The 113,440-nt window shown below is 74.1% G+C and carries 104 protein-coding genes, 4 tRNA genes, 1 other RNA gene and 2 pseudogenes (1 of these 111 cut by a window edge); 68 read left to right on the top strand and 43 right to left on the bottom strand.

Annotated elements, in window-relative coordinates; genetic code table 11:
* The 5 genes from BD833_RS12340 to BD833_RS12320 all read left to right on the top strand — a co-directional run.
* Positions 1-43 (top strand) — tRNA-Arg (locus BD833_RS12340) (it extends 30 nt beyond the left edge of the window).
* 208 nt (positions 44-251) lie between these two features.
* Positions 252-1,586: a heparin lyase I family protein gene (locus tag BD833_RS12335; RefSeq protein WP_166533438.1), complete on the top strand. Its 1,335-nt coding sequence runs from the start codon at positions 252-254 to the stop codon at positions 1,584-1,586.
* 238 nt (positions 1,587-1,824) lie between these two features.
* A complete protein-coding gene (locus BD833_RS12330) occupies positions 1,825-4,056 on the top strand; it encodes an MMPL family transporter (RefSeq protein WP_166533437.1) in 2,232 nt (743 codons plus the stop codon).
* A 178-nt stretch (positions 4,057-4,234) separates the two neighbouring features.
* Positions 4,235-6,457, top strand: a complete 2,223-nt coding sequence (locus tag BD833_RS12325; RefSeq protein ID WP_166533436.1) for an Ig-like domain-containing protein — start codon at positions 4,235-4,237, stop codon at positions 6,455-6,457.
* A 118-nt stretch (positions 6,458-6,575) separates the two neighbouring features.
* Positions 6,576-9,200, top strand: a complete 2,625-nt coding sequence (locus BD833_RS12320; protein WP_243737624.1) for a transglycosylase domain-containing protein — start codon at positions 6,576-6,578, stop codon at positions 9,198-9,200.
* Positions 9,201-9,451: 251 nt separating this feature from the next.
* Here the strand turns inward: BD833_RS12320 and BD833_RS12315 are convergent, their stop codons facing one another.
* Entirely contained in the window at positions 9,452-10,744 is a 1,293-nt protein-coding gene (locus BD833_RS12315; RefSeq protein WP_166533435.1) for an alpha-hydroxy-acid oxidizing protein, read from the bottom strand.
* Between the two features lie 289 nt (positions 10,745-11,033).
* Here BD833_RS12315 and BD833_RS12310 point away from each other — a divergent pair, with 289 nt between their 5' ends.
* The 16 genes from BD833_RS12310 to BD833_RS12235 all read left to right on the top strand — a co-directional run bounded on the left by BD833_RS12310 (position 11,034) and on the right by BD833_RS12235 (position 28,151).
* Positions 11,034-12,089, top strand: coding sequence for a hypothetical protein (locus BD833_RS12310; RefSeq protein ID WP_166533434.1), 1,056 nt, complete (start codon positions 11,034-11,036; stop codon positions 12,087-12,089).
* Between the two features lie 38 nt (positions 12,090-12,127).
* Entirely contained in the window at positions 12,128-12,628 is a 501-nt protein-coding gene (locus tag BD833_RS12305; RefSeq protein ID WP_166533433.1) for a MarR family winged helix-turn-helix transcriptional regulator, read from the top strand.
* Positions 12,629-12,670: 42 nt separating this feature from the next.
* On the top strand, positions 12,671-14,230 hold the full coding sequence (locus BD833_RS12300) for an acetolactate synthase large subunit (protein WP_166533432.1): 1,560 nt from the start codon (positions 12,671-12,673) through the stop codon (positions 14,228-14,230).
* A 120-nt stretch (positions 14,231-14,350) separates the two neighbouring features.
* Positions 14,351-15,328: a tripartite tricarboxylate transporter substrate binding protein gene (locus BD833_RS12295; protein WP_166533431.1), complete on the top strand. Its 978-nt coding sequence runs from the start codon at positions 14,351-14,353 to the stop codon at positions 15,326-15,328.
* A gap of 43 nt (positions 15,329-15,371) precedes the next feature.
* Positions 15,372-16,370: a tripartite tricarboxylate transporter substrate binding protein gene (locus tag BD833_RS12290; RefSeq protein ID WP_166533430.1), complete on the top strand. Its 999-nt coding sequence runs from the start codon at positions 15,372-15,374 to the stop codon at positions 16,368-16,370.
* 80 nt (positions 16,371-16,450) lie between these two features.
* Complete coding sequence (locus tag BD833_RS12285) at positions 16,451-16,903, top strand: tripartite tricarboxylate transporter TctB family protein (protein WP_166533429.1); 453 nt, start codon at positions 16,451-16,453, stop codon at positions 16,901-16,903.
* Between the two features lies 1 nt (position 16,904).
* Complete coding sequence (locus BD833_RS12280) at positions 16,905-18,599, top strand: tripartite tricarboxylate transporter permease (protein ID WP_166533428.1); 1,695 nt, start codon at positions 16,905-16,907, stop codon at positions 18,597-18,599.
* A gap of 66 nt (positions 18,600-18,665) precedes the next feature.
* Entirely contained in the window at positions 18,666-19,331 is a 666-nt protein-coding gene (locus BD833_RS12275) for a 3-oxoacid CoA-transferase subunit A (RefSeq protein ID WP_166533427.1), read from the top strand.
* Entirely contained in the window at positions 19,328-20,005 is a 678-nt protein-coding gene (locus BD833_RS12270) for a 3-oxoacid CoA-transferase subunit B (RefSeq protein WP_208092621.1), read from the top strand. The genes BD833_RS12275 and BD833_RS12270 overlap by 4 nt, the downstream gene beginning before the upstream one ends.
* 245 nt (positions 20,006-20,250) lie before the next feature.
* A complete protein-coding gene (locus BD833_RS12265) occupies positions 20,251-21,747 on the top strand; it encodes an HAD-IIIA family hydrolase (RefSeq protein ID WP_166533426.1) in 1,497 nt (498 codons plus the stop codon).
* Positions 21,744-22,832 (top strand): glycosyltransferase family 9 protein, encoded by a 1,089-nt coding sequence (locus tag BD833_RS12260; RefSeq protein ID WP_166533425.1) that lies wholly within the window; start codon positions 21,744-21,746, stop codon positions 22,830-22,832. The genes BD833_RS12265 and BD833_RS12260 overlap by 4 nt, the downstream gene beginning before the upstream one ends.
* On the top strand, positions 22,829-23,809 hold the full coding sequence (locus BD833_RS12255; protein WP_166533424.1) for a glycosyltransferase: 981 nt from the start codon (positions 22,829-22,831) through the stop codon (positions 23,807-23,809). Before BD833_RS12260 ends, BD833_RS12255 begins: the two co-directional genes overlap by 4 nt.
* Positions 23,806-25,050 (top strand): glycosyltransferase, encoded by a 1,245-nt coding sequence (locus BD833_RS12250; RefSeq protein ID WP_166533423.1) that lies wholly within the window; start codon positions 23,806-23,808, stop codon positions 25,048-25,050. Before BD833_RS12255 ends, BD833_RS12250 begins: the two co-directional genes overlap by 4 nt.
* Positions 25,047-25,745: a D-sedoheptulose-7-phosphate isomerase gene (locus BD833_RS12245; protein ID WP_243737623.1), complete on the top strand. Its 699-nt coding sequence runs from the start codon at positions 25,047-25,049 to the stop codon at positions 25,743-25,745. Before BD833_RS12250 ends, BD833_RS12245 begins: the two co-directional genes overlap by 4 nt.
* Positions 25,742-27,151, top strand: coding sequence for a D-glycero-beta-D-manno-heptose 1-phosphate adenylyltransferase (gene rfaE2, locus BD833_RS12240; RefSeq protein ID WP_166533422.1), 1,410 nt, complete (start codon positions 25,742-25,744; stop codon positions 27,149-27,151). The genes BD833_RS12245 and rfaE2 overlap by 4 nt, the downstream gene beginning before the upstream one ends.
* A 22-nt stretch (positions 27,152-27,173) precedes the next feature.
* Positions 27,174-28,151 (top strand): glycosyltransferase family 9 protein, encoded by a 978-nt coding sequence (locus BD833_RS12235; protein ID WP_166533421.1) that lies wholly within the window; start codon positions 27,174-27,176, stop codon positions 28,149-28,151.
* 114 nt (positions 28,152-28,265) lie between these two features.
* Here BD833_RS12235 and BD833_RS12230 read toward each other — a convergent pair whose 3' ends face one another.
* The 7 genes from BD833_RS12230 to BD833_RS12200 form a co-directional block, all read right to left on the bottom strand.
* The gene (locus BD833_RS12230) at positions 28,266-29,858 is read right to left on the bottom strand and encodes a substrate-binding domain-containing protein (protein ID WP_243737622.1); all 1,593 of its coding nucleotides are present in this window, start codon (positions 29,856-29,858) and stop codon (positions 28,266-28,268) included.
* Between the two features lie 157 nt (positions 29,859-30,015).
* On the bottom strand, positions 30,016-31,005 hold the full coding sequence (locus BD833_RS12225; protein ID WP_166533419.1) for a UDP-glucuronic acid decarboxylase family protein: 990 nt from the start codon (positions 31,003-31,005) through the stop codon (positions 30,016-30,018).
* 176 nt (positions 31,006-31,181) lie between these two features.
* Positions 31,182-32,528, bottom strand: coding sequence for an ABC transporter substrate-binding protein (locus BD833_RS12220; protein ID WP_243737621.1), 1,347 nt, complete (start codon positions 32,526-32,528; stop codon positions 31,182-31,184).
* An 89-nt stretch (positions 32,529-32,617) separates the two neighbouring features.
* A complete protein-coding gene (locus BD833_RS12215) occupies positions 32,618-33,802 on the bottom strand; it encodes a branched-chain amino acid ABC transporter permease (protein ID WP_166533418.1) in 1,185 nt (394 codons plus the stop codon).
* Between the two features lie 2 nt (positions 33,803-33,804).
* On the bottom strand, positions 33,805-34,689 hold the full coding sequence (locus tag BD833_RS12210) for a branched-chain amino acid ABC transporter permease (RefSeq protein WP_166533417.1): 885 nt from the start codon (positions 34,687-34,689) through the stop codon (positions 33,805-33,807).
* 36 nt (positions 34,690-34,725) lie between these two features.
* Entirely contained in the window at positions 34,726-35,490 is a 765-nt protein-coding gene (locus BD833_RS12205) for an ABC transporter ATP-binding protein (RefSeq protein ID WP_208092619.1), read from the bottom strand.
* A complete protein-coding gene (locus BD833_RS12200) occupies positions 35,483-36,352 on the bottom strand; it encodes an ABC transporter ATP-binding protein (RefSeq protein WP_208092618.1) in 870 nt (289 codons plus the stop codon). Before BD833_RS12200 ends, BD833_RS12205 begins: the two co-directional genes overlap by 8 nt.
* A 311-nt stretch (positions 36,353-36,663) precedes the next feature.
* Here BD833_RS12200 and BD833_RS12195 point away from each other — a divergent pair, with 311 nt between their 5' ends.
* Positions 36,664-37,884, top strand: a complete 1,221-nt coding sequence (locus tag BD833_RS12195; protein WP_166533416.1) for a PucR family transcriptional regulator — start codon at positions 36,664-36,666, stop codon at positions 37,882-37,884.
* 15 nt (positions 37,885-37,899) lie between these two features.
* On the opposite strand, the gene BD833_RS12190 is transcribed toward BD833_RS12195, so the two are convergent.
* Together BD833_RS12190 and BD833_RS12185 are read right to left on the bottom strand one after the other, a co-directional pair.
* Positions 37,900-38,133 carry a DUF2630 family protein gene (locus tag BD833_RS12190; protein WP_166533415.1) on the bottom strand — a complete coding sequence of 78 codons (234 nt, stop codon included), beginning with the start codon at positions 38,131-38,133 and terminating at the stop codon, positions 37,900-37,902.
* 56 nt (positions 38,134-38,189) lie between these two features.
* Positions 38,190-39,146, bottom strand: a complete 957-nt coding sequence (locus BD833_RS12185) for a prephenate dehydrogenase/arogenate dehydrogenase family protein (protein ID WP_166533414.1) — start codon at positions 39,144-39,146, stop codon at positions 38,190-38,192.
* Here BD833_RS12185 and BD833_RS12180 point away from each other — a divergent pair.
* The 5 genes from BD833_RS12180 to BD833_RS12160 all read left to right on the top strand — a co-directional run bounded on the left by BD833_RS12180 (position 39,145) and on the right by BD833_RS12160 (position 41,647).
* Positions 39,145-39,858 (top strand): O-methyltransferase, encoded by a 714-nt coding sequence (locus BD833_RS12180; protein WP_243737620.1) that lies wholly within the window; start codon positions 39,145-39,147, stop codon positions 39,856-39,858. The two genes, BD833_RS12185 and BD833_RS12180, sit on opposite strands and share 2 nt — an antisense overlap.
* On the top strand, positions 39,855-40,358 hold the full coding sequence (locus tag BD833_RS12175) for a tRNA adenosine deaminase-associated protein (RefSeq protein WP_166533413.1): 504 nt from the start codon (positions 39,855-39,857) through the stop codon (positions 40,356-40,358). The genes BD833_RS12180 and BD833_RS12175 overlap by 4 nt, the downstream gene beginning before the upstream one ends.
* Positions 40,355-41,002 (top strand): HAD-IA family hydrolase, encoded by a 648-nt coding sequence (locus BD833_RS12170; RefSeq protein WP_166533412.1) that lies wholly within the window; start codon positions 40,355-40,357, stop codon positions 41,000-41,002. Before BD833_RS12175 ends, BD833_RS12170 begins: the two co-directional genes overlap by 4 nt.
* Before the next feature lie 82 nt (positions 41,003-41,084).
* Positions 41,085-41,549 (top strand): nucleoside deaminase, encoded by a 465-nt coding sequence (locus BD833_RS12165; RefSeq protein WP_243737619.1) that lies wholly within the window; start codon positions 41,085-41,087, stop codon positions 41,547-41,549.
* Positions 41,550-41,559: 10 nt separating this feature from the next.
* Positions 41,560-41,647, top strand: a tRNA-Ser gene (locus tag BD833_RS12160).
* Between the two features lie 257 nt (positions 41,648-41,904).
* On the opposite strand, the gene BD833_RS12155 is transcribed toward BD833_RS12160, so the two are convergent.
* From BD833_RS12155 to BD833_RS12145, 3 genes are all read right to left on the bottom strand, one after another.
* Positions 41,905-43,848: a hypothetical protein gene (locus BD833_RS12155; protein WP_166533411.1), complete on the bottom strand. Its 1,944-nt coding sequence runs from the start codon at positions 43,846-43,848 to the stop codon at positions 41,905-41,907.
* A complete protein-coding gene (locus tag BD833_RS12150) occupies positions 43,845-44,900 on the bottom strand; it encodes a hypothetical protein (protein WP_166533410.1) in 1,056 nt (351 codons plus the stop codon). Before BD833_RS12150 ends, BD833_RS12155 begins: the two co-directional genes overlap by 4 nt.
* A 775-nt stretch (positions 44,901-45,675) precedes the next feature.
* Positions 45,676-45,906, bottom strand: coding sequence for a hypothetical protein (locus BD833_RS12145; protein ID WP_166533409.1), 231 nt, complete (start codon positions 45,904-45,906; stop codon positions 45,676-45,678).
* A 195-nt stretch (positions 45,907-46,101) separates the two neighbouring features.
* Between BD833_RS12145 and BD833_RS12140 the strand changes: the two genes are divergently transcribed.
* The 3 genes from BD833_RS12140 (at position 46,102) to BD833_RS12130 (ending at position 48,024) form a co-directional block, all read left to right on the top strand.
* A complete protein-coding gene (locus tag BD833_RS12140; protein ID WP_166533408.1) occupies positions 46,102-47,163 on the top strand; it encodes a CHAT domain-containing protein in 1,062 nt (353 codons plus the stop codon).
* Between the two features lie 65 nt (positions 47,164-47,228).
* The gene (locus tag BD833_RS12135) at positions 47,229-47,588 is read left to right on the top strand and encodes a hypothetical protein (RefSeq protein WP_166533407.1); all 360 of its coding nucleotides are present in this window, start codon (positions 47,229-47,231) and stop codon (positions 47,586-47,588) included.
* Between the two features lie 58 nt (positions 47,589-47,646).
* Complete coding sequence (locus BD833_RS12130; protein ID WP_166533406.1) at positions 47,647-48,024, top strand: hypothetical protein; 378 nt, start codon at positions 47,647-47,649, stop codon at positions 48,022-48,024.
* A 317-nt stretch (positions 48,025-48,341) separates the two neighbouring features.
* Here BD833_RS12130 and BD833_RS12125 read toward each other — a convergent pair whose 3' ends face one another.
* Positions 48,342-48,911: a hypothetical protein gene (locus tag BD833_RS12125; RefSeq protein WP_166533405.1), complete on the bottom strand. Its 570-nt coding sequence runs from the start codon at positions 48,909-48,911 to the stop codon at positions 48,342-48,344.
* A gap of 223 nt (positions 48,912-49,134) precedes the next feature.
* Here BD833_RS12125 and BD833_RS12120 point away from each other — a divergent pair, with 223 nt between their 5' ends.
* Positions 49,135-49,788 carry a class I SAM-dependent DNA methyltransferase gene (locus tag BD833_RS12120; protein ID WP_208092617.1) on the top strand — a complete coding sequence of 218 codons (654 nt, stop codon included), beginning with the start codon at positions 49,135-49,137 and terminating at the stop codon, positions 49,786-49,788.
* A gap of 48 nt (positions 49,789-49,836) precedes the next feature.
* Here the strand turns inward: BD833_RS12120 and BD833_RS22715 are convergent, their stop codons facing one another.
* Together BD833_RS22715 and BD833_RS12110 are read right to left on the bottom strand one after the other, a co-directional pair.
* The gene (locus BD833_RS22715; RefSeq protein ID WP_208092616.1) at positions 49,837-51,666 is read right to left on the bottom strand and encodes a serine/threonine-protein kinase; all 1,830 of its coding nucleotides are present in this window, start codon (positions 51,664-51,666) and stop codon (positions 49,837-49,839) included.
* 22 nt (positions 51,667-51,688) lie between these two features.
* Entirely contained in the window at positions 51,689-52,036 is a 348-nt protein-coding gene (locus tag BD833_RS12110; protein WP_166533403.1) for a hypothetical protein, read from the bottom strand.
* Positions 52,037-52,197: 161 nt separating this feature from the next.
* On the opposite strand from BD833_RS12110, the gene BD833_RS12105 reads away from it, so the two are divergent.
* The 3 genes from BD833_RS12105 (at position 52,198) to BD833_RS12095 (ending at position 53,236) form a co-directional block, all read left to right on the top strand.
* A tRNA-Ser gene (locus tag BD833_RS12105) sits at positions 52,198-52,282 on the top strand.
* A 106-nt stretch (positions 52,283-52,388) separates the two neighbouring features.
* Positions 52,389-52,484, top strand: an RNA gene (gene ffs / locus BD833_RS12100) — signal recognition particle sRNA small type.
* Positions 52,485-52,570: 86 nt separating this feature from the next.
* Positions 52,571-53,236 (top strand): YceI family protein, encoded by a 666-nt coding sequence (locus tag BD833_RS12095; RefSeq protein WP_166533402.1) that lies wholly within the window; start codon positions 52,571-52,573, stop codon positions 53,234-53,236.
* 7 nt (positions 53,237-53,243) lie between these two features.
* Here BD833_RS12095 and BD833_RS12090 read toward each other — a convergent pair whose 3' ends face one another.
* Both BD833_RS12090 and BD833_RS12085 read right to left on the bottom strand, forming a co-directional pair.
* Positions 53,244-54,062, bottom strand: a complete 819-nt coding sequence (locus BD833_RS12090) for a hypothetical protein (RefSeq protein WP_166533401.1) — start codon at positions 54,060-54,062, stop codon at positions 53,244-53,246.
* On the bottom strand, positions 54,059-54,583 hold the full coding sequence (locus BD833_RS12085; RefSeq protein ID WP_243737618.1) for a SigE family RNA polymerase sigma factor: 525 nt from the start codon (positions 54,581-54,583) through the stop codon (positions 54,059-54,061). Before BD833_RS12085 ends, BD833_RS12090 begins: the two co-directional genes overlap by 4 nt.
* A 162-nt stretch (positions 54,584-54,745) precedes the next feature.
* Here BD833_RS12085 and BD833_RS12080 point away from each other — a divergent pair, with 162 nt between their 5' ends.
* The 8 genes from BD833_RS12080 to BD833_RS12045 all read left to right on the top strand — a co-directional run bounded on the left by BD833_RS12080 (position 54,746) and on the right by BD833_RS12045 (position 64,502).
* Positions 54,746-57,091: a DNA polymerase III subunit gamma and tau gene (locus BD833_RS12080; RefSeq protein WP_166533399.1), complete on the top strand. Its 2,346-nt coding sequence runs from the start codon at positions 54,746-54,748 to the stop codon at positions 57,089-57,091.
* Between the two features lie 118 nt (positions 57,092-57,209).
* Positions 57,210-57,548, top strand: a complete 339-nt coding sequence (locus BD833_RS12075; protein ID WP_166533398.1) for a YbaB/EbfC family nucleoid-associated protein — start codon at positions 57,210-57,212, stop codon at positions 57,546-57,548.
* A gap of 42 nt (positions 57,549-57,590) precedes the next feature.
* Positions 57,591-58,190 carry a recombination mediator RecR gene (gene recR / locus BD833_RS12070; protein ID WP_166533397.1) on the top strand — a complete coding sequence of 200 codons (600 nt, stop codon included), beginning with the start codon at positions 57,591-57,593 and terminating at the stop codon, positions 58,188-58,190.
* Positions 58,191-58,502: 312 nt separating this feature from the next.
* Positions 58,503-60,212: an ABC transporter substrate-binding protein gene (locus BD833_RS12065; protein WP_166533396.1), complete on the top strand. Its 1,710-nt coding sequence runs from the start codon at positions 58,503-58,505 to the stop codon at positions 60,210-60,212.
* Between the two features lie 121 nt (positions 60,213-60,333).
* Complete coding sequence (locus BD833_RS12060) at positions 60,334-61,338, top strand: ABC transporter permease (protein WP_166533395.1); 1,005 nt, start codon at positions 60,334-60,336, stop codon at positions 61,336-61,338.
* Positions 61,339-61,369: 31 nt separating this feature from the next.
* The gene (locus tag BD833_RS12055; protein WP_166533394.1) at positions 61,370-62,311 is read left to right on the top strand and encodes an ABC transporter permease; all 942 of its coding nucleotides are present in this window, start codon (positions 61,370-61,372) and stop codon (positions 62,309-62,311) included.
* A complete protein-coding gene (locus BD833_RS12050) occupies positions 62,308-63,348 on the top strand; it encodes an ABC transporter ATP-binding protein (RefSeq protein ID WP_243737617.1) in 1,041 nt (346 codons plus the stop codon). Before BD833_RS12055 ends, BD833_RS12050 begins: the two co-directional genes overlap by 4 nt.
* A complete protein-coding gene (locus tag BD833_RS12045) occupies positions 63,345-64,502 on the top strand; it encodes an ABC transporter ATP-binding protein (protein ID WP_166533393.1) in 1,158 nt (385 codons plus the stop codon). The genes BD833_RS12050 and BD833_RS12045 overlap by 4 nt, the downstream gene beginning before the upstream one ends.
* Before the next feature lie 75 nt (positions 64,503-64,577).
* Here BD833_RS12045 and BD833_RS12040 read toward each other — a convergent pair whose 3' ends face one another.
* Complete coding sequence (locus tag BD833_RS12040; RefSeq protein ID WP_166533392.1) at positions 64,578-64,955, bottom strand: Rieske (2Fe-2S) protein; 378 nt, start codon at positions 64,953-64,955, stop codon at positions 64,578-64,580.
* A gap of 117 nt (positions 64,956-65,072) precedes the next feature.
* On the opposite strand from BD833_RS12040, the gene BD833_RS12035 reads away from it, so the two are divergent.
* Positions 65,073-67,160 (top strand): TPM domain-containing protein, encoded by a 2,088-nt coding sequence (locus BD833_RS12035; RefSeq protein WP_166533391.1) that lies wholly within the window; start codon positions 65,073-65,075, stop codon positions 67,158-67,160.
* A 76-nt stretch (positions 67,161-67,236) separates the two neighbouring features.
* Positions 67,237-67,995, top strand: coding sequence for a VOC family protein (locus BD833_RS12030; RefSeq protein WP_166533390.1), 759 nt, complete (start codon positions 67,237-67,239; stop codon positions 67,993-67,995).
* 47 nt (positions 67,996-68,042) lie between these two features.
* On the opposite strand, the gene BD833_RS12025 is transcribed toward BD833_RS12030, so the two are convergent.
* The 4 genes from BD833_RS12025 to BD833_RS23000 are packed head-to-tail and all read right to left on the bottom strand — an operon-like array spanning position 68,043 to position 70,498.
* A complete protein-coding gene (locus BD833_RS12025) occupies positions 68,043-68,477 on the bottom strand; it encodes a PPOX class F420-dependent oxidoreductase (RefSeq protein WP_166533389.1) in 435 nt (144 codons plus the stop codon).
* A 14-nt stretch (positions 68,478-68,491) separates the two neighbouring features.
* Complete coding sequence (locus BD833_RS12020; RefSeq protein ID WP_166533388.1) at positions 68,492-69,460, bottom strand: pirin family protein; 969 nt, start codon at positions 69,458-69,460, stop codon at positions 68,492-68,494.
* Positions 69,461-69,487: 27 nt separating this feature from the next.
* Complete coding sequence (locus BD833_RS23005) at positions 69,488-69,994, bottom strand: pirin family protein (RefSeq protein WP_243737616.1); 507 nt, start codon at positions 69,992-69,994, stop codon at positions 69,488-69,490.
* Between the two features lie 24 nt (positions 69,995-70,018).
* Positions 70,019-70,498 carry a pirin family protein gene (locus tag BD833_RS23000; protein ID WP_243737615.1) on the bottom strand — a complete coding sequence of 160 codons (480 nt, stop codon included), beginning with the start codon at positions 70,496-70,498 and terminating at the stop codon, positions 70,019-70,021.
* Positions 70,499-70,617: 119 nt separating this feature from the next.
* Here BD833_RS23000 and BD833_RS12010 point away from each other — a divergent pair, with 119 nt between their 5' ends.
* The 10 genes and pseudogenes from BD833_RS12010 to mnhG all read left to right on the top strand — a co-directional run bounded on the left by BD833_RS12010 (position 70,618) and on the right by mnhG (position 80,998).
* Positions 70,618-71,634, top strand: coding sequence for a methylenetetrahydrofolate reductase C-terminal domain-containing protein (locus tag BD833_RS12010; RefSeq protein ID WP_243737614.1), 1,017 nt, complete (start codon positions 70,618-70,620; stop codon positions 71,632-71,634).
* A gap of 20 nt (positions 71,635-71,654) precedes the next feature.
* Positions 71,655-72,020, top strand: a pseudogene (locus BD833_RS23470) (class I SAM-dependent methyltransferase); the annotation flags it as partial.
* 251 nt (positions 72,021-72,271) lie between these two features.
* A complete protein-coding gene (locus tag BD833_RS23250) occupies positions 72,272-72,394 on the top strand; it encodes a hypothetical protein (RefSeq protein ID WP_279536016.1) in 123 nt (40 codons plus the stop codon).
* 35 nt (positions 72,395-72,429) lie between these two features.
* On the top strand, positions 72,430-74,250 hold the full coding sequence (locus tag BD833_RS12000; protein ID WP_166533387.1) for an ABC-F family ATP-binding cassette domain-containing protein: 1,821 nt from the start codon (positions 72,430-72,432) through the stop codon (positions 74,248-74,250).
* A 258-nt stretch (positions 74,251-74,508) separates the two neighbouring features.
* Positions 74,509-77,388 (top strand): Na+/H+ antiporter subunit A, encoded by a 2,880-nt coding sequence (locus tag BD833_RS11995; RefSeq protein ID WP_166533386.1) that lies wholly within the window; start codon positions 74,509-74,511, stop codon positions 77,386-77,388.
* Positions 77,385-77,915 (top strand): Na(+)/H(+) antiporter subunit C, encoded by a 531-nt coding sequence (locus tag BD833_RS11990; RefSeq protein WP_166533385.1) that lies wholly within the window; start codon positions 77,385-77,387, stop codon positions 77,913-77,915. The genes BD833_RS11995 and BD833_RS11990 overlap by 4 nt, the downstream gene beginning before the upstream one ends.
* The gene (locus tag BD833_RS11985; RefSeq protein WP_166533384.1) at positions 77,915-79,675 is read left to right on the top strand and encodes a Na+/H+ antiporter subunit D; all 1,761 of its coding nucleotides are present in this window, start codon (positions 77,915-77,917) and stop codon (positions 79,673-79,675) included. Before BD833_RS11990 ends, BD833_RS11985 begins: the two co-directional genes overlap by 1 nt.
* Positions 79,672-80,262 (top strand): Na+/H+ antiporter subunit E, encoded by a 591-nt coding sequence (locus BD833_RS11980; protein ID WP_166533383.1) that lies wholly within the window; start codon positions 79,672-79,674, stop codon positions 80,260-80,262. The genes BD833_RS11985 and BD833_RS11980 overlap by 4 nt, the downstream gene beginning before the upstream one ends.
* Positions 80,259-80,588, top strand: coding sequence for a monovalent cation/H+ antiporter complex subunit F (locus BD833_RS11975; RefSeq protein ID WP_166533382.1), 330 nt, complete (start codon positions 80,259-80,261; stop codon positions 80,586-80,588). Before BD833_RS11980 ends, BD833_RS11975 begins: the two co-directional genes overlap by 4 nt.
* Positions 80,585-80,998 (top strand): monovalent cation/H(+) antiporter subunit G, encoded by a 414-nt coding sequence (mnhG, locus tag BD833_RS11970; RefSeq protein WP_243737613.1) that lies wholly within the window; start codon positions 80,585-80,587, stop codon positions 80,996-80,998. The genes BD833_RS11975 and mnhG overlap by 4 nt, the downstream gene beginning before the upstream one ends.
* Before the next feature lie 42 nt (positions 80,999-81,040).
* Here mnhG and leuA read toward each other — a convergent pair whose 3' ends face one another.
* The 3 genes from leuA to BD833_RS11955 form a co-directional block, all read right to left on the bottom strand.
* Positions 81,041-82,774 carry a 2-isopropylmalate synthase gene (gene leuA, locus BD833_RS11965; RefSeq protein WP_166533381.1) on the bottom strand — a complete coding sequence of 578 codons (1,734 nt, stop codon included), beginning with the start codon at positions 82,772-82,774 and terminating at the stop codon, positions 81,041-81,043.
* Between the two features lie 171 nt (positions 82,775-82,945).
* Complete coding sequence (locus BD833_RS11960) at positions 82,946-83,596, bottom strand: helix-turn-helix domain-containing protein (RefSeq protein ID WP_166533380.1); 651 nt, start codon at positions 83,594-83,596, stop codon at positions 82,946-82,948.
* Positions 83,597-83,980: 384 nt separating this feature from the next.
* Positions 83,981-85,576: a phospholipase D family protein gene (locus BD833_RS11955; RefSeq protein WP_166533379.1), complete on the bottom strand. Its 1,596-nt coding sequence runs from the start codon at positions 85,574-85,576 to the stop codon at positions 83,981-83,983.
* A 75-nt stretch (positions 85,577-85,651) separates the two neighbouring features.
* Between BD833_RS11955 and BD833_RS11950 the strand changes: the two genes are divergently transcribed.
* Genes BD833_RS11950 through BD833_RS11940 form a run of 3 tightly spaced genes read left to right on the top strand, consistent with a single transcriptional unit; the run spans position 85,652 to position 88,466 of the window.
* The gene (locus BD833_RS11950) at positions 85,652-86,917 is read left to right on the top strand and encodes an aspartate kinase (protein WP_166533378.1); all 1,266 of its coding nucleotides are present in this window, start codon (positions 85,652-85,654) and stop codon (positions 86,915-86,917) included.
* The gene (locus tag BD833_RS11945) at positions 86,914-87,963 is read left to right on the top strand and encodes an aspartate-semialdehyde dehydrogenase (RefSeq protein WP_166533377.1); all 1,050 of its coding nucleotides are present in this window, start codon (positions 86,914-86,916) and stop codon (positions 87,961-87,963) included. Before BD833_RS11950 ends, BD833_RS11945 begins: the two co-directional genes overlap by 4 nt.
* A gap of 14 nt (positions 87,964-87,977) precedes the next feature.
* Positions 87,978-88,466 carry a hypothetical protein gene (locus BD833_RS11940; RefSeq protein WP_166533376.1) on the top strand — a complete coding sequence of 163 codons (489 nt, stop codon included), beginning with the start codon at positions 87,978-87,980 and terminating at the stop codon, positions 88,464-88,466.
* Here the strand turns inward: BD833_RS11940 and BD833_RS11935 are convergent.
* The 5 genes from BD833_RS11935 to BD833_RS11915 form a co-directional block, all read right to left on the bottom strand.
* Complete coding sequence (locus BD833_RS11935) at positions 88,463-90,274, bottom strand: S9 family peptidase (RefSeq protein ID WP_166533375.1); 1,812 nt, start codon at positions 90,272-90,274, stop codon at positions 88,463-88,465. The two genes, BD833_RS11940 and BD833_RS11935, sit on opposite strands and share 4 nt — an antisense overlap.
* 4 nt (positions 90,275-90,278) lie before the next feature.
* Positions 90,279-91,388, bottom strand: a complete 1,110-nt coding sequence (locus BD833_RS11930) for a hemolysin family protein (protein ID WP_166533374.1) — start codon at positions 91,386-91,388, stop codon at positions 90,279-90,281.
* On the bottom strand, positions 91,385-92,734 hold the full coding sequence (locus BD833_RS11925) for a hemolysin family protein (protein WP_166533373.1): 1,350 nt from the start codon (positions 92,732-92,734) through the stop codon (positions 91,385-91,387). Before BD833_RS11925 ends, BD833_RS11930 begins: the two co-directional genes overlap by 4 nt.
* Positions 92,735-92,826: 92 nt before the next feature.
* A tRNA-Pro gene (locus BD833_RS11920) sits at positions 92,827-92,900 on the bottom strand.
* A 60-nt stretch (positions 92,901-92,960) separates the two neighbouring features.
* Positions 92,961-93,872: a metallophosphoesterase gene (locus tag BD833_RS11915; protein ID WP_166533372.1), complete on the bottom strand. Its 912-nt coding sequence runs from the start codon at positions 93,870-93,872 to the stop codon at positions 92,961-92,963.
* 53 nt (positions 93,873-93,925) lie between these two features.
* Between BD833_RS11915 and BD833_RS11910 the strand changes: the two genes are divergently transcribed.
* Entirely contained in the window at positions 93,926-94,378 is a 453-nt protein-coding gene (locus BD833_RS11910) for a GatB/YqeY domain-containing protein (RefSeq protein ID WP_166533371.1), read from the top strand.
* A gap of 17 nt (positions 94,379-94,395) precedes the next feature.
* On the opposite strand, the gene BD833_RS11905 is transcribed toward BD833_RS11910, so the two are convergent.
* From BD833_RS11905 to bagA, 3 genes are read right to left on the bottom strand one after another with little or no spacing between them, the layout of a single operon-like run.
* Complete coding sequence (locus BD833_RS11905; RefSeq protein WP_166533370.1) at positions 94,396-96,609, bottom strand: transglycosylase domain-containing protein; 2,214 nt, start codon at positions 96,607-96,609, stop codon at positions 94,396-94,398.
* Between the two features lie 40 nt (positions 96,610-96,649).
* Positions 96,650-97,837: an ATPase BagB gene (gene bagB / locus BD833_RS11900; RefSeq protein WP_243737612.1), complete on the bottom strand. Its 1,188-nt coding sequence runs from the start codon at positions 97,835-97,837 to the stop codon at positions 96,650-96,652.
* Positions 97,834-98,838: an ATPase BagA gene (gene bagA, locus BD833_RS11895; protein ID WP_166533369.1), complete on the bottom strand. Its 1,005-nt coding sequence runs from the start codon at positions 98,836-98,838 to the stop codon at positions 97,834-97,836. The genes bagB and bagA overlap by 4 nt, the downstream gene beginning before the upstream one ends.
* Before the next feature lie 134 nt (positions 98,839-98,972).
* Here bagA and sp36 point away from each other — a divergent pair, with 134 nt between their 5' ends.
* The 3 genes from sp36 to BD833_RS11880 all read left to right on the top strand — a co-directional run bounded on the left by sp36 (position 98,973) and on the right by BD833_RS11880 (position 100,591).
* Positions 98,973-99,143 (top strand): Sp36 family protein, encoded by a 171-nt coding sequence (gene sp36, locus BD833_RS11890; RefSeq protein WP_166533368.1) that lies wholly within the window; start codon positions 98,973-98,975, stop codon positions 99,141-99,143.
* Positions 99,140-99,622, top strand: a complete 483-nt coding sequence (locus BD833_RS11885; RefSeq protein WP_166533367.1) for a RidA family protein — start codon at positions 99,140-99,142, stop codon at positions 99,620-99,622. Before sp36 ends, BD833_RS11885 begins: the two co-directional genes overlap by 4 nt.
* A 162-nt stretch (positions 99,623-99,784) precedes the next feature.
* Positions 99,785-100,591: an NUDIX hydrolase gene (locus BD833_RS11880; RefSeq protein ID WP_166533366.1), complete on the top strand. Its 807-nt coding sequence runs from the start codon at positions 99,785-99,787 to the stop codon at positions 100,589-100,591.
* A gap of 73 nt (positions 100,592-100,664) precedes the next feature.
* On the opposite strand, the gene BD833_RS11875 is transcribed toward BD833_RS11880, so the two are convergent.
* The gene (locus tag BD833_RS11875; protein ID WP_166533365.1) at positions 100,665-101,339 is read right to left on the bottom strand and encodes a Crp/Fnr family transcriptional regulator; all 675 of its coding nucleotides are present in this window, start codon (positions 101,337-101,339) and stop codon (positions 100,665-100,667) included.
* A gap of 146 nt (positions 101,340-101,485) precedes the next feature.
* Positions 101,486-101,728 carry a hypothetical protein gene (locus BD833_RS11870; protein WP_166533364.1) on the bottom strand — a complete coding sequence of 81 codons (243 nt, stop codon included), beginning with the start codon at positions 101,726-101,728 and terminating at the stop codon, positions 101,486-101,488.
* Positions 101,729-101,827: 99 nt separating this feature from the next.
* On the opposite strand from BD833_RS11870, the gene nth reads away from it, so the two are divergent.
* The 5 genes from nth to BD833_RS11845 are packed head-to-tail and all read left to right on the top strand — an operon-like array spanning position 101,828 to position 105,609.
* Positions 101,828-102,628, top strand: coding sequence for an endonuclease III (gene nth / locus BD833_RS11865; protein WP_166533363.1), 801 nt, complete (start codon positions 101,828-101,830; stop codon positions 102,626-102,628).
* Positions 102,628-103,200 carry a TlpA family protein disulfide reductase gene (locus BD833_RS11860; protein ID WP_166533362.1) on the top strand — a complete coding sequence of 191 codons (573 nt, stop codon included), beginning with the start codon at positions 102,628-102,630 and terminating at the stop codon, positions 103,198-103,200. The genes nth and BD833_RS11860 overlap by 1 nt, the downstream gene beginning before the upstream one ends.
* Positions 103,197-103,958 carry an NUDIX hydrolase gene (locus BD833_RS11855; protein ID WP_243737611.1) on the top strand — a complete coding sequence of 254 codons (762 nt, stop codon included), beginning with the start codon at positions 103,197-103,199 and terminating at the stop codon, positions 103,956-103,958. Before BD833_RS11860 ends, BD833_RS11855 begins: the two co-directional genes overlap by 4 nt.
* Positions 103,959-103,972: 14 nt before the next feature.
* Positions 103,973-104,425 (top strand): cupredoxin domain-containing protein, encoded by a 453-nt coding sequence (locus BD833_RS11850; protein WP_243737610.1) that lies wholly within the window; start codon positions 103,973-103,975, stop codon positions 104,423-104,425.
* Entirely contained in the window at positions 104,422-105,609 is a 1,188-nt protein-coding gene (locus tag BD833_RS11845; RefSeq protein ID WP_243737609.1) for a MarP family serine protease, read from the top strand. Before BD833_RS11850 ends, BD833_RS11845 begins: the two co-directional genes overlap by 4 nt.
* 30 nt (positions 105,610-105,639) lie before the next feature.
* On the opposite strand, the gene BD833_RS11840 is transcribed toward BD833_RS11845, so the two are convergent.
* The 3 genes from BD833_RS11840 to acs all read right to left on the bottom strand — a co-directional run bounded on the left by BD833_RS11840 (position 105,640) and on the right by acs (position 109,182).
* Complete coding sequence (locus tag BD833_RS11840; protein WP_166533361.1) at positions 105,640-106,569, bottom strand: alpha/beta fold hydrolase; 930 nt, start codon at positions 106,567-106,569, stop codon at positions 105,640-105,642.
* A 5-nt stretch (positions 106,570-106,574) separates the two neighbouring features.
* Positions 106,575-107,075 carry a phage holin family protein gene (locus tag BD833_RS11835; RefSeq protein ID WP_166533360.1) on the bottom strand — a complete coding sequence of 167 codons (501 nt, stop codon included), beginning with the start codon at positions 107,073-107,075 and terminating at the stop codon, positions 106,575-106,577.
* Between the two features lie 157 nt (positions 107,076-107,232).
* A complete protein-coding gene (gene acs, locus BD833_RS11830) occupies positions 107,233-109,182 on the bottom strand; it encodes an acetate--CoA ligase (RefSeq protein ID WP_166533359.1) in 1,950 nt (649 codons plus the stop codon).
* Positions 109,183-109,315: 133 nt separating this feature from the next.
* On the opposite strand from acs, the gene BD833_RS11825 reads away from it, so the two are divergent.
* Together BD833_RS11825 and ygiD are read left to right on the top strand one after the other, a co-directional pair.
* A complete protein-coding gene (locus BD833_RS11825; RefSeq protein ID WP_243737608.1) occupies positions 109,316-110,065 on the top strand; it encodes a (2Fe-2S)-binding protein in 750 nt (249 codons plus the stop codon).
* A 37-nt stretch (positions 110,066-110,102) separates the two neighbouring features.
* Positions 110,103-110,954, top strand: a complete 852-nt coding sequence (gene ygiD / locus BD833_RS11820) for a 4,5-DOPA-extradiol-dioxygenase (RefSeq protein WP_208092614.1) — start codon at positions 110,103-110,105, stop codon at positions 110,952-110,954.
* A gap of 84 nt (positions 110,955-111,038) precedes the next feature.
* Here ygiD and BD833_RS11815 read toward each other — a convergent pair whose 3' ends face one another.
* The 4 genes and pseudogenes from BD833_RS11815 to BD833_RS11800 form a co-directional block, all read right to left on the bottom strand.
* Positions 111,039-111,329: a helix-turn-helix transcriptional regulator gene (locus BD833_RS11815; RefSeq protein ID WP_166533357.1), complete on the bottom strand. Its 291-nt coding sequence runs from the start codon at positions 111,327-111,329 to the stop codon at positions 111,039-111,041.
* 3 nt (positions 111,330-111,332) lie between these two features.
* A complete protein-coding gene (locus BD833_RS11810) occupies positions 111,333-112,187 on the bottom strand; it encodes an ABC transporter permease (RefSeq protein ID WP_166533356.1) in 855 nt (284 codons plus the stop codon).
* Positions 112,184-113,122: an ABC transporter ATP-binding protein gene (locus BD833_RS11805; protein WP_166533355.1), complete on the bottom strand. Its 939-nt coding sequence runs from the start codon at positions 113,120-113,122 to the stop codon at positions 112,184-112,186. The genes BD833_RS11810 and BD833_RS11805 overlap by 4 nt, the downstream gene beginning before the upstream one ends.
* Positions 113,123-113,197: 75 nt before the next feature.
* Positions 113,198-113,440, bottom strand: a pseudogene (locus BD833_RS11800) (uroporphyrinogen-III C-methyltransferase); the annotation flags it as partial.

Raw genomic sequence — 113,440 nt, 5'->3', positions numbered from 1 at the left:
ACTACGGATCAGAAGGTTAGGGGTTCGAATCCCTTCGGGTGCACGTCTGGTTGAGACACCGAGCGGCCCCGCACTTCGACGGAAGTGCGGGGCCGCTTCGTCGTCCAGGGTTGGCTGTCATGCCGCGCGTCGTTGGCCTGCTGCGCGTAGTTGCTCGACTACTCTCGGTCAACGTCCGATAGCGGCGCACCGCCGGCCCTCGTCTGCCGGGTCGCAGCCGCCGTGCTCGATCCGATCCGAGGACCGACGTCATGAACAAGCGCTCCCTGGCCGTGCTGGCCGCCATGACCCTGATCGGCGGCTCCGGGCTCACCACCGCCGCCCTCGCGGCTCCCCGCCCGGTCGCCTCGCAGACCCAGGCAGCGGCCGCGCTCCCCGCTCCGGCCGAGGTCACCGGCGAGGTCGTCGACCAGCGGGCGGTGCTCCGCTGGGCTCCTGTCGCCGGAGCCCGCGACTACCTGGTCCTCGACGTCACCCGGAGCGGCGCGGGGCGCTCGGTCGGCTCCACGAGCGGGACGTCGTGGACCTCACCGCGCCTGCCGCTGTCGACGCCGGCCTACTCCTTCGTGGTCGTGGCCCGCGACTCCGCCAAGAAGCAGGGCGTGCGCAGCGAGCCGGTGCGGGTCTTCCCGGGCGGACAGCCGGCGACCCCGAGCACCCCACCCGCCGAGCCGGCCACGCCCACGGAGCCGGCCACGCCGCCCACGGAGCCGACCGAGCCGACGACCACCCCGACCGACCCGACGACGCCGACCACCGGGACGACGCCGACCACGGAGCCGACGACGGCGACGCCCACCGAGCCGACCACGCCGCCGGTCGCCGAGCCGGACGGGTCCGTCCCCGCGCCCACCCGCGTCTGGAGCTACGAGGACGCCGCGGGCCTGCTCCCGGACCCGTGGGACGAGGTCCACGCCCTCCGGTCCGACACCCAGGGCCTGACCACGGACAACCCCTACCCCGGGAGCTCCCGGACCGCCTTCTTCTCCGTCCGCCCCGGCGACACTGGCTGGAACGGCACCAAGGGGACCTTGCGGTCGGAGGTGCGCGACTCGATCGCCGACTCGGGGGAGGTGCAGCCCGGTGACGAGCAGTACTGGGCCTGGTCGACGTTCTTCCCGGCGTCGTTCGACTGGGACGAGCGCGGCCAGTTCCTGATCTTCACCCAGTGGCACCAGACGGTGAACTCGGGCAACCCCAACGTCCACTTCTGGTCCGACGTCGACGAGAAGCTCATGGTCGACGTCCGCGGGGGCGCCGGCGGCCGCGTCGCCGGGGACGCGCAGTACGTCGAGACGTTCGAGCTCGGCTCGATCGACAAGGGCGCCTGGAACGACCTCACGGTCCGCTTCGTGTGGTCCCCGGACCCGGCGACGGGCCTGATCGAGGTCTGGCACCAGGGCGAGAAGGTCCTGTCGGAGAACGCCGCGAACCTGTACGACGGCCAGTCGGTCTACATCAAGCAGGGGATCTACTCGGCGGCCGGCACCGCGGCGACCCACTACCTGCAGCACGCCCCGATCGGGTTCGGGCCCACCCTGGAGTCGGTCGCGCCGCTGAACGCGCTGCACCGGCCGGCCGGCTGACCGGGCGCCGGACTCCGAGCGCAGTGCCGACCGGCCCCGCCCCCGATCACGATCAGGGGCGGGGTCAGGGCTTTCCCTGATGTTCGGGAGCTCCTCCTCCGGAAGCCTCTCCGGCGACGGGCCGCGCCCCGATCGTCGGGGTGGCCCGACCTCCTCCCACCAGCTGGCGGGATGGGCGTGCGCGCCCGGGACCAGCAGATTCGCAGGCGGACATCCGCACTCGGACGGGAGCAGGATCATGCACGCACGCAGCAACCTCGCGGGGCGGATCGGGCGGTGGAGCGCCCGCCACCGGAAGACGGCGGTGCTGGGCTGGCTGGCCTTCGTGCTGGCCGCGGTCGCCGTCGGCGCGGTGGTGCCGCAGGCGCAGCTGACCGCCGCCGAGCAGACCATCGGCGCCCCGGCGCAGGCCCGGCAGATCCTCGACGCGAACGGCTGGGAGGAGCCGGCGTCGGAGATGGTGCTCGTCCAGCGCGCGACCGACGTCCCCGAGGCCGCCGGCACCGCCGCCCTCACCGACCTGGTCGGCGCGCTCGGGGAGACCCCCGGGGTGACGAACCTGGTCAGCCCGCTGGACGGCGCCCCGCTGGTGTCCGCCGACGGCCGCTCCGCCCTGGTCACCTTCGACATCACCGGCGACGCCGAGGACGCCGGGGAGCGGATCGGCGCGATCCAGGACGCGGTGGACGGCGTGGCCGACCGCCACGGCGACGTCCGCGTCGAGCAGTTCGGGGACACCAGTGCCGACCTCGCGCTCTCGGACACCCTGGACGCCGACTTCCAGCGCGCGGAGCTGCTGTCGATCCCGATCACGCTGGCGGTGCTGCTGCTGACCTTCGGCGCCCTGGTCGCCGCCGTCCTGCCGCTGCTGTTCGCGCTGACCGCCTTCGTCGGCGCGCTCGGGCTGCTCAGCCTCACCAGCCAGCTCTGGCACGTCGACCAGACCGCATCGATCGTGATGCTGCTGATCGGCCTGGCCGTGGGCGTGGACTACTCGCTCTTCTACCTGAAGCGGGAGCGGGAGGAGCGGGCGAAGGGCGCCGGGCCGGTCGATGCCCTGGACATCGCCGCCGCGACCTCCGGGCACTCCGTGCTGATCTCCGGGATCACCGTGATGGTGGCGATGGCCGGCATGTTCCTCACCGGCTTCTCCGTCTTCACCGGCGTCGCCTCGGCCACGATCCTGGTCGTCGCCTGCTCGGTGCTCGGGTCGCTCACCGTGCTCCCGGCGATGATGGCCTGGCTCGGCGACCGGGTCGACAAGGGCCGGCTGCCGTTCATCGGGCGCCGCACCGCCGGCGGACCCGGCCGGTTCTGGCCCGCGGTGCTCGGTGCGGTGCTGCGCCGGCCGCTGGTCGCCGCGCTGGGATCGGCCGCCGTGCTCGTCGGCCTCGCCGTCCCGGCCCTCTCCATGGACCTGCGCGCCGAGGGCGTCGAGGACCTGCCCCAGGACCTCGCCGTCATCCAGACCTACAACCGGATCACCGAGGCGTTCCCCGGGGGCCCCTCACCGGCCGAGGTCGTGATCGAGGCGCCCGACGTCACCGCGCCCGAGGTGCAGTCGGCCATCGCCGACCTGCGGGCCGGGGCGCTGGCCAGCGGGCAGATGAACGAGCCCATCGGGGTCGAGACCAACGAGGCCGGCACGGTCGCCGTCGTCAGCGTGCCCCTGGTCGGTGACGGCGAGGAGCAGGCCTCCCGCGACGCGCTGGTCACCCTCGCCGACGACGTGGTCCCCGCCACCGTGGGTTCGCTGGAGGGCGTGACCGCCGTCGTGAGCGGGAGCACCGCCTACTCGGTGGCCTTCGACGACCTCATGGCCGAGCGCACGCCGTGGGTGTTCGGCTTCGTCCTGGTGCTCGCCTTCCTGCTGCTGCTCGTGTCGTTCCGGTCGGTCACGGTGGCGGTCGTCGCCATCGTGCTCAACCTGCTCAGCGTGGCCGCCGCCTACGGCGCGATGGTGCTGGTCTTCGAGGAGGGCGTGGGCGCCGACCTGATCGGCCTGGACCGCACCGGCGCGATCGTGAACTGGATCCCGCTGTTCCTCTTCGTGATCCTCTTCGGCCTCTCGATGGACTACCACGTGTTCATCCTCAGCCGGATCCGCGAGGCCCGGGACCGCGGCCGCAGCACCGCCGACGCCGTGGCCCAGGGCATCACGTCCTCGGCCGGGGTGGTCACCAGCGCCGCGGTGATCATGGTGTTCGTCTTCCTGACCTTCGTGACGCTGTCGATGACGAGCATGAAGCAGATCGGCCTCGGGCTCGCGGTCGCCGTCCTCCTCGACGCGACCGTCGTCCGGGCGATCCTCCTGCCCGCGGTGATGCAGCTGCTCGGCGAGCGGAACTGGTACCTGCCCCGCTGGCTGCGGTGGCTGCCCGCCGCCCGGCACGAGGCGGCCGCGCCGGTCCCCGTCGTCCCCGGGCCGCGCCGGGAGGCGGACCAGCCCCTGGTGCTCTCGGTGGACTGACCCGCACCCGCGCTCTAGGGGCGTTCCTCGTGGTCAGGTGGTCCGGCAGGGCCCGAGAACCGCGAGGAGCGCCCCCGGAGCGTGCGTCCGGGTCACGGGTCGTCCCGCTGGTCGCCGCCGTCCCAGCAGCCCCGCCGGTTGCTCGGCGGAACGTGAGCGGGCCGCTACCGTCCGCTGCGTGATCACCGGTTCCCGCAGGTCGGGGCGTGCGTCAGGTCGTCGTCCCCGCTGGGGGCTGGTCGCGCCGGTGGCGGCCGCCCTGGTGCTGCTCACCGCCGCACCCGCCCCGGCGGAACCCGTCGATCCGGCCCCGGGCAACCGGGCGCCGGTGGCGGTGGACGATGCCGTCTCCTACTCGCTCGGGCACGGTCGGGATTGGGTGGTCCCCGCCCTGGCCAACGACAGCGACCCCGAGGGGGACGCGCTCACGGTCACCGCCGTCACCCCGGCGACCAAGGGGCGCGCCTTCGTGGAGGGCGGCCGGCTCTTCTACAGTCCGTGGTTGGGGTACGAGGGCACCGACACCTTCACCTACACGGTCTCGGACGGGCACGGCAACACCGCGACCGGAACGGTGACCGCCACGCTCTGGCTGGACCCGGGCACGCCGATGGACGTGGGGATCACCAGCCCCGCTCCGGGCTCGGTGACGGTGACGTGGGCCGCCACGGCACGAGCCGAGACCTACCGGGTGTACCGCAACGGCGTCCTCCGCGGCACCACGTCCGAGCTCAGCTGGACCGACACCGGGCTGCTCGACACGGTCTGGTACCAGTACCGGATCGCGGCCGTCAACGGTGGCGGGTCCGAGGGCTGGCAGCCGTCGCCCATCGTCCATCGGTCCAGGCAGCCGGCGGCGCCCGCCGGGCTCGTCGCCGACGGTACGGATACCCCGACGACGCTCGCGCTGACCTGGGCGACCGGAGGCCGGGCCGGGCCGTGGCGGGTGTACCGGGACGGGGTGCTGCTGACCACCACCACGGAGCCGCGCTTCCAGGACACCGGCCTCGTCACCGGCCGCGAGTACAGCTACCAGGTGCAGGTGCCCGAGCGCTCCGACGCCACTCTGGTGCAGCCGGCGGGCGAGCTGTCCGCGCCGGTGCGGGCGACCCCGGTCGAGCTCACCGCGATCGGCCGGCTCTTCTGGCAGCTGGGCTGGCGGACCGGGTTCCTCGGTGCGGTCACCGTGCCCGAGCGGGCCATCGCCGGCGGCCGGCAGCAGGACCACGATCGCGGTCTCATCCTGCAGCAGGACGGCCAGGACCCGCTGACCGTCTCGTCCGACTACGCCACGCTGTACGTCGCGGCCGGCGGAGCCGGTGGCGCGCTCGGCTTCCCCGTGGACGACCGCCGCTGCGACCGGCGCGACCGCGGCTGCGCGCAGTTCTTCGAGGGCGGCAGCATCTGGAGCAGATACGGGACCTGGGGCACGGTCGTCGGCCAGGTGGTCGAGGACGCGTGGTCGGCCACCGGCCTGGAGGATGGGTGGTTGGGCTACCCCACCTCCGACCTGGTCCAGCGGCGCGGCGGCACCAGTCAGCAGTTCGAGGGCGGGGCCGTCTACTGGAGCCCGGCCACCTCGTCGCACGGCGTCTGGGCGCCGGTGCTGGAGGCGTGGGGACGGCTGGGGTACGAGACGGGCGTCCTCGGCTACCCCGTCTCCGACGACATCGAGCTGCGGGGTGGATCGGGGCAGGTGTTCCAGGGCGGCGCCGTCTACTGGTCCGAGCGCACCGGTGCGCATGCCATCGGCGGAGCGATCCGGGCGACGTGGGGGCGCACCGGCTACGAGAACGGCGTGCTCGGCTACCCGAGCTCGGACCCGATCACCCTGCGGGGCGGCGTCGGGCAGCGGTTCGCCGGAGGGAAGATCTACTGGACCCCCGCCACCGGAGCCCACGTCGTCCGCGGCTGGCTGGGTGACACCTGGGCGGCCTGGGGCTCGGAGGTCGGCGTGCTGGGCTACCCGCTGATGAGCGAGGTGTGCGGGCTGCGGGGCGGCGGGTGCGGGCAGGTGTTCCAGGGCGGCAGCATCTACCTCACCGCGGCGACCGGGAGTCACGTCATCGGCGGCGCGATCCGCGACCGGTGGGCCGCCCAGGGCTACGAGGCCGGCTCGCTGGGCTACCCGACCAGCGACCACATCTGCGGGCTGCGCCAGGGTGGGTGCGGCCAGCTGTTCCAGGGCGGGCGCATCTACTGGACGCCGGCCACCGGCGCGCACAGCGTCCGCGGCGTGATCGGCGACGCATGGGCCGCGCAGGGCTGGGAGGCGGGGCGGCTGGGCTACCCGGTCGGCGGCGAGCTCGGTTCCTCGTCGTTCGTCGTCCAGCAGTTCCAGGGCGGCCAGATCATGTGGCGCGCCTCGACGGGGCGGACGACGGTGACCTACCACCGCTGACCACTTTGCGATCACGTGACAGAACCCGCCGAGCGGTGGCGGGTCCGCGACGCGGGGGTATCGAGGAGGCGGGCCGGCCCAGGCGGGCCCTGTCGTTGCCGCCTGCGCGAGGAGTTCCGTGTCGCCCCGTCCCGCCATCGACGGCCTGCCGCTCCCGGGGGTCGAGGAGGCGCCGCGCCGGCGGGTCCACCGCGGGACCGTGCTGCTGTCGCTCGCGCTGGCCGTGGTGGTCGCCGGCGCACTGGTCGCGGCGCTGGCCCTGCCGGTCGTGGGGGGCGCCTCCCTAGCTACCCGCACCGGTACCGACCTGCTGCGGCCGGTCAGCGCCGACCTGCTGGACCGGACGCCGCCGGGCAACACCCGCGTCCTGGCCGCTGACGGCTCGCTGATCGCCGAGCTGTACCGCCGCAACCGCACCGTCGTGCCCGGCGAGGCCATCGCCCCGGTCATGAAGGACGCGCTCGTCGCCATCGAGGACAGCCGCTTCTTCGAGCACGGCGGGGTCGACGGCAAGGGCCTGGCCCGGGCGCTGCTCCGCAACCTGACCGCGGGGGAGGTCGTCGAGGGCGGGTCGACCCTCACCCAGCAGCTGGTCAAGCAGATCCGGCTGCAGTCCGCGGTGGACCCCGACGCGCGCGAGGCGGCGACCGAGGAGAGCGTCGGCCGCAAGCTGCGCGAGGCCCAGCTGGCCCTGGCCCTGGAGCAGCAGTACAGCAAGGACGAGATCCTCACCCGCTACCTCAACCGGGTCTACTTCGGCGCCGGCGCCTACGGGGTGGCCGCCGCGGCCGACACGTACTTCGGGACGACGCCGGACGCGCTGACCCTCGCGCAGGCCGCCACGCTGGCCGGCCTCGTGCAGAGCCCTACCCGGTACGACCCGTTCACCGCCCCGGAGCTCGCCACCGAGCGGCGCGACGTCGTCCTGGCCCGGATGGCCGAGCTCGGCATGGTGGACCAGGCGGCGGTCGACGAGGCCCGGGCCACCCCCGTCACCGTCACCCCCGGGGCGGGGCCGCCGCGCGGCTGCCGGGAGGCCCTCATCGGCGCCTTCTTCTGCGACTACGCGCTCGACCACCTCACCGGGGTCCTCGGGCTCGACCAGACCGAGCTGGAGACCGGCGGGCTCACGATCCGGACGACGCTCGACCCGCCCATGCAGCGCGCCGGCGACGCCGCGGTGCGGCAGACCCTCGCCGTCGAGGACCCGCGCGCCGGCATCTACACCGCCGTCGAGCCGGGGACCGGCCGGGTGCTCGCCATGTCGGTCAACCGCAACTTCGGCGCCGTCCCCGGCGACCCGACGTACACGACCGTCGGCCTCAACGTCGTCCCCGGTCAGGGCGCCGGCTCCGTGTACAAGGTGTTCACCGCCGCGGCCGCGATGGAGCAGGGCTTCGGGCTGGACCACCGGATCACCACGTCCGACCCGTACGAGTCGACGGTCTACCGGGACGGCGACGGCCCCTACGACGTCGAGAACGCCGGCCGCTACCCCCGCACCCTGGACATGGAGCGGGCGCTCTACATGTCCTCCAACACCTACTTCCTGGCGCTCGAGGACCAGCTGGGCAGCGTCGAGGCCCCGGTGCGCATGGCCCAGCGGCTGGGGCTGGCCTCGCTGGACCCGATCGCCGACGGGATCATCGCGGAGAACCGCGGCTCGTTCACCTTCGGCCCCGAGGCCACCAGCCCGCTGCACCTCGCCAACGCCTTCGCGACGCTGGCGGCCGGCGGCACCCGGTGCGCGCCGTCGCCGATCATCCACGTGCTCGACCGCAACGGGGAGCCGCTGCTCGGCGAGGACGGCCAGCCGCTCGGTGGGCCGCAGTGCGAGGCCGGCGTCGTCGACCCGGCCCTGGCGAACACCCTGAGCCAGGCCCTGCTCAAGGACGTCGAGCCGGGCCACTCCGGCCAGACGGGCCGGCGCGCCCACGTGCCCGGCCACCAGATCGCCGGCAAGACCGGCACCACGCAGAACAACTACTCGATCGCGTTCGTCGGCTACACCCCGCAGCTCGCGGCCAGCGTGATGGTCTACGACCCGGTGGCCAACCAGGACGTCGGCGGCTTCGGCGGCGGCAAGGCCGCGCAGATCTGGCACGACGCGATGCAGCCGATCCTGAGCAACCGGCCGGCCGTGCCGTTCCCGCCGGCCGACGCCCGGTTCGTCGACGGCACGCGGGCCACCGTGCCCGGCGGCTGCGCGGGCGGCTCCGCCGACCGCTGCCGCGGGATCCTCGGGGCCCGCGACCTCGGGGCCACGATCGTCCGCGTCGACAGCAGCCGGCCGCCGGGCACCGTCGTCGCGGTCGACCCGGCGCCGGGCGCGGTCGTGCAGGCCGGCCAGGCGATCACCGTCCTCACGAGCAACGGTGCCCGGTGGAACCCGCCTCCGCCGCCGCCGCCGCCGCCGCCGCCGCCGCCGCCGCCGCCGCCGCCGCCGCCGCCGCCGGCCCCCGAGCCGACGCCCGAGCCGCCGCCGCCGGCCCCCGAGCCGCCTCCTCCGCCGGCCCCCGAACCGCCGCCGCCACCGACGGAGCCCCCGGCTCCGGCGACGCCCCCGCCGCCGACGACGCCGCCGCCCCCGCCCACGGAGCCGCCGCCACCCACGGAGCCTCCGCCGCCCGCGACGCCTCCGCCACCGACGGAGCCGCCTCCGGCGACGCCTCCGCCGCCGGTGGACCCCACCACCGAGCCGCCGACCCAGGGCACGACGGAACCCCCGCCGCCGACGGCATAGCCGCACGGGTCCGCGACGGGGTGGAGGAGTGGGGGGCGGGGGGCCGGTCCTGACGGTCTGGCCGCGTTGGTCGGTCTACCCAGCAGTGGGTAGCCACTCGTTGCCGGCTACCCCCGCCCGGACACCACTGTGACCCCCGCCACACCCGACCGTCAACCCCTGCCCGGGGTGTCCCGGGCGGCGTCGGACCCTCCATCGGACCTCGGCGCGGAAAGCCCCAGGTCGACCCGGACGTGCCGGTGCGGGACGTCCTAGGCGACGCGGCGCAGGATCTCCGGGCTCAGCTGGTCGACCGCGGTGTGCCCGGTCAGCCCGAGGGTCAGGTCGAACTCGCCGACGACGTCGCCGATCACCTGGCGCACCCCCTCCTCGCCGGCCAGGGCCAGCCCCCAGGCGAAGGGGCGGCCCAGCAGCACCGCCCGGGCACCCAGCGCCACCGCGGTGAAGACGTCCGCGCCGGAGCGGATCCCGCTGTCGAGCAGCACCGGCGCGCGGTCACCGACCGCCGCGACCACGTCGGGCAGCGCGTCGAGCGCGGCGATCGAGCGGTCCACCTGCCGGCCGCCGTGGGTGCTGACCACGACGCCGTCCATGCCCTCGTCCAGGGCCCGCCGGGCGTCGTCGGGGTGCAGCACGCCCTTCAGCAGGATCGGCAGCTTCGTGCGCGAGCGCAGCCAGGCCAGATCGGTCCAGCTGATCGAGGGCCGGGAGTAGATGGACAGGAACGTCTCGACGGCGGCCCGGGGCAGCGGCGAGCGCAGGTTGTCGCGGAACGAGCCGGGCCACGCCCGGGCCATCGTCACCAGCGCCCTGACCGCCGCCGGGGTGGGGCGGGGCTGTGGCGGAGCGGGGGTGGGTGGGGAGGTCGTAGCGGCCGCCCGCTCCTCCACCAGCCGGCGGAACACCGGGTCGGAGGTGTACTGCGCGATGCCCTTGCCCAGCGCGAAGGGCAGGTGGCCGAGGTCCAGGTCGCGCGGCCGCCAGCCGAGCATCGTGGTGTCGAGGGTGACGACGAGCGCTTCGCACCCCGCGGCCTCCGCCCGCCCGATCAGGCTCTCGACCAGCTCGTCGGAGGTCGACCAGTACAGCTGGAACCACCGCGGCGAGCCGCCCATCGCCGCCGCGCACTCCTCCATCGGGACCGAGGCCTGGTTGGAGAAAACCATGGGGACGCCGGTGGCGGCGGCCGCGCGGGCGACGGCGGCGTCGGCCTCGGGGTGCACCAGCTCCAGCGCGCCGACCGGACCGAGCAGCACCGGCGCGGGCAGCCGGCGGCCGAACAGCTCGACCGACGTGTCGCGGGCGCTCGCGTCGCGCAGCACGCGGGGGACGACGGCCCACCGGTCGAACGCGGCGCGGTTGGCCCGCTGCGTGACCTCGTCGCCGGCGCCGCCGGCCACGTAGGCGTAGGCGCGGGCGTCGAGGACCCGCTTCGCGCGCTCCTGCAACCGCCGGATGCCCACCGGCACGCGGGGGGAGCGCCCGAAGACCCCCGCCCGGTAGACCTCGTTCTGCCGTCGTCGGCCCACGCCCACCTCGTCCACGCGGTCACCGTAGTGACCCCGCTCTCACCTCCAGGGACGGGGCGGCCGGGGGCTAGGTGACGGCCCGGTGACGGCCGACCGGCCGGGCGGCGAACGAATCCGCGACACGCCGCACGACACGCGCGACACGCTCGTAACGGGGTAGCAACGAAGCGTCACATCCTGCATCATCTGGAACTCAGGCGCATCGAAAAGGGAGCTCGGGCTGACCAGCAGGTGGGAGCGGACCGCCGCGCCGACGTGGACGACGTCGGAGCGCGGGGCACGGAGCGCCCGATCCGCCGGTGCCGTGGCCGGTCTCCTGGCCCTGTTCCTCGCCGCCGCCGTCGCAGCGGCCGTGCCGGCGCGGGCCGTCGACGACCCGACGCGGCCCGACGCCCGGGTCACCCACGGCCCCAGCTGCCACCCCGGTGGGATCGTGGTCGAGGTCGCCGCCGGCACCGTCCCCTACACCGTGCGCCTGGCCACCACCCGCCGGCCGGCGGGCGAGGACGACGCCGTCCTCGTGGCGCGGGGGAGCGCCGTGCTCCGCACCGCCGACGTCGCGCCCGGCGAGACCATCGATCCGTGGCTGGAGTTCACCGCGCAGGACGGATCCGGCGTCGCCTACGTCGACGAGCTCGCGGACTACACGCTCACCCGGCCGACGGTCGAGGACTGCGAGCTCGCGCTCTCCCCTCCGCCGCCCCCGCCCGCCCCGCCCACCGCGACCATCGAGCCGACCGCCCCGGGCTCGTCGCCGTCCACGGGCACCCGCGCCGCCCCCTCGGGCACGCCGGCCCCCGTGCCCGGCACCCTGCCGGGCACGACGCCGGGCACCGCGCCCGGTGGCACCCCGACGACGACGCCCGCCGGCGCCGGCGGCACGGCTCCCACGAGCACGGGGTCGACGTCGTCCCGGACGGGGGAGCCGGTGGGCATCCCGATGACCCGGGCCGGTGAGCTCGCGGCCCAGGTCCGCGCGGGCGGCACGGTCACCCTCCGCGGGGCCGGCTTCATCCCCGGGGAACGGGTCGACGTCGTCCTGCGCGGCAGCGACGCGGTGCTGGCCAGCGCCACGGCCGACGGCGAGGGCGCGGTGCGCGTCGAGGTCCGCATCCCCGAGCGTCTGGCCTCCGGCCCGGCGACACTCGACCTCGTGGGCGCGGACTCCGCGGTGAGCACCGGGGTGGGCCTCCAGGTCGCCGCCGCCTCCGGCCCGATCGGGACCCCGAGCGGCGGCTTCGCGCTCGCCTCGCTGATCGCCGCCGCGGCCGCGCTGCTGGCCACCGTCGCGGGCCTGGTCTCGGTCGTGACGCAGCAGCACGGCGGCCGCCGCGACGGCACGCCGATCCGCACCGGCTGAGCGGTTTCACCGGCCCCTGATCCGGGGACGATGACCGGGTGCCACTGTCCGAGGACGCGCTCGCGCGCGGTGTCCCCCGGGACGCCGCCGCTCTTCCCGGAGTCGCTCCCCGGCCCGCGGAGACGTGGTTGCGCATCGTCCAGGTGCACGACCGCATCACCCGCCGGGTCGACTCGGCGCTCCACCGCCACCACGACCTCTCCCTCACCGGGTTCGAGGCCCTCCGCCGGATCGCCGACGCCCCCGGCCAGCGGGCCTCCATGGGCGAGGTCGCCGAGGCCGTCGGGCTCTCGCGGCCCGGGGTCACCAGCACGATCAACCGCCTGGTGGCCCAGGGGCTGGTGCTGCGGGAGCGCGGCGCGGGGGACCGGCGGCTGCTGCACGCCCGGCTCACCCCGGCCGGCCTCGAGCGGGTGACGGCGGCCCGGGAGACCCACGACGAGCTCGTGGCGCACCTGCTCACCCTGCTCGGCGACGACGCCGCCGTCGTCACCGACGCCCTGGCCCGGGTCTCCGCCGCCACCCGTAGCCGGCACTGACACCGCCGGGCCGCGCGGTGCGGCCCGCGTTACGGTCCCTGCGTGTCAGACGTGAACGGTGCCCAGGCCCTCATCCGCACGCTGGTGGACGGCGGGGTCGACGTCTGCTTCAGCAACCCCGGCACGTCGGAGATGCACTTCGTCGCCGCGCTCGACCACGTGCCGGAGATGCGCGGCGTGCTCTGCCTGTTCGAGGGCGTGGCCACCGGCGCCGCCGACGGCTACGGGCGGATGACCGACCGCCCGGCCTCGGTCCTGCTGCACCTGGGCCCGGGGCTGGCCAACGGGCTGGCCAACCTGCACAACGCCCGGCGCGCCCGGACGCCGGTGGTCACGGTGGTGGGCGACCACGCCGGCTACCACAAGGCCTACGACTCGCCCCTGGAGTCCGACATCGACGCCCTCGCCGGCACGGTGTCCGGCTGGCTGCGGCGGTCGGCCGGCGCCGCCGACGTGGGTGCCGACGCCGCGGACGCCGTCGCGGCGGCCCGCACGTCCCCCGGCCGGATCGCCACGCTGATCCTGCCCGCCGACACCTCCTGGTCGGTCGGCGCCGCGGTCGCCGCACCGCGGCCGGTCGAGGCCCCGGCCGCCGTGCCCGCGGACGCCGTCGCCGCGATCGCCGCCGTCCTCACCTCCGGGGAGCCGTGCGCGCTGCTCGTCGGCGCGGGGGCCACCCGCACCCGGGGCCTGGTCGCCGCCGCCCGGGTGGCCGCCGCCATCGGGGCGCCGCTGTACTGCGAGACCTTCCCCGCCCGGCTCGAGCGCGGCGCGGGCCGGCCGGCCGTCGAGCGGCTGCCCCGCGCCGCCGACCAGGCCGCCCGGCGGCTGGCCGGCGTACGGCACCTCGTGCTGGTCGGCGCGCAGGCGCCGGTGTCGTTCTTCGCCTACCCCGACCAGCCCAGCAGCCTGGTGCCCGAGGGCTGCGAGGTGCACGAGCTGGGGACGGTCGCCGACGACCTGCCCGCCGCGCTGGAGCAGCTCGCCGAGCTCGTCGGCGCCCCGGCGGAGGCTCCCCTGCAGGCCGCCGCCCGGCCGGAGCTGCCCACCGGCGAGCTGACCCTCGACGCGATCGGCCGGCTGCTGGGCGCGCTGCTGCCCGAGGGCGCGATCGTGGTCGACGAGGGGGTGACCTCCACCCGCCAGCTGCCCGGCCCGACCGCCGGCGCCCCGGCGCACGACTGGCTCACCCTCACCGGAGGCGCGATCGGGCAGGGCCTGCCGGTGGCGACCGGGGCCGCGGTGGCCTGCCCGGACCGCCCGGTCGTCTGCCTCGAGGGCGACGGCAGCGCCATGTACACCATCAGCGCGCTGTGGACCCAGGCCCGCGAGCAGCTCGACGTCACCACGCTGGTGTTCAGCAACCGCTCCTACCGGATCCTGGAGGGCGAGCTGGCCAACGTCGGCGCGGCCGCGTCCGGCCCCCGGTCGAGGGACCTGCTGGAGCTCGGGCGGCCCGAGCTGGACTTCGCCGCGATGGCGTCCGGCATGGGCGTCCCGGCGACCCGCGCACGGACCGCGGAGGAGCTCGCCGACCAGTTCCGGAGGGCGCTGGCCGAGCCCGGTCCGCACCTGATCGACGTCGTCCTGCCGGGCTCCTGATCGAGTCCGGATCGTTGCCGACCGGCCGGTCGGCGGCCCGCGTGCTGTGCTTACATGACCGTGGGCCGGGTCACCGTTGACCTCTGCGTTCGCCGCCGGCCGACCTCCTGGGGGAACCACATGCGCACTCCATCTGCCCTCGGCAGCGTCCTCCTGCTGGGTCTGCTCGCCGCGTGCGGCGGCGACGACGAGGCGGGCACCTCCGAGGAGGCCGCGGCGTCCTACCCGACCGAGGACATCCGGATGCTGGTGCCCTACGGCGCCGGTGGCCCCACCGACCTGACCACCCGCACCGTCGGCGCCTGCATCGAGGAGGAGCTCGGCCAGCCGGTCGTGGTCGAGAACATGGAGGGCGGTTCGGGGGCCCTCGCCATGACGGAGCTGGCCGGCGCCGAGCCCGACGGGTACACCCTGTCGCTGGTCACGGCCGGCACCACCGTCCTCACCCCGCTGGCCAACGACCTCGACTACACCAAGGACGACTTCACCCCGATCGGCGTCATGTCCGAGGTGCCGTCGGTCCTCGCGGTCGGGGAGGGCTCGCGGTTCACCTCCGCCGAGGACTTCTTCGAGGCCGCCGAGGCCGAGCCCGGCACGCTCACCGTCGGCGTGCCCGGCGCCTCCACCCCGCAGGGGATCGAGCTGCAGCGGCTCGCCGACGAGTACGACGTCCAGGTCACCGCCGTGCCGTTCAACGGCAACGCGGAGATGACCACGGCGATCCTCGGCGGCAACGTCGACGCCGTCCTCATCAATGCCTCCGCCGACGTCGTGGAGAACATCGACGCCGGCGCCTTCCAGCCGCTGGTCGCCTCGTCGGAGGAGCGGCTGTCCTGGCTGCCCGACACCCCGACCTTCGCCGAGCTGGGCTACGAGAGCCTGACCCTGTCCGGCTCCACCTTCGGCCTGGCCGGCCCCGCCGGGCTGCCCGACGAGGTCGTCACGACGCTCGAGGACACCCTGCAGACCTGCCTGGGCCAGGACGAGGTCCGCCAGACGATCGGCGAGCAGTACGTGCGCGAGGAGTTCGCCGGCGCCGACGAGCTCGGCTCGGTCCTCGACGACACCCAGCAGGCGTACGAGCCGATCCTCGGCTGACCTGCGCCCGATCCGTACCGATCCGCACCACCCCGGAGGAACCATGCGACGTTTCCGCGCCACCGCGCCCGCCATCCTGGCGGCATCCGTCCTCGTCCTCGCCGCCTGCGGCGACGACGCGACCGACACCGAGGCCGGGGGCGAGGGCGGCGAGGCCGCCGCCGAGTACCCCACCGAGGACATCAGCCTCATCGTCCCCTACGCCGCCGGCGGGCCCACCGACCTCGCGGCGCGCACCATCGGCACCTGCATCGAGGAGGAGCTCGGCCAGACCGTCGTGGTGGAGAACCGCGAGGGCGCGTCCGGCTCGGTCGGCATGCAGGCCATGCTCGCCGGCGGGAACGACGGCTACAGCCTCTCGCTGATCGCGGTCCCCGCCTCGGCGACCAATCCGCTGCAGGACGACGTCGGCTACACCAACGAGGACTACGTCCCGATCGCCGCGGTCACCCAGATCCCGTCGGCGCTCATCGTCGGCGAGGACTCGCAGTTCGCCAGCGCAGAGGAGTTCTTCTCCTACGCCGAGGAGAACCCGGGTGAGCTGAACGTGGGCGTCCCCGGCACCACCACCTCCCAGGCGATGGAGCTGCGGCGGCTGGCCGAGGAGTACGACGTCGAGGTCACCGCGGTGCCCTTCACCGGCAACGCCGAGATGACGACGGCGATCCTCGGTGGCAACGTCGACGCCATCTTCATCAACTCCTCGCAGGACGTGCTGACCAACATCGAGGCCGGCAGCTTCGTGCCGCTCGCGGTCAGCCCGGCCGAGCCGGTCGACTACATCGACGCCCCGACGCTGGCCGAGTCCGGCTTCGAGGAGCTGACCAGCAGCGTCTCGGTCTTCGGTCTGGCCGCCCCGGCCGGCGTGCCGGACAACGTCGTCTCCACGCTCGAGGAGACCGTCGACACCTGCCTGCAGAAGGACGCCGTCCGCGAGCAGCTCGGCGAGGACTACGTGCCCGACGAGTTCATCGGCTCCGAGGCGTTCGCCCAGCGCATCGACGAGATCGTCGAGGCGTACGGTCCGATCCTCCAGGAGTGAGCCCCGTCGTGGGCCCGGCCGGAAGCGGCCGGGCCCACGACGCCGGTCCTCCCCGTCCCGCCTCGTCCTGAGAGGGTCCGATGTCCAAGCACCTGTACCGGCTGGCCCCCGCGGTCATGCTGGTGCTCGGCCTCGCCGCGATGTACGGCTCGTACGAGCTCGGGCTCGGTGAGCTGAGCGCCCCCGGCTCGGGGCTCTGGCCGTTCCTGGTCGCCTGCCTGTTGACCCTGACCGCGGTCCTGCTGCTGTTCATCGACGACCCGGCCGACTACGAGCCGTGGACCCGGAGCGCCCTGGGCATCGTGGGCGGGCTGGCGGGTCTCGCGGTCTTCATCGTGCTGTTCGAGATCATCGGCTTCGTCGTCCCGGCCATGCTCATGCTGTTGTTCTGGCTGCGGCTGTTCGCCAAGGAGCCGTGGCGCCTGGCGGTCCCGCTGGCGGTCGGTGGGGCACTGTTGTTCTACGTGCTGTTCGAGGTGGCGCTGGCCGTGCCGTTCCCCGACGGCATCCTCTTCGCGGGAACGGGGCGCTGACGTGGGCATCCTCGACGGGATCGGTCAGGGCTTCGGTGTCGCCCTCGACCCGACCAACCTGCTCTACGTCTTCATCGGCGTGCTCATCGGCACCGTCATCGGCGTCCTCCCCGGGCTGGGCCCGACGGCGACGATCGCCCTGCTGCTGCCGCTGACCTACTCGATCGAGCCGGTCACCGCGGTCATCCTGCTGGCCGGCATCTACTACGGGTCGATGTACGGCGGCACGATCACCTCGGTGCTGCTGCAGTTGCCCGGCGAGGCCGCGTCGGTGGTCACCACCTTCGACGGCTACCAGATGGCCAAGCAGGGCCGGGCCGGCCCGGCCCTGGGTATCGCCGCGGTGGGCTCGTTCATCGGCGGCACCGTCGCCGTGATCGGGCTGACCCTGCTGGCGCCGCCGCTGGCCGACCTGGCCGTCGAGTTCGGCTCCCAGGAGTACGTGGCGCTCACCGCTCTCGGCATCCTGCTGGTGACCTACCTGGGCACCCGGCACCCGGTGAAGAGCCTCTGCATGGCGGCCCTGGGCCTGTTCCTGGCCACCGTCGGCCAGGACGACATCACCGGGACCACCCGGTTCACCTTCGGGCAGATCGCGCTGTTCGACGGGTTCGACTTCGTCGCGGTGGCCATGGGGCTGTTCGGCGTCGGCGAGATCCTCTACAACGTCGAGAAGACCGAGAAGGCCCAGGCGGTCAAGACCAAGCTGAAGAACATCTGGCCGAGCCGCAAGGACTTCCGCGACTCCTCGGGCGCCATCGCACGCGGCTCGGTGATGGGCTTCTTCATCGGCGTGCTGCCCGGTGGCGGTGGGGTCATCTCCTCGCTGGCCTCCTACGCGACGGAGAAGCGGCGGGCGAAGGACCCGACCCGGTTCGGCAAGGGCGCCATCGAGGGCGTCGCCGGGCCCGAGACGGCGAACAACGCCTCGTCGACCTCGGCGTTCATCCCGCTGCTCACCCTCGGCATCCCGGCGAACGTGGTGCTGGCGCTGATCTTCGGCGCACTGCTGGTCCAGGGCATCACCCCGGGCCCGCAGCTGATCTCCCAGGAGCCCGAGATCTTCTGGGGCGTCATCGCCTCGATGTACATCGGCAACCTGATGCTGCTGGCGCTGAACATCCCGCTGGTCGGGGTGTTCGTGCAGCTCCTGCGGGTGCGGTCCGGGATCCTCGCCGCCTTCGCGCTGATGGTCACGATGGCCGGCGTCTTCTCGGTCAACAACGACTCGTTCGACATGTGGGTCGTGCTGATCTTCGGCGTCATCGGCTGGCTGATGAAGAAGACCGGGTTCGAGCCGGGCCCGCTGGTGCTCGCCTTCGTCCTCGGCTCGATCCTCGAGACCAATTTCCGCCGATCGATGCTGCTCTCCGGCGGCGAGTTCTCGACCTTCTTCACCCGGCCCATGTCCGGGACCATCTTCGCCCTCATGGCGCTGGTGATCCTCATCAGCGTGGTGTCGGGCATCCGTAAGCGTCGCGGGCGCAGCCGCCCGGCCACGCCGGGCGATGAGGACCTCGCGGCCGCCGGGATGACCGCGGAGCCCGAGGGATCGCCCGGGGCCGAGTCGGCGGCGCCGGTGGGCGGCGCGGTCTCCACGGCGCCCCAGGACGGCACCGGGTCCGCACCGCGCGACGGCACCGGGGCCTCCGGGTCGACGGCGCACGGGAGGGGCGAGGGGCCCGACCGTGGCTGACCGGACGCGGCGGACACCGTCGCGAGCGGCTGCCCGCGCGGCGGCGGGACGACGTCCGGAGGCGCAGTGATCGACAAGCGGGTGGCGTCCCTCGCCGAGGCGGTCGAGGGGCTGGCGGACGGCTCGACCGTCCTGGTCGGCGGCTTCGGCGCGGCCGGCGTCCCGGTGGAGCTGGTGCACGCCGTCCTCGAGCAGGGCGCGCGCGACCTGACCATCGTCACCAACAACGCCGGCGCCGGTGAGACCGACGTCGCCGCGCTCATCCGGGAGCACCGGGTCCGGAAGATCATCTGCTCGTACCCGCGGTCGGCCGGGTCGATCTGGTTCGAGGAGTTCTACCGGGCCGGCAACATCGAGCTCGAGCTCGTCCCCCAGGGCACGCTGAGCGAGCGCATGCGGGCGGCCGGGGCCGGGCTGGGTGGCTTCTTCACCCCCGCCGGCGCCGACTCGCTGCTCTCCCGCGGCAAGGAGGTGCGGATGATCGCCGGACGGCGGCACGTCTTCGAGGAACCCCTCGGCGGGGACATGGCCCTGGTCAAGGCGCTGCACGCCGACCGCTGGGGCAACCTGGTCTACAACAAGGCGGCCCGGAACTTCGGCCCGACCATGGCCACCGCCGCCACGACCACCGTCGTGCAGGTGCGCGGGTTCGTGGAGCTGGGCGACCTCGACCCCGAGGCGGTCGTGACCCCGGGCATCTTCGTCGACCGCGTCGTGGAGGTGGCGGAGTGAGCGGTCCTCAGCTGTCGCACACCCAGATGGCCGCCCGGGTGGCACGGGACATCCCCGACGGCGCCTACGTGAACCTCGGCATCGGCATGCCCACGCTGGTCGGCGACGTCGTCGCCGCCGACAAGGAGATCATCTTCCACAGCGAGAACGGCATCCTCGGCATGGGCCCGGCGCCGGCACCCGACGAGGTGGACTGGGAGCTGATCAACGCGGGGAAGCAGCCGGTCACGCTGCTCACCGGCGGCTCGTACTTCCACCACACCGACTCGTTCATGATGATGCGCGGCGGACACATCGACGTCACCGTGCTGGGCGCCTTCCAGGTGTCGCAGCAGGGCGACCTCGCGAACTGGGCCACCGACGACTCGAACCTGCCGCCGGCCGTCGGGGGCGCCATGGACCTCGCCGTCGGGGCCAAGCGGGTGCTGGTGCTGATGATGCACACCACCCCGGACGGCCGGCACAAGCTGCTGCCGGAGTGCACCTACCCGCTCACCGCCGCCCGCGTGGTGCACCGGATCTACACCGAGCTCGCGGTCATCGACGTCGGGCCGGACGGGTTCGTGGTGGTGGACATGGTGGCCGGGCTCGACCGGGAGGAGCTGCAGCGGCGCACCGGCGCGCCGCTGACCTTCGCCGACGACGTCGCCGTCCTGGTGCCGGCCGACGCCTGACCTCCTTCGGCCGCTGAACTCGTCCGGCCGCTGACGTTCTCCGGCGAGCGTCGGTCGCTGCCCACAGCAGTGGGCAGAGACCGACCTGCCACGCATGCCCTCCACCCGGTCGCGGCTCCCATCGATGGACCGGGACCCGGGCGCGCGCAGCCCGGCGGCCGTTCCCGGCACGTCCATCGACTGCGACGCCGGACACTTCAAGCCCGTAGTGTTTCGGCCGCAGGAGAACGGGCAGGACGGTGATCATGCTCGCGCAGTGCTCCGTCGTGGTGCCGACGATCGGGCGTCCCTCGCTCGACGTCCTGCTCGACGCGCTCGCCGCGGCCCCGGGCCCGCGCCCCGCCGAGCTGGTCCTCGTCGACGACCGGCCCACGGGTGAGCCGCTGCGCCCCGACCGTCCCGGCCTGCCCCCGGTCCGCGTGGTGCGCACCGGCGGCGGCGGGCCCGCGCGCGCCCGCAACCTGGGCTGGCGCACCGCCCGCACCGAGTGGATCGCCTTCCTCGACGACGACGTGGTTCCCGACCCCGACTGGTACGAGCGGCTGGAGCAGGACCTCGCCGACCTCGGCCCGGACGTCGCCGGCAGCCAGGGCCGGGTGCGGGTGCCGCTGCCCGAGGACCGGCGGCCCACCGACTGGGAACGCGGCACCGCGGGGCTGGCCACCTCCAGCTGGATCACCGCCGACCTCGCCTACCGCCGCAGCGCGCTGGCCGCGGTCGGCGGCTTCGACGAGCGCTTCCCGCGCGCCTTCCGCGAGGACTCCGACCTCGCGCTGCGGATCATGGACACCGGCGCCCGGCTGGTCCGCGGCGAGCGCTGGATCACCCACCCGGTGCGCCCCACCGGCCGCTGGACCAGCGTCCGGGTGCAGGCCGGCAACGCCGACGACGTCCTCATGCGGCGGCTGCACGGCCCCGACTGGCGGGCGCCGCACCGCGCCGCCGCCCCGCTCGGCCGCCGGCCGCAGCACACCGCCGTCACCGCCGCGGCGCTGGCCGCCCTCGGCCTGGCCCTCGCCCGCCGACCGGGGGCCGCGGCGCTCGCGGCCGCCACCTGGGCGGCAGGCACCGCCGAGTTCGCCTGGCGGCGGATCGCGCCCGGCCCGCGCGACCGCGCCGAGGTCACGACCATGCTCGCCACCAGTGCGCTCATCCCGCCGCTGGCCACCTGGCACTGGCTGCGCGGAGTGGTGCAGCACGTGGGCGTCCGCCGCTGGCGGGGGCTGCCCGATCTCGTGCTCTTCGACCGCGACGGCACCCTGGTGCACGACTTCCCCTACAACGGCGACCCCGACTGGGTGCGCCCGGTCGACGGCGCGAAGGAGGCGCTCGACGCGCTGCGCGCCCGCGGGGTGCGGGTCGGCGTGGTGAGCAACCAGTCCGGCGTCGCCCGCGGCCTGATCACGACCGAGCAGGTGCACGCCTGCATGAAGCGGCTCGACGAGCTGCTCGGCCCCTTCGACACCGTCCAGTTCTGCCCGCACGGCCCCGACGACGCCTGCGACTGCCGGAAGCCCGCGCCGGGCATGGTCACCGCCGCCTGCGCCGGGCTCGGCGTGGAGCCGGCGCGCTGCGTGGTCATCGGTGACATCGCTGCCGACGTCGACGCCGCCGCGGCGGCCGGCGCGACCGCGATCATGGTGCCCACACCGGTGACGCGGAACTCCGAGGTCGACGCCGCGCCCCGCGTGGCGGCGACGCTGACCGCCGCGGTCGGCGACGTGCTGGCGGGTGAGTGGTGACGCCACGCACCGTGCTGGTCGCCCGGCTCGACAACGCCGGCGACGTGCTGCTGCAGGGCCCGCTGCTCCGCGCCGTCGCGCACGGCGCGGACCGGGTCGTCCTCCTCGCCGGCCCGGCCGGCGCCGCGGCGGCGGCGCTGCTGCCCGGGGTCGACGAGGTGTGGACCTGGTCCTGCCCGTGGATCCTCGGGGACCCGCCGCCGGTCGACGCCGACGACCTCGCCGCCCTCACCGACCGGGTGCGGGCCCTCGCGCCCGACGAGGCGGTGATCTCCACGTCGTTCCACCAGTCGCCGCTGCCCCTGGCGCTGGTGCTGCGCACCGCGGGGGTGCCCCGGATCTCGGCCATCAGCGTCGACTACCCCGGCACGCTGCTCGACGTCCGGCACCGCGTCGAGGACGACCTGCCCGAGCCCGAGCGCGCGCTCTCGCTGGCCCGGGCCGCGGGGTTCGAGCCGCCGGCCGGTGACGACGGCCGGCTCGCGGTGCGCCGGCCCCTGCCCCCGGTCGCGCACCCGGCCGCCACCGAGCCCGGCTATGTCGTCCTGCACCCCGGGGCGTCCGTGCCCGCGCGCACCTGGCCGGCGCAGCGGTGCGCCGAGGCGGTCGAGGCGCTGGCCGACGCCGGCCACCGCGTCCTGGTCACCGGTGGCCCGGGGGAGCGGGCGCTGACCGCGGCCGTGGCCGGCACCCGGGGCGTGGACCTCGGTGGGGAGACCTCGCTGCCGGAGATGGCCGCGCTGCTCGACGGCGCCGTGGCCGTCGTCGTCGGCAACACCGGCCCGGCGCACCTGGCCGCCGCCGTCGGCACGCCGGTCGTGTCGCTGTTCTCCCCGGTGGTGCCCGCCGTCCGCTGGGCGCCGTACGGCGTCCCCAGCGTGCTGCTGGGCGACCAGTCCGCACCCTGCCGCGACACCCGGGCCCGGGAGTGCCCCGTGCCCGGCCACCCCTGCCTGACCTCGGTGACGGCGCAGGACGTCGTCGCCGCGGTCGAGAAGCTCACCAGCGCGGTCCAGCAGCCGGCCGTTCTCCGCATCCCTGCCGCAGCCCGAGAGGCGGCGACCAGCTCTCAGGGGAGAACGTGAAGATCCTGGTCTGGCACGTGCACGGCTCCTGGACGACGGCGTTCGTCCAGGGGCGGCACGAGTACCTCCTGCCGGTGACCCCGGCCCGGGACGCCGACGGCCTGGGCCGCGCCCGCACCTGGGACTGGCCCGCGTCGGCCCGCGAGGTGACCCCCGAGCAGCTGCGCGCCGACCCGCCCGACGTCGTCGTGCTGCAGCGCCGGCGCGACCTCGAGCTGGTCCGCGAGTGGCTCGGTCGCGAGCCCGGACGCGACCTGCCCGCGGTGTTCCTGGAGCACAACGCGCCGGGGCTCGAGCCCGGTGACGGACCGGTTCCGCACACCCGGCACCCGATGGCCGACCGGGACGACATCCCGATCGCGCACGTCACCTTCTTCAACGAGCTGTTCTACGACAACGGCCGCGCCCCGACGACGGTCATCGAGCACGGCATCGTCGACCCGGGGGATCGGTACACCGGCGAGCTGGCCCGCGCCGCGGTCGTCACCAACGAGCCGGTGCGCCGGGGCCGCACGGTCGGCGCGGACCTGCTGCCGGGGCTCGCGCGGATCGCGCCGGTCGACGTGTTCGGCATGGGGCTGACCGGCCTGCACGAGGCCTACGGCCTGGACCCCGACCGCGTCGCGCTGCACGACGACCCCCCGCAGGCGGCGATGCACACGGAGCTGGCCCGCCGCCGCGTGTACGTGCACCCGGTGCGCTGGACCTCGCTGGGCCTGTCGCTCCTGGAGGCGATGCACCTGGGCCTGCCGGTGGTCGGGCTGGCCACCACCGAGGCGGTCGAGGCGGTGCCCGCCGAGGCCGGCGTGGTCTCCACCCGCCCCGACCGGCTCTGGGCCGCGGTGCGCGAGTTCCTGCACGACGAGGAGGCCGCGCGGATCGCCGGCAAGGCTGCCCGCGCCGCCGCCCTCGAGCGCTACGGACTGGACCGCTTCCTGCGCGACTGGGATGCGCTCCTCGAGGAGGTGACCCGATGAGGACCGACCAGCTGGGCACGTACCCGCTCCGGATCGACCTGGTCAGCGAGCACGCCAGCCCGCTCGCCGCGATCGGCGGCGTGGACGCCGGCGGCCAGAACGTGCACGTCGCGGCCCTGGCCGCCGGGCTCGCCGCCCGCGGCCACGAGGTCACGGTGCACACCCGCCGGGACGACGCCGCGCTGCCGGACCGGGTGACCACCGAGGACGGGTACGACGTCGCCCACGTTCCCGCCGGTCCGGCCGAGGCGCTGCCCAAGGACGAGCTGCTGCAGCACATGCCGGCGTTCGCGCGGGTGCTCCGGCACGGGTGGGCCGCGCAGCCCCCCGACGTGGTGCACGCGCACTTCTGGATGAGCGGCCTGGCGTCGGTCGAGGCCTCGGCCAGCCTGCTCGCGCCCGTCCCGGTGCTGCAGACCTTCCACGCCCTCGGCTCGGTCAAGCGCCGCCACCAGGGCGATGCCGACACCTCCCCGGCCGAGCGGATCGACCTCGAGCGCGGGCTGTGCCGCGACGTGAGCCACGTGGTGGCCACCTGCTCCGACGAGGTCTTCGAGCTGCGCCGCCTCGGTCTGCCCAGGGACCGGGTCTCGATCGTGCCCTGCGGCGTCGACACCGCGGTGTTCACCCCGCGCGGGCCGGTCGCCCCGCGCAGCGACCGGAAGCGGCTGCTGGTGCTGGGCCGGCTGGTCGAGCGCAAGGGCCAGGACGACGCGGTGCGGGCGCTGCGTGCGGTGCCGGACGCCGAGCTGGTGGTCGTCGGCGGCCCCGCGGTGGACGCGATCGACACCGACCCGGAGGTCTGCCGGCTGCGGGCCATCGCCGCCGATGCGGGGGTGGCCGACCGGCTGGTCTTCGCCGGCTCGGTGGCGCGCGCGGACGTGCCGGCCTGGGTGCGCTCGGCCGACGTCGTCCTCGCGGTGCCCTGGTACGAGCCGTTCGGCATCACCCCGCTGGAGGCCATGGCCTGCGGGCGGGCGGTGGTCTCCACCGCCGTCGGCGGGCTGCAGGACACCGTCGCCGACGGCGTCACCGGTGACCTGGTGCCGCCGCGGGACCCCGAGCGGCTGGGCGCGGTCCTCGCCGCGCTGCTCGCCGACGACGACCGGCGCGCCGCCTACGGCGCCGCCGGCGTGAAGCGGGCCCGAGCCCGCTACCGCTGGGCCCGGGTCGTGGCCGACACCGAAACCGTCTACCGGCAGGTGCTCACCCGCCGTCGTCCCGTGGAGGTCGCCCGATGACCAGCCTGCCGATGAGCGGTGCACCGATGAGTGCGGCCCCGGACACCGCCGCCGAGGTCGTGTCCCCCGACACCTGCACGCACCTGACCGGCGCCGACCACGTCGCCTCCCTGACCAGCGCGCTGCGCTCGGTCGAGGCGCAGGTGCCCGTGCTCGACCGCTGGGGCCGGCTGCTGGCCGACGTGCTGTGCGGTGGGTCCCGCGGGCGGCTGCTCGCCGCCGGCAACGGGGGCAGCGCCGCCCAGGCCCAGCACCTCACCGCCGAGCTGGTGGGCCGCTACCGCGCGGACCGGCCGCCGTTCTCCGCCATCTGCCTCACCGCGGAGACCTCGTCGCTCACCGCGATCGCCAACGACTACCCGGCCGACGAGCTGTTCGCCCGCCAGGTGGAGGCCCACGGCCGGCCCGGCGACGTGCTGATCCTGCTGTCGACGTCGGGTCGCTCGCCCAACGCCGTCGCCGCCGCCCGGCGAGCCCGCGAGTGCGGCATCACCGTGCTGGCCGTCACCGGGCCGGCGCCGAACCCGCTGGCCGCCGCGGCCGACGAGGCGGTGTGCATCGACTCGCCGTGGACGGCGACCGTGCAGGAGTGCCACCTGGTCGCGCTGCACCTGGTCTGCGCCGCCTTCGACGCCGCCGTGCTCGCCGAGCCCCCGCGGGTGCCCTCCGGCCCCTCGCTGGAGGCGGCGAAGTGACCGCCCGTCGTCCGGCGCGCGGGAGCGCCGCCACCCGGCCGCTGGTCGTCGTCGGCGACGCGCTGCTCGACGTCGACCTGGTGGGCTCCGCGTCCCGGCTGACCCCCGACGCGCCGGTGCCGGTGGTGGAGGACATCGAGCGGCGGGAGCGGCCGGGCGGTGCCGCGCTGGCCGCGGTGATCGCGGCGGCGGCCGGCTCCCGCGAGGTGGTGCTCGTCGCGCCCCTGGACACCGACGAGGGCGCCGGCCGGCTGCGCGCCCTGCTCGCCGGCCGGGTCCGGCTGATCGAGATCCCGGCGACGGGTGGCACCGCCGTCAAGCAGCGGGTGCGGGTGGGCGACCACTCGGTCGCCCGGCTCGACAGCGGCGCGCCCGTGGCGGAGCTCGGCGACCTGCCGGCCGAGGCGGCCGCGGCGATCCGCGACGCGGCCGCGGTGCTGGTCGCCGACTACGGCCGTGGCACCACGGCCGATCCGGCCGTGCGCACGGCGCTGGCGGCCGCCCGCGGCCCGGTCGTCTGGGACCCGCACCCGCGGGGCGCGGACCCGGTGCCGACCGCCCGGCTGGTCACGCCGAACGGGGCGGAGGCCGCCCGCGTGGCCGCCGCCGCCGGGGTGGTCGCCGAGGGCACCGGCCTGGCGGCCGTCGGCGCCCGCGCGGAGGCGCTGATCCGGCACTGGGGTGTCGGTGCGGTCGCGGTCACGATCGGCTCCCGGGGCGCGCTGCTGTCCTACGGCTCCGGGGCGCCGATGGTCGTCCCCGCCGTCGCGGTGACCGGCGGCGACCCGTGCGGCGCCGGCGACTCCTTCGCCGCCGCCGCGGCGCTCGCCCTGGCCGACGGGGCAGTGACCGGCGAGGCCGTGGCCGCCGCCGTGGCCTTCGCGTCGGCGTTCGTGGCCCGTGGCGGCGCGACGGCGTGGGACGCGGCCGAGCCGGACGAGGCGAACGTCGTCGCCAAACCGGGTGCCGACGCCGTCCTCGCCCGGGTGCGCGCCGCCGGCGGCACCGTCGTCGCCACCGGGGGCTGCTTCGACCTGCTGCACCCGGGGCACGTGGCCACGCTGCGGGCGGCCCGCGGGCTGGGTGACTGCCTGATCGTGTGCATCAACTCCGACGAGTCGGTGCGCCGGCTCAAGGGCCCGTCCCGGCCGCTGGTCACCGCGACCGACCGGGCGCGGGTGCTGGAGGCGCTGGAGTTCGTCGACGCGGTCGTCGTCTTCGGCGAGGACACCCCCGCACAGGTGCTCGAGCGGCTGCGGCCCGACGTGTGGGCCAAGGGCGGCGACTACGCCGGCGCCGACCTGCCCGAGGCCGAGGTGCTGCGCTCCTGGGGAGGCCAGGCGGTCGTGCTGCCCTACCTGGACGGCCACTCGACCACCGCGCTGGTCGAGCGCTCCCGCGTGTGACGCCGGCAGCGGCATCACCATCGTGAGTGGCGGCACGCCGGCGGCGGTGGTGCTGCGTCCGCTCGGCCTGGGCGACCTGCTCACCGGAGTGCCGGCGATCCGCGCGGTGCGGCGGGCCGTGCCCGACCACCGCCTGGTGCTGGCGACGACGGAGCCGCTGCGCCCCCTCGCCGAGCTGATCGACGCGGTGGACGAGGTGCTGCCCGCCCGGGAGCTCGAGCCGCTGGACTGGGCCGGCCCGCCGCCGGAGCTCGCGGTCGACCTGCACGGCAAGGGCCCGGCCTCGCACGTGGTCGTGGCCGACCTGCACCCGCGGCGGCTGCTCACCTTCGCCAGCCCCGGCTACCCCGGCCCGACCTGGTACCCGGACGAGCACGAGGTGCGCCGCTGGTGCCGGCTGGTCTCCGAGGGGCTGGGCGTGGCGGCCGACCCCGACGAGCTCGATCTCGCCGTCCCGCCCGTGCCGCCGCCGGTGCGCGACGTCGCGGTGGTCCACCCGGGCGCGGCGTTCCCCGGGCGGCGCTGGCCGGCGGAGCGGTTCGCCGCCGTCGCCCGGTACCTGGCCGCCGCCGGGCTCGACGTGCGGATCACCGGCGGCCCGGCGGAGGTGGAGCTGGCGCGGTCGGTGGCCGGGCAGGCCGGGCTGGGGGAGTCCGCGGTGCTGGCCGGCCGGACGACGTCCCTGGAGCTGGCCGCCGTGGTCGCCGCCGCACGCCTGGTGGTGTGCGGGGACACCGGCGTCGCGCACCTGGCCACGGCCTACCGGCGGCCGTCGGTGGTGCTCTTCGGCCCGGTGTCCCCGCTGCTGTGGGGCCCTCCGCACCGCCCCGCGGAGCACGGGCCGCTGCACCGGGTGCTCTGGCACGGGAACGGCACCGGCGATCCCTGGGGCACCGAGCTGGACCCGGCGCTGGCGGCGATCACTGTCGACGAGGTGATCCAGGCGGTGGAGGAGCAGGTGCACGGTCAGGCCGAGTGGGCCCCGGAGGGGTCCGCGTAGGCCTGACGCAGCGGCTCCAGGCGCCCGGGGAACGGCTCATGGCCGCGGTGCGATCCGGAGGATCGCAATGTCACAGCCCGCGGTGCGATCCGGAGGATCGCAATGTGCACCCTCTCAGCCGCGCTGGCGGAGGGCGTCGAAGAGCACCGTCTGCAGGTCGTTCTCGTCGACGGCGGAGTACGCCTCCCCGCCGGTCTCCTCGGCGATCTGCTCCAGGGCGCTGATGTCGGCGTCCGGACCGAGCGCGACACCGATGACCTTGACCGGCCGGTCGGGGTCGGCCTCGGCGGAGAGCGTGATGAGCAGGTTCTCCAGCGAGATGCCTTCCGCGTCGTCCTCGTTGGTGCCGTCGGTGACCATCAGGACGCTGTTGACCGCGGTCGGGTCGTAGTTCTCCCGGGCCGCCCGCACGGCGGCCAGCGTGGTGTCGTACAGCCCGGTGCCGCCGGGGGTCAGCAGGTCGGGGATGGTGTCCAGCTGGGCGTCGAGGAGCTGGCGCTGGGTGGTGTCGTCGACGACGGAGTCCAGCTCGCGGATCGGCACCAGCTCGGACCAGTCCTGCTCGCCGTCCAGCTGGTAGGCGAACGCCCACAGGCCGAGGGCGAAGTCGCCGGGCACCAGCGACAGCGTCGCCTTCGCCGCGTCGCGGGCCAGGGTCGCCCGCGTGCCGTCCCCGACGGGCGCCTCCATGGAGGTCGAGACGTCGAACACCGTCAGGATGCGGGAGGGGTCGGCCAGGCTGCTCAGCTGTGCCACCAGCGCCTGCACCCCGGCCGGGTCCAGCTCGAGGGTCGTGGGTGCCGCGGCCCTGATGCCGGCGGCCTCCGCCTCGGGGGGAGCGGTGCCGTCGGCGTCCCGGAAGCCGGCCTCCAGTGCGGCGGTGCGGGCGGCGTCGGAGGTGAGCGCCTCGACGACCGCGGCCACCGCCTCGGCCTGGTCGCCCTCGGGCGTCCCGACGCGGAGCACCGGGTAGTCCAGCACCGGGCTGCCCTGCTCGGGGTAGACGGCGACCAGCGAGGAGTCCTCGCCGGCCTGGTTGAGCGCGTAGATCTCCTGCTCGCTGACCGGCACCAGCGGCGCGTCCGCTCCGCCGTCCCGGCCGGCGGCCAGCCCGTCGGCGGCGGACAGTGCCGGCCCCCGCTGCGCGGCGAGCACGGCCTGGACGACGGCGTTGCCCGCCTCCTCGCCCCCGCCGAGCGCGGTGGACACGGCGGTCAGGGCGGCCAGCGCCTCGGCGCTGGTGGCCAGGTCGGGCACGGCCAACGGCTGCCCGCCGGACAGGGCCTCGCCCCAGCCGGGCGGCTCCTCGGCCCAGCCCAGCTCCGCCACGGCATCGCTGCTGGTGCCCAGGACCACCGGCGAGGCGCCCATGCTGCCGACGACCTCGAGGGGGGCTTCCGCGGCGCGGGCCCGCCAGAGCGAGGAGTCGGGCACCCAGACGTCGGGCAGCGCGTCGGGCTCTAGGACGGAGAGGTCACCGACGGTCTGCAGCGGCTGCTGGGTGGCGACGGCGGTGTCGACGCAGAGGCGGTCCTCGACGACGATCTCGTCGGCCAGGACCTGCTCGGTCAGCTCGCCCAGCTCGGGGGCCACCGTGACGTCGACGGTCACGCGCTCGTCGCACCCACCGCTCCCGGCCAGCCACCAGACGAGGCCTCCGGCGGCGAGCACCAGGGCGATGCCGACGGCGACGAGGAGGGTGGGCACCGGACGGCGCCGTGCAGTGATTTCGGCGTGGCGGCCCATGCTCGCTCTCTGAGATCGACTCGGGTCAGGGGCGGCTCCCCCCGGTCCCGCTCCTCCAGGTTAGAGGTGTCCCGCGTCTCTTCGGGGTGACTCTAGTCGCATGATTGGCGACGTAGCGTCAGACGGCCTGGCTCGCGACGCTCTCCCGCTGGGCGGCGAACCACGCGACGGTGCGGCGCAGGCCTTCCTCGGAGGCCACCTGCGGCCGCCAGCCCAGCAGTTCCTCCGCCCGCGTGGTGTCGGGACGGCGGACCTTCGGGTCGTCGACCGGGAGGTCGATGTAGTCGATGGGGGAGTCGGAGCCGGTCAGCTCGACGATCCACTCGGCCAGCCGGAGCATCGACAGCTCGTCGGGGTTGCCGATGTTCACCGGCCCGGGCTGGTCGCTGAACGCCATCGCGAGGATGCCGGCGACGGTGTCGTCGACGTAGCAGATGGAGCGGGTCTGCGACCCGTCGCCGGCGACGGTCAGCGGCCGGCCCTCCAGCGCCTGGCTCACGAAGGCGGGGATCGCGCGGCCGTCGTCGGCGCGCATCCGCGGCCCGTAGGTGTTGAAGATCCGCACGATGCCGGTGTCGGTGCCCTTCGACGTCCGGTAGGCGGTGGTCATGGCCTCGCTGAACCGCTTGGCCTCGTCGTAGACCCCGCGCGGGCCGACCGGGTTGACGTTGCCCCAGTACTCCTCGGTCTGCGGGTGCTGTAGGGGGTCGCCGTAGACCTCCGACGTGGAGGCCAGCACGTACCGAGCGCCCTTCTCGTGGGCCAGGCCGAGCGTGTGCAGGGTGCCCAGGCTGCCGACCTTGAGGGTCTCGATCGGCATCTTCAGGTAGTCGATGGGGCTGGCCGGCGAGGCGAAGTGCAGGACGAGGTCGACCGGGCCAGGGATGTGCACGTAGTCGGTGACGTCGCAGCGGACCAGCCGGAAGCCGGGGTGCTCCATCAGGTGCAGCACGTTCTCCGGCGAGCCGGTGAGGAAGTTGTCGAGGCACACCACCTCCACCCCCCGCTCGAGCAGCTGCTCGCACAGGTGGGAGCCCAGGAACCCGGCTCCTCCGGTGACGACCGCCCGGCGGATCGTCCGTGCCTCGCGTACCGGCCCGCTGACCATGGCTGCCCTCCTCGACCGCGCGCGGGAGCGCGCTCTCGCGGACATCTACCCGGAGATCAACACCGCACACACTTCGGCCTCGAAGTAATAAGGGCAGGAACCGCCGACGGGCCGCCGGTCTCCCGGAGGAGACCGGCGGCCCGCCGGTGGTACAGCTCCCGTGGGAGCGTCCGTGCCTAGTTGACGGCCTCCTCGTCCGGGATGGCGTTCGCCGGCGGGGTGGCCGGCTCCTGGTCGAACTCCTCGATCGGGGCGTCACCGATGTCGGTCGTCCGCACCTCCTGGACGACCTCCGAGCCGTTGCCCACGATCCGCTCGATGCTCATGCCGCTGGTGCCCATGTGGCTGTCCTCGGAGTAGCGGAACGGCGCGAACACCGGGCCCTCCCACTCGCTGCCGGCCTGCTCGACCGCCTCGACCAGGCCCTCGCGGGTCGGGTTCTGGCCGGCCGCCTGCAGCGCCTGCGCCATCGTGTAGGCCTGCGACATGCCGTAGACCCGGTAGTTCGTGAGCTCGCCCTCGCCGCCGCACTCGTCCCAGATCCGGGAGAACTCCTGGATCCAGGGGTTGTCGGTCTGGTCCACGGTCGGCAGGTAGCCGGTCGTCAGGGCGCCGTCCAGCAGGGCGGCGTCGGTGACCTTGCCCTCGCTGAAGCGGTTCAGCAGACCGCCGACCAGCGTCGGGTCCGACCCCACGTTCGAGTAGAACCACTGCGGGTCGTAGCCGAGCTGCAGCGCGGTCAGCTGCGACAGCGCGGTGTAGCTCGGCACGTTGAAGCCGACGACGAAGTCGGCGCCGGCGGCCTGGAGCGCTGCGATCTGCGGGCCGACGTTGGTGTTGCCCGGGGTGTACCGCTCCGCCGCGACGATCTGGTCGTCGATGTACTGGCGGATGCCGGCCTCGCCGTCCTCGCCGAAGTCGTCGTCCTGGAGGAAGAGACCGACCTTCGCGTCGGGGAAGTTCTCGGCGATGTACTCACCGATGATCTTGCCCTCGCTCTCGTAGTCGGTCTGCCACCCGAACGACATCGGGTACTCCTCGGGGTTCTCGCCCCAGAGGAGCGAGCCCGAGGAGACGAACAGGTCGGGCACGCCCTCGTCGTTGAGGAAGTCCACGACGGCGCTGTGCGTGGGCGTGCCCAGGCCGCTCATCATCGCGAAGATCTCTTCGTCGAGGACGAGCTCGTTGGTGACCTGGGCGGTCTGGGTCGGGTTGTACGCGTCGTCCTTGTAGACGAACTCGACATCCCGGCCGTAGACCCCGCCCTCCTGGTTCAGGCACTCGAAGTAGGCCGCCACGCCGGTGGGGATCTCGCTGTAGCCGGGGGCGGCCACGCCGGTGAGGGGGTAGTGCGCGCCGAGCTTGATCGAGGTCTCGGTGACGCCGATGTCGGAGGCCTCGTTCTCGCCGCCCTCGGCGCTGGTGCCGCCGCCGCCCTCGTCACCGCCGCCGCAGGCGGCGAGGGTGGAGGCGACGGTGGCCGCGGCGACCGCGGTCAGGAGACGACGGGAGGATCTGGACAACAGTTCTCCTCTGGTGCGGCCCGGGCATCGGTGCCCGGGAGTATGGGTGGGGTGGAGCGGCCGGATGCGGCGCGTCGAAGGGGTCGCCCTCACCGCCTGCTGCCGGTGTCGTCGGCGCCGGCCCGGGCCATCGCCCGCTTGGCCTTCCGGGTCATCCAGCGGAGCCGGATGGTGCCCACGAGGCCGGCCGGGACGAAGATCATCACCACGATCAGCACGACGCCGTAGACGAACGGCGCCAGCTGGGCGGCCTCGGTCTGGTCGAGCCCGAGGTCGCCGCCGAGGTTGGTGACGAACGGCGGGAGGAAGACCAGCAGGGCCGAGCCGAGCAGGGCGCCGAAGAGGCTGCCCAGACCACCGATGACGATCGCGGTGAGCAGCGCCAGCGAGAGCACGATGGTGAAGCCGCTGGGCGCGGCCAGGCGCACGACGATCGCCAGCACGCCACCGGCCAGCCCGGCCGCGGCGGCGCTGACCACGAACGCCAGCACCCGCCAGGCACCGAGGTTGATGCCGGCCAGCTCGGCGGCGACCTCCTGGTCGCGCACCGCCCGCCAGGTGCGCCCGATCCGGCTGCGCACCAGGTTGGCGAGGAAGAAGTAGGTGATCAGCAGGCAGATGGCACCGACGTAGGCCAGCCACTTCGTGCTCGACGCGGAGTTGCCGGAGACGGCGTCGATGAAGCTCTCGAACGACTCCGGCGCCTGCGGGGCGCGCACCCGCATGCCCTGCTCGCCACCCAAGATGTCGTGGAAGTAGATCGCCAGGCCGGGGAGCCCGACCGCGAGCGCGAGCGTCGCGCCGGCCAGGTAGGGGCCGTGCAGCCGGGCGGCCGCCACGCCGACGAGCGCGCCGATCGCGGTGGCCACGACGACGGCCGCCAGCAGGATCACCGGCAGGGGCAGCGGCTCCTCGGCGTCGAGGAACAGCGCCGTGGTGTAGGCGCCGGCCGCCATGAGCGCACCGTGGCCCAGGGAGATCTGCCCGTTCATCCCGGTCAGGACGGTGAGCCCGCCGGCGGCGATGGCGTAGTAGGAGAGCGTCGCCAGCTGTGAGTTCTGATAGGGGCTGCTCAGCTCGAGGGCCAGCACCGCCAGGACGGCGCACACGGCCAGCACGAGCAGGTGCCGCAGCAGCGTCGACTGCGGCAGGAAGGTGCGGCCGGTCGCCGCCGGCCCCGACGGCGCGTCGCCGCCGGCGGTGGCCTTGACGGGGGGCTCGTCGGTGGCCTTGCCGGCCTGGCCGGTGGACGCGGGGCTCTGCAGGTCGCTCATGGTCATGCCCTCCGAGCCGTGGTGCTGCTGAACAGGCCGCCGGGTCGCACGAGCAGCACGACGATCAGGATGACCAGGGCCGAGATGTTGACCAGCGCGCTGCCGCGCGGGGCGTAGCCGCTCACGTAGCTCAGCGCCAGGCCCAGGATCAGGCCACCGACGATCGCCCCGACCGGCGAGTCCAGGCCGCCGATGATCGCGGCGACGAAGCCGAACACGATGAGCGCGTCCATGTAGGCCGGCCAGACGAACGTGCCACCGGCGATCAGCAGGCCCGACAGCGAGCCCACGACGGCGGCGAGCCCCCAGCCGAGGGTGAGCATGCCGCCGACCTTGACGCCGAGCAGCCGGGCGACCTCCTGGCTGAACGCCGAGGCGCGCATGGCGAGGCCCACCCGGGTGAACCGGAACAGCGCGACCAGCAGCGCCATCACGATCAGCACCGAGCCGATGATGTACAGGCTGGTCGGGGTCAGCGGGATCGTGGTGTCACCGACCTCGAAGCCACGCACCCCGAACGGCGTCGGGAAGGACTGGAACGACGAGCCGAAGATGATCGCGATGCCCGCCTGGATCGCGACGAAGAGGCCGAGGGTGACGATCACGGCGTTGAGCTCGGGGCCGCCCTCGACGGGGCGGATGATGACCCGCTCGACGATCGCGCCCAGCACGAAGCCCGAGGCGAGGGCGACGATCAGCGCCACCCAGTAGGAGGCGCCGGCCTGGATGAGGGCGAGGGCGATGAACGTGGTGGCCGCGGCCATCGAGCCCTGGGCGAAGTTGACGATGCGGGTCGAGCGCCAGATGAGCACCAGGGCCAGGGCGAACGCGGCATAGATCATGCCCTGGGTCAGCCCGGTGAGGGTCACGTTGACGAAGTAGTCCACGACAGTGGGATGCCTTCCTGGCAGTGCGGGGGAGGGTCAGAAACCGAGGTAGGCGTGCCGGAGGTCCTCGTCGGCCATCAGGGTGCGGGCGGAGTCGGTGACGACCACGCGACCCAGGTTGAGGACGACGCCGACGTCGGCCACCGACAGGGCGCTCCGGGCGTTCTGCTCGACGAGCAGCACGGAGAGCCCTTCGGAGTCGACCAGCTGGCGGAGCAGCCCGAAGATCTGCGCGACGATCCGCGGGGCCAGGCCCAGGGAGGGCTCGTCGAGCAGCAGCACCCGGGGCTTGGCCAGGAGCGCACGGCCGATGACCAGCATCTGCCGCTCACCGCCGGAGAGGGTGTGCGCGGCGTTGTTCCGGCGCTCGGCGATGCGTGGGAACAGGTCGTAGACCCGGTCGAACTCGCTGCGGTCGACCTTTCCGCGGAACAGTGCCCCGACCCGCAGGTTCTCGTCGACGGTCAGCTCGGAAATGACGCCGCGGCCCTCGGGCACGTGCGCCATGCCCTTGGCCACCATCGACTCGACCGGCGCCTTGGTGATGTCCTCGCCGTCGAGCACGACCCGGCCGGCGACCGGCCGGACCAGTCCGCTGATCGTGCGCAGCAGGGTGGTCTTGCCGGCCCCGTTGGCGCCCAGGACGGCGGTGATGCGGCCGGCCTCGGCGGACAGCGAGACGCCGTCCAGGGCGCGGACCGGCCCGTAGGTAGAGGTGAGCCCCTCGACCTCGAGCAGCCGGGTGGTGGTGGCGGTGCCGCCGGCGGCGGACATCGCGGTGCTGCCGTGGGTGTCAGGCATGGGGGCGTCCTCCCTCGGCGTGGGTGAGCTCCGCGGCGTCGGCGTCGGCGTCGACGGCGTCACCGAGGTAGGCCTCGGTGACCGCGGGGTCGTTCTGGACCTCGGCGGGGGTGCCGGCGGCGATCTGCTTGCCGGAGTCGAGCACCGTGATCCGGTCGCAGACGCGCATGACCAGGTCCATGTGGTGCTCGACGAGGAGCACGCTCATCCGGCCGACGACCGAGCGGATCAGGTCGCCCAGCTCGTGCATCTCGTCCTCCGACAGGCCGCTGGCCGGCTCGTCGAGGAGCAGCAGGTCGGGCTCGGAGACCAGCGCGCGGGCCAGCGCGACCCGCTTCTGCACCGGGTAGGGGAGCGAGCCGGGGTAGCGGCCGGCGTACTCGCCGGCGCCGAGCTCGACCAGCGCGCGCATCGCCCGCTCGCGCAGCAGGCGCTCGTCCTTGTCCGAGGTGGGCAGTGCCAGCAGCGCGGAGAAGAACCCGGCGCGGGCGTGCCGGTGCGCGCCGATCATGACGTTCTCCAGCACGGTCATGCCGGGGAAGAGGCCGACCCCCTGCAGGGTGCGTGCGATGCCGAGCGAGGTCAGCTTGCTGGGCTTGAGCCGGCGCATCTCCTCGCCGCGCCAGGCGATCCGCCCGGAGCTGGGCCGGACCAGGCCGCAGGCGACGTTGAACAGGGTGGTCTTCCCCGCGCCGTTCGGGCCGATGAGGCCGTGCACCTGGCCGGGTTCCACGGTCAGCGAGACATCGGTCAGGGCGAGCACGCCGCCGAAGGCGACGTTGATCCCGGTCATCTCGAGCCGGGAGGTGGGCGTCGAGTCGTTCGTGCGCTGGCTGCCGGCTGGCTGCGCCAAGGGGCCCACTGCTCCTCTGCGTCGGCGAGGCCGCCGGCCGGAATTCCGGACGGCGGCGGTCTGGTTCGGAGTACGTCCCGCTGAGAGTGCCTGCCGGTGTCCCCGGTCACAATGGGCTGACCGCACAGCGATGCCCGGGTCAGGTTGTGCTGTGCGTCGCACCTGGCCGGCCGCGGCTGGTGGCCCCGGCGGGCGTCGATTGGGTCACGACTGGATGGCGCCGACCCTGCCGTGCTGTGCGCGCACTCACAATGGGCTGAACGCACAGTCGTCGGGTCGTCGTGTTGTGCTGTCAGCGGTGTGTCCGAGGAGGTGACCGAGTGCAGCCCTTCCGCCCGGAGGTGGCGACGCGGCTCGCGCAGCTGGCCCCCCGGCTGCTCGACCAGGTCGACGCGATGACCGATCGCATGGTCGACGTGCTCGTCCGCACCGAGCCCGCGTACCGCGAGCTCGTCGAGGAGTCGGAGCAGGACCTGCGGGCCTCCACGCGGACGAACCTGGCCGGCGGGCTCCGGTCGCTCATGGCCGCGGCCGGCGGCAACGGCATCCCGCACCTGGCCTCGGCGCGCGCCGTGGGCCGCCGGCGGGCCGCGCAGGGGCTGCCGCTGGAAGCGGTGCTGCGCGCCTACCGGCTCGGTGGGCAGGTCACCTGGGAGACGCTGCTGGCGGTGTCGCGGGACGCCACCGGGCAGAACGACACGCTCCTGCTCGAGGTGGCCGGCGCGGTGTGGCGGACCAACGACGCCGAGTGCGGCGCCCTGGCCGAGGGGTACCGCGAGGAGCAGCGCCGGCTGGACGGCGTGGACGCCCGCGCCCGGCAGCAGGTGCTGGACGGCCTGCTGGAGGGACGCGGCAGCGACCCGGCGTTCGTGCGCACCGCCGCCGACCTGCTCGGCATGCCGCTCGACGGGCGGCTGATGGCCGTCGTCGCGTTGCCCGGGCCGGACGGCGGCCCGGCGCTGGCCACCCCCGCCGAGGTGCTGCTCAAGCGGGGGCTCCGGTCGGTGTGGGGCAACCGGGGTGATGCCCGGGTCGCCGTGGTCGTGCTGGGTGCCAGCCGCACCGCCGACGTGCTCGCCGTGCTGCGGAGCGCGGCGCGGGGGCCGGTGGGGGTGTCCGACGTGGTGGACGGCGCGGCCGGGGTGGGCGCGGCCTACCGGCTGGCCGAGACGGCGGTGCGGACGCTGCCTGCGGGCGCCGCCCAGGTGGTCAGCATCGACGAGCGGCTGCCCGAGGCGCTGCTCAGCAACTCGCCGGAGATCTCCTCGCGGCTGGTCGGGCAGTCGCTCGGCGGTCTGCTGGAGCTGCCGGGCGACGAGCGGGAGGTGCTGCTGGACACGCTGGCGGCCTTCCTCGCCGCCGACGGGTCGCCGACCCGCGCGGCCGACGCCCTGTACTGCCACCGGAACACCGTGATGCACCGGCTGCGGCGGATCGAGTCGGTGACCGGGCGGAAGCTGACCGACCCCCGCTCCCGGCTGCTGTGGCAGCTGGCCCTGCTGGGCACCGAGCGGGGGGAGCCGGTCCGCCGCTCCGCCTAGCGACCGGCCCGCCCGCTACTGGAGGTAGGTCTCGACCGTCTGCTCGGGGCGCGGCTGGGCCTCGTCGGGGTCCTCGTCGTACTGGCGCTTGGCCCGGCGCTGCCGGAGCAGGTCCCAGCACTGGTCGAGGTCGGCCTCGACCTTGCTCATGCGGGCCCGGGTCTCGTCGGTGTGCTCGCTGCTGTCGCGCAGCGCGTGCTCCTCGTCCACCAGGCTGTGGATGCGCTTCAGGATGTCGTCCTCGTCCATGCCGTGCTCCGTGCCCGGGGAGGCGGGCCCGAAACCGCGCCCTGCCGCCGCCCGGGTCAGCCGGGTCCGGGCACCCAGCCCTCGACGAACGCCGCCAGCCGCCGATGCACCGCCCCGCCGGCGCGGCCGAGCGCCAGCAGCGCGGCGCGATCCAGCGGCACGCGCACCGTGCGCCGTCCGGTCGGCCGGCGGGCCACCGCGGAGCCGGCGGTGACCAGGTCGGGCCAGGGGCGGTCGAGCTGCGCGCGCACCCGGGCCAGGGCGGCGGCGGTCGGCCCGGCGTTGCCCTCGACCATCGCGGTCACGAACGCCGGATCGCTGCCCATGACCCGGGTGCCGTCGCGGAAGCTGCCGGCGGCCAGCGCGAGGGCGAGCGGCCCGGCGTCGTCGGCCGCGGCGGCCAGCGCCGCAGCCAGCAGGTGCGGGACGTGGCTGATCGCGGCGACCGCGTCGTCGTGCTCCGCGGCGGTCACCGGCACCACCTCGGCGCCCACGGCCAGCGCCACCTCGGCCACGCGGAGCCAGCGCGGCAGCTCCGTGCCGGGCTCCAGGCAGAGCGCCCAGCGCGCGCCGGTGAAGAGGTGCGGATCGGTGGCGGCGTGCCCCGACCGCTCCGTGCCGCACATCGGGTGGCCACCGACGACGCGGCTCCCGAACGCGCCGGTGAGCGCCTCGAGCACCGGCACCTTGACCGAGCCGAGGTCGGTGACGGTGGCGTCGGGGTCGACCGACAGCCCGTCCAGCGCCGTCGCCATGGCCGGCAGCGGCACGGCGAGGACGACGACGCCGGTGAGCTCGCGGGTGATCCGCACGCCCCGCGCGGCGGCGGCGTCCCGGGCGGCCGGATCGACGTCCCAGCCGGACACCTCGCGGCCGCCGGCGGCCAGCGCCGCGGCGAGCGACCCACCCAGCTGCCCGAGCCCCACCACGCCGACCGGGGGAGCGGGCATCGTCGGCACCGGGAAGGCCGGCGCACCGGCGGAGGTGTCCCGGGGACCTGCGGCATCGGCCATGATCAGAGGCTATGACGCCGACCTGCCCGCTCCTGCCGCCCCACGCGCCATGACGCCCCGCTCGTTCCTGCTCACCCCGGAGCTCGCGGAGTACGTCCGCGCCGCGTCCGACCCGGTCGACGAGGTGATGGCCGACCTGATCCGCGAGACGGCGGAGATGGCCGAGCGCGGCGAGGCGTCGGCCACGATGCAGATCGCCCCTGAGCAGGGCGTGCTCATGCGGCTGCTGACGACCGCCGTGGGAGCCCGCACGGCCATCGAGATCGGCACGTTCACCGGCTTCTCCGCGCTCTGCATCGCGCAGGGGCTGCCGGAGGGCGGCTCGCTGCTCTGCCTGGACCGCAGCGAGGAGTGGACGGCGGTCGCCCGGCGGCACTGGGAGCGCGCCGGGGTCGCGGGGCGGATCGAGCTGCGCCTCGGCGAGGCGCTGGCGTCACTGCGCGCGCTGCCGGCGGAGGAGACCTTCGACCTGGCGTTCGTCGACGCGGACAAGACCGGCTACGCCGCCTACGTGGCCGAGCTGCACCCGCGGATGACCGCCAACGGGGTGGTGCTGCTGGACAACACGCTGCGGGAGGGCCGGGTGCTCGATCCGCGGGACGACGACGCCCGGGCACTGGCCGAGCTCAACGCCGCGCTGGCCGCCGATCCGCGGTGGGAGACGGTGCTGCTGCCCATCGCCGACGGCCTGACCGTGCTGCGCAAGCGATGACCGCCGCCGGACCGGAGGGCCCGGGCAGCTTCGCGGTGCGGGTGGCCCGCGCCGGCCAGCGGTGGAAGGTGGACCTGCTGGCCGCCGACGCCGGTGACGAGCTGCCGGTGCTCGAGCGCGCGCTGGGGGAGCCCGGCGCGGGGGGCTGGCCGCCGCCGGTCGTGCTCGTCGTCGACTCGCGGCTGTACTTCGTGGCGCTGCGGCACGGTCCCGGGGGCATGGTGCGGGCGCTGATCTCCGACGCCACCATGCTGGAGTGGGTGCTGGCCGCCGAGGTGGTGGAGCGCTACGGCATCGGCGTCGACACCGAGGGCGCCTTCGACGACGACGAGACCGGCTGGCCCGGCGGCGACCTGGACATCTTCGCCGACGACGGGCTGCCCGCCGAGGAGCTGCGACCGATCGTGACCGCTGACGACCTGTGGGCGACCGAGATGGTGGCCCGGATCGCCACCCGGCTGGGCTTCGCCGACGAGCTGGCCGCGGCGGTGGCGCCGTGACGGTGTCGGCGGTGGTGTTCGACCTGGGCGGGGTGATCACCGAGAGCCCGATGCGCGCCTTCGCCGCCTACGAGCGCGGGGCCGGCCTGCCCGAGGGCCTCATCCGGCAGCTGAACTCGACCGACCCCGACACCAACGCGTGGGCCCGGTACGAGCGCAACGAGCTCGACGTCGCCGGGTTCTCCGCGGCGTTCGAGGCCGAGGCCGCGGCGGCCGGCCACCGGATCGACGCGTCCCGGGTGCTCGCCGGGCTGCGGGGCGAGCTGCGCCCGGCCATGGTCGCGGCGGTGCGCCGGTTGCGCGAGGCGGGGCTGCCCGTGGGCCTGCTGTCGAACAACGTGGCGCCGATGGAGCGGACCGGCGCGCTCGGCGACCTGCTCGGCCTGTTCGACGCGATCGTCGAGTCGTCGGTCGAGGGCGTGCGGAAGCCGGAGCCGGAGATCTACCGGCGGGCGCTCGACCGGCTCTCCGAGGCCGTGGGCCGCCGGGTCGAGGCGACCGACTGCGCCTACCTCGACGACCTCGGCATCAACCTCAAGCCGGCGCGGGCGCTCGGCTTCGCGACCATCAAGGTGGTGGACCCGGCCGTGGCGCTGGCCGAGCTGTCGGAGCTGGTGGGCTTCCCCCTGGATGCCGCCGCGTGAGCCGAGGACAGGACCTGCTCCCCGGAAGGTCGGACTCTGCTTCCACGGCGAAGCAGAGTCCGACTGTGCAGAGAACACCCCGGTGACCGCCGATCTCGACGCCGCGATGGGCCGCGCCCTGGAGCTGGCGGCCGCGGCGGAGGAGTGGGGGGACACCCCGATCGGCGCCGTCGTCCTGGGGCCGGACGGCGCGGTGCTGGCCGAGGCGGCCAACGAGCGGGAGAAGCGCGGCGATCCGACCGCGCACGCCGAGGTGCTGGCGCTGCGCGCGGCCGCGCAGGCGCACGGGGACGGCTGGCGGCTGTCCGGATGCACCCTCGTGGTCACGCTGGAGCCCTGCACGATGTGCGCGGGGGCCAGTGTGCTGTCCCGGGTGGAGCACGTCGTCTACGGCGCCGACGACCCGAAGGCCGGCGCCGCCGGCTCGCTGTGGGACGTCGTCCGCGACCGCCGGCTCAACCACCGGCCGCAGGTGACCGGCGGGGTCCGCGCAGAGGAGTGCGGCGCGCTGCTACGTGCCTTCTTCCGCCGTCAGCGGGGCCTGTAGTCTCTTCGGCGGTGGCGTGTCCGAGCGGCCGAAGGAGCACGCCTCGAAAGCGTGTGAGGTGCAAGCCTCCGTGGGTTCAAATCCCACCGCCACCGCCAGCGGGCCACCGACGGAAGTCCGTCCAAACGCCGACGAAAGTCGGTAGGACTTCCGCCGGTGGCCCTTTTCTTTGCCGAAGCCGGTCCGGCGGTGAAGCCGCAGGTCCGGTTGGGAGCGCTTCAACCGCTGTCGCGGCCCGACGCGGAGCCGTTCCTATGAGGCGGTCGCGCCCGCCGGACGCACCCCTAGCCGATCCACTAGGAGCGTGGACCGGCTGAGGGCAATGATCTTCAGTTGTTTATCGCTGCTGCCGCGCTTACGCGGCTGGCGCGAGTTCCGGCGGATCGGGGCTGTCTGGTAGGTCGGGATGCCAGGTGTTCTTGCGCAGGCCAGGGCTGCGCTTCAAGACGAAGATGGCGCCGCCGGGTCCGTCGGGTTCCTTCGCCTTCTTGAGGAACGTGTCGATCTTGCGGACGCTGGCGGCGGCCAGCAGGAAGGCGGCGAAGAGGCTCTGGACGGCACGTCCGCGCATGCGGCGGCGGCTGGGGGAGCCGAGGCCCTGGTACGCCTCGTCCTTGGCGCGCCCGTGCTCGCCTTCCTGTGACTGCCGCATGAGGTTGTAGAGCGAGTAGTGCTCCTCGGTGCCGTACTGGAGGCTCTGCCGGAACTTGGCGTCGTCGGTGACGTGGATGCTGACGGTCTCCTGGCGGCAGACCTGCGGGCGGACCCCGTTGTCGTCGGTGGGGACGTTGCTGGGATCGATCTCGATGCGGGCATCGACGGTCGTTTGGTCGGCCTGGCGGGTGGCGCGCTCGTTCTCCGACCGTTCCTTGAACGGGCAGACGGCGATGGGGTTGGCGCCTGCGGCGGGGCAGCGGTACCGCTCGTACCCGCGCGCGTTCACCTTCTCCGCCCGGCGCATCCGGTAGTGCTGCCGCTCGGTGATGCGCTGCTGCCAGGTCGCGTGATCGATCCTGTCGGCGCGGTAGTCGACGGTGGCGTTGACCAGGTCGGCGGGCATGGAGGGGCAGTAGTACCAGCCCTCGATCAGGTGGGCGCCGGAGGCGTGACTGCCCTGATTGCCGAGTTGAGCGTCGGTGTAGGTCATGACGACCTTGCGTCCGGCCGCTAGCGCGGGGATCTGGTACTCGGCCTCGTTCTGGTTGCTGTAGAGGGCGTCGCCGGACAGGTAGCCGGTGGGGTGGTTCCGCTGCTCAGCGGAGGCGAACATCCGGCGCGCGGACCCGGCGGGGTCCTCGCCGGGGCGGGTGACGGTCATCGCCAGTGGCACGGACGGGAGGTGCTGCTTGACGCCGGGCCGCGTGTCGGCGGCCACGATGAGGTGCACGTCGTAGGCGAAGAAGCGGACCGAGTTCTTGCGCTGGAACCGCTTGGCCTTGCCCTTGACGGCGGGCTGGTCCTTGTCGGACGGGTCGGCGTGGTCACCGTCGCGGACGTAGATGCCAGCGTCGGGGTCCGACGCGCAGACGGTGGCGTTGTAGGAGCGGACGCCGACCTTCATGGGCGTTGCGTCGATGCAGGCGTTACCCCGGTACTGGCGGCGGACCGCGCGGGGCAGGGTGCGCCAGGCGGCTTCGAGCATCTGGTTGCAGACCCAGTCGAGGCTTGCCTGAAGGCGTTCCATGTCGTCGACCGCGAGGTCGCGCTTGAGGCGGTCGAGGTCCTCCCAGGCCATCCGCCGGTTCTTGGGCAGCGGCGAGGGGTCGATGTGGCTGAGCATCAGCCGGAACCGGCGGCTGACGCACGCAACGCTGCTGAGGTCGTAGGCGAGGCGCTTGTCCGGGGCGCTGGGCACGGCGTCCGCGCGGATACCGATCTTGTCCTGCATGGCCGGGCTGATCTGGTGGAACAGCACGTCGCGCATGTGCAGCGCGAGCATGCCCCGGCCGGTCTCGGCGCAGAGCCACAGCGCGACCAGGACGCCGAGGATTGAGACCCGGCCCGGACGACCAGCCTTCTTCTTCCCCGCGTTGATCTTGTCGTTGAAGAACGCGGGCAGCCCCGTCTTCTCGATGAAGGCAATGACCCACTCGACGTGCTTGTCGGTGAACTGGGGCAGGTGGCTCTCAGGACCGCTGCTGCGCCACACCTCGCCTTCGTGGTCCAGCGGCTCATCCGGCCACTCCTGCCCGCCGAGTTCGGCCAGACGAGCGCGGAACTTCTCGACCGTCATGCTCGGCGCAGCAGTGCTCTTGCGAATCCTCTGGGGCAGCGCCTTCTGCCGCGTCGGCGCGCTCACCGGGCACTCCGGCGAAGCGCCTGCACGGCGACCGCTGGGACGGCGGCCGGGACGTGCGGCAGCAGGTCCATCAGGTGCGCGGCCGTGGTCAGCCCAGCGGCGGGGAGCAACACGTTGAGCGGGGTCCCAGCCGCGAGGTGCTCGATGAGCCAGGTGTTGCGCAACCGCCGCAGCATGATCGGCGCGGGTGGGCGCAGCGCGTTGATCTGGTTGACCGACTCCTGGAACCGATTCTCGCTGAGGCGGGCGATCGTGGGGGCGACGATCAGGTTCCCTCCAGCCTGCTGCGCCGACGCCCACAGGCTGTCCTCGTGACGCGCCAGGCACGTGACGGTGCGCGGGGAAGTGCCGCCGATGGTGACGTGCACACCAGTCGCGTCGCGGCTGACGTCACAGCCTCGGATGACGGCTACGTCGCGGCGGCGAGCGCCGATCCCGAGACCCAAGTCGAGGATCGCCGCAGTCCGCTGACGCCGAGTCGCCGGGCGGATCCCGCCGACCCACGCCCGCACGTCGACGATCGTCTCGGCGCTGTACGGGGTGAGAACGTCGGCAGCGCTGATCGTTGGGCGAGTGAGCGCGGCGACCTGCGCGGAGCGGGAGAGAGCGCCGGAGATGACGTCCAGGCGTGACCGGTATCCGGCCTGCGCCATGTCCACGTGATCAGCGCACACCACATGGAGGAACCGCTGCCGGGTCCGCTCGCTGAACACCCGCTGCCGGGTCAGGGCGATGCCTGCGTCCTCGCACATGCGGACCAGGCCGCTGACGACGGTCAGGCTGTAGTTGACCCAGTGCCGGGTCACCGGCTGTGGCGCGGCGTAGAGGACGTCGCGGACGACCGAGCGGACGAAGACCGCCGCAGTCTGGGACATCTTGTCGCCGCGAAAGCGGGTGATCCGGCCGTGCGCCGCCACGAGCGCCGCCATCTGCTCCGCTGACGGCTTCATGCCGTCACCTGCCGCGACGAGCCACCAGTCGGGCAGCACGTCCGGGGTGCCGTCCCATTCGTCTGGGACCCACGGTTCGTCGTCGTACTCGCGCGCTGCCACTGCGTCTCCCGGTCATCAAGCCGGGGCGCTGCCTCCACTACGAGCGCGCGCGTCCGGCAGACCCGACCTGGGTCTGCAACGGCGCGAGTTGGGGCGCTGGAGGTGCACGCGCGCAACGTGCCAGGAGGCACTGACAAGAACGTGACCAGCAAGAACGTGGCCATCGGGATCGCGGCCATCGGGCCACCCCCTTCCGGGGGCCGTGAGCGAGCCCATCTGGCGGCTTCTCAGCCGAGACGCGGACTCGCCTTCCAGGTGCGTCTGCAACGCCCTGGCTCGCCGAGGTAGGCGGGTGGCTGGCTCCCTAGTCGCCTGATGCGCTCCATGTCCCTCACCTCGACTCCCTGGTCCTGTGGCCCCCGGACCGTCCGGATGACCTGGAACCATCGTCACCCGGCGATTCGCGGCAGCAATCGTCAGCCGAACATGAGTCCTCCGATAGGAACTGACGGTGGCTCAAAGTCCAGGTCAAGGCGCGTCAGATCGGACCAGCAGCGAGCAAAATCGCGCTGACGCAACAGATCCTGCTGACGCTGGACGGCCCTGTGCCGAGTGCGGTCAAGGATTGGGTCAGGTTCATGGCAACCGCCGGTATCACCCGCCATGCGCGCGAGATGTACGCAGCCGCGCCGCTGCCTCTCACAGCGCCCAATACCGAAACCGCAGGCGAGATCGGACTCGACCGAAGCGGCGGGATGAGAACGTGCCGCCGGACTACCGGAACGACCGCATCACCGTTCGAGGGGTCTCCCTTCCAGGCGACCGTGTAATCGAACTACGCGCCGCAATGCACTCGTTCGTCCTCGGCTTGATCGACCAGGATCGCTATCTCCGGCAGTTCACCACCCGACAGATCCGCTTGAGCCAGGACCGACTTGCTCTTCGATCCTTCGTCGACGACGGACTCCATCTCGTGGCCCTCATCGATGAGTTCATGCCAGTCGTGCGCGTCAAGGGTGCCCACGACCTGCTGGCACTCGTGAAGGACACCGTCCGAGAGGTCCATGACGGCTGCTGCTCGTGAGCAGAGACAAGCACCTCGGACCAAGGCAGTCCGGTACGAACCGTCAGACCCACGTGCTTACGTGGAGATGGCTGCGAACGGGCGTATCAAGACGGGGAGGGCGAGATGGCTAGTTCAGAGCAGATCCGACAGAAGTTGGTAGACCTCGGGAAGAAGCGGGCTGACGCTGAACGGCGCATGGCTGACGCGCGCGGTAAGCAAGCCAAGAAGAACGCGGATGCGGCCTCCTACCGTCAAAAGGCGGCATCGACCTCCTCCACGTCCATGGTGAAGCAGCACCTGCGTTCGGCGGAGACGGCAGAGAAGGCTGCCCTGGCAGAAGGCCGCAAGGTCGCGGACGAGAGCAAGCGCAGCGCTGACTTCTCGCGGCAGGAGGCGGCGCTGAACAAGGACCTCGCAACCGCGCTGAAGAGCGAGGCCGCGAAGGAGAAGCGCGATCGGGATCAGCGAGAGGCTGCGGAGAAGCGCCGCCGTGAGGCCGAGCAGCGTGAGCGGCAGCGGCAGGCGCGTGCTGACGCACTCGCCCATCAGCGGGAGATCCACGCTGAACGGGCAAGGACCCAGGCCCTCGTGACAGCGGCAGAAGACCGACTCGCGGCCGCCATGGACAGGATCCGACCGCCCCAAGTGGAGCGCCTCCGCATCCTTTATCTAACCGCCTCCTCGCGTGGAGACCTTCGAGTCGACGAGGAGATGCGGCGGGTGAAGGCCGCAGTCCAAGCCGCGACCCATCGCGACCTCATCTCGATCGAACACAAGCCAGCGGCGACAACCGCCGACCTCTTGGACGGGCTGACTCGGTTCAAGCCGCACGTTGTTCACTTCTCCGGCCATGCCGGGGAGGACGTCCTTGTCTTCGATACGGGCAGTGACGCGCGCGGCCCCGGTCAAAGGGTCACCGCCGAGGCGTTTGCTCGGGCAATGAGCGCAGTCGACGACCCGCCCACCCTCGTCGTGCTCAACGCCTGCAAGTCCGAAGCGCAGATTCGCGGGCTGCTCGATGCCGTGCCGCTGGCGATCGGCATGGCCGACAGCGTCGGCGATCGTGACGCGATGGCGTTCGCGGCGCGGTTCTACAGCGCCGTCGCCGAAGGTCAGTCCGTGGAGTCGTCGTGGCGACTTGCCCGCGTCCAGATGGAGTTGGACGGACTCCCCGATGCGGACCTGCCGATTCTCGACACGCAGCCGGGCGTCGATCCCGCGTTGGTACATCTCGTCATCGCGCCGGAGGCGGCGTAGCACCGCGCCTGCAACGCACCCGTGTCGCTCTGCCGCGCGTCAGCGGAGCGGGGCAGTATGGGTTCGTGGATGAGGCGCGGCTCAAAGTGTGGTCGTGGTTCGGCCGCGCCCCCTCCTCGCTAGAGGACCTCCAGTTCGTGGTCGCGGTCGCCAGCCGTAAGGAACTTCAGCAGGTATCCGTTCGCCTTTCGCTCCCCAGCCCCAAGCAGGCTGTCCGAGTGAAGCCATCCGATCCGGCATACGCCGAGGCGATCTCTCAGCCGAACCGCCTGTTGTGGATGAATCTGGGTGACTTGCCGCTGGGCAGGTCATACCCGCCATTTCAGTGGTCCTCCGAGGAGCAGTTGGCTGACTTGCGGCGCGCAAGCACGCTTCGCCATGTTCCCGGCGACGGCGTACCGGTCAACCGCCCCCGTCAGCCGTAGGTCCGACCCGTCCGCCGCGCGGTCATCTACTCCGTTCGCCGGACTAGCCTCATCCGTCGTGACCAGCAGCCTGTGCCCTGATTGTGGGCACGCTTGGCAGGTGCACCCTGGGGCCTTGATCTCGATCACGAACTGCGCGGAGTGCATCGTCGAGGAAGACCACGATGCTCGGGAGGTCGAGGACATGTGCTCCCGCGTCCCTCCGCACGTGGAGCGCGAGCCCGTGGGTGACTCATTGCGGGTCCGCTACAAGCGCCGCCGATTGCGGGGCGACAGAGTGTTGATCGAGGACTACACCGGCGGCCGGTGGGCCTTGCTACGGCCGCCGGTTGCAGGCCGCGCCCAGGTCGAGAGCCTGATCGGGCAAGTCCAGGAGGACCTGGCGACCATGCCGATCACCGACTTCCGGGAGAAGTACCGCCCTCTGATGGACTAGCCAAGACTCGGCCAGCCAGGTGAACGGTCGGACGTCCCGGACTACGTCGCGTGCGAACGCCTGCGCGGTCGCCGACAGGCATTGAGAAATGGTGGCCGGGGTAGGCGTTTGGTCGTTCTGGCGCGCCTACCCCGGTTGCCCGCACAGGCCCGGCTCGAACGGGCTGCTCCCCTCCACAACGGACGCATGAGCCGGGCTGGGCTACCCATGCGGCGAGGCTGCGGCCAAGGCCGTCGGCCACCACCCCGACGACCTGCACCGCTGATGGGGTGGGCGGCCGAGCGGGACCGGTCGTCTCTGATCCGAGATGTCCTCGCCTAGAGGGCGACTGTCCCGGACCGCCGTCCAGTCGAGAGGAAGGCGTGCAGGCTGGCTTGCTCTAGAGGTAGCCGGACGTGCCACCGAGTGCGGACGTTCTTCGTATCCGTCTCGGCTAGCAGGGCGACCTGAGCGGTCCAGCCGATGTCGTCGAACGCCACAACGTCCACGACGGCTCCAGTAGTGAGTCTGTCCCCAACCTGAACGAGCGGTCTGACGGCCTGCTGTGGTTGGTGCTTCAGTGCGGCGGACGTCGCTGCTGCACGGATGCCGCTGCCGATGGCGACCTGCATCTCGTCGCTGCCATCCCAGTCGAAAGGGAACAGGTCTACGCGATACCTGACGGTTGCCGACGGCTTGTCAGCCCACCCTCGGGTGTGGAGCAGTTCGCCATCGGTCACGAGCATGGCTGCTGCTCGCACGGGCTCTGCTTCGCAGAGCAAGTCGATCTCCAGGTGCCACTCGTCGTGTACTGGCGCTGGCGGAATCCGAGTGCGCGCTTGTTTGGCAATCCACTCGACTCGGGTGACGACGACCGGCACCTGTCGGCATCGCCCCAGCGGCCTCATGCCCGAAGGCTAGCGGCGCGCACCCGGTGTCCTGCGTCGGAGCCATCGGCGTGGGTAATGATCTTGCACGGTTCGGGCAGAAGACTCGACGGGGCTACGCATTCACGCAGGTCAACGACTTTCGTCGGTAGCCCCCAGCTGGGGCCACCGACGGACGTCCGTCGGTGGCCCTTTCGCTTCGGCGGGGCGGATGTGTCCGGGGCGGGCGCTAGCCTCCCCGACCGTGTCCGATGCCGTGGCCCAGCCCGCCGATCTGGAACTCGTCCGGACCTCCTACGACCGGGTGGCCGACAGCTACGTCGCGATGCGGGCCGGCGATCTCGCGCCGGCCCCGTGGCTGCGCGGTGCGCTGGCCGCGTTCGCCGACGAGGTCCGCGGGCGGGGGCCGGTGCTCGACGTCGGCTGCGGGCCCGGCACGGTCACCGCCCACCTGGCCGGTCTCGGGGTGGACGCGTCCGGCGTCGACCTGTCACCGCGGATGGTGGCGCACGCCCGCCGGCTGCACCCGGGGCTGCGGTTCACCGTGGCCTCGGCCACCGGCCTCCGTCTCGAGGCGGCCTCGCTCGGCGGCGTCCTGGGGTGGTGGTCGCTGTTCAACCTGCCCCGGGACGTGCTGCCCGGCGTGCTGGCCTCCTTCGCCCGGGCGCTCGTTCCCGGCGGGCAGGTGCTCCTCGGGACGCACGTGGGGGACGGCGACATCGTGCGCACCGAGGCGTACGGCGGCGTGCCGGTGTCCTGGACGACCCACCTGTGGCAGCCGGAGCAGCTGGTCACCCTGCTCGCCGGCGCCGGTCTCGAGCCGGTCGCGGAGCTGCGGCTGCCCACCGGCGGCCTGGCGCACCGGCAGGTGCTGCTCGCCGCCCGACGGCCGGACTGAGCTCCCGGTCACGCCGGCGGACGTGGTCAGCGGCGCCGGTGAGCCGGTTCAGTCGACGGGGAAGTCGCTGTCCAGGACGAGCTGCCCGTCGCGGACCAGGAACGTGAACTCGTGCGGGCCCGTCTCGCGGCGGCCGTCGGCGTAGCGGAGCTCCATCGTGGCCGTCGCCGTGGTGTCCCCGTCCCCGGCCTCGAGGTCGCTGATCCGCACGTCCTCGAACTGGTCCCAGTACCGGATGTAGTTCTCCCGGCTGATGTTGGCGCGCAGCGTCGGGCCGGTGCGGTCCCAGGCGCTGGCCGGGTCGTCGATGACCAGCCGGTGGTAGTCGCGCACGAAGTCCCGGATGCTCCGCTCGGCGAGCGGGTCGGCGTCCTGGTCGCCGCCGTTCCCGTTGCCGTTGCCGTTGCCGTTGCCTTCTCCGTTCCCGTTCCCGTTCCCCTCGTCGTCCCCGTCCTCGCCGTCCTCACCGTCGCCGTCCTCGCCGTCCTCCGCGGGCGGCGGGGCGACCGGCTCCACCGGCGTCTGCGTCTCGGCCGGCGTCTCGGCCGGCTCCCCGGTGGGCGAGGGAGCCTCGGACGACGAGGTCGGGGTGCCGGTCGCGGTGGCGTCACCGTCGGGCTCCCCGAGCGGGCCGAGCCACAGCGCCAGCCCGCCGGCCAGGAGGACCACCACGACCGCGAGCGCCGCCCAGGCACCGCGCCGGCGGCCGGCCCGCGCGGGGGTGTCCCCGGCGGGCGGCGACGCGGGAACGGACGACGCGGGAACGGACGACGCGGGAACGGACGACGCGGGAACGGACGCGGGCGGGAGGCGGCCGCCGGTCCGCACCACCGGGGCGGGCGCCGTCCGCGGGGTGGGCGTGGGCGGTGCGGGCGTGGGCGGTGCGGGCGTGGGCGGGCCCACCGGGGAGGCGGCCGGCGGCTCCACCCGGTCGGCCGCGACCGGGGCCGCGGCGAACACCGACGTCCCGGCCGGCCCGGACGACGGGCGCAGGTCGGTACGGGCCAGCAGGACGGTGGTCGTGTCCCCGTCGCGGCCGGCCGCCAGGGCCGCGAGCTCGTCGCGGACCGCGGTCATGGCCGGGCGTGCACCGGGGTCGGCGGCGAGCATCCGCAGCAGCGGCTCGGTGAGCGCGCCGCCCTGCCGCGGGGGAGTGATCTGCCCACCGGCGACCCGGTGCAGCATCCCGAGCGCGTTGTCGTCCATGCCGAACGGCGGCCCGCCCTCCACGCAGGTGTACAGGGTGGCGCCGAGGGAGAAGACGTCGCTGGCCTCGGTCATCTCCATGCCCTGGGCCACCTCGGGGGCGAGGTAGGCCGGCGTGCCGGTGATCTGGCCGGTCTGCGTGAGCGTGACGTCGCCGCTGGCGTGCGAGATGCCGAAATCGGTGATCTTGACCAGCCCGGCGACCCGGCCGCCGCGACCGATGAGGACGTTGGCCGGCTTCACGTCGCGGTGCACGATCCCGGCCGCGTGCGTCGCGGCGAGGGCGTCGGCGACCTGGGCGCCGATCTGCGCCACCTGGTCCACGCGCAGGACCCCGTCCTCGCCGAGCACCTCGGCGAGGCTGCGGGAGGGCAGGTACTCCATGACCAGCCACGGCGTCCCGCCCTCGAGCGCCACGTCGTAGACCGAGATGGCGTGCGGGTGGCTCAGCCGCGCGGCGATCCGCCCCTCGCGCAGCGCCCGCTGGCGCTGCTCGTCGATCTGCTCCTGGTCGGCCCCGAGCGGGAAGCGGACCTCCTTGACCGCCACCCGGCGGCCCAGCCGCTCGTCGCGGGCCAGCCAGACGGTGCCCATCCCGCCGCCACCGATCTGCGACTCCAGCCGGTAGCGGCCCGCGACCAGGCGGCCCGGCCCGGTGATCGGACGCGACATCGGCGGCGGGGCGGGTCCGGCGTCAGACGGTGGAGGGGACGCCGTACCGACGGGCGTACTCCTCCTGCGCACCCACGGGCAGGGCGTCGTAGAGCTCGCCGAGCTCGGTGTGCACGCTCGGGTCGAGGTCGTCGAAGATCCGCTGCCAGGTGGGGGGCTCGTCGTAGCTGCGGGTCAGCAGCAGCTCCCACGCCTGCGCCTGGCGGTCGCGCTTGCTGCGCTCGGCGACGAACTCCGAGAGGTAGCGGTCCTTCGCCGCGGTCTTCTCCTGCGCCGTGGCCCCGGCCGGGAGCTCGCCGGCGTCACCGCCCTTGAGCACACCGACGATCGCCTCGACGACGTCCGGCCGCACCTCGCTGTGCTCGCTCATCCCTGCGCCTCCTCGTCCGTGCCCGCAATGGCAGGCCCTTCCCCGTCGACCCCGCGGTCAACCGCTCTTCGGTGCAGGATGCCGCACGGCCTCCCGGACGGCCTCCCCGGCGGTGTCCTGCGAACCGCGGGAGTGGGCCCGGTACGATCGTCGGCGTACCTGGAGGATTCGCCTAGTGGCCTATGGCGCTCGCTTGGAAAGCGGGTTGGGGGCAACCCCTCGGGAGTTCGAATCTCCCATCCTCCGCAGCAGCCGTCCGTGCGGGCGGCGACGAACGGCCCGCCTCCGCGCGGGCCGAACGTCTGTCCGGGGGCGGTCGTGTGCCGGGGGCCGGCCGTGCCCTACAGTGGTCCACGACCCCTCGTGTGGCGTCACCCTGTGAACCTCCCCAGGGCCGGAAGGCAGCAAGGATAAGCGGGCTCTGGCGGGTGCGCGGGGGGTCCTCTTCTTTTCCCGGCCGGCTCCGGGCGGCTTCCCAGCTCGTTGACAGGTTCCTGCGTTTGGCTGCATGAACCTTCAACGACTGGAGCGGAGATGTCCCGACGCATCTGGTGGTTCCTCGGTGGCGGGATCGCCCTCGCCGTCGTCGCGCTCGTCGCCGGGCCGCTGGTCTACGCCGCGCTGCAGGACGACGCGCCCGCGGCACGGACCGTGCAGTCCCAGCCCGAGGGCGCCGCGCTCACGGAGGAGACCGACGGCAGCTGGACCGTGGCCGAGGGCTCCACGGCCGGCTACCGCGTCGACGAGGTGCTCAACGGCGCCGACGTCGCCGTGGCCGGCACCACCGAGCAGGTCAGCGGCTCCCTCGTGGTGGCCGACGGAGCCCTCACCGAGGCCGAGGTGACCGTCGACGTGGCGAGCATCGCCACCGACAACGGCCGGCGGGACGCCTACTTCCGCGACAACGTCATGGACGTCGCCGCCCACCCCACGGCGACCTTCACGGTGACCGGGCCGGTGGAGCTCCCCGAGCTGACCGGGACCCCGCAGACCGTGCCCGTTCCCGGCGAGCTCACCCTCACCGGCGTCACCCGGCCCGTGGAGGTCGAGCTCTCCGCCGTCCTGACGCCCGAGGGGGCCGAGGTCTCCGGCTCGGTCCCGGTCGCCTTCGCCGACTTCGGCATCGAGCCCCCGGACCTGGGGTTCGTGCGCGTGGAGGACGCCGGCTCGATCGAGCTCTTCCTCGTGCTGACGCGGTGACCCGCGCTCACCAGCCGGCGTCGACCACGTCGACCAGCGCCAGCAGCCCGCCGGACCCGGCCTCGGCCGTGGGCGCGTCCTCGGCCGACAGCACCCAGTAGCCGGCGCCGCCGCTGTCGGGCACGCGCAGCGTCCACGTCGTTCCGGTGCCGGCCGGGCACACGGTCAGCGGCGTGACGTCGACGGCGCTCGGCATCACCCGCACGGTGCACCCCTCGGCGGCCACGGACCGGTCCACCTCGCCGACCATCTGGTCCTCGGTCTGCCCGGGGACCAGTGACAGCGTGAGCGCCGGCCCCGGGGTCGACCACCGGCAGCCGCCGGTGAGATCGGTGCCGGTGGTCGGCCGCGTCCCGCCCCCGAGGGCGGCGATCAGCCCCGCCGCGACGTCGGGGCAGGCCCGGTCGGCGCCGGCGCGCAGCTCGAGCGGCGGGGTCCGCGCCCCGAGGACCCCGGCGACCATCTCGACGGCGGCGGCCTCCTCGGCGGCCGCCGTCGCACGGTCCTCGGCCTCCCGCGCGCGGCGGGCGTCCTCGGCGGCCGACCGGGCGGCCGAGTCCTCCGGGACCGCCTCGGTACCGGCCGTCCCCGGGCCGGCGACGCCGCCGCCGGGGGACGCCGTCAGCGCGCCGAGCGCGGTCGGCACGCCGATCCCCACGGCGACCACGACGGCCGCCACCGCCGCCGTCCCCAGGCGGGTCCGGCGCTGCTGCCGGTAGCGGTCCCGGGCTCCGAGGGCGTGGGCCCGCGGGTCGAAGCCGGGCGCGAGCTGGTCGGCCAGGTCGTCCAGGCGGGCGCTGATCAGGGTGGTGTCGCCGTCGTTCACGAGGTCCTCCTCGACGTGGGCGTGAGGTCGTCGCCGGTCGCGGCCAGCAGCACGCGCAGCGCCGCCAGCCCCTTGGTGATGTGGTTGTTGACCGTGCTGCGGGAGCAGCCCATGACCCGGGCGGTGTCGGCCTCGGAGAGGTCGTCGAAGTAGCGCAGCACCACCGCCGTCCGGACGCGGGGGGACAGCGTGAGGAGGGCCCGCCGCATGACGTCGGTCTCCGCGTGGGCGGCCTGCAGGTCGCCCGAGCCGGTCTCCGGCAGGCTCTCGACGACCTGCTCGGCGTTGGCGAGCCGGCGCAGCCAGCTCAGGTGCGCGTTGATCATCAGCCGCCGGACGTAGGCCACCGGGTGGTCCGCGGCGCGCACCTTCGACCAGGACCCGTACGCCTTGGCCAGCGCGGTCTGGAGCAGGTCCTCGCCGCGGTGGGAGTCGCCGGTGACCAGGCAGGCCGTGCGCAGCAGGTGGCCGCCGTGGTGGGCGACGAAGTCGGTGAACTCCGCGTCCTTGCTCTCGGTCACTCGCCCCTCCGGTGGTCGCTCACACCATGAGGACGCCCCGGGTCGCCGGTCCCGCCCCACTCCGGCAGACATCGGCTCCGCGACGGCCCGGGTGGACCGGTCCGGCGGCGGCGGATCCGGAACGTCCGCCAGGGTGTCGGTGCGGGCACGTAATCTCGCTCCGTGGCTCTGGCGCTCTACCGCAAGTACCGTCCGGCGACCTTCGCCGAGGTGGTCGGGCAGGAGCACGTCACCGCCCCGCTCATGAACGCGGTCGACGCGGGGCGGATCAACCACGCCTACCTGTTCAGCGGCCCCCGGGGCTGCGGCAAGACCTCCTCGGCGCGCATCCTGGCCCGGTCGCTCAACTGCGCCCAGGGGCCGACGTCCACCCCCTGCGGGGTCTGCGAGTCGTGCATCGCCCTGGCGCCGGACGGCCCCGGCTCGCTCGACGTCATGGAGATCGACGCGGCCAGCCACGGCGGTGTCGACGACGCCCGGGACCTGCGGGAGCGGGCGTTCTTCGCGCCGGTGAGCAGCCGCTACAAGGTCTACATCGTCGACGAGGCGCACATGGTGACCACGCAGGGCTTCAACGCCCTGCTCAAGGTGGTGGAGGAGCCGCCGGACTTCCTCGTCTTCGTCTTCGCGACGACGGAGCCGGAGAAGGTGCTCCCGACCATCCGGTCGCGCACGCACCACTACCCGTTCCGGCTCGTGCCGCCGACCACGCTGCGCACCCTGCTGGAGAAGACCTGTGCCGCCGAGGGCGTGCAGGTGGAGCCGACGGTCTACCCGCTGGTGGTGCGCGCGGGCGGCGGATCGGTCCGCGACTCGCTGTCGATCCTCGACCAGCTGCTCGCCGGCGCCGGCCCCGAGGGGGTCACCTACCGCGAGGCCGTCGGCCTGCTCGGCGTCACCGACGACGCGCTGCTCGACGAGACCATCGACGCCCTCGCCGCCTCGGACGCGCCCGGGGTCTTCCGCGCCGTCGACCGGGTGGTCGAGGCCGGCCACGACCCGCGCCGCTTCGCCACCGACCTGCTCGACCGGCTGCGCGACCTGATCGTCCTCGACGCGGTGCCCGACGCGGGCGGCAACGGCCTGCTGGACTGCCCGCCCGACCGGCTGGACCTGATGAACTCCCAGGCCCAGGCGCTGGGGTCGGCGACGCTGTCGCGGATGGCCGACACCGTGCACGAGGGCCTGACCGAGATGCGCGGCACGACGGCGCCGCGGCTGCTGCTCGAGCTGGTCTGCGCCCGGATGCTGCTGCCGGCCACCGACGGCTCGGCCGCCGCCACCCTCCAGCGGCTGGAGCGGCTGGAGCGGCGGATGTCCATCGCCGGGGAGCACGCCGGGCGCCCGGTGGCCGAGCCCGCGCACCGCGAGCCCCCGGTCGCGGAGGTCCCGCCGCCGCCGGCCGCGACGCCGGCCCCCGAGCGGGAGGACGCCGGGGCAGGCTCCCGGCGGGAGTACGTCCGCCCGTCGCAGTCCCAGCCTTCCCGGCGCGAGGCGCCGCCCGCGCCGGCTGCTGCCCCGCCGCCGCCCGCGGCACCGGCGGCGGCCGCTGCCGCCCGGGCGCCGGAGGCCCCGGCCGCACCGCCCCCTGCGGGCGCCCCCGCGCGGGCGCCCGGGACGCCGTCCGCTCCTCCGGCACCCGCCGCGCCGGCCAACGCGCCGGGCACGGCGGGGGACGGGTGGCCCGAGACGCTGCAGCCGGGCACCAAGCCGCGCTCCACCCCGGCGGCGCCGGCCCCCGCCGCGGCCGCGACCGACTGGCCGGACACGGCCCAGCCGGGGAACCGCCCCCGCCCGGCCCGCGAGACGGCCGGTGAGCCGGACATCCCGCTCCCGCCGGAGCCCACCGACGACGAGGAGTGGCCGCACGCGGCACAGCCCGCCGCGGCCCGTGCGGCGGCCGCCCGGGTCGACCAGCCGCGCCCGGCGTCGCCGCCGCGCGCGGCGGCGGAGTCGGCCCCCGCGCCCCGGGGTGGCGAGCCGACCCCGGTCGTCTCGGCGAACCCGCCGGAGACCGCGTCCGACGGGGAGCTGACCACCGCCGACGTCCGGCGGATCTGGCCGGAGCTCCTGGCTGTGGTGAAGAAGCACAAGCGGACCACCGAGGCGCTGCTGCACAGCGCCCAGGTGCAGCAGCTCTCGGGCGGTGTCCTCACGCTGTCGACCTCCTCGCCGGCGCTGGCCCGCCGGCTGGGCGACGACCTGAACAAGGACGTCGTGCGGGAGGCGCTCAACGAGCTCCTCGGGGTGCGCTGGCGCGTCGACGCGGTGGTCGAGGGCGGCGGCGCCGCTTCGGGTGGGGCCGCGGTCGCACCGGCGGCGGCCCGGGAGGCGGCGCGCGAGGCGGCCCAGGCGGCGGAGGCCGCCGAGGCGCGCGAGCTCATGGCCGAGCGCGCGGCGGAGGCCTCCTCCGACGGTGACCGGGAACCCGCGCCCGCCGTCGACCAGGAGCAGGCGGCGCTGCAGCTGCTGCGGTCCCAGCTCGGCGCCCGGCCCGTCGAGGGCTGAGCGGGGACGCGCCGCCCGGCGGCCCGCGCCGGGTCCCGGCAGAGGGCGGGCAGCAACGCGGGGCGGCAGGACGGGCGGCGTGCCCTCACCTGTCGTACCGGCGGCCTACTCTCGTGGCATGTTCCCCGGAGGCCAGCAGCCCGACCTGTCTCAGCTCATGAAGCAGGCGCAGCAGATGCAGCAGCAGCTCGCCGCCGCCCAGCAGGAGCTGGCGGCCACCGAGGTCACCGGCACCGCCGGTGGTGGGCTGGTCTCGGCCACGATGACCGGCGACGGCGACCTGACCGCGCTCACCATCGCCCCGGACGCCGTCGACCCCGACGACCTCGAGACGCTGCAGGACCTCGTCGTCGCCGCGGTCCGGGACGCCAAGCGCGCGGCCGACGAGCTGACCGCCAGCCGGATGGGCCCCCTCGCCGGGGGCCTGGGTGGCGGCCTGGGGCTGCCCGGTCTCTGATCGGGCCCGCCGCCCGATCCACTTCGCAACCCGAGGAGCACCGTGTACGAGGGTGCCGTCCAGGACCTGATCGACGAGCTCGGTCGCCTGCCCGGTGTGGGGCCGAAGAGCGCGCAGCGCATCGCCTTCCACCTGCTGTCGGCCGAGTCCGCCGACGTCACCCGGCTGGTGGCCGCCCTCACCCGGGTCCAGGAGTCGGTCCGCTTCTGCGTGACCTGCTACAACGTCGCCGAGGCCGAGCAGTGCCGGATCTGCCGCGACCCGCGCCGCGTCGACGACGTGCTGTGCGTGGTCGAGGAGCCCAAGGACGTCGTGGCCATCGAGCGCACGCGGGAGTTCCGGGGCCGTTACCACGTGCTCGGCGGGGCGATCAGCCCGATCGACGGCGTCGGCCCGGACGACCTGCGGGTCAAGGAGCTCATGACGCGGCTGATGAACGGCGCGGTCACCGAGCTGATCATCGCCACCGACCCGAATCTCGAGGGCGAGGCGACCGCCGCCTACCTGGCGCGACTGGTCGGGCCGATGGGGCTCGCGGTCTCCCGGCTGGCCAGCGGGCTGCCGGTGGGCGGCGACCTCGAGTACGCCGACGAGGTGACGCTGGGCCGGGCGTTCGAGGGCCGCCGCCGCATCGACGCGTGACACCGACCCGTCGACACCTGACGCCGGCGCCGAGCAACGCCTGCCGACGCCGACCGTCCCGTGAGCACCCGGGCGGGCTCCGAGCAGGTCGCCCGGCGACGGGCCAGAGTGCTCCGGCGGCGGCGCGTGACGGTGCTGACCTGCACGGCGAGGACGAAGGTCACGGGTTGGTGTCGATGGACGACCGGCACTGCCGGGGAGCGACGGACGCCGCCTAGGGTCCACAGGCGATCCACGGACGCCTTCGCGTCCGCGGGCTCCACGTCCGGAACTCGTCCGGTCCGCTGTGGCCGAGGAGGCAGGTCTTCCGCGATGACACGTCGTCGTACCACTCGAGCGCTCGCCGCGTCCGCGGCCGCGGTCACCGCAGTCACTCTCTCGGCCTGCGCCTCCAGCGACCGGGACTCCGGCGAGGGCGACGGCGAGGGGGACGCAGCGCAGTCCGGCGGCACGCTGGTGTTCGGCGCTGCCGGCGACCCGGCGATGTTCGACCCGGCGTTCGCCAGCGACGGCGAGACCTTCCGGATCGCCCGCCAGATCCACGAGGGCCTGCTGACCAACGAGCCGGGCACCACCGAGCTCGTGCCGGCCCTGGCCGAGGACTGGGAGGTGAGCGAGGACGGTCTCGAGTACACGTTCAACCTGCGCGAGGACGTCCAGTTCCACGACGGGACGGACTTCAACGCCGAGGCGGTCTGCTTCAACTTCGACCGCTGGCACAACTTCACCGGCCTCGCGCAGAGCCCGAGCGCCACGTACTACTACCAGGCGGTCTTCGGCGGCTTCGCCGACAGCGAGAACCCCGGTATCTACGAGGGGTGCGAGGCGACCGACGAGAACACCGCCGTCGTCTCGTTCAACCAGGTGACCAGCAAGATCCCCGCGGCCCTCTCCCTGCCGGCCTTCTCCATCCAGAGCCCGACGGCGCTGCAGGAGTACGACGCCGACAACCTGTCGGGCAGCGAGGACGCGATCACCTACACCGAGTACGCCCTCGAGCACCCGACCGGCACGGGACCGTTCAAGTTCGAGAGCTGGGACCGCGGCAACGGCGAGGTCACCATCGTCCGCAACGAGGACTACTGGGGCGAGCCGGCCAAGCTCGACGAGATCATCTTCCGCACCATCCCCGAGGGGAACACCCGCCGGCAGGAGCTGCAGGCCGGCACCATCGACGGGTACGACTTCGTCTCGCCCGCCGACTACCAGACCCTCGAGGACGACGGCTTCCAAGTACTGGTCCGCGACCCGTTCAACATCCTCTACCTGGGCTTCAACGGCGGGAACGTCGAGGGCACGCAGGCCAACCCCGCGCTCCAGGACCCGCGCGTCCGGCAGGCCATCGCGCACGCGATCGACCGCGAGACCATCGTGAACTCGCTGCTCCCCGAGGGCTCGGAGGTGGCGACGAACTTCATGCCGCCGTCGGTCGACGGTTGGGCCGACGACGTGCCGACCTACGAGTACGACCCCGAGCGGGCCCGCCAGCTGCTGGAGGAGGCCGGTGCCGCCGGCACCACGCTGCGGTTCTACTACCCGACCGACGTCAGCCGGCCCTACCTGCCGGACCCGGCCGCGATGTTCCAGGTGATCGCCGAGGACCTGCGCGAGGTCGGCCTGAACATCGAGCCGGTCGCCCTGCAGTGGAACCCGGACTACCTGCAGGCGGTGCAGGCGGGTCAGGCCGACATCCACCTGCTCGGCTGGACCGGTGACTACAACGACGCCTACAACTTCATCGGCACGTTCTTCGCCGAGGACCAGAACAACCAGGCGTCCGCGGAGTTCGGCGCGTTCAGCGCCCCGGAGATCTTCGCCGCGCTGGCGCAGGCCGACGCCGCACCGGATCCGTCCGACCGGACCGACCTGTACCAGGAGGCGAACCGGCTGATCAAGGAGTTCCTGCCGGCGGTGCCGATCTCGCACTCGCCCCCGGCGCTGGTCGTGGCCGAGAACGTCCAGGGTCTGGAGCCCAGCCCGCTGACGGCGGAGGACTTCTCGACGGTGACCCTGCAGGACTGAGCCCGGTCCGCATCGACCGCGCCGGCGGTGGCAGCGAACAACGCCACCGTCGGCGCGGTCGCCGGTTCGCGGTAGGACAGCGGACCCCGGCAGGGGTGTCCGGAAAGGCTGGTCCGAGCACGTGCTCCGCTTCATCGTCCGGCGGCTGTTCCAGCTGGTCCCGATCCTGCTGGGTCTCTCCGTCCTGCTCTTCGCCTGGTTGCGCGCGCTGCCCGGCGGTCCCGCGCAGGCGGCCCTCGGCGAGCGGGCCACCCCCGAGGCGATCGCCCAGTACAACGAGCTGTTCGGCCTCGACGAGCCGCTCATCGTGCAGTACTTCCGCTTCCTGGGGCGGGCGATCACGCTCGACTTCGGCACCTCCACCCAGTACGGGCGGCCGGTCACCGAGGTCTTCCTCGAGCGGTTCCCAGGGACGATCGAGCTGACCCTGCTCGCGATGGTCTTCGCGATCGGGGTGGGTATCCCGCTGGGTTACCTGGCCGCTCGGCGGCACGGCAGCTTCCTGGACTCCGCCTCGGTCGTCGGATCGCTGATCGGTGTGGCGATCCCGGTCTTCTTCCTGGCCTACCTGCTGCGCCTGCTGTTCGCCGTCGAGCTGGGCTGGCTACCCGGGTCCGGCCGGCAGGACGTGCGGATCGATGCCACCCGCATCACCAACTTCTACGTCCTGGACGGGCTGCTGACGCGGGAGTGGGACGCGGCCTGGGATGCGCTCCTCCACCTGATCCTGCCGGCCATCGCGCTGGGCACCATCCCGCTCGCGATCATCGTGCGGATCACGCGGGCGTCGGTGCTCGACGTGGTCAACGAGGACTACGTGCGGACGGCGAACGCCAAGGGGCTGGCGATGGCGACCGTGCGCCGCCGGCACATCGTCCGGAACGCGCTGCTGCCCGTCTCGACGACGATCGGCCTGCAGACCGGCCTGTTGCTGTCCGGCGCGGTGCTGACCGAGACCGTCTTCGCGTTCGGCGGGGTGGGACTGACTCTGCGAGATGCCATCACCTACCGCGACTTCGCCATCCTGCAGGGCTTCATCCTGATGCTGGCGATCGTCTACGTGCTGGTGAACCTGCTGGTCGACATCTCCTACGGCCTGCTCGACCCGAGGGTGAGAGTCCGATGAAGCTCGCGGGACCGGACCGGGGGGCAGCGCGATGACGGCGCTCGGGGACTACAAGCGCGAGCGCATCGACGAGCTCGCGGCCCGGGCCGGTCAGCTGCCCGAGGGCGATGCCGGGCTGTCGCTGACCCGCAGCGCCGTCCGCCGCCTGCGCCGGGACCCGGTGGCGATCACCGGCGCGGTCATCGTGCTGGTCTTCCTCGTCGTGGCGGCGTTCGCCCCGCTGCTGGCCCCCAGGGACCCGGTCACGCAGTACCTGCTGTCGGAGATCCGCCCCGGCCTCATCCCCGGGTCGCAGGAGGGCTTCCCCCTCGGCGCCGACAACCTCGGCCGGGACCTGCTCTCGCGGCTGATCTACGGCTCCCGGCAGTCGCTGCTCATCGGCGTGGTCTCGACCGTGCTCGGCCTGGTGGTCGGGATGACGCTCGGCGTGCTGGCCGGCGCCTTCGGCGGCTGGGTCGACACCCTGGTCATGCGGTTCGTCGACATCATCCTGTCGATCCCGGGCCTGCTCATGGCGATCACCGTCTCGGTGCTGCTGGGGCAGAACCAGTACGCGCTGATGATCGCCATCGCGGTCGTCCAGGTGCCGATCTTCGCCCGGCTGCTCCGCGGCTCGATGCTGGTCCAGCGCGGCAGCGACTACGCCGTCGCGGCGCGGGCGCTGGGCGTCCGGAAGAGCCGCATCGTGTTCGGGCACGTGCTGCCCAACTCCCTGTCGCCGGTCATCGTCCAGGCGACCCTGTCCCTGGCGACGGCGATCATCGAGGCGGCGGCGCTGTCCTACCTCGGCCTGGGCGATCCCGACATCGCCCGCCCGGAGTGGGGGGCGATGCTCGCCAACGCCCAGGACTTCCTGTCCATCCGGCCCGCGCTGGCGGTCTGGCCGGCGCTGTGCATCATCGTCGTCGCGCTCGGGTTCACGCTGCTCGGCGAGCGCCTGCGCGAGGCCCTCGACCCGAAGTTCCGGAGGTGAGCTCCCTGCAGGCACCGGTGCTCGAGGTGGAGGACCTGGCGGTCCGGTTCACCCGCCGCGGTGAGCAGCCGACCCGCGCCGTCGACGGCGTCAGCTTCTCGGTGGCGCCCGGCGAGACGATCGGCCTGGTGGGTGAGTCCGGCTGCGGCAAGTCGGTCACCTCTCTGGCGATCATGGGGCTGCTGCCCCGGCGCGGCGTCGAGGTGACCGGCTCCGTCCGCTTCGACGGCAACGACCTGGTCGACGCCCCCGACCACGTGCTGCGCGGGCTGCGGGGCGCCGACATGGGCATGGTCTTCCAGGACCCGCTCTCCTCGCTCAACCCGACCGTGCCGATCGGCACGCAGGTCACCGAGGTGCTGCTGGAGCACCGCGAGATGAGCAAGGCCGAGGCGCAGGACGAGGCCGTCCGGCTGCTCGACAAGGTCGGCATCCCCGACCCGGGGCGGCGGCTCAAGGAGTACCCCCACCAGCTCTCCGGCGGCATGCGGCAGCGCGCGCTGATCGCGATGGCGCTGGCTTGCTCACCGCGGCTGCTGATCGCCGACGAGCCCACGACGGCGCTCGACGTCACCATCCAGGCGCAGATCCTCGAGTTGCTGCGCGAGCTCGTCGTCGACGCGGGGACGGCGCTGGTGATGATCACCCACGATCTCGGCGTCGTCGCCGGGCTCTGCGACCGGGTGCACGTCATGTACGCCGGGAAGATCATCGAGACGGCCGACCGGCGGGACCTGTTCGCCCGCCCGCGCCAGCCCTACACCGGCGGGCTGCTGGCGTCGGTGCCCCGGCTGGACTCCGCCCGCGGGGCGCCGCTCACGCCCATCCGCGGCTCGGCCCGCGACGCCATCCCGTGGTCGGAGGGGTGCGCCTTCGCCCCCCGGTGCGACAACGCCCAGGACGACTGCCTGACCGAGGTGTCGGGCAGCACCGTCCCGCTGGTGCCGGACGGCCCCGGCCGGGAGCTGCGCTGCCGCCACCCGCTCGAGCACCCTGCTGCGCCGTCGGGTGCCACCGCCCACGGAGCCGCCCGATGACCGCCGTCCCGATCGCCGGCCAGGACGACCTGCTCCGGGTGGAGGACCTCAAGGTCCACTTCCCGATCAGGAAGGGAATCTTCTTCGACCGCACGGTCGGCCACGTCCAGGCCGTGGACGGCGTCTCGCTCACCGTGCCACGGGGCGCCACCTACGGGCTGGTGGGGGAGTCCGGCTGCGGCAAGTCGACGCTGGGCCGCGCCATCCTGCGGCTGGAGGAGCCCACCTCCGGCCGGGTGCTGTTCGACGGCACGGACGTCGCCGCCCTGAAGGGCGAGCCGCTCCGGCAGATGCGCCAGCGGATGCAGATGGTGTTCCAGGACCCGCTCGGCAGCCTGGACCCGCGACAGAACGTGGAGTCGCTGCTCTCGGAGCCGCTGCGCGCACACGGGCTGGCCGGGGGCAAGGCCGGGATCGCGGAGAAGATCCGCGGCCTGCTGGACGCCGTCGGGCTGCCATCGGCCGCGCTGCGCCGCTACCCGCACGAGTTCTCCGGCGGCCAGCGGCAGCGGATCGGTATCGCCCGTGCCGTCGCGCTCGAGCCGGACCTGCTGATCGCCGACGAGCCGGTGTCCGCGCTCGACGTGTCTGTGCAGGCCCAGGTGCTCAACCTGCTCGAGGAGCTGCAGGAGCGGCTGGGGCTCACCTACCTGATCATCGCCCACGACCTGGCCGTCGTCCGGCACATCAGCGACGTCGTCGGCGTCATGTACCTCGGCTCGCTGGTGGAGCAGGCGCCGGCCGACGACCTCTACGAGCAGCCGCTGCACCCCTACACCCGGGCGTTGATGAGCGCCGTGCCGGTGCCCGACCCGGAGATCGAGGAGCAGCGGGAGCGGATCCTGCTGGCCGGTGACCTGCCGTCGCCGGCCGACCCGCCCAGCGGCTGCCGGTTCCACACCCGCTGCCCGTGGCGGCAGGAGACGCGCTGCGACGACGAGGTGCCCGTGCTGCGGGAGCTGGGCCCGGGACGGCTGGTCAGCTGCCACTGGGCAGAGGAGATCCGCGACGGCGCGCTGCGGCCGCGGTCGCCCGAGGAGGTGCTGCACGCCGGTGCCGCCTCCCGGCCGGGTTCGGGCGCGCATCCCCGGGACGACGACCCGACCCCGTTCCTCGGCCGCGACGAGCCCCTGCCGCGGCAGGAGCAGGGCTGACCGCAGCGAACTCTGGGGCATAGGAAGCTATACGTGCGTCTCAGCGCCGGAAACGGGTGTATAGCTTCCTATGCCTCAGTCGGTGACGACGACGTCGTCCCCCGTGCGGACCGCCCGGCGCACGCGGAGTCGGGCGATGCTGCCGAGCAGCCGGACCAGGCCGCTGTAGACCGGCGTCGGCCCGTGGTAGCCGAGGAACCCGCGCGGTCCCTCGACCATCTCGCCGGTGCGCACGTCGTAGCGGCTCTGGTGCCACGGGCAGACCAGGCACCCGTCGGCGTCGACCGAGCCCTCGGCGAGGTCGGCCAGCTGGTGCCGGCAGATCCGGGAGACGGCGAAGTACCGGTCGTCCCCGTCGGGGCCGGCGCCCCGGTTGCCCACGGCCCAGTCGCCGACGCGGCGCACCGTTCCCGGAGGCAGGTCGGCGGCGGGGACGGAGTCGGGCTGGGGCACGGGGTCTCCTCGGTGCGGCGACGGCGGTGCACCGGGCCTACCCAGCGCTGCCGGGCCGGACGCCTCGCCCGTCGGTAGGGTCGTCCGGGTTCGAGGTCGCCCTTCCAGGAGGTATCCGTGCGCCGGCTGTGCGTCGTCCTGGGAGTGCTCGCCGTGCTCCTGCTCGCCGGCGGCCCGGCGCACGCGGTGCCACCCTTCCGGCTGACCGACCAGGTCGTCGACGAGGTGGGCGTGCTCGACGGCAGCACGACGGCGGTCGAGAACACCATCGACGAGCTGCGGTCGGACACCGGCACCGAGCTGCACGTGGTCTTCGTGTCCAGCTTCGACGATGCCGACCGGTCGGAGTGGGCGCAGGCGACCGCGGAGCTCAGCCAGCTCTCCGAGGATGACGCCCTGCTCGCCGTCGCCGTCGACGACGGCCTGTACGGCACGCTGAAGCCGGCGGACTTCCCCCTCACCGCTGGGGAGCTCGACGACCTGGCCGGCGAGCGGGTCTCCCCGGAGTTCACGGCCGGCGACTGGGCCGGCGGCGTGGCCGCCTTCGCCGACCTCCTGCGCACGGAGGGGACGGCGACCGGGCAGCCGGCGGAGTCCGCATCCGACGGCGGCTCCAGCGGGGTGGGGCCGCTGCTGGTGATCGGTGGCATCGCGGTCGTCGGCGGCGGCGCCTACCTGGTCAGCCGGTCCCGCCGGAACCGAGCCGGCGGCGCGCTCCCCGCGGGCCGGCAGCGGCCGGCGCCCGACCCGTACGAGGGCGTGCCCACCGACGAGCTGCAGGGCCGGGCGAGCGAGGCGCTGCTGGAGATGGACGAGGCGGTGAAGACCTCCCAGCTGGACCTGGACTTCGCCCGCTCGCAGTACGGGGAGGACGCCGTCGCGGGCTTCGGTGCGGCGCTCGCGCAGTCCAGGGCCGAGGTCGGGCGCGCCTTCGCCATCCGGCAGGAGCTGGACGACGAGGTTTCGGAGGACGAGCCGACCACCCGGCGGATGCTCGCCGAGATCCTGGCGCTGACCCAGGCCGCCGACGCGCGGCTCGACGAGCAGAGCGCGGCGTTCGAGCAGCTCCGCGACCTGGAGCGGACCGCCCCGGCGGTGCTGGCCGGCCTCGAGCCGCGTATCGCGGCGCTGCGCGGGCGGCTGCCGGAGGAGGAGCAGCGGCTCACCGGGCTCCGGCAGCGGTTCTCCGGCTCCGCCGTCACCGCGGTCGCCGACAACGTGCGCGAGGCCGGGGCTCGCCTGGACGCCGCCGACCAGGAGGTGCGCGAGGCCCGCGAGGCGCTCGCCGCCGGGCGCAGCGGCGACGCCGTCGGGGACATCCGCGCCGCCGAGGACGCGGTCGCGCAGACCGGCACCCTGCTCGACGCGGTGGGCCGGCTGGCCGCCGACCTGGACGCGGCCGCGGCCCGGGTGGCCGACGCGCGGGCGGAGACGGAGAAGGACCTCGCCGAGGCCCGCGCCCTGGTGGCCGCCGGCGACCGCAGCGGCCTGCAGCCGCAGATCGCCCGGGCCGAGGCGGCCCTGGCCGCCGCGGACGCCGCGCTGCGCCCGGCCGACGGCACGCCGGGGAACCCGCTGGCCGCGCTCCGCCAGCTCGAGGACGCCGACGCCGCGCTGGAGCAGACGCTGTCGGCGGCCCGCGACGCGCAGACCCAGGCCCGGCGGGCTGCCGCGGCGCTGGACCAGGCGCTGCTCAGCGCCCGTTCGGCGGTGGCCGCGGCCGGCGACTTCATCGACACCCGGCGCGGTGCGGTGGGTCCCGAGGCGCGCACCCGGCTGGCCGAGGCGCAGCGGCACCTGGAGGCCGCCGTCGAGCTGGGCCGCACCGATCCGGTGAGCGCGCTGCGGGAGGCCCAGCAGGCCGGGCTGCTCGCCCAGCACGCGCTGGACCTGGCGGTGGAGGACGTGGACGACTGGAACTCCGGCTACGGGGGGTACGGCCCCGGCGGCATGGGCGGCGGCTACGGCGGCGGGTACCGCCGCGGCGGGGTCGACCTCGGCAGCCTGGTGCTCGGCGGGATCCTGCTCGGCGGCGGGCGCCGCGGGGGGTTCGGCGGCGGTTTCTCCGGCGGCGGCCTCGGCGGTGGCGGCTTCGGTGGTGGTGGGTTCGGCGGCCGGTCCGGCGGTGGGTCCTTCGGCGGCGGCGGCCGGTCCGGCGGCGGCTCGTTCGGCGGCGGTGGCCGGTCCGGCGGCGGGCGGTTCTGACCGCCGCGTCGCGGACGCCCCGAACTGTCGGCCCCCGGTGGGACGGTGACCTCCCTCACACCTGAAGGAGGCAACCATGCCCATGCGAGACACCCCCTGGCCGGCCGGCACACCGTGCTGGGTGGACTACGGCGCAGCCGACCTGGCGGCGGCGAAGGAGTTCTACGCCGCGCTGCTCGGCTGGGAGTACACCGGCGGGGACGAGGAGTTCGGCGGCTACCTGAACGCGGAGAAGGACGGGGCGCAGGTCGCCGGCCTCGGCCCGCAGATGGACCCGGACGACCCGCCCCGCTGGACCACGTACTTCGCGACGGACGACGCGGCGGCCACGGTGACCCGGATCCGCGAGGCCGGGGGCACGGTCGTGGTCGAGCCGATGGAGGTCGGGCCGTTGGGCACGATGGTCGTCGCGCTCGACCCGCAGGGTCATCCGTTCGGCCTGTGGCAGTCCGGCGAGCACACCGGCGTGCAGCGCTACAACGAGCCGGGCTCGCTGGTCTGGAACGAGGCGGCGGTCGACGACCCGGATGCGGCGCGGGCGTTCTACGGCGCCGTCTTCGGGTTCCGGTTCGAGGCGATCCCCGCCGGCGAGGGCTACACCACCTTCGCCACCGGCGGCGATCCGCTCGGCGGGCTCGGCGGCGCCGTCCCCGGCGTGCCGAAGGGGTGGTCGACCTGCTTCGCGGTGACCTCCACCGACGGTGCGGTCGCCACGGTGACCTCCGCGGGCGGAAAGGTGCTGCTCCCCGCGGAGGACACCGAATACGGCCGGTTCGCGGTCGTCGCGGACCCGTGGGGCGCCTCGTTCTCCGTCATGGAGGTCCCGGCCGGATGAGCTCTCCCCGGCAGCCGGTGCGAGCGGGGCGCACCGGCGGTCCGGGGTCAGCCGGGCAGCTGGCCGTAGGCGTGCTCGGGCCGGAAGCGCACGACCAGCCGCCGGTCGGCGACCATCGCCGCGCGGTACTCGTCCCAGTCCTCGTGCTCGCCGGAGACGCCGCGGTAGTAGGCGATGAGCTCCTCGACCGCGGCGTCGTGCGGGTCCTGCGCGACCGGGGTGAGCTCGGCGGTGCCCTCGACGGCGACCCAGGTCCAGAAGTCCTTCGACGCGACGTGCAGGGTCACCCGCGGGTCGCGCTGCAGGTTGCGGGTCTTCGCGCGGTCGGCGGTCACCGAGACGCGGATCAGGCCGTCGTCCCAGGCGTAGCCGACGTTGGACAGCTGCGGCCGGCCGTCGCGCTTGACGGTGGCCAGCACACCCCAGCGCTGGTCGGCGACGAAGGCCAGCAGCCGCGGGTCCGGGCCGGGGGAGGAAGTCATGGGCGCAGCCTGCCTCAGCGGACCCGGCCGCGCGGCCGGAGCGCGACCGGCGGCAGCGGTGGGGCCTCCAGCCGGTCGCCGTCGTAGCCGACGACCGTGCCGAACCGCTGCGACTCGGCGCTCCACTGCTCGGTGTAGCCGGCGATCTCCTCGCCCGTCCGGCCGATGAAGTTCCACCACATGACCAGGCGCTCCTCGAACGGCTCGCCGCCGAGCAGCAGCAGCCGGGACGCCGAGCCGGCGCGCACCCGCAGCGTGCGGCGGCCGGTGCCCAGGTAGAGCATCGCGCCGGGCTCGAGCGGGACGTCGTCCACCGAGGCCGACCCCGACGACGCGAGCAGCCCGTACTCGAAGCCGGGCTCCAGCGGGATCTCCACGTCGGCGCCGGCGGTGAGGGCCAGGTCGACCCCGACCAGGGGCGTGTAGGCGCGCCCTGGCGACGTCGCCCCGCCGAAGGAGCCCATGAGCACCGTGGCCGTGAGGCCGTCGGAGGTGAAGCCGGGCAGTGCGCCGTGGTGCTCGAAGTGCGGGGCCACCTCGCGGTCGGCCTCCGGCAACGCCACCCACAGCTGGGCCCCGTGCAGGAACCGCGGATGGGTCGCCGGTGACTGCTCGGAGTGCGCGATCCCGTGCCCGGCGGTCATGAGCGCCAGCTCGCCGGGCCGGAACCGCACGTCGCTGCCGAGGGAGTCGCGGTGGTGGATCTCGCCGTCCAGCAGCCACGACACCGTCTGCAGCCCGGTGTGCGGGTGCGGGGCCACCTGCATGCCCGGCCCCGCGGCGATGTCGTCGGGGCCGTAGTGGTCGACGAAGACCCAGGCGCCGACCATGCGCCGGCCGAGCGTGGGCAGCAGCCGGCGCACCCGCGTGCTCTCGCCGAGCAGCACCTCCTTGCCCGGGAGCAGGTCGAGCACCGGCCCGGAGGTGGTGCCGTCGAGCCCGCCCAGGTCGCGCGCCGGTGGTCGGCGGTCAAGGTTGCTCATCGCTCGTCCCTTCCTCGGCGCCGGGCGTCAGGCCGGCGTCTGCCCAGTCTCGCCCCGGACGTCGGCGTGCGGAGCCGGTCCCTCCACCCGCTGGGCCGGGATCGAGCCCAGCCGGCCGGCGGAGAAGTCGGTGAACGCGTCCATGACCTCCTGGCGGGTGTTCATGACGAACGGCCCGTACATGGCGATCGGCTCCCGGATCGGGGCGCCGCCGAGGATGACGACGTCCAGCGCGGGGGTGCGCGACTCCTGCCGTTCCGCGCCCCGCACGGTCACCGTGTCGCCCGGGCCGAGCACCGCGAGCTGACCGGTGCGCACGGGGGCGCCGTCGATGCCGACCGAGCCGGCGCCGGAGAGCACGTAGACCAGTGCGTTGAAGTCCGGCCGCCACGGCAGGTCGAGGGTGGCGCCGGGGGCGACGGTCGCGTGCACCATGGCCATCGGTGTGTAGGTGGAGCCGGGCCCGGTGTGCCCCGCGACGTCGCCGGCGATGACCCGGAGGAATGCTCCGGCGTCGGGGCTCGCCAGCAGCACCGAGGAGTCGGCGCGCAGGTCCTGTTAGCGGGGCTCGACCCACTTCTGGGCACGCGGCAGGTTCACCCACAGCTGGAGCCCGTGGAACAGGCCGCCGCTGACCACGAGGTGCTCCGGCGGCCGCTCGATGTGCAGGACGCCGCCGCCGGCGGTCATCCACTGGGTGTCACCGTTGCTGATCGTGCCGCCGCCCCCGTGGGAGTCGGCGTGCTCGAAGGTTCCGTCGATGATGTAGGTGACGGTCTCGAACCCGCGGTGCGGGTGCCAGCTGGTGCCCTTGGGCTCGCCGGGCGCGTACTCGACCTCGCCCATCTGGTCCATGTGGATGAACGGGTCCAGGTCGCGCAGGTCCACGCCGGCGAAGGCGCGGCGCACGGGGAATCCCTCGCCCTCGAACCCGGCGGGCGCCGTCGTCACCGAGCGGGTGCGGCGGCGCACCGTGCGGGGGGCGGGCAGCGGGACCCGCGGCAGGGTGGTGGTGTCCTCGACGGTCACGGCAGGCATGCCGGCCTCCTTGGTTGAGGTCTCAACTAACGCCGACTGTAGCGCTCAGCCGGCCCCGTGTCTTCCCGCGCGCGGGCGGGCCGGGTTTCGGGGGGCGGTCGGCGGGTCAGGCCCTGCGGGTGGAGGGAACCGTGCGGCCGGGCTGCCCGAAGCGCATGGTGTTCGGCCCGTGCGGCGGGGTGCGGGACGACGAGCGCTGCGAGGTGGCCGAGCACCGCTGCGTCTTCCTGGACGGCCCGCTCCCGGAGTGGCCCGGCGACGCGCGCCCGGAGCCACCGGCGACGACCAGCGTCCTGCTCGCCGCCGCGGCGCAGGGCCCGGTCGTGCTCGCCGATCTCAGCGTCGTCCCCTTCGACCGCGGCTCGGTGCGCCGGGTGGTCGCCGAGCTGGCGCCGGTCGCCGACGGGCTGCTGGCCGGGGAGCACGCCGGCCGCCCCGACTTCCCGCCCGCGCTGCTCGCCGCCGAGGTGCGCGCCGCCGGCGGGACCCCGTGGACCACGCTCGCCTGCCGCGACCGCAACCGGGTCGTGCTGGAGCAGGAGCTCGCCGGGCTGGCGGCGGTCGGGGTGGACGGCGTGCTGTGCGTGACCGGTGACGCGCGCGGCCCCGGCGTGCGGGCCGGCGCCAGCCAGGTCTTCGACCTCGACGGCACCCGGCTGGCCGCGCTCGCCGCGGACACCGGGCTGACCGTGGCCGTCCCCGAGTCGCCGGAGGCGCCGCCGACGGAGCTGCGTCCCGCCCGGGTCGCGGGCAAGCAGCGGGCCGGCGCGCAGCTGTGCGTGCTCAACCACGGGCGCAGCCCGGCGCGGGTGGCCGCCTTCGTCGCCGCCTCGCGGGCGGCCGGCGCGACGCTCCCGTTCGTGGCCGGGGTGGCCGTCTACACCGACGAGCGCTCGGCGCGGGTGCTCCAGCGCTTTCCCGGCCTGCACCTGGACGACGTGGTCGTCGAGCGGGTGCTGGCCGCCCCCGACCCGCGGGCGGCCGGGATCGCGGCGGCGGTCGCGGAGGCGCGGGCGCTGCTGGCGGTGCCGGGCGTGGTGGGGGTGAACCTGTCGGGCATGGGCTCGGCGGCGGGTGAGGACGACGGCGCGCGGGTCAAGGCCGCGGTCGCGCACGAGCTGAGGGGAACGGCGTGAGCGAGCTCGAGAGCGAGGCGATGGAGGCCGAGTTCGACACGGTCGCCGGGTGGACCGAGGAGGCGGTGCGGGCGCTGGGCCCGGAGCACGCGATCCCGGCCGGGTGCCGGGGGAGCGGCAGCGAGGGCGCGCTGCGCTGGCTGGCCGACCGGATGGAGCTCCGCCCCGGCGTCCGGGTGCTCGACTCCGGGGCGGGCGTCGGCGGCCCCGCCGGCTGGCTGGCCGCCGAGCGCGGGCTGCGGCCGGTGTGCGCCGAGCCCATGGCCGCCGCCGTGCACGCATCGGCCCGGCTGTTCGGCCTGCCGTCGGTGGTGGCGCTGGGCCAGCGCCTGCCCTTCCCCGACGGGTCGTTCGACGCCGCATGGTGCCTGGGCGTGCTGTGCACCACCTCGGACAAGGCCGCGGCGCTAGCCGAGCTGCGCCGGGTGCTGACCGGCGGCGCCCGGCTCGGCCTGCTCGTCTTCGTCGCCGACGCGCCGCTCCCGCCGCCGCTGCCCGAGGGCAACGAGTTCCCCGCCGAGCGCGAGCTGCTGGGCCTTCTGGCCGGCGCCGGGTTCGCCTGCGGGAGTCGGCCGAGGCCGACCTGGGGGACAGCCCGGCGGAGTGGTCGGCGCGCGCGGACGCCGTCGAGGCCGAGGTGGCCCGCCGGCACGGGGACGACCCGCGGTTCGCCGAGGCGCAGGAGCAGTCCAGCCGGGTGGGCCGGCTGCTCTCCGGCGGTGGTCTGCGGCCGTGGCTCGGGGTCGCCGAGGCCCGCTGACCGCACGCAGGCGTCCGGCGCGGATACTGGACCCGATGAGCGCCCCCCTCAACCTGGTCAACCTCGAGCGGGTGCACAAGGCGCACGGCACGACCGTGATCCTCGACGACGTCTCGCTCGGGATCGCCGCCGGCGAGCGGATCGGCGTCGTCGGCCGCAACGGCGGCGGCAAGAGCACCCTGCTCTCCCTGCTCACCGGGGCCGACGAACCCGACTCCGGCCGGGTCACCCGCCGCGGCGACCTCGCCATGGGCGTGCTCGACCAGTCCGGCACCCTCCCGCCGGGGACCACCGTGCGCGACGTGGTGCTGCCTCCGTCGATGTTCGCCGCCGAGCACGAGTGGGCCGGCGACCCCGCCGTCCGCTCGGTGCTCACCGGCCTCGAGCTGGACCGGCTCGGCCTCGACGCCCCGGTCGCCCCGATGTCCGGCGGCGAGCGGCGCCGGGTCGCGCTGGCCGCCCAGCTGATCCGCCCGCTGGACCTCCTGGTCCTCGACGAGCCCACCAACCACCTCGACGTCGAGGGCGTGGCCTGGCTCGCCGAGTACGTCAAGCAGCGCACCGGCGGCATGGTCGTCGTCACCCACGACCGGTGGTTCCTCGACGAGGTCTGCACCACCACGTGGGAGGTCGCCGACGGCAGCGTGCACGCCTACGACGGCGGCTACTCGGCCTACACCCTGGCCCGGGCCGAGCGCGCGCGGATCTCCGCGGTCACCGAGGAGCGCCGGCTGAACCTGGTGCGCAAGGAGCTGGCCTGGCTGCGGCGTGGCCCGCCGGCCCGCACCAGCAAGCCGAAGTTCCGCATCGAGGCGGCCCAGGCGCTGATCGCCGACGAGCCGCCGGCGCGGGACTCGATGGCGCTCAAGGGCTTCGCCGCCCGGCGGTTGGGCAAGACGGTCTACGACGTCGAGGACGTCGACTACGCCGTCCCCACCGAGGACGGCCCCCGGACCCTGTTCCGGGACCTGACCTGGAACGTCGGCCCGGGTGACCGGATCGGGATCGTCGGGGTCAACGGCGCCGGGAAGACCTCGCTGCTCAAGCTGCTGGTCGGGGAGACGAAGCCGGACGCGGGGACCGTCGTGGTCGGTCAGACCGTCGCGCCGGCGTACCTGTCCCAGCACGTCACCGAGCTCCCGCCGAAGGCCCGGGTGCTGGAAGCGGTGCAGGACGTCGCCCGCATCGCCCGCATCGGCAACCAGGAGATCTCGGCGTCCTCGCTGGCCGAGCGGTTCGGCTTCGCCGCCAACCGGCAGTGGACGCCGGTCGGCGACCTCTCCGGCGGTGAGCGCCGGCGGCTGCAGCTGCTGCGGCTGCTCATGGCCGAGCCGAACGTGCTGGTGCTCGACGAGCCGACCAACGACCTCGACATCGACACCCTCACCGCGCTGGAGGACCTGCTCGACAGCTTCCCCGGCACGGTGCTCGTGGTCAGCCACGACCGGTACTTCGTCGACCGGGTCTGCGACAAGGTGGTCGCGCTCCTCGGCGACGGGACGCTGGCCGAGCTGCCCGGCGGCGTGGACGAGTACCTGCGCCGCAGGGCGGCCGGTGGCGCGCCGCTGACCACGGCGGCGGGCGACGGCGGGACCCGTCCGGTGGGCGCGCCCTCGACGTCGGCGCCCGCGGTGTCGGCGGCCGACGCCCGGGCGGCGAAGAAGGAGGCGAGCAAGCTGGAGCGGCGGATGCTCAAGCTGGACGCCGACGAGAAGAGGCTGCACGAGCAGCTGGCCGCGGCCGCCACCGACTACGCGAAGGCGGCCGAGCTGGACGCCCAGCTCAAGGAGTTGCAGGCGGAGAAGGAACAGGTCGAGGAGGCCTGGCTGGTCGCCTCCGAGACCGCCGAGGGCTGACGCGGGCCCCGGACTCCCTCCCCACCTCCCTCTGCCGACGCTTGTGCTCTGAGTGCGGGTAGCACTCAGAGCACAAGCGTCGGGGGAGCAAGTGCCGGTCAGGCGACGACCGTCTCGGCGCGGTTGCTGGTGCGGCCCGGTCGCTGATCCGCCGGTTTCCCGGAGCGCCGGCGGCGGTACTGGCGGGGAAGGCGCGTCCGCGGGGCGGCGGGCCCACGCTTCGCCGTGCCCGCTCTCGACCACCGTGCCAGGAGTTCCGTGACCGTCCTGCTTCTCTTCCACTTCGGCGCCGGCCTGGTGGCGCCGCTGCTCGTCCGCTGGTGGGGGCGGCAGGCGTTCCTGGCGCTGGCCCTGGTGCCGGCCGCGGGCCTGGGATGGGCGCTGTCCCGGCTGCCGACCGCGCTGGACGGCGGCGAGGTGCGCGAGCGGTTCCCGTGGGTCACCGCGCTCGAGCTGGAGGTGGTGCTCCGGCTCGACGCGCTGGCGCTGGTCTTCGCCGCGCTGGTCACCGGCGTGGGCGCGCTCGTGCTGGTCTACTGCTCGCGGTACGTCGAGCCGGGCGACGAGGACACCGGCCGGCTGGCCGGCCAGCTCACTGCCTTCGCCGGGGCGATGCTCGGGCTGGTCCTCGCCGACGACGTCTTCCTGCTCTACGTGTTCTGGGAGCTCACCACCGTCTTCTCCTACCTGCTGATCGGCGGCTCGGGGGCGAAGGTCGCCGGGCGGCGGGCGGCCGGGCAGGCGCTGATCCTCACCACCGCCGGCGGGCTGGCGATGCTGGTCGGGCTGATCATGCTCGCGCAGGCGTCGGGCAGCACGCTGCTCTCGGAGATCGTCGCCGATCCGGGGTCCGGCGCCATGGTGGTGACCGGCACGGTGCTGGTGCTGCTCGGCGCCCTCACCAAGTCGGCGATGGTGCCGTTCCACTTCTGGCTGCCGGCGGCCATGCAGGCGCCGACGCCGGTCAGCGCGTACCTGCACGCCGCGGCCATGGTGAAGGCCGGCATCTACCTGGTGGCGCGGCTGGCCCCCGGGCTCGCCGACGTGCCCGGCTGGCGGGCCGTCGTCCTCGGGGTCGGCGTCACCACCATGCTGGTCGGCGGCTACCGCGCGCTGCGTCAGCACGACCTGAAGCTGCTGCTCGCCTTCGGCACGGTCAGCCAGCTGGGCTTCGTGCTGACCCTGGTGGGAGCCGGGAGCGCGGCGGTGGGCGCGGCGGGGCTCGCCATGGTGCTGGCGCACGGGCTGTTCAAGTCGACGCTGTTCCTGAGCGTGGGGGTCATCGACCACGCCACCGGCACCCGCGACATGCGGGAGCTCTCCGGGATGGGTCGGCGGCTGCCGGTGGTCACCGCCGCCGCGGTGCTCGCCTCGGCGTCCATGGCCGGGCTGCCGCCCTTCATCGGCTTCGTCGGCAAGGAGGCGGCGTTCACCGCCCTGTGGGACGGCGCCCTGCCCGACCGGACGGCGGCGACCGTGGTGCTGGTCGGCATCGTGGTGGGCTCGGTGTTCACCGTCGCGTACACCGCCCGCTTCCTCTGGGGGGCCTTCGCCCGGAAGCCGGGGCTGCCGGACACCGCGCCGGCCGACCTGGAGCACGAGCCCGGCCCGCTCTTCCTGACCGCGCCGGTCGTCCTGGCGCTGGTCGGTCTGGCCGGTGGGCTCGCCGCCTCCTCCCTCGATCCGCTCGTGGCGGCGTACGCCGAGACGCTGCCCCAGCTCCTGCCCGAGCCGGAGCACCTGGCGCTGTGGCACGGCCTGACCCCCGCGCTCGGGCTCTCCGCGCTCACCCTGGCCGCCGGTGTGGCGCTGTTCCTGGCGCGGGCCCCGGTGCAGCGGCTGCAGCGGCGGGTCGCCGTGCCCGCGTCGGCCGACACCGGCTACTGGAACGTGCTGCAGGGCCTCGACCGGACCGCGGTCGTGGTCACCGGCACCACCCAGCGCGGCTCGCTGCCGGTGTACCTCGGGGTCATCCTGGTCACCGTCCTCGCGCTGCCCGGCGGCCTGCTCCTGGCCCGCGGGTCGTGGCCGGCCGAGTGGCGGCTCTGGGACAACCCCCTGCAGGCGGTCACCGGCGCGCTGGTCCTGGTGGCCGCGGTGCTCGCCGTGCGCATCCACCAGCGGCTCGCCGCCGCCGTCGTCGTGGGGCTGACCGGGTACGGCCTCGCCGTCCTGTTCGTCCTGCACGGTGCACCCGACCTGGCGCTGACGCAGGTGCTCATCGAGACGGTGACGCTGGTCGCCTTCGTGCTGGTGCTCCGCAAGCTCCCCCTCGAGATCGGCGGGCACGCCGGTCCCCGGGTGCGCTGGAGCCGGGGCGCCGTGGCCGCCGGGGTGGGGGTGTTCATGGGCCTGGCCAGCGCCGTGGCCCTCGCCGCCCGGGAGGCGCGCCCGGTGTCGGCCGAGTATTCGGAGCTCGCCGAGGAGGCCCACGGCAAGAACATCGTCAACGTGACCCTGGTCGACATCCGGGCGTGGGACACCTTCGGGGAGCTGTCCGTGGTGCTCGTGGCGGCGACCGGCGTCGCCAGCCTCGTGTTCCTGCGCGGCCGGGCCGGTGCGGTCGCGCAGGCCGAACCCGAGGAGCGGCAGCGGGCGCCGCGGGGCCGCCGCGCGCCGCGGCGGGACTGGCTGGCCGCGTCCTCGACGCTGGCCCCGCGGCGGCGGTCGCTGGTGCTCGAGGTGGTCACCCGGCTGCTCTTCCACGCCATCCTCGTGCTGTCGGTCTTCCTGCTGTTCGCCGGCCACAACGCCCCCGGCGGCGGGTTCGCCGGCGGGTTGGTGGCCGGGCTGGCCCTCGTGCTGCGCTACCTCGCCGGCGGCCGGTACGAGCTCGGCGCGGCCGCGCCGGTCGACCCCGGCGTGCTGCTCGGCCTCGGGCTGCTGCTGGCCGGCGGCACCGGCGTGGTGGGGCTGGCGCTGGGCGCCGAGGTGCTGGAGACGGCGTACTTCGAGGCCACCGTGCCGGTGCTCGGCCACGTCACCCTGGTCACCGCCCTGTTCTTCGACATCGGGGTCTACCTGGTGGTGGTCGGCCTGGTGCTCGACGTGCTGCGCAGCCTGGGGGCCGAGCTCGACCGCCAGGAGGAGGAGGGCGAGGACGAGGATCCCGCCGAAGCGGAGGTGATCGCCCGATGACCCCCACCATCGTGCTGCCCGTGGTGATCGCCGGCCTGTACGCGGCCGGCGTCTACCTGCTGCTCGACCGGAGCCTGACCCGCGTCCTGCTCGGCTTCCTGCTGCTGGGCAACGCCACCAACGTCCTGGTGCTGTCGGCCAGCGGCCCGGCCGGCGAGGCGCCGCTCGTCGGGCATGCGGGCTCGGGGGAGATGAGCGACCCGCTGCCGCAGGCGCTCATCCTCACGGCCATCGTGATCACCTTCGGCGTCTCGGCCTTCCTGCTCGCGGTCATCCACCGCTCCTGGCGGCTGGTCCGGCAGGAGGTCGTGCACACCGACGAGGAGGACCGCCGGGTCGCCGCCCGGACGCCCCGGCACGCCGACGCCATGGACCCCGATGACATCGACCCGGTGGACCTGGCGCCGGGTGACCGCGCGGCCGTCGTGGGCCGGCCCACCGACGTCGAGGAACGGCTGGCCCAGCGCTACCCCGACACCGCCTCCGACGACGTCGGGCTGCCGCCGACCCGTGGGCGGACGACGTGATGCGCGTCCTCGCACCGCTGCCGGTGCTCGTGCCGCTGCTCGGGGCGGCGCTGTCGCTGCTGCTCAGCCGGTTCCCGCGGGCCCAGCGGCTGATCAGCATCGCGGCGATCGGCGGCGTCCTGGGGGTGGCGGTCGCGCTGCTCGTGCTCGCCGACGCCAGCGGTGCGGTGGCGGTGCCGGTGGGCGACTGGCCGGTGCCGCAGGCGATCATGCTGGTGGTCGACCGGCTGTCGGCGCTGATGATCGCGGTCGCCTCCACGGTGGGCCTCGGGGTGCTGCTGTTCGCCGTCGGCCAGGGCGTCGCCGACGGGCCCCGCAGCTCGCCGGTGTCGGTCTTCCACCCGACCTTCCTCGTCCTCATGGCCGGGGTCGGCTTCGCCTTCCTCGCCGGCGACCTGTTCAACCTCTACGTCGGCTTCGAGGTGCTGCTGACCGCCAGCTACGTGCTGCTGACGCTGGGCGGGTCGGCGCCGCGGATCCGCGGCGGCATCACCTACATCGTGGTCAGCCTGATGAGCTCGCTGCTGTTCCTCGCCGCCATCGGCCTGATCTACGCGGCGACCGGCACGGTGAACATGGCCCAGCTGGCCCTGCGGCTCGGCGACCTGCCCGACGGCACCCGGCTGCTGCTGCACGGGATGCTGCTGGTCGCCTTCGGCATCAAGGCGGCGATCTTCCCGCTCTCGGCGTGGCTGCCCGACAGCTACCCGACCGCGCCGGCGCCGGTGACCGCCGTCTTCGCCGGGCTGCTCACCAAGGTCGGCGTGTACGCGATCATCCGCACCCAGACGCTGCTGTTCCCGGGCGGGGCGCTGGACACGGTGCTGATGTGGGCGGCGCTGGCCACGATGCTCGTCGGGATCCTGGGCGCCATCGCGCAGACCGACCTGCGCCGGATGCTGTCGTTCACGCTGGTCAGCCACATCGGCTACATGATCTTCGGGATCGCGCTCTCCACCCCGGCGGGGCTGGCCGGGGCGGTGTTCTACGTCGTCCACCACATCGTCATCCAGGCGGCGCTCTTCCTGGTCGCCGGGCTGGTCGAGCGCCAGGGCGGCAGCACCACCGTGGCCCGCCTCGGTGGGCTGGCGACGGCGTCCCCGGTGCTCGCCGTCCTGTACCTGGTGCCGGCGCTGAACCTGGCCGGCATCCCGCCGCTGTCGGGATTCCTCGGCAAGCTCGGGCTGCTGCAGGCCGGGGTCGCGGCCGGTGGGGCGCTGCCCCTGGCGCTCGTCGCCGCCGGGGTGGTCACCAGCCTGATCACCCTCGTGGCGGTCAGCCGGGTGTGGTCGCGGGCGTTCTGGCGGCCGCCGCAGCAGGCCGAGCACCTGGAGACCCCGGCCGACGCCGCCGCCGACAGCGGTCCGGACGTCGGCGACGCGGCCGACGGCACGGGAACCGATGGCACGGCGACCGGCGGAGGGGACGGCCCGCGCGGGTCGTCGAGGTCCGGGCTGGGCACCACGCGACGCGGCGACCGGGACGCGGCGTGGGCGCGCCAGGTCGCGCTCGCCACCGGCGGCGAGGACGCGGAGCTGCCCGCGGATCCCGACAGCCTCGACCAGCGCGAGCGGATGCCCCGCGGGCTGGTGGGCGCCACGGCCGGGCTGGTCGCGGTGAGCGTGGCACTCACGTTCCTGGCCGGGCCGCTCTACGCGCTGACCGACCGGGCCGCCGTCGACCTGCTGAACCGGACGCCGTACGTGGAGGCCGTCTACGGCGACGGCGGCCCGGCGAGCTCCGCGGAGGACGTCCCGTGAGCCCGGACGCCCTCGTCGGCCGCGGCACCCGCCAACTGCCGGTCATCGCCTGGCTGGTGCTGATCTGGGTGCTGCTGTGGGGCTCCTTCTCGTGGGCCAACGTGCTGTCGGGGCTGGTGGCCGCGGTGGTGGTCACCGTGGCCTTCCCCCTGCCCGGGGTGACCGAGCACGCGCGGTTCCGCCCGCTGGCGGTGCTGTCGTTCCTCGGGTTCTTCCTGCGCGACCTGGCCGTCTCGAGCGTGCAGGTGGCGTGGGCCGCGGCGCGGCCGGGGCCGCCGGTGCGCTCGGCGGTGATCGTGGTGGAGCTGCGGACCGACTCCGACCTGCTGCTCACCCTGATCGCCGAGACCCTCAGCCTCGTGCCGGGTTCGATGGTGCTCGACATCGACCGGATGCACCGGACGATGCTGGTGCACGTGCTGCCGGTGACCGACGAGGCGGACGTGGAGCGCCAGCGGGCCGACGTCCTGGTCGTCGAGGAGCGGGTGGTGCGGGCGTTCGGCAGCAGCCGGGAGATCGCCGCGCTGGACGGCCCGGACGGCCCGCCCGCGGAGGCGGCCGCCGACGACGCGGGGAGGAACCGATGACCGTGGTCTGGGTGGTGGCCTACACCCTGCTGTCCGGCGGCGCGGCGCTGTCGATGGTGCGGGTCTGGCGGGGGCCCTCGCTGCTCGACCGCGTCGTCGCCACCGAGACGCTCCTGGCGATCATCGCCGGTGGGATCGCGGTGTACGCGGGCCTCGCGCGCGACCCCGCCGTCGTCCCGGTGCTGCTGGTCGTCGCCCTGCTCGGCTTCCTGGGCGCGGTCTCCGTGGCGCGGTACGTGGGCGGCATGCTGATCAAGTCCGGCACCGACGACGGCCGTGCGGCCGGCCTGCCCCCGGCCGCCGAGCAGACCGTCGAGGGGCGGTGACCGTGGTGCGGGAGATCCTCGACGTGGTGGCCATCGGCTTCCTGCTGCTGGGCTCGGTGATGGCGCTGGCGGCCGGGGTGGGGCTCGTCCGCTTCCCGGACGTGATCTCCCGGCTGCACGCCGGGACCAAGCCGCAGGTCGCCGGTGTGCTGCTGATCATGGTGGGCGGCGCGATCCGGCTCGCCGGGACGCCGGTGGTGTGGATGCTCCTGCTCGGCGGCCTGCTGCAGATGCTCACCGTCCCGGTGAGCGCGCACATGATCAGCCGGATCGCCTACCGCCGCCGGCACGTCCGCGAGGACCTGCTGGTGGTGCACGAGGCCGGGTTCGCCGGGCTGGCCGACCTGCAGGACGACCCGCCCGGCGACCAGCCGGCGGACGCACCCCGGGACCAGGGCGACAGCGGCTGACCGCGGCCGGGCCCCGTCCGGAGGAGGACGGGGCCCGGCCGGCTACCGCTGCGCGCGGTTGACCGCGGAGACGACCGCCCGCAGCGAGGCGCTGACGATGTTCGGGTCGATGCCCACACCCCAGAGGACGCGGTCGCCCACGGCGCACTCCACGTAGGCCGCCGCCCGGGCGTCGCCGCCGGCGGACATGGCGTGCTCGGCGTAGTCCAGGACGCGGACGTCGACGTCGAGGCTCTTCAGCGCGTCGACGAAGGCCGCGATCGGGCCGTTGCCGCGGCCCTCGACCGTCACCGGGACGCCGGAGTCGACGAGCTCGACCACCATCTCGTCGAGGGAGTCGCCCTGGGCGGTGTGCCGGTGGCCGGTCAGGGAGAGGCGGCCCCACGGCGCGGCCGGGTCCGGCAGGTACTCGTTGGTGAACGCGGTCCACATCTGCTGGGCGGTGACCTCGCCGCCCTCGTCGTCGGTGTGCCGCTGGATGACCGCGCTGAACTCGATCTGCAGCCGCCGGGGCAGGTCGAGGTGGTTCTCGGTCTTCATGATGTAGGCGACGCCGCCCTTGCCGGACTGGCTGTTCACCCGGATCACGGCCTCGTAGCTCCGGCCGACGTCCTTGGGGTCGATCGGCAGGTACGGCACCGCCCAGGTCTGCTGCTCGACGGGGATGCCGGCGGCCGCGGCGTCGGCGGCGAGCGCCGTGAAGCCCTTGTTGATGGCGTCCTGGTGGGAGCCGGAGAAGGCGGTGTAGACCAGGTCGCCGCCGTAGGGGTGCCGCTCGTGCACGCCCAACTGGTTGCAGTACTCGACGGTGCGGCGGATCTCGTCGATGTCGGAGAAGTCGATCTGCGGGTCGATTCCCTGGCTGAACAGGTTCAGGCCCAGGGTCACCAGGTCGACGTTGCCGGTGCGCTCGCCGTTGCCGAACAGGCAGCCCTCGATGCGGTCGGCGCCGGCGCGGTAGCCGAGCTCGGCGGCGGCGACGGCGGTGCCGCGGTCGTTGTGCGGGTGCAGGCTGAGCACGACGGAGTCGCGGCGGGCCAGGTTGCGGTGCATCCACTCGATCTGGTCGGCGTAGACGGTGGGCTCGGCCATCTCGACGGTCGCCGGCAGGTTCAGGATGGTGGGGCGCTCGGGGGTGGGCTCCCACACGTCGGTGACGGCGTTGCAGATCTCGACGGCGAACTCGAGCTCGGTGCCGGTGAACGACTCGGGGGAGTACTCGAAGCGGATGTCGGTGTCGCCCATCTGCTCGGCCAGCTTGCGCACCACCTGCGCGCCGTGCACCGCGATGTCGACGATGCCGGCCCGGTCGGAGCCGAACACGACCCGGCGCTGCAGGGTGCTCGTGGAGTTGTAGAGGTGCACGATCGCCTGCTTGGCGCCCTGCAGCGACTCGAAGGTGCGCTCGATCAGCTCGTCGCGCGCCTGGGTGAGCACCTGGATGGTGACGTCGTCGGGTACCAGGTCCTCGTCGATCAGCTGGCGGACGAAGTCGTAGTCGGTCTGGCTGGCCGCGGGGAAGCCGACCTCGATCTCCTTGTAGCCCATCCGGACCAGCAGCTCGAACATGCGGCGCTTGCGGTCGGGGGTCATCGGGTCGATCAGCGCCTGGTTGCCGTCGCGCAGGTCGACCGCGCACCAGCGGGGGGCGGTGGTGGTGACCTTCTCGGGCCAGGTGCGGTCGGGCAGGGGGACCGGCGTGAACGGCGCGTAGCGGTGGACCGGCATCCCCGAGGGCTGCTGGGGATGCCGGGCGTGCGGGTGGGTCTCGCTCATGGGGGAGGGCTCCTGGTGCGGGCTGCCGTGCGCGGAGTGCGCAGGGCTCCGGGGCGGTCAGCGGGCGCCGGGAACGCCAGAACCCCGCGGCGAGGAAGCCGACCTAGGAGAGGGCCTCGCCGCGGCGGGTAAGCAGGAGGCTGCCGCGCACGGGCCCACGGTAGCAGCGGGTCAGCCGATGTCGCAGGCACACGGGCAGCCGTCGGCGTGGACGGGCCGGCCGCTCCGGTCGTCGAGCTCGTCGCAGGCGGGCGGGCAGGTGCAGACCCACGGTTCCGCGAGCCGGGGCAGCTCGCCGGCCAGCCGCCGCCGCGCGTGCTCCTCGTGCGCCTGGCGCCACCGGCGCAGCCGCTCGGCCCGCCGTTCCGCGGCCCGCTCCCGCGGCGAGTCGCCGGGCCTGGGGAGCAGGTGGTCGTCCGGCCGTCCCTCGGTGCGGGCGGCCGGGTCGTCGTAGGGGAGCCGACGGTCGAAGGTGTAGGTCGGCTGCGGGAGGTTCGGCCGGTGCTCCCACCGCGAGCCGCGCTCCTCGCTGAGGATCGTGTCCAGGTGCGCGGGGAAGCACCGCCCGCCCCGGTCCCGCACCGCATCGGGGTCCATGCCGCGGACCTCGTGTCCGTCGGCGTCCAGGAGAGCCAGGCGGAGACCGGCCACCCCGGCGGCCCGGGCCAGCAGCGTCGCCGGCAGATCGCGCGTACCCGTCTCGGCGGCGGCCACCGTCGACTTGGCGGCGTCCAGGCGTGCCGCGAGCTCGCGCTGCGAGAGGTCGGCCATCCGGCGGATCCGCCGAACCATCCCCGGCAGGTCGAATCGGTCGTCCGTCACCCGATGACCGTGCAGGCCGATGGGCCTGCCGGGGCAGGCGTCAGGTGGTTCTGTGGAAAGTCGGTCTCTGCCCACAGGCGAGGGCAGAGACCGAGCGTCGGGTGGACGTGGTCCGCGCTCAGTCGGTCCCTGCCTACGGGGGTGGGCAGAGACCGACTGAGCTGGGAACAACCTGTGCCGGGAGGGGGTGGGCCTGGTCGCCGTCGTGCGGCCGGGTGGTGCCCGGCGACCGGGTGGTTCGCGGCGACCGGGTGGTTCGCGGCGGCGAGTAGTGCGCGGCGGCGGGTAGTGCGCGGGTGCTGGGTGGTGGACAGCGGCCGGTGGCGGTGGGCGGCGGCCGGTGGTCCGGCACCGGCACCGGCACCGGCACCGGCACCGAGCGGGTCAGAACTCCTTGCGCAGCCGGAGGCGCAGCGGCCGGCCGTCGGGGTCGACCAGCAGCCGGTAGACCGGGGTGGCCCACAGCTTCGTCAGCCGGGACAGCCGCTCGGGGTCGTGCGGGCGCAGCCGACCGGGCGGCCGGGGTCCGCGGCGCCCGTCCTCGTGCCACGCGGCCAGCGCCGCAGCGCGCGACTCGAGCGTCGAGACGAACCGGGCCGGGTCGAGCAGCAGGTCGTCGTCGCTGCCGTCGTCGGCGAGATCGAGGTGCTCGCGGGCGAGCTCGAGCCGCAGGTCCCGGGCGAACGTGCGGGCGCCGTCGCCCGTGCCGGCCGGGTCCTGGGGGGCTCGGGGGTCGCGGGTGGTGTCCAGCACCGCGGTGGAGAGCTCGCTGTCGTGGGTCCAGGAGCGCCGGTTGAAGTTGTCGCTGCCGATGCTGGCCCAGACGTCGTCGACCACGCACACCTTGGAGTGGACGTAGACCGGCGTCCCGGCCTGGTTCTCCACGTCGAAGACGTGCACCCGGTCCTTGCCACCCGCCCGGATGCACAGGTCGATGGCCTGCCGGCGGCCCACGTACTGCGGGGTGGCGTTGAACGCGCCCTCCTGGTCGGGGATGCGGGGGACGACCACGACCAGGTGCAGCTCGGGGTTGTCGGTCAGCGCGTCGGCGAACAGCTGGGCGACCTCCGAGGACCAGAGGTACTGGTCCTCCAGGTAGACCAGCCGCCGCGCCTTCTCGACCGCCTTGCTGTACCCCCGGGCGATCGACCGCTCGCCCTCGGGTGCGAAGTCGTAGCGCGGCCGGATCTTGGGGTAGGTGCGGAGCGTCTGGACCAGGTGCGGCCCGCACTCGGGCGGCGGCGGCAGCTCCGGCGGCAGCGGGGACGGGTCCAGGCGGGCACGGCGGAACCGGTCGACGACGTAGGCGATCGGATTGCCCTGGACCGGGCTGGTCGGGTCGTCCCACCGCTCGCGGAACGCCGTGTCCAGGACGGCGACCGCGGGCCCGCGGATCTCGGCCTGGACGTCGTGCCAGGGCGGCGTCGGCCCGTAGCCCGAGGCCATGTCGACCGGCTGCGGGTCGCCCTCGTGCGCGGCGTCGTCGCGGCGGCTGTGGCAGAGGTCGATCCCGCCGGCGAACGCGACGTCGGCGGAGGGGTCGGCGGGGCAGCGGATCAGCACGATCTTCTGGTGGTGGCTGCCCACCCGCCGCACGCGCTGGTCGAGGACGACGCGGCCGCCGTCCTCCTCGATCTCCCGGTCCAGCGCCCGGTTCTCCTCCTTGCTGTAGGACAGGGCGTCGGTGTGCGAGCGCCACACCAGGCCGCGCACGTCCACACCGCGGTGCGCCGCGGCGCTGAAGAGCTCGTCCACGGTCGGGCCGTCCGGGCGCAGCCGCTCGTCGGGATCACCCCGCCAGTCGGTGAACCACAGCCGGTCCCCGTCGCCCAGCTGCTCGACCACCTCGACCAGCCGGTCGAAGTACGCGGCGCCGTGCACCAGGGGCCGGACCAGGTTGCCCCGGGTCCACGCGGGGAGAGAGGTGCCGGGGTTGCCGCGCTCCTCCGAGGTCAGCAGCCACTCCGACGGGTCGTCCACCGGATGATCTCAACGTGCGGGAAGGCGCGGACGCAACCGGCGCTCACCCGATGGACGTCGGTAACCTCATGTCCCGTGGCCCTCGTCGTCCAGAAGTACGGCGGTTCCTCCGTCGCCTCCGCCGAGCACATGAAGCGTGTCGCCGAGCGGATCGTCGCCGCCAAGCGCAACGGCGACGACGTCGTCGTCGTGGTCTCGGCGATGGGTGACACCACCGACGAGCTGCTCGACCTGGCCAGCCAGATCACCGACGACCCGCCCGGTCGTGAGCTCGACATGCTGCTCACCGCGGGCGAGCGGATCTCCATGGCGCTGCTGGCCATCGCGATCTCCGAGCACGGCTACGAGGCCCGGTCGTTCACCGGCTCGCAGGCCGGGGTGATCACCACCTCCAGCCACGGCCGGGCGCGGATCATCGACGTCACCCCGGGCCGGCTCAAGTCCGCGCTCGACGAGGGCTCGGTCGTGATCGTCGCCGGCTTCCAGGGCGTCAGCCAGGACACCAAGGACATCACCACGCTGGGCCGCGGCGGCTCGGACACCACCGCCGTCGCGGTGGCCGCCGCGCTGCAGGCCGACGTCTGCGAGATCTACACCGACGTGGACGGCGTCTTCACCGCGGACCCGCGCATCGTCCCCAACGCCAAGCGGCTCGAGACCATCACCTACGAGGAGATGCTCGAGCTCGCCGCGTCCGGGGCCAAGGTGCTCATGCTCCGCTGCGTCGAGTACGCCCGCCGCTACGGCATCCCCGTGCACGTCCGCAGCTCCTACTCACAGCTCCCCGGCACGATCGTGGCCGGCTCGATGGAGGACCTCCCGGTGGAACAGGCGATCATCACGGGCGTCGCGCACGACCGCTCCGAGGGCAAGATCACCGTCTTCGGCGTGCCGGACCGGCCCGGTGAGGCGGCCCAGCTGTTCCGGGTCCTCGCCGACGCCGAGGTCAACATCGACATGATCGTGCAGAACGTGTCGGCCGAGGCCAGCAAGCTCGCCGACATCTCCTTCACGCTGCCCAAGAGCGACGGCCCGACGGCGCTGGCCGCGCTGGAGAAGGTGAAGCACACCGTCGGCTACACCGACGTCAGCTTCGACCAGCACATCGGCAAGGTGTCCCTGGTCGGCGCCGGCATGCGCTCGCACCCCGGTGTGTCGGCCAAGTTCTTCGGCGCGCTCGCCGACGCCGGTGTCAACCTGGAGCTGATCAGCACCTCGGAGATCCGCATCTCCGTGGTCTGCCGCGACACCGACGTCGACATCGCCGTCCGCGCGGTGCACGACGCGTTCGACCTCGGCTCCGACGTCGAGGCGGTCGTCTACGGAGGGACCGGACGATGAGCACGAGCAGCGCGGGCCTGCGGGTCGGCATCGTGGGGGCGACCGGCCAGGTGGGCCGCGTCGTCCGCGACATCCTCGCCGAGCGGGACTTCCCGGTCAGCGAGCTGCGGTTCTTCGCCTCCGCCCGCTCGGCCGGCAGCACGCTGCCGTGGGCCGGCGGCGCGATCACGGTCGAGGACGCCGCCACCGCGGACCCGACCGGCCTGGACATCGCGATCTTCTCCGCCGGCGCCACCACCTCGCGGGAGCAGGCCCCGCGGTTCGCCGCGGCCGGGGTGACCGTCATCGACAACAGCTCGGCGTTCCGGCGCGACCCCGACGTCCCACTGATCGTCAGCGAGGTCAACCCGCACGCGCTGGCCGAGATGCGCAAGGGCATCATCGCCAACCCCAACTGCACGACGATGGCCGCGATGCCGGTGCTGCGCCCGCTGCACGACGAGGCGGGCCTGGAGCGGCTGGTGGTCAGCACCTACCAGGCCGTCTCCGGCAGCGGTGTGGCCGGCGTCGAGGAGCTCGACGGCCAGGTCAAGGCCGTCGTCGACAAGGCCGCCGAGCTGGCCCACGACGGCTCCGCGGTCACCTTCCCCGAGCCGGTGAAGTACGTCGCGCCGATCGCCTACAACGTGCTGCCTATGGCCGGCTCGATCGTCGACGACGGCTCGTTCGAGACCGACGAGGAGCAGAAGCTCCGCAACGAGAGCCGCAAGATCCTCGGCATCCCGGAGCTGCGCGTGGCCGGCACCTGCGTGCGCGTGCCGGTCTTCAGCGGTCACTCGCTGTCGATCAACGCCGAGTTCGCCCGGCCGATCTCGGTCGAGCGGGCCACCGAGCTGCTGGCGGCGGCACCGGGCGTGGAGCTCTCCGACGTCCCCACGCCCCTGCAGGCGGCCGGCCGCGACCCCAGCTACGTCGGCCGCATCCGGCAGGACCAGAGCGTCGACGACGGCCGCGGGCTGGTGCTGTTCATCAGCAACGACAACCTGCGCAAGGGCGCGGCCCTGAACACCGTCCAGATCGCGGAGCTCATCGCCGCCGGCCGCTGAGGCATGCTGCTCCGGTGACCTCCGACGAGCCGGACCCGCAGCTGCCGGCGCAGCTGACCCCGGAGCAGGACCGGCCGGGGCCCGACCGGTACACGCTGCTGGCCTGGGTCGAGCTCGAGCTCGCGCTGGAGGCCGGCGTCCGAGTCGACGCGGCGCACGCGGTGCTCGGCGACGCGGTCGTGCGCGCCTTCGGCCCCGGGATGTTCGGCTGGGTGGCCGAGGCCCTGGCCGCGGAGGGGCGCGACCCCCGGGACCTCGCCGTCCTGCTGGACGACGACGCCCTCGCCGGCCGGGTGCTCGCCGCGCTGCACGAGCGGATGGGCGCCGACGACGAGGCGCCCGAACCACCGGACGCCCGCCTCGTGTGGTCGGCGTTCTCGCCCGACGATCCCTACGGCGGCCGGGGAGCGATCCGCCGGGCGGCGCACCGGCGGGGGGAGAGCGCCCGCCGGGCGCTGCTGCTGCCCCGCCGTCCCCGCGTGGCCGGCCGGCGGGAGCGCTAGGGCGTCACGTGCCGCAGCGCGAAGCCGAGCGCGGCCTCGACCTGGCGGATGGTCTCCTCGATGACCAGCGAGCCGTGCCCGGCGTCGAACCGGTACACCTCGTGCGGCTTGCCGAGCTCCTCGAGGCGGCCCAGGTAGTTGTCGATCTGCCGGATGGGGCAGCGCGGGTCGTTGGCCCCGGCCACCACCAGCACCGGCGCGGCGACGGCGTCGACGTAGGTGATCGGCGAGGAGCGCACGTAGACGTCGCGCACCTCCTCCGGTGACCCGCCGAACAGCGCCCGGTCGTAGGCCCGCAGGCCCTCCATCTCGTCCTCGTACGCGGCCAGGTAGTCGGCCACCGGTACCTCGGCGATCCCCGCCGCCCACCGCTCCGGCTGGGTGCCCAGGCCCAGCAGGGTGAGGAACCCGCCCCACGAGCCGCCGGTCAGGATCGCGCGGGCCGGGTCGACGACGCCCTCGGCCACGAGCGCGTCGTAGACCGCGCCGATGTCCTCGAGCTCGGTGAGCCCCGGCCGCCCGGTGAGCGCGTCGCGCCAGGCCGAGCCGTACCCGGTGGAGCCGCGGTAGTTCACGTGCACGACCGCGTAGCCGGCGTCGACGTACGCGGCGCGCCGGGCCCGGTAGGAGTCGTCGTCGGCGGCCTCCGGGCCGCCGTGGACCAGGAACGCCGTCGCGAACGGGCCGGGACCGGCCGGGCGCACGAGCAGCGCGTGCACGTCGCCACCGGGGCCCGGGACCCAGCGGTCCTCCACCGGGTAGGCCGCCGGTGGCTCCGCGCCGGGCACCGACAGCACCACCGGGCCGTCGGCGCGGCGGACCACCGGGGGCAGCTCGGAGTTCGACCAGGCCAGCTCGACGGTGCCGTCGGGGCGGGCCGTCGCGCCGCGGACCACGCCGGGCGGGGTCTCCAGCCGCTCCAGGGCGCCGGAGGCGAGGTCGTAGCGGTACAGCTCGGTGCGCGCGGCGTGGTCGTGGCCGACCAGCAGGGCGGAGCCGTCGGGGTACCAGCCGGCGGTCACGTCGCCGGGCAGGTCGAGCACGATCTCGGTCTCGGTGCCGGCCGCGACGTCCCAGATCAGCAGCTCCTCCCGGCCGCGGCGCTCGTGGCCCACCAGCAGCCGCCGGTCACCGGCCAGCGGGCCGAACTCCAGCGCGTGCAGCGCCCGCCCGTCGCCGTCCCACTTCTCGGCGACCACCGCGGGCGCGTCCTCGGTGGTGTCCGCGGTGCGGAGCACCCGCAGCGCGGGGTAGCGCGGGTCGCCGTGCTCGGAGTGCGAGATCACCAGCAGCTCGTCGTCGCGGGTCAGCGCGTCCACCGAGGCGGGGTCGGGGTGCCGGTAGACGACCCGGGGCTCCTGGCCGCGCGGTGCGAGCCACAGCTCGCTGCCGTCGTCGGTGCTGCGGCCGATCGCGACCAGCGAGCGCCCCACCTCCAGGCCCGCCGGGTAGGCCGGGCCCACCTCGGCGACGGCGACGGCGTCCTCGCCGCCCTCGAAGGGCTGCGTCATCCAGACGCCGAACTCGTCCCCGTCGGTGTCGGCGAACCACCAGATCGTCGACCCGTCCGGGCTGAGCGTGCTGAACAGGGTCCCGTTGGGCCGGTCGGTGACCTGCCGGTGGGCGTCGGTCTCCCGGTCCCAGGCGTACTGCTCGACGACGCCGCTGACGTCGGAGGAGTAGAGGTTGCGGTGCGGGGCCTCCTCGGCCCAGTCCGGCAGCGAGACCCGCGGCGCGCGGAACCGGGCCTGCCACCGGGCGGTGACCTCGGGGGAGAGGGCGGGGGCGGTGGCGGGGTCGACGTTCACCTGCTCATCTTCCCCCGGCGCCCGCCCCGGCCGGTGCGGCGGCCCGGGCGGACCCGTCCGGTCGCCGCTGCTGCGCCCGGCGGTGCTCCACGGCGGCGTCGCGGACGTCGCCGATCAGCCGCTCCAGCACGTCCTCGAGCGCCACGATGCCGCGGGTGCCGGTGTCGTCGACGACCCGGCCGAGGTGCGCGCCGGCCTTCCGCATCGTGGAGAGCACCTCCGGCAGCTGCTGGTCGGACCGGAGCTCGACGAAGGGCAGCACGTCCCGGTCGGGCATCGGCTGGTCGCGCCGCTCGGCGGGCACGTCGAGGACGTCCTTCACGTGCACGAAGCCGGCCAGCTGCCCGTCGTCGTCGCGGACCGGGTAGCGGCTGTAGCCGTGCTCGGCGACGACGCCCTCCAGCTGCCGCGGGGTCGTGCTGCGCGGCACCGTCACCAGCTGGTCGAGCGGGAGGAGCACGGCGTCCAGGTCGTGCTGCTCGAAGGTGAGCGCCCCCTCGGCGAGCCCGCTCACCTCGCTGCCCAGGTGCCCCTCCTGCTGCGACTGGTTGACCATCGAGCGGATCTGCACCGCGTCGAAGCTGGCCGCCACCTCGTCGGTGGGCTGCACGCCGAACAGCCGCACGAAGGCGTTGGCGAGGGTGTTGAAGAACCAGATGAACGGCTTGAGCACCCGCACCACCAGGGCCAGCGGGGGCCCGAGGACCAGGGCCGCCCGGTCGGGGCCGGCGATCGTGATGTTCTTCGGCACCATCTCCCCGAGCACCATGTGCAGCACGGTCACCAGCGACAGCGCGATGACCAGGGAGATGGGGTGCAGCAGCTCGTCGGGGACGCCGGCCGCGTGCAGCGGCACCTCGATCAGGTGCGCGACCGCCGGCTCGCCGACCGCGCCCAGCCCCAGCGAGCACAGCGTGATGCCCAGCTGCGCGCCGGCCATCATCTGCGACACGTTGCGCATGGCGGCCAGGGTCCTGACCGCGCGCGCCGACCCGGCCTCCGCCCGCGGCTCGAGCTGATCGGCCCGGGCGGACACCAGGGCGAACTCCGCCGCCACGAAGAAGGCGTTGCCCAGCAGCAGCGCCACCAGGATCAGCAGGCTCACGACCGTCATGCCGGCACCCGCTCACGGGCCTGGCCGGCCGGTGCCGCGTCGTCGTCCGCCGGCTCGGGCAGCCGCCGGGCGATCACCCGCGCGACCCGCCGGCCCTCCACGGTCTCCACGCAGAGCTCGGTGCCGTCGACGGTCACCACGTCGCCCTCCTCGGGAAGCCGCTGCAGCCGGTCGGTGAGGAAGCCGGCCAGCGTCTCGTAGCGGCCCTCGGGGACGGCGATGCCGGCCCGCTCCAGGACCTCGTCGGGGCGCAGCAGCCCGGAGAGCACCCAGGTGTCGGCGTCGACCTGCCGCAGCGCGCGCAGCGGGCGGTCGGTCTCGTCGGCGATCTCGCCGACCAGTTCCTCCACGATGTCCTCCAGGGTGACCACGCCGTGCGTGGCGCCCCACTCGTCGACCACCAGGGCCAGCTGCAGGCCCTGGTCGCGCAGCAGGTCCAGCAGCCGCTCCAGGTGCATGGAGGAGGGGACCGCGAGCACCGGGAGGGCCAGCTCGGCGACGGTCCGGCGGCCGCGCTCGGCCTCCGGGACGGCGACCGCGTGCTTGACGTGCACCACCCCGGTGACCTCGTCCAGGTCCGAGCCGTACACCGGGAAGCGGGAGTTCCCCGACTCGACGGCGGCGGCGATCACGTCGGCGGCGGTGGCGCTGGCCCGCAGGGTCCACAGCTGGGTGCGGGGCGTCATGACGTCGGTGGCGAACTTGCCGCCCAGCGCCAGCGACCGCTCCAGCAGCCGGGCCGCGACGGGGGAGAGGTCGCCCTCGGCGGCCGACCGGCGGGCGACGGCGGCGAGCTCGCCGGCGTTCCGGGCGGTCTCCAGCTCCTCCCGGGGCTCGAAGCCCAGCCGCCGCACGATCGCGTTGGCCAGGCGCTGCAAGGTGTTCACCAGCGGCCCGGTGGCCCGGGTGAACCCGCGCATGCCCGGCGCCACGAAGCCGGCGACCGCCAGCGGGTTGGCGATGGCCAGGTTCTTGGGCCCCAGCTCGCCCAGCAGCATCTGCAGGGTGGTGGCCAGGGCGATGGCCAGCCCGACCGACACCGCGGTCGTAGAGGCGCCGGTCAGCCCCACCGACTCCAGCGGGCCGCGGAGCAGCTGGCCGATCGCGGGCTCGGCCAGGTAGCCCACCAGCAGCGTGGTGATCGTGATCCCCAGCTGGGCGGCCGAGAGCTGGGTGGAGAGCGTGCGCAGCGCCCGGACCACGCCCCGGCCGCGGGAGTCGCCGGCCGCCGCGGCCTCCTCGGCGCGCCCGCGGTCGACGGTGGTCAGGGAGAACTCGGCTGCCACGAAGAAGCCGGTGAGCGCCGTCAGCAGGACGGCGGCCAGGAGGAGCAGCCATTCGGTCATCGCGGCTCCCGGTGCCCGGCGGGGGCGGGATCCAACCGGAACGTGTCCGGAACGACTCAGGGGCCGCCTTCCGGCGGCCCCTGAGCGGAGGGTCGGGGTGACAGGATTTGAACCTGCGGCCTCGTCGTCCCGAACGACGCGCGCTACCAAGCTGCGCCACACCCCGAGGTGCGTCGAGAAGTCTAGCGCTCACCCCGCGGCGGCCCGGCGGCGGGGGAGCCGGCGGCTACGCCGGGCGCGCGGTGAGGGTGAGCAGCGTGGCCTCGGGCGGGCAGGCGAACCGCACCGGCGCGTACGGGCTGGTGCCCAGGCCCGCCGACACGTGCAGCCAGGTGCCGGCCGGGTGCTCCTCGGTGGGGGCGGCCCAGCGGTGCAGCCAGCGCACCAGGTCGCGGTCGATCCCGCAGTTGGTGACCAGCGCCCCGTAGAACGGCACCCGCAGCTGACCGCCGTGGGTGTGCCCGCACAGCAGCAGGTCGTAGCCGTCGGCGGCGAACCGGTCGAGGACCCGCGGCTCGGGGGAGTGGGCCAGCCCGATCCGCACGTCGGCGGCCGGGTCGGCCGGGCCCTCGACGAGGTCGTAGCGGTCCAGCCTCAGGTGGGAGTCGTCCACCCCGGCGAAGGAGATCCGCCGGCCGGCGACGGGAAGCTCGCCGCGGGCGTTGGTCAGGTCCAGCCAGCCGCGCTCGCGCATGCCGTCGCGCAGGTCGCGCCAGGGCAGCTCGTCGCCGTGCACCCGCTTGTGGTCCCGCTTGAAGTACTTGAGCGGGTTCTTCGGCCGGGGCGCGTAGTAGTCGTTGCTGGCCAGCACGAAGGCGCCCGGCCGGTCGAGCAGCGGGTCCAGGGCCCGCAGGGTGGGGCCGACGGCGTCGAACCCGGCCAGGTTGTCCCCGGTGTCGATCACCAGGTCCGGCTCGAGTTCGGCCAGCCCGGCGATCCACTCCTGCTTGCTGCGCTGGCCCGCGGTCATGTGCAGGTCCGACAGCTGCAGGATGGTCAGCGGCGCCGACCCCGGCGCCAGCACCGGGACGTCGAAGCGGCGCAGCGTCCAGCGGGTCCGCTCGTAGAGGCTCGCGTAGGCGGTGACCGCCGCGCCCGAGGCGACGGCGGCGGTGGGGACGGCGGTGTACCAGCGCACGCCGGCGAGCCTACGGGCGCACCCGCGCGGACCGCCGTGCAAGGCTTGGGCCCGTGTCAGACCTCAAGGAACAGCTGCGCGCCGACCTGACCACCGCCATGAAGGCCCGTGACGAGCTGCGCACCGCCACGCTGCGCATGGTGCTCGCCGCCGTCAGCGCGGAGGAGGTGTCGGGCAAGGAGGCCCGCGAGCTCACCGACGACGAGGTGCAGGCGGTGCTGCGCCGCGAGGCGAAGAAGCGCCGCGAGGCGGCCGAGGCGTTCGGCTCGGCCGGGCGCGCGGAGCAGTCCGCCCGCGAGCAGGCCGAGGGCGAGGTGCTGGCCGGCTACCTGCCGGCGCAGCTCGACGACGCCGACCTCGCCGCGATCGTGGCCGACGTGGTGACCCGCACCGGCGCGTCCGGCATGAAGGACATGGGCAAGGTCATGGGCGCCGCGAACGGGGTCGTCGCCGGCCGGGCCGACGGGGCCCGGGTCGCCGCCGAGGTGCGCCGCCAGCTGGGCTGACGGCGCACCGGGCCCGGTTACCCCGCGGGCGGCTCGACGACCCCGGGCTCGGTGGCGTCGATCTGGCCCGGGGTGGCGTCGGTCCCCGCGGGCGGCGGGGCCGGCGTCTCGGGCTGGGTCTGCGTCTGGGGCCGGGGCTGCGACTGCGTCCGGGGCCGGGACTCGGCCCGGGGCCGGCCACCGTTGAGCAGGTTCGGATCGGCCGGCGCGAACTGCGACGTCTGCTTGCCGGCCAGGAACGGCGCCATCGCGTCGTGCCAGATCTGCGCCGGCATGGTGCCGCCGAAGCCGGGGACCTTCTGCTTCTCCTTGGGGTTGAACACCATCACGCTGGCCGCGTACTCCGGCATGAAGCCGGCGAAGGCGACCGACTCGTGGTCCTGCGCGGTTCCGGTCTTGCCGGCGATCTGGTGGCCGGGGATCGCCGCCCGGGTGCCGGTGCCGGCGCGGGTGGCGACGTCCCCGACCAGGATGTTGGCCAGCGTGTTGGCGATCGGCGCGGGAACGGCCTCCGGGGTGCAGTTGTCCCCGCTCACCAGCGGCGCGCCGTCCGGGCCGGTGACCGGCTGGCCGGCCCGGTCCAGCACGGCCGTCACGGGGGTCGGCTCGCAGCGGGTGCCCTGGGCGCCGAGGGTGGCGTAGGCGTTGGCCAGGTCCAGCGGGCTGGTGGCGTCCGTGCCGAGGGTGAACGAGCCGCGGTTCTCCGCGATGATCGTGTCGGCCGGCCACTGGTTGGGCTGCTGGTCGAAGTTCATGCCCATGCGCTCGGCCATGCGCACCGGCCCCTCGACGGTGCCCAGCCGGTCCTCCAGCGCCAGGAAGTAGGTGTTCGAGGAGCGGACGAGCGCGCCGACCATGTCCAGGGTGTCGGGGTAGTCGCCGACGTTCTGGACGCAGTACATGCCGCGTTCGTCGGTGCCGTTGCGCTCCCGGTCGCCGCACGCGGGCCCCTTGTACACCCGGGACGTGTACCGGTCCCCGGGCGTGCTGATGGTGGTGCCGGCGCCGATGCCGGCCTCGAGCGCGGCCGCGGCGGTGAACACCTTGTACGTGGACCCGGCGCCCTTGCTGGCCGCGGTGTTGAGGACGACGGACTCGCACTCGGGGCCGTCGCAGCCGTACCGGCGGTTCACGGCCATGGCCAGCACGTGCCCGGTGCCGGGCTGCAAGGCGGTGAACATGCCGGCGAGGCCGTCACCCATCGGCAGGGTGCCGAGGATGGCCTGGTCGGCGTGGGCCTGGAGGTCGGGCAGCAGCGTGGTCTGGACGGTCAGCCCGCCCCGGTCGAGCTGCGCCTGGGTCAGGCCGAGCTCGCTGATGAGGTACTGGTGCACGTAGGCGCAGAAGAAGCCGCCGGTGGCGGCGTCGATGCAGCCGTTCGGCGCGGCGAGCCCCGGCGCCACCTGCACCGGCTGGGGCGAGATCTCCGCCAGCTCCTGCTCGGTGATGTGCCCGAGGTCGAACATCCGCTGCAGCACCTGGTTGCGCCGGATCTGGGCGTTCTCCGGGTTGTTGATCGGCTCGTCGTAGAACGGGCTCTGCACCAGCCCGGCGAGCATCGCCGCCTGGGCCAGCGTGAGGTCGACGGCGTTGACGCTGAAGTAGCGCTGGGCCGCGGCCTGGATGCCGTAGGCGCCCTGGCCGAAGTAGACGAGGTTGAGGTATCGGGTGAGGATCTCGTCCTTGGAGTACTTCTCCTCCAGGGCCATGGCCAGCCGCGCCTCGCGCAGCTTGCGCCCCACGGTCTCCGCGTCGGCCGCCTCCCGCTCCTCCGGCGTGGCCGCCGTCTGCAGCAGGGTCTGCTTCACCAGCTGCTGGGTGAGGGTCGAGCCGCCCTCCTGCACCTCGCCCGCGGCGAGGTTCTTCATCAGGGCGCGCATGGTGCCCTGCACGTCCAGCCCGTTGTGGTCGTAGAAGCGCGAGTCCTCGATGTCGACCAGCGCGCGCTTCATGACCTCGGCGATCTGGTCCGAGGGCACCGGGGTGCGGTTGTGCTCGTAGAAGTTCGTGATCAGCGAGCCGTCCGCGGCCACCACGCGCGTGGGGCCGGCCGGAGTCTCGTCGGTGAGCTCCACCGGGAGCGAGTCGAGCAGCGACACGGAGTTCCGCGCCACCAGCCCGGGGCCACCGATCCAGGGCAGCAGGAGACCGGCCACGAGCGCTCCGGCGACCACGATGGTCGCGGCGAGCTTGGCCAGCACACGGGAACGGAGGCGCGCGTTTTCCGACATCGCGGCCAGGGTACGACGGATCGGCTCGCCGCCGCCGTGGTCAGCCGCGGCGCGCGGAGAGCACGCGCGTGCGCGGCGTGCCGGTCGGCGTGTCGCCATCCGGCCCGGTCAGGGCCTCGGCCATCACCCGCAGCCCGTCGAGGTCGTGCACGTCGCCGGCGGCCGCCGGCACCGTGCGCATCGCCACCTCCGGGTGGGCGCTGGTGAAGCGGTCGGCCAGGTGCTGCTCCCGGGCGGCCTGCTGCATGCGGTCGGCGTGCACCTGCAGCGCGGCGGCGGCCAGCGCGGCGTCGTCGCCCCCGGCCTCGGCCACCTCCTCGGCCGCGCCCTGGGCGCGGGTCGCCGACAGCACGGTGGTCGCCGGCGGGTGGGTGCGGTTGAGCACCAGCCCGGCCAGCGGCATCTGCTCGGCCGAGAGCCGGTCCACGAAGTAGGAGGCCTCGCGCAGCGCGTCCGGCTCCGGCGAGGCCACGACCACGAACCAGGTGCCGGGACGGCGGAGCAGCTCGTAGGTGGCCGTCGCCCGCTCGCGGAAACCACCGAACATGGTGTCCAGGGCGGCGACGAAGGCCGAGATGTCGCGCAGCAGCTGGCCGCCGAGGATCTTGCTCACGATCCGGCTGAACAGCAGGAAGCCGGCGCTGGCGAACTTGAAGCCCGTCCGGCTGGGCGCCATGAGCAGCCGGATCATCGTGCCGTCGAGGAACCGGCTCATCCGGTTGGGCGCGTCCAGGAAGTCCAGCGCCGACCGGGACGGCGGGGTGTCGACGATGATCAGGTCCCACTGCTCGCTGGCCCGCAGCTGGCCCAGCTTCTCCATCGCCATGTACTCCTGCGTCCCGGAGAAGGACGAGGAGAGCGCCTGGTAGAAGGGGTTCTCGAGGATCTGCTGGGCGCGCTCGGGCGTCGAGTGAGCGGTGACGACGTCGTCGAACGTCCGCTTCATGTCCAGCATCATCGCGTGCAGCTCGCCGGGCGCCCCCGGTACGTCCACCCGCCGCGGCTCGTTGTCCAGCTCCACCAGCCCGAGCGACTGGGCCAGCCGCCGGGCCGGGTCGATCGTGAGGACGACGACGGTGCGCCCGGCCTCCGCGGCGGCCAGCGCGAGCGCCGCCGAGGTGGTCGTCTTGCCCACCCCGCCCGCGCCGCAGCACACCACGATGCGGGTCTCCCGGTCGGCGATCAGCGCGTCGAGGTCCATGGCCGGCGCCTGCCGCGGGGCGCTCACGCGGGCACCCCGGTCGCGCCGCTGGTGCGCAGGTGGTCCTCGAGGCGGCCGGCCAGCTCGAACAGGCAGCCCAGGTCCATGGGGCCGGGGAGCAGCGGCAGCTCCAGGGTCGGGCGGCCCAGCGCCTCGACCTCGTCGCGCAGCGCGTCCTGGGCGGCCCACCGGCGGGCGTGCTCGACCACCTCGGCGGCCAGCGCGTCGGCGAGCTCGTCGCCGCCGGGCAGGGTGGCGGCGGCGAGCCCGGGGGCGAGGTCGGCGCCGGTCAGCTCGCCGGTCGCGGCGCGGGCGAGGGCTGCGGCCGGCAGCACCTGCTCCGCGGCCATGTTGACGACGACCGAGCCGATCGGCAGCCCGGCGGCCTGCAGCTCGGCGATCGCGTCGGCGGTCTCCTGCACCGGCATGTCCTCCAGCAGGGTCACCAGGTGCACCGCCGTCTGGGGGGAGCGGAGCACGGCCATGACGCCGTCGCTCTGGGTCTTGATCGGGCCCGACCGCGCCAGCTGCGACATCTCCCCGGTGACGCCGAGGAACCGGGTGATCCGGCCGGTGGGCGGTGCGTCGACGACCACCGCGTCGTAGACCTGGCGGCCGTCCTTGCGGCGGGTCACCGCCTCCTTGACCTTGCCGGTGATCAGCACGTCCCGCAGCCCCGGGGCGATGGCGGTGGCGAAGTCGATCGCGCCCATCTTGCGCAGCGCCCGGCCGGCCCGCCGGAGGTTGTAGAACATGTCGAGGTAGTCGAGCAGCGCCTCTTCGACGTCGATGGCCAGCGCCTTGACCACCCCGCCACCGCGGGCCACGGCGACGCGGCGCTCCTCGTAGGGCAGCGGTGGGCTGTCGAACAGCTGGGCGATGCCCTGCCGGCCCTCGGTCTCCACCAGCAGCACCGACCCCCCGTCGGCGGCGAGGGCCAGGGCCAGGGCGGCGGCGACGGTCGTCTTCCCCGTCCCGCCCTTCCCGGTGACCACGTGCAGACGTGCGGGGGACGGTTCGGGGGCCACTGCACCAGCGTAGGTGAAGGGCCGCCCTCCCCCCGGGCCTCGCAGGCCCGGCCCGGGCCCCTGGAGGGCGGCCGTCCCGGCACCGGACGACGGCGCCGCCCGGTCGGGGCACCCCCTGCGCTAGCGTCGCGCCCATGAGCGAACCAGCCCGTCAGAAGTGGGAGTACGCGACCATCCCCCTCCTGGTGCACAACACCAAGGCGATCCTCGACTCGTGGGGGGTCGACGGGTGGGAGCTCGTGACCGTGCTGCCCGGTCCCGCCGGGGCCGAGCAGCTGGTCGCCTACCTCAAGCGCCCGGCATGACCACCCCCGCGGCGCCGGCGCAGAGCTGGAAGGCCCGGCTGTCCGAGCTCGGCATCCGGCTCCCCGCCGTGGCCGCCCCGGTCGCCGCCTACGTGCCCGCCGTCCGCACCGGCAACCTGGTGTTCACGTCCGGCCAGCTGCCCTTCGTCGACGGTGGCCTGCGCCGCACCGGCAAGGTCGGCGGCTCGGTGGATGTCGAGGCCGCGGCCGCGGACGCCAAGCTGTGCGCACTGAACGCCCTGGCCGCCGTCGACGACCTGGTCGGCCTGGACTCCGTCGCCCGCATCGTGCGCGTCGTCGGCTACGTGGCCAGCGTCGAGGGGTTCACCGGTCAGCCCCGCGTCGTGAACGGCGCGAGCGAGCTGCTCGGCCGGATCTTCGGCGAGGCCGGGCAGCACGCCCGCAGCGCCGTCGGGGTGGCCGAGCTGCCGCTGGGCGCCCCCGTCGAGGTCGAGCTCACCGTCGAACTGCGGCCATGACATCGCTGTCCTCCGGACAGCACCGCGGCCATGACACCGCTGCCCTCCCGGCAGCACCGCGGCCAGGTGCCGTCCCCTCCCACGGGGAGCCGCTGCCCATGTCCCCGGCGGGAGGCCTCCGGCCCCCGCGCCGGGTCCACCACTGACGCGGGGGACGTTGCGATGACTCCGACCGAGCCGAAGCAGGCGGCCACCGTGCTGCTGCTGCGGGACGGCACGCCCGGGCTCGAGGTCTACCTGCTGCGCCGGACCAGGGGCATGCCGTTCGCCGGCGGGATGACCGCCTACCCGGGGGGCGGCGTGGACGCCCGGGACGGCGACACCGAGATCGGCTGGGCGGGGCCTCCGCCGGAGCAGTGGGCGGAGGCGTTCGGCTGCGACGAGCGGACCGCCCGCGAGCTGGTCTGCGCCGCGGTGCGGGAGACCTTCGAGGAGGCCGGCGTGCTGCTGGCCGGCCGGGCCGAGGGCGCCGGGGTGGGCGGGGTCCTGCCATCGGTCTCCGGGGACGACTGGGAGGAGCAGCGCCTCGGGCTGCTCAGCCGCGAGCTGTCCCTCTCCGAGCTGCTCGCCGACCGCGGTCTGGTGCTGCGGTCGGACCTGCTGCGACCGTTCGCGCACTGGATCACCCCGCCGGTCGAGCCGCGCCGCTACGACACCAAGTTCTTCGCGGCGGCGCTCCCGGTCGGCCAGGAGGCCCGCGACGTGTCGGGGGAGGCGGACGAGGCGACCTGGCTCAGCCCCGCCGCCGCACTGGCCGAGCTGCACGCCGGCACCCGGCCGATGATGCCGCCGACGACCCACACCCTCGGCCAGCTCGAGCCGTTCCCCGACGTCGCCGCGGCGCTCGCCGGCTCGCCGCCGGAGCCGCTGCACCCGATCAGCCCGACGTTCGAGGAGACCCCCGACGGCAGGTGGGCGGTGCTCCCCGACGGCACCCGCATCCGGATGGTCGTGGCGCTGCCGTCCTGAGCGTCGAACCACAGAGGCCCGGAACCGTGACGGTTCCGGGCCTCTGTGGTTCAACGGTCGTGCCGAGGCAGTCTCACCGCGCGCGGCGGCGCAGGCGCTCCTCGTCGAGGACGACGACGGACTTGCCCTGCAGCTGCAGCCAGCCGCGGTGCACGAAGTCGGCCAGCGCCTTGTTCACCGTCTCGCGGGAGGCGCCCACCAGCTGGGCCAGCTCCTCCTGGGTCAGGTCGTGCTTCACCCGGAGGCCGTCGGAGTCGCGGCTGCCGAAGCGGTCGGCCATCTGCAGCAGCGCCTTGGCGACCCGGCCGGGGACGTCGGTGAAGATCAGGTCGGCGACCGAGTCGTTGGTGCGGCGCAGCCGGCGCGCCAGCACGCGCAGCAGCTGCTCGCCGATCTCCGGGTGCGCCTCGATCCAGGGCAGCAGCACCGACTGCGGCATGCGGGCGAGCTTGACGTCGGTCACCGCGGTGGCGGTCGCGGTCCGCGGGCCCGGGTCGAACACCGACAGCTCGCCGAACTGGTCGGACGGGCCCATGACGGCCAGCACGTTCTCGCGGCCGTCGGGCGACCGGCGGGACAGCTTGATCTTGCCGGTCATGACGATGTAGAGGCTGTCGCCCGGCTCGCCCTCGTTGAAGACCACCCGGCCACGCGGCAACGTGATCGTCTCGAGCCGGCTGAGAACGGGGTCCACCGCGTCCTCGGAGAGCCCCTGGAAGAGCCCCGACTGAGCCAGCACCTCGTCCACTGCACGTCCTCTCACACTGTCTTCGGGCGCAGGGATGCCCGCGCCCCTGGCGAGTCTAGGCGGCTGTGCGGTCTGTCACCCGTTCGGTGGCGACCGGCATCCCCCCATGGGGCGAGGAGCCTCCCCGTGGCCGGGGAGATCCCCCGTCAGACCAGTGGCGGGTTCTCCGACCGGCGGCCGCCGCGGTGCCGGCGGATCCGCCACCGGGACAGCGCCCGGCGGATGCCGGACGACGCGAGGGTCTCGACCTCACCGGGCGTCGCGGTGCTCAGGAACTCGCTGACCTCCCGCGGCGAGGCGGGCCGGCGGAGCGGCTCCTCCACGCGTTCCATGACCAGCAGGAAGGCGATCAGCAGCGGCGGGAAGAGGATGACACTGAGCGCGACCATCCCGACCTCCTCTGCGTCGTCGGTGGTACCGGGGCAGCGATCCGTCCCCGATCATGGCACGGCAGGAGAGCGTCAGCAGGGCCGCCTACCCTCGACCGCGTGTCCGCACCCGCGTCCTCACCGGCCTACGCACGCCCCACCCGGGTCCGTCGCCCCACCCGCGCCGCGCTGGCCGGGGCGTCGCCGTTCGACCCCGGGGAGACGCCGCTGGCGCGCACCCGCCGGGCCCGGCGGATGGCCCGCGAGCTCGCCGTCATCCACCCCGACGCGCACTGCGAGCTCGACTTCACCAACGCCTTCGAGCTGCTGGTCGCCACCGTCCTCTCGGCGCAGACCACCGACAAGATGGTGAACAAGGTGACGCCGACCCTGTTCGCCCGCTACCCCGACGCGGTCGCCCTCGCCGGCGCCGACCGCACCGACCTGGAGACGATCCTCAAGCCCACCGGCTTCTTCCGGGCGAAGGCGAACTCCGTGCTCGGGCTCAGCCAGGCGCTCGTCGAGCGGTTCGACGGCGAGGTGCCCGCCCGGATGGCCGACCTGGTCACGCTGCCCGGGGTGGGCCGCAAGACCGCCAACGTCGTCCTCGGCAACGCGTTCGGCGTGCCGGGGCTCACCGTCGACACCCACTTCGGCCGGCTGGTGCGCCGGTTCGGCTGGACCGCCGACGACGACCCGGTCAAGGTCGAGGCCCAGATCGCCGAGCTCGTGCCGAAGAAGGAGTGGACCGACTTCAGCCACCGGGTGATCTTCCACGGGCGGCGGGTCTGCCACGCGAAGAAGGCGGCCTGCGGTGCCTGCGGTCTGGCCCAGTGGTGCCCGTCGTTCGGGATCGGCCCGGTCGACCCGGAGGTGGCCCTGAAGCTCGTGAAGACCCCGACCGCCTCGGACACCGAGTGATGCGCCAGGGCCTGCCCGCGGCCGGGGCGGCGCTCGCGCTGCTGCTGTCCGGCTGCACCGCCGGCGAGGAAGCCGCGGAGGGCGCCCCCGCGACCAGCGCGGCCACGTCGCTGGTCCCCTGCCCCGAGCAGCCCGACGCGGAGGCCGCCGGCGCTGAGCGGCTGCCGGCGCTGGCCTTCGACTGCCCCGGCGGCGGCTCGCTCGACCTCGCCCGCGCGCCGGGCGTCCCGACGGTGGTGAACCTGTGGGGGAGCTGGTGCCCGCCGTGCCGCGAGGAGATGCCGGTCCTGCAGGACTTCGCCGAGCTCGCCGGCGAGCAGGTGCGGGTGGTCGGGGTCATCAGCAGGGACGGGCTGCCGCAGGCCGGCTCGTTCGCCGAGGACGCCGGGGTCACGTTCCCCAGCGCCTACGACGGCACCGGGGAGCTGATGGCCGAGCTCGGCATCAACGTGCTCCCGTTCACCTACTTCCTGGACGCCGACGGCGCGCTGGTGCACACCCAGACCGGCCCGGTCGCCTCGCTCGAGGAGCTGCGCGCGCTGGTCGGCGAGCACCTCGGGGTGCAGCTGTGACCGCCCAGCCCGCCGCCGCGGGCCTGCCGGAGTACCTGCTGCGGCTGATCGAGCGGGCCGACGACCTCCCGCTGCGGCACCGGATGACCCAGGCGACCCGCACCGCCCGGCGCTCCGCCGTCCTCATCCTGTTCGGCGAGGGTCCGCGGGGCCCCGACGTGCTGCTCATCGAGAAGGCATCGCACCTGCGCAGCCACGCCGGTCAGCCGGCGTTCCCCGGGGGCGGGGTCGATCCGGGGGACGACTTCCCGGTGGGCACCGCGCTGCGCGAGGCGCACGAGGAGGCGGGCATCGATCCCGACGGCGTGCGGGTCGTGGCCACGCTCCAGGAGCTGTTCCTGCCGCCGTCGAACCGGCTCGTCGTACCCGTCGTCGGCTGGTGGGACGACCCCCGGGACGTCACGGTCGGCGACCCGGACGAGGTGGCCAGGGTGGCGCGGGTGCCGCTGGCCGACCTCGTCGACCCGGCCAACCGGTACCGCGTGCGGCACCCGGCCGGCTACGTCGGGCCGGCGTTCTGCGTCGCCGGCATGGAGGTGTGGGGCTTCACCGCCGGCCTGCTGGACGCCGTCCTCGAGGCCGCGGGCCTGACCCGGCCGTGGAACGCCGCCGACGTCCGGCCGATCGACCCCGAGCGGCTGCGCCCGTACACGCTGCCCGGCTCCGGTGACGACGACCCGGCGAGCGACGGCGCCGCGCCGACGGTGGCCGATCCCGCGCCCGACGGGCCGGCGACGCGTACGGTTCGGCCCCGATGACCAGGAGGACCTCCTTGCCCCCCATCGCGCGCAGGCTCGCGGTGGGCCCCTGCAAGAAGGCCGTCGCGGTCGCCGCGGCGCTGGTCCTGCTGAGCGGGTGCGGCGAGGACCCGGCGCCGGCGGCTCCCGCCGCCACCGAGGGCCTGGGCGAGGTCACCGTGGCCGAGGACGGCGTCCAGGAGGTCACCGTCGCGACCCGCGACGACTACGAGTTCTACCCCGACTCCTTCACCGTGGACCCCGGCCCGGTGCGGCTGACCGTGGTGAACGAGGCCGAGCAGCTGACGCACAACCTGGAGTTCACCGACGAGGAGCTGCCCGCGCCGATCGGCGCGGGCATCGACTTCCTCGCCCCCGGGCAGGAGGTGACGATCGAGTTCGACGTCGAGACACCCGGCGAGTACCCGTTCGCCTGCACCTTCCACATCGCGCTGGGGCAGGTGGGCACCATGACGGTCAGCGGGTGACGGTGTCCTTCGTCGACCTCGCGCTGATCGCCCTCGCCCTGCTGTTCGCGCTCTCCGGCTTCCGGCAGGGCCTGCTCGTGTCGGCGACGTCGATATTCGGCTTCCTCGGCGGCGCAGTCCTCGGGGCCCAGCTCTCCGGACCGGTGGCCGAGCGGATCGACGGGTCCAGCGTGACCCGGGTGTTCGCCGCGCTGGTCGTGGTCCTGGCCGGTGCGCTCCTGGGGCAGATCCTCGCCGGCGCCGCGGGGCGGGCGCTGCGCTCCCGGGTCACCTGGGAGCCGGCCAAGATGGTCGACTCGGTGGCCGGTGCGGGCGTCTCGGCGGCGGCGGTCCTGCTCGTGGCCTGGATGGTCGCCTCGCCGCTGGCGAGCTCGCCGTTCCCCGAGGTGGCCAGCCAGGTGCGGAAGTCCGCACTGGTGCAGGCCGTCGACCACGCGGTGCCCGACGGCGTCCGCGCGGTCTACGACCAGCTGCGCGACGCGATCGACCGGCGCGGGCTGCCCGACGTCCTGGACCCGCTCACCCCGACGCAGGCCCGCGACGTCCCGGCGCCGGACCCGGCGCTGCAGAACAGCACCGTCGTCACCTCGGTGGAGGGCTCGGTGGTGCGGATCCGCGGCATCGCCCCGTCGTGCTCCCGGCAGATCGACGGCTCCGGGTTCGTGTACGCCCCGGAGCGGGTGATGACCAACGCGCACGTGCTGGCCGGCGTCACCGATCCGGTGGTCGTCGCCGAGGGCGAGGAGTACGACGCGGTGCCGGTGTACGTCGACGAAGCCGTCGACGTCGCGGTGCTCGCCGTACCGGGGCTGCCGCAGGTGCCGCTCACGTTCGCGACGACCGCGTCCGACTCCGGCGACGACGCGATCATCATGGGGTACCCGGGCGGTGGGCCGTTCTTCGTGGGGCCGGCCCGGGTGCGCGACCGCGGGGAGATCAGCGGGCCGGACTTCCGCAACACGGGCACCGTCGTCCGCGACGTGTACGCGCTGTTCGGCCAGGTCCGCGCCGGGAACTCCGGCGGGCCCCTCTTCGCCCCCGACGGCAGCGTCCTGGGCGTCGTCTTCGCCTCGGCCGTCGACGACCCCGACACCGGGTACGCGCTCACCGGACCCCAGGTGGCCGAGGCCGCCACCGCCGGCAGCCGGGCCCGCGCCGAGGTGGGCACCGGCTCCTGCGAGTAGGAGGACGCCTCCGCCCGTCGCGTGCTCAGGTCAGGCCTCGGCCCAGGCGGCGATGGCCCGGGTGAGGTCGTCGGGGGTCTCCTCCTGGGGGAAGTGCCCCACGTCGGGGAGCTCGCGCCACTCGTAGGCGCCGGCGACGTAGCGGCCCGAGCCGCGCGCGGTCCGGGGGAGGACGTAGGGGTCCAGCGCCCCGTGCAGCTGCAGCGTCGGCGCGGTGATCGGGGCCGCCATCCGGCGGGCGTAGCGCAGGCCGTCGGGCCGCAGCTGCGACCGCCCGGCCCAGCGGTAGTACTCCATCGCGCCGTAGGCCGCCTGCGGGATCCGGGCCGCGGCGCGGTAGCGGTCGACCGCCGTCGCGAAGTCGCTGGTGCGCGCCCAGGCGGGACCGGACCAGCGCTGCATCAGGTCGGCGACCGGGTCGTCGTCGGCCCGGGTGAGCCGCCGCTCCGGCAGTCGGGGCAGCTGGAAGCCCAGCGCGTGCCGCAGCGCCCGCCGCTGCCGGCGGTCGGTCAGGCCGGCGCGCATCAGCCGGGGGTGGGCCATCGACACGACCACCAGCCGGCGCACCACCCGGGGGTGCAGCGCGGCCGCCGTCCAGCCCAGCAGGCCGCCCCAGTCGTGGCCGACGATCACCGCGTCCCGCTCGCCCAGGGCCCGCACCAGCGCCGCGACGTCGGAGGACAGGGTGGGTAGGTCGTACCCGCGGGGCGGCTTGTCGCTGGCCCCGTAGCCGCGGAGGTCCGGGGCGACGGCGCGGAACCCGGCGTCGGCCAGCCCCGTGAGCTGCGCCCGCCACGTCCACCAGAACTGCGGGAAGCCGTGCAGCAGCAGGACCAGCGGCCCGTCGCCGGCCTCCGCCGCGTGCAGGCGCACGCCGTTGGCGGAGATGTCGCGGTGGGTCCACGGCCCCGGGAGGAGGACGCTGGTCGCGTCGGGACGGCCGTCCGGAGGGACGGTCATCGGCCTCAGACCCGGTACGACTCGTTGCCGCGCAGCTCGACCTTGCCGCCGTTCACCACGGGGACGTCGCGGTGGCGGGCGCCGGGGGCCTCGCGGTGCATGACCTCGGGCAGCTCCTTGAGCGACTCGATCGTCCGCTCCGGCTTCTCGATCTTGTCGATCATCTTCTTGCCGACGAGCGCGGCGATGCCGGCCAGCGTGATGAGCAGGAGGAAGACGATGGCGTAGGAGATCCACCGGGCCAGGCCCAGCCAGGTGAGGAACTCGGCCAGGGCGATGAAGAAGAAGATGCCGGCGAAGGCGGCGAACACACCGGCCGCGGCGAACGAGGCGGCGCTGATGCCGCCCTTCTTCGCCGAGGCGCCGATCTCCGCCTTGGCCAGCTCGATCTCGTTGCGGACCAGCGTGGAGACGTCGGCCATCGCGCTCTGCACGAGCGTGCCGATCGAGGGCTCGACGGCCGGGCTGGCTCCGTCGGTGCGGATCTGCGACACACTGTGGGCCACGGGTGGCTCCTCCTTCGTCCTGCCTGCGAGGGCGGCCGTCGCGCACGCCGGCCGCGTCCCTGGTCAGGGGAATCGTGCCCCACGATGGCCCGGCGCGCGCTCGGAGTCCCCCGGAGGGAGCCCGGGGACGCCCCGTCCGAGGCGTCCCCGGGGCCCGTCAGTCCTCCGCGGGCGCGGCCGGCAGCTTGTCCTTGATCATGTTCATCACCGACGAGTCGGTGAGCGTGGTGACGTCGCCGAGCTCCCGGTTCTCCGCGATGTCCCGCAGCAGCCGGCGCATGATCTTCCCGGACCGGGTCTTCGGCAGCTCCTGCACCACCATGATCTGCCGGGGCTTGGCAATCGGGCCGATGTCCTTCGCGACGTGGGTCTTCAGCGTCTGCACGAGCTCCTCGCCCGAGTCCTCCGCGGAGCCGCGGAGGATCACGAAGGCGACGATGCCCTGCCCGGTCGTCGGGTCGCTGGCACCGACGACGGCGGCCTCCGCGACCGTCGGGTGGCCGACCAGCGAGGACTCCACCTCGGTGGTCGAGATCCGGTGGCCGGACACGTTCATCACGTCGTCCACCCGGCCGAGCAGCCAGATGTTGCCCGCGGCGTCCTTCTTCGCGCCGTCACCGGCGAAGTACACGTCCTTGCCGAACCGGGACCAGTAGGTGTCGACGTACCGGTCGTCGTCCCCCCAGATCGTGCGCAGCATCGACGGCCAGGGCTCGGTGAGCACGAGCAGCCCGGTGGAGTCGTCGGTGAGCTCGTTGCCCTCGTCGTCGACCACCTTCGCGGAGATGCCCGGGAAGGGGTGCTGGGCGGAGCCCGGGGTCAGGTTCGTGACCCCGGGGAGCGGGGTGAGCATGTGCGCGCCGGTCTCGGTCTGCCACCAGGTGTCCATGATCGGGCAGCGGCCGCCGCCGATGTGCTCGTGGTACCAGAGCCAGGCCTCGGGGTTGATCGGCTCGCCGACCGAGCCGAGCAGCCGCAGCGAGGAGAGGTCGAAGCCGGCCGGGATGTCCTCCCCCCACTTCATGAAGGTGCGGATGACCGTGGGCGCGGTGTAGAGGATGGTGACGCCGTACTTCTGGATCAGCTCGAACCAGCGGCCACGGTGCGGGGTCTCCGGCGTCCCCTCGTACATGACCGAGGTCGCCCGGTTGGCCAGCGGCCCGTAGACGATGTAGCTGTGGCCGGTGACCCAGCCGACGTCGGCCGCGGTCCAGTAGACGTCGGTGTCGGGCTTGAGGTCGAACGTGGCCCAGTGGGTGTAGGCGACCTGGGTCAGGTAGCCGCCGGAGGTGTGCAGGATGCCCTTGGGCTTCGCCGTCGTGCCCGAGGTGTACATGATGTAGAGCGGGTGCTCGGCGTCGAAGGTCTCGTAGGCGTGCTCGGTGGACTGCCGTCCGACGACGTCGTCCCACCACAGGTCGCGGCCCTCGTTCCAGGCGACGTCCTGCTCGGTCCGCTTCACGACGATCACGTTGCGCACGCCCGGGCTGCGGTCGACGGCGTCGTCGACGGCCGGCTTGAGCGCGCTGGGGGCCCCGCGGCGGTACCCGCCGTCGGACGTGATGACCAGGACGGCGCCGGCGTCGTCCAGCCGGCTGGCCAGCGCGTCGGCGGAGAAGCCGCCGAACACGACCATGTGGACGGCGCCGATGCGGGCGCAGGCCAGCATCGCGATGATCGTCTCCGGGATCATCGGCATGTAGATGGCGACCCGGTCGCCGGCGTTCACGCCGAGCTCGGTGAGCGCGTTGGCGGCCTTGCAGACCTCGTCCTGGAGCTCCTGGTAGGTGATCGTGCGGGTGTCGCCCGGCTCGCCCTCCCAGTGGTAGGCCACCTGCTCGCCGTGGCCGGCCTCGACGTGCCGGTCGACGCAGTTGTAGGCCACGTTCAGCCGGCCGCCGACGAACCACTTCGCGAACGGCGGGTTGCTCCAGTCGAGCACCTCGTCCCAGCGCTGCGCCCAGGTCAGGCGCTCGGCCGCCGTGGCCCAGAACGCCAGCCGGTCGCGCGCGGCCTCGTCGTACACCTCGGGGCCGACGTTGGCCTGCGCCGCCAGGCCCTCGGGCGGCGCGAAGGTCCGGCCGTCTGCCTGGGTCGTCTCGCTCATGGGTGGTTCCTCCCGGGTCCGGTGTCGCCTGGTCCGCGACGGTGCAGCGTGGTCCAGGACACACCGTATGGCGGCAGCGCCCGGTCGTCTGCCCCGTGCGACGTGCGGAGCGACGACCGGCCACACTGGCCCGGTGAGCGGTCCGCAGGCGCAGGTCGCGGCCCGGATTCCCGGCGCCGCGGCGCTCGGTCTGCTGCCGCCGCCCGGCGCCGTCGCCGTACCGGTGGCGCGGCTGGCCGACCCCCGCCTGCTGGGCGAGCTGCTGGCCGCCCGCGCCGCCCGCCAGCGGGCCGGGGACCCGCGGGTGCACGCGACGGTGTGGTGGTACTCGGCGTCGGCGGTGCTCCTGGCCCCGGTGCTGGCCGGCCTGGCGGTCGGCCGGCCGCTGTCGGCCCGGCCCGCCGACACGACCGCGTACCTCGGCCGCGGCGGGCTGCCCGTGGCGGCGGTGTCGGCGGTGGCGGGCGGGGATCCCGCGGCCGGCCTGCGCGAGGGCTTGGCGGCGGTCGTCCCGGCGCTCGCCGCGGCGGCGCGGATGCGCCCGCGCCCGCTGTGGGGCATCGCGACGGACTCGCTGGCCAACGGGCTGCTGGCGCTGGGCCGCGCGCTGGGCGACGTCCCCGCGGTCACCGCCCTGGCCGGACCGCTGGCCGCCGCCGTCGGGTCCCCCCTGCCGGCGCCCCGCTACGTCGACGTCGAGGGCGTGCGGTTCACCGCCCGGGTGTCCTGCTGCCTGCTGGACCGGCTGCCGTCCGGCCCCACCTGCCTGTCCTGCCCGCGCCGGGCGCCGGCGGAGCGCCGGGTGCTGCTGGAGGACTCGGCCGCCCGCGTCCCCGCGGACCTCCCGCCGGCGCCTCGCCCACCCGGACCCGCCGGGAGATGATCGGCGGGAGATCCGGAACGGCAGGGGAGGTTCGGCCATGCCCGTGATGCCCGCCGCGTTCGTCGGCCACGGCAACCCGATGAACGCGCTGGAGACCAACCGCTACACCGAGGCCTGGCGGGCCTTCGGCCGGTCGGTGCCGCGCCCGCGCGCGATCCTGGTCGTCTCCGCGCACTGGTACGTGCAGGCGACCGCGGTCACCGCCATGCCCCGGCCGCGCACCATCCACGACTTCTTCGGCTTCCCCCGGGAGCTGTTCGACGTGCGCTACGAGCCGCCGGGGCTGCCGGAGCTGCACGAGGAGGTGGCCGACATCGTGCACCCGACGTGGGTCGGCGCCGACCTGGACAGCTGGGGGATCGACCACGGCACCTGGTCGGTGCTGATGCACGCGTTCCCCGAGGCCGACATCCCGGTGGTGCAGCTGTCGATCAACGCGCTCAAGCCGTTCGACTACCACCTGCAGCTGGGCGCGTCCCTGGCGCCGCTGCGGCAGGACGGCGTGCTGGTGATCGGCAGCGGCAACGTCGTGCACAACCTCGGCGGCGTCAGCCGGGCGCTGCCCGACGCCGGGTTCGACTGGGCGCAGCGGTTCGACGAGGACGCCAAGGAGCGGATGCTCACCGACCCCACCGACGTCGGCCGGCTCGACGGGCACCGGGACTTCGACCTCGCCGTCCCGACCCCGGACCACTTCCTGCCGCTGCTGTACGTCGCCGGGATGGCCGGGGCCACCGACGCCCCGGTGGACGTGCTGGTCGACGGCTACGCCTACGGATCGCTGTCGATGACCGCCTACACCGTCGGCATGGACGCCCCCGAGCTCGCCGGCTCCGGCGTCGCCGCCGCACTGCCCGAGGGCCCGCCCCCGGACGGCGCCAACATCTGAGGAACACCTGTCGAGGCATAGGAAGCTATGCATGCGTTTCTGGCGTGCAGACGCAGGTAGAGCTTCCTATGCCCGAGGGAACGCTCAGGCGGTGCGGGGATCCTCCTCGGCGGGGCGGTGCAGATCGGTGATCCGGGGGAAGGGCCGGGTGGAGAACACCGCCTCGACCGGGACGCCGAAGAACTCCGCGATCCGCAGCGCCAGGTGCAGGCTCGGGTTGTACTCGCCACGCTCCAGGTAGCCGACGGTCTGGTAGTGGACGCCGAGCGCGTCGGCGAGCTCCCGGCGGGTCACCTGCTGCTCGGCGCGCAGCAGCCCGATGCGGTTGTGGACGGCGTCGCCGGTGCGGTCACCTGCGGAACGGTCGGAGGCCACCGATCAGCGCACCCACTGCAGGGTGGCCTCCCGGGCCGCCTGCACCTGCGACCCGGACTGCCGGCGGGCCATCCGGCGCAGGATCCGCGGCGTCACGAGCGCGCCGAACACCGCCCAGGCGGCCAGGACGAGGACGGTCATGCCGGTGCGCCAGGAGTCGCCGAGCTCGAGGGTGACGGCCGAGTCGGGGAGGAACGCCGAGCGCAACCCGAGCCCGATCCAGTACGTCGGGAAGACCTGGGCGACGGCCTGCACCCAGCCCCACATCAGCGTGATCGGGAAGAAGATGCCCGAGATCGCGGTGAGCACCATGATCGGCAGCATCCCCCAGGTGCCCACCTTCTGCGTGCTCGGCACCACCGACCCTAGGATCATCCCCAGCGGCAGGGTGGCCAGCAGCCCCAGCACGACCACCCAGGCGACGGTGAGCCACCCGGCCGCGCCGCCGTGCATGAGCCCGTCGAAGAGCAGAAAGCTCGGGATCAGGACGGTCAGCAGCGAGGGGAGCAGCGCCAGGGAGTGGTAGGTCAGCTGCCCGGTCACGTAGCCCTGCATGCCGTAGGGCAGCGCCTTGTGCCGCAGCAGCGTGCCGTCCTCCCGCTCCATCGCCAGCGCGAACGCCGGGCCGATCACCACGCCGAAGGCCAGCAGCGCGCCCAGGATGCTCGGCAGCGCGTACGTCGGGTACATCAGACCGGTGCCCTCGAGCTCGTTGTCCCGGTTGAACCAGAGGAACAGCAGCGTGCCGACGGCGGTGAACAGGTAGAAGCCCTGGTCCTGCGGGCTGCGCAGGCTGAGCAGGAACTCGGTCCAGCCGCGGCGCAGACCCAGGCCGATCGCGTGCTTGGTGGGGTTCATCGTGCGACCTCCTGCAGGCCGGGCTCGGTCGCCCGGGACTCGGTGCGCTGGACCATGGCCAGGTAGGTGTCCTCGAGGCTGGCCCGGCGGACCTCCAGGTCGGTGAGCTCGTCGCCGTGCTCCTCGAACAGCCGGCGCACGAACGGGACGACGTCGTCGGTCGGGTGCACGAACCGGTCGGCGCCGCACGCCCAGCGGACCTCGGCGGTGCCGGCCACCTGGCGGGTGAGCTCGTCGGCGCTGCCGTCGGCGACGATCCGGCCGCCGCTGAGGATCAGGATCCGGTCGGCCAGCTTCTCCGCCTCGGCGAGGTCGTGGGTGGTCAGCAGGATGCTGGTGCCCTCGAGGTCGGAGAGCCGGTGCACCAGCTCGTGGAAGTCCCGCCGGGCCTGCGGGTCGAAGCCGGCCGTGGGCTCGTCGAGGAAGAGCAGTTCGGGCCGGCCGATGATGCCCACGGCGACGTCGAGCCGGCGGCGCTGGCCGCCGGACAGTGTGCCGATCTTCCGGTCGGCGTGCTCGGTCAGCCCCACGGTCTCCAGCAGCATGTCCACCTCGTAGGGCCGGGGGTGCTCCGGCGTCGACCAGGGGGTGAAGTAGTCACCGAGCTGGGCGAGCAGCCGGCGCGGCGTCCAGCGCGCGTGGTCCCGCCACGACTGCAGGACGACGCCCACGCGGGCCCGCCAGGCCTCGCCCGCACGCGCCGGGTCCTCCCCGAGCACCCGCACCTCGCCGGCCGAGGGCAGCCGGAACCCCTCGAGGATCTCGATCGTCGTGGTCTTGCCCGCGCCGTTGGGGCCGAGCAGGCAGACCACCTCACCGACCCGGACGTCGAGGTCGACGCCGGTCAGCACCGCCTGCTCGCCGTAGGTCATCTGCAGGCCGCGGACCCGGATCGCCGGCTCGCTCCCTGCCTTCCGGTCGAGGTCAGGACTCATCGGGGCACCACCCTGCGCGGAGTTACCAGCTCGGACGCGGTGATAGTAGGAGTACTACATCCGCAGCACAAGCACTTACTCCGCCGGGGCGGTGCCGCTCTCGGCGGAGAGGCCGGCCACCTCGCCGACGACCCAGACGGCCGGCGGCCGGACGGCGGAGTCGACGAGGGCGGCCGGCAGGCCGGCGAGCGTCGTCCGCAGCGACCGCTGGGCGGCGGTGGTGCCGTCGGCGACGACGGCCACCGGGGTGTCGGCCGCCCGGCCGTGGGTGATGAGCGCGGCGGCGATGGCCGGGGCGGTGTCGACGCCCATGAGGAC

The organism is Blastococcus xanthinilyticus, assembly GCF_008124835.1.
In the GTDB taxonomy this organism is placed as follows: Bacteria; Actinomycetota; Actinomycetes; order Mycobacteriales; family Geodermatophilaceae; genus Blastococcus; species Blastococcus xanthinilyticus.
The sequence above is the reverse complement of the archived record's forward strand: the minus strand, read 5'-3'. Positions and strand labels throughout refer to the sequence as shown.

Coding starts and splice junctions, on each gene's coding strand:
- BD833_RS11870 (WP_166533364.1), bottom strand. CDS start 101,728: ATGGTCGCGCTCAGTGTCATCCTCTTCCCGCCGCTGCTGATCGCCTTC.
- BD833_RS11990 (WP_166533385.1), top strand. CDS start 77,385: ATGACCCCCACCATCGTGCTGCCCGTGGTGATCGCCGGCCTGTACGCG.
- BD833_RS11885 (WP_166533367.1), top strand. CDS start 99,140: ATGACCACCCCCGCGGCGCCGGCGCAGAGCTGGAAGGCCCGGCTGTCC.
- BD833_RS12225 (WP_166533419.1), bottom strand. CDS start 31,005: ATGGTCAGCGGGCCGGTACGCGAGGCACGGACGATCCGCCGGGCGGTC.
- BD833_RS12175 (WP_166533413.1), top strand. CDS start 39,855: ATGACCGCCGCCGGACCGGAGGGCCCGGGCAGCTTCGCGGTGCGGGTG.
- BD833_RS11930 (WP_166533374.1), bottom strand. CDS start 91,388: ATGACGGTCGTGAGCCTGCTGATCCTGGTGGCGCTGCTGCTGGGCAAC.
- sp36 (WP_166533368.1), top strand. CDS start 98,973: ATGAGCGAACCAGCCCGTCAGAAGTGGGAGTACGCGACCATCCCCCTC.
- BD833_RS12290 (WP_166533430.1), top strand. CDS start 15,372: ATGCGACGTTTCCGCGCCACCGCGCCCGCCATCCTGGCGGCATCCGTC.
- BD833_RS12095 (WP_166533402.1), top strand. CDS start 52,571: ATGTCCCGACGCATCTGGTGGTTCCTCGGTGGCGGGATCGCCCTCGCC.
- BD833_RS12065 (WP_166533396.1), top strand. CDS start 58,503: ATGACACGTCGTCGTACCACTCGAGCGCTCGCCGCGTCCGCGGCCGCG.
- BD833_RS12330 (WP_166533437.1), top strand. CDS start 1,825: ATGCACGCACGCAGCAACCTCGCGGGGCGGATCGGGCGGTGGAGCGCC.
- BD833_RS11810 (WP_166533356.1), bottom strand. CDS start 112,187: ATGAACCCCACCAAGCACGCGATCGGCCTGGGTCTGCGCCGCGGCTGG.
- BD833_RS11945 (WP_166533377.1), top strand. CDS start 86,914: ATGAGCACGAGCAGCGCGGGCCTGCGGGTCGGCATCGTGGGGGCGACC.
- BD833_RS11805 (WP_166533355.1), bottom strand. CDS start 113,122: ATGAGTCCTGACCTCGACCGGAAGGCAGGGAGCGAGCCGGCGATCCGG.
- BD833_RS12335 (WP_166533438.1), top strand. CDS start 252: ATGAACAAGCGCTCCCTGGCCGTGCTGGCCGCCATGACCCTGATCGGC.
- BD833_RS22715 (WP_208092616.1), bottom strand. CDS start 51,666: ATGTCGCGTCCGATCACCGGGCCGGGCCGCCTGGTCGCGGGCCGCTAC.
- BD833_RS12000 (WP_166533387.1), top strand. CDS start 72,430: ATGAGCGCCCCCCTCAACCTGGTCAACCTCGAGCGGGTGCACAAGGCG.
- BD833_RS12185 (WP_166533414.1), bottom strand. CDS start 39,146: ATGGCCGATGCCGCAGGTCCCCGGGACACCTCCGCCGGTGCGCCGGCC.
- BD833_RS11860 (WP_166533362.1), top strand. CDS start 102,628: ATGCGCCAGGGCCTGCCCGCGGCCGGGGCGGCGCTCGCGCTGCTGCTG.
- BD833_RS12110 (WP_166533403.1), bottom strand. CDS start 52,036: ATGAGCGAGCACAGCGAGGTGCGGCCGGACGTCGTCGAGGCGATCGTC.
- acs (WP_166533359.1), bottom strand. CDS start 109,182: ATGAGCGAGACGACCCAGGCAGACGGCCGGACCTTCGCGCCGCCCGAG.
- BD833_RS12045 (WP_166533393.1), top strand. CDS start 63,345: ATGACCGCCGTCCCGATCGCCGGCCAGGACGACCTGCTCCGGGTGGAG.
- BD833_RS12215 (WP_166533418.1), bottom strand. CDS start 33,802: ATGAGCGACCTGCAGAGCCCCGCGTCCACCGGCCAGGCCGGCAAGGCC.
- ygiD (WP_208092614.1), top strand. CDS start 110,103: ATGCCCGTGATGCCCGCCGCGTTCGTCGGCCACGGCAACCCGATGAAC.
- BD833_RS12265 (WP_166533426.1), top strand. CDS start 20,251: ATGCTCGCGCAGTGCTCCGTCGTGGTGCCGACGATCGGGCGTCCCTCG.
- BD833_RS12285 (WP_166533429.1), top strand. CDS start 16,451: ATGTCCAAGCACCTGTACCGGCTGGCCCCCGCGGTCATGCTGGTGCTC.
- BD833_RS11905 (WP_166533370.1), bottom strand. CDS start 96,609: ATGTCGGAAAACGCGCGCCTCCGTTCCCGTGTGCTGGCCAAGCTCGCC.
- BD833_RS23000 (WP_243737615.1), bottom strand. CDS start 70,498: ATGCCTGCCGTGACCGTCGAGGACACCACCACCCTGCCGCGGGTCCCG.
- BD833_RS12020 (WP_166533388.1), bottom strand. CDS start 69,460: ATGAGCAACCTTGACCGCCGACCACCGGCGCGCGACCTGGGCGGGCTC.
- BD833_RS11880 (WP_166533366.1), top strand. CDS start 99,785: ATGACTCCGACCGAGCCGAAGCAGGCGGCCACCGTGCTGCTGCTGCGG.
- BD833_RS12205 (WP_208092619.1), bottom strand. CDS start 35,490: ATGCCTGACACCCACGGCAGCACCGCGATGTCCGCCGCCGGCGGCACC.
- BD833_RS12190 (WP_166533415.1), bottom strand. CDS start 38,133: ATGGACGAGGACGACATCCTGAAGCGCATCCACAGCCTGGTGGACGAG.
- BD833_RS12030 (WP_166533390.1), top strand. CDS start 67,237: ATGCCCATGCGAGACACCCCCTGGCCGGCCGGCACACCGTGCTGGGTG.
- BD833_RS12295 (WP_166533431.1), top strand. CDS start 14,351: ATGCGCACTCCATCTGCCCTCGGCAGCGTCCTCCTGCTGGGTCTGCTC.
- BD833_RS11840 (WP_166533361.1), bottom strand. CDS start 106,569: ATGACCGTCCCTCCGGACGGCCGTCCCGACGCGACCAGCGTCCTCCTC.
- BD833_RS12245 (WP_243737623.1), top strand. CDS start 25,047: ATGACCAGCCTGCCGATGAGCGGTGCACCGATGAGTGCGGCCCCGGAC.
- BD833_RS12055 (WP_166533394.1), top strand. CDS start 61,370: ATGACGGCGCTCGGGGACTACAAGCGCGAGCGCATCGACGAGCTCGCG.
- BD833_RS12025 (WP_166533389.1), bottom strand. CDS start 68,477: ATGACTTCCTCCCCCGGCCCGGACCCGCGGCTGCTGGCCTTCGTCGCC.
- BD833_RS12140 (WP_166533408.1), top strand. CDS start 46,102: ATGGCTGACGCGCGCGGTAAGCAAGCCAAGAAGAACGCGGATGCGGCC.
- BD833_RS11975 (WP_166533382.1), top strand. CDS start 80,259: ATGACCGTGGTCTGGGTGGTGGCCTACACCCTGCTGTCCGGCGGCGCG.
- BD833_RS12125 (WP_166533405.1), bottom strand. CDS start 48,911: ATGAGGCCGCTGGGGCGATGCCGACAGGTGCCGGTCGTCGTCACCCGA.
- BD833_RS12075 (WP_166533398.1), top strand. CDS start 57,210: ATGTTCCCCGGAGGCCAGCAGCCCGACCTGTCTCAGCTCATGAAGCAG.
- BD833_RS11985 (WP_166533384.1), top strand. CDS start 77,915: ATGCGCGTCCTCGCACCGCTGCCGGTGCTCGTGCCGCTGCTCGGGGCG.
- leuA (WP_166533381.1), bottom strand. CDS start 82,774: ATGAGCGAGACCCACCCGCACGCCCGGCATCCCCAGCAGCCCTCGGGG.
- BD833_RS12180 (WP_243737620.1), top strand. CDS start 39,145: ATGATCAGAGGCTATGACGCCGACCTGCCCGCTCCTGCCGCCCCACGC.
- BD833_RS12250 (WP_166533423.1), top strand. CDS start 23,806: ATGAGGACCGACCAGCTGGGCACGTACCCGCTCCGGATCGACCTGGTC.
- BD833_RS12145 (WP_166533409.1), bottom strand. CDS start 45,906: ATGGACCTCTCGGACGGTGTCCTTCACGAGTGCCAGCAGGTCGTGGGC.
- BD833_RS11925 (WP_166533373.1), bottom strand. CDS start 92,734: ATGACCGAATGGCTGCTCCTCCTGGCCGCCGTCCTGCTGACGGCGCTC.